We start from the raw sequence: 112,892 nt of genomic DNA, 5'->3' as shown, positions 1-112,892 counted from the left end.
CTTTGCGGCGGAAACCGCAACCGTGGATCTGCTGGGCATACGGGCGCGTCTGCTTGACGATCCGCCGCTTATCCCTCCTCCCGAACTGCGGATCATGGCCAGCCAGCTGGAACTGCCGTTCCTGGACGGGCTGGACCATGCGGGCGATGCGGATTTCGACAACTGGCTGCTGTCGGAGCGCGAAGATGTGCACCTGCTGCGCCTGAACGTGCTGCGCAGGCTGGCGCTGCACCCGGAGATCGACCGGGTGGAAGCGGTGAAATGGGCGCGTCACTGGAAAGAGCAGACCCCGCTGCAGGAAGAAGCCGCGCGCAGCCTCATCCACGCGCTGGCGCACACCGGGCGGGAACAGGAAGCGCGCCACTGCGAGGCCGATTTCCTTGCCGCTGCCAAGGAGGCCGGGCTGTTGGTCTCCGGCCCTCTGATGCCGGACGCCACAAAAACCGTGGAAGACGATGAATTGCACGCCCGCCCGGATGAAACCATACAGCGGCGTATGCTGCGCAAGCAGCAGATCGGATTCTGCCGGGCAAGCGATGGCGTCCGGATTGCCCATGCCAGCATTGGCGAGGGCCCGCCGCTGGTCAAGGCGGCCAACTGGCTCAACCATCTGGAACTTGATTGCAACAGCCCGATCTGGGGCCCGACATTCGACGCCTGCGCGACCGGTCGGCGGTTCATCCGCTATGACGAACGCGGCAACGGCCTGTCGGACTGGGACGTGCCGGACATCACCTTCGATGCCTTCGTGAAGGATCTGGAAACCGTTGTCGATGCGCTGGGGCTGGAACGCTTCCCGCTGCTGGGCATTTCGCAGGGCTGTGCCGTGAGCATCGCCTATGCCGCACGCCACCCTGAACGTGTCTCGGGCCTGATCCTCGTGGCTGGTTATCCGACCGGGTGGCGCATCGGCGCGAGCCCGGAGGAGCAGGCGCGGCGTGAAGCGGTGCTGACCCTGACCCGCCACGGCTGGGGCACCGCCAACCCGGCCTACCGCCACATCTTTTCCCAGACCTTCATGCCGGATGCCAGGCCGGAGGATCTGGCCTGGTTCGACGAATTCCAGCGTCTGACCGTCTCGCCTGAAAACGCCGTGCGATTTCAGGAAGCTTTCGGGACAATCGACGTGCGTGACAGTCTGTCCAAGATCAAGGCGCCGACCATCGTGTTTCATGCGCGCGAGGATCAGCGGATCTCCATCGAACAGGGGCGCGAACTGGCCATTGGCATAGAGCATGCGGAATTCGTGCCGCTGGACAGCAAGAACCACATTCTGCTGGGATACGAGCCCGCGTGGCACGACTGCGTCCGGCAAACCAAGGGGTTCCTGCGCAAGCACGGAATCTAGCGTGAGGCCGTTGGTCTCCTACGGCCCTGAGGGCGCCGCGATGCGCCCCATGACCGTTTCACCACAGAATTCTGAGGCAGGCCAGGCCGATGGCTGCACACTAGGGTCGGCGATGAACGACGCGGCGATCATCAATGTGGAACGCTCATGGCATCTCCTTGCCCGCCTGGGACCGCGCTATGTGGCCCTCGCGCAGCCTTGCTGGCGGAAAGACAGGTATCAAGATGACCTATGTCAGAAGGCATGTCCGGGACATGTAGCGCTCGGATGAAGCACCGGGACATCTTTTGACGCGGAGAGCACGCTTTGCCGGGAGAGGTCCGGTTTCGCTGCCGCCCGTGTGCTGGCGGCGTGTTCTCTCAGCGCACTCCGGTCTCGTACACGAAAATCCGACCGCCGGGTGTCAGGTGTTCCAGGCGGAGATCGCGATGCCTTTCAGTGTGTCGAACACGTCCGGCGTGCCGGTGATGACCCGCCCGCCATTTCGGATCATGTCGCTGGCATCCTGCACCTCAACGACACCCCCCGCCTCTGCAATCATCAACTGACCGGCGAGGCAGTCCCAGGCGTTCATATGCTCCTCCAGATACCCCAGCAACCGACCAGCGGCCACATAGGCCAGCGACAGCGCGCCGCTGCCATTGCGGTGGAACATCGCGCCCTGATCGATCAGGGCACCCACCACGGGCACGGTTCTTTCTGCCCTGAGCCGGTTTGAATAGCCCACGGCCACGGTGCCGTTTTCCAGCGCTGTACCCGTCGCGACATGCATCGGCGTCCCGTTCAGCGTGGCCCCGCCGCCCCGCACCGCCGCAAATGTCTCGTTGATGATCGGATCGTGGATCACGCCCACCTGTGTCTCGCCGCCCGAAACGCCCGCCAGCACGATGGTCCAGTTCGGAATGCCATTCACGAAGTTGGTGGTGCCATCAATGGGGTCGATCACCCAGTCAAAGCCGCTTTGACCGGCAGTATCGCCGTGCTCCTCTCCGAATATGCCATCCGTGGGCCACCGCTCGGAAATCTGCTCCCGTATGAATTGCTCGACGTTGCGGTCTGCGTCGCTGACCCAGTCCTGTGCGCCCTTCTGATCCACTGTTAACTGGTCACGGTTCTGGAAATAATCGCGCGCCTTGCGGCCTGCCGATTGGCAAAGATCGATTGCGAAAGCGGATTTCATGTTCACTGTCATGGGGCGAGAGGTACACGCGGGCGCGCGCCGTAGCAAGGCGCCGATCCCGCCCATTTCAAGCCGGACAGATGCACCCGGCGGCACTGTCCCAACCCGCGGATTTGGCAGCTGCCGCCGCCTTGCCTGCGTCTGTCTTCACCGGCGCGCCCCCCCCTGCACAGGCGTTCTTTTGCAAAAAGAGGTGCAAGATGGCGCCGAATTATGCAAACTATCGATGTTTTATGGGAGGAAACACATGTGCCAGGTATTTGCCGGTCAGGATCCAGAACGCTATGCCAGTACAACGCGCCGCATACGCCTGAATGGCCAAAGCACCAGCATCCGGCTGGAGAACGCCTTTTGGCAGGTGATCGACACCATTGCGGAGAATGACGGAACAACAACCCCAGTTTTCATTTCCAAGCTGCATTCGGAGGTGCTGGAGCTTCGGGGGGAGCCAGTGAATTTCACCTCGCTGCTGCGGTGCGCCTGTCTGAAATTCATGGAGGTTTCGGCGCATGAAAGCCAGACAGCCGTGGCGGCTGAGTAGCCGCCCCCACGCCGCGCTAAGAATAACTGCCCGGTAGTAAACCTATACTACCTGCATGTCCTGTCCTGGCCTGTATCCTGATCCTGTCAAACCGTGAGGGAGGAGGCTTTGGCCAAAGCGATACATTCGATGATCCGTGTGCTGGACGAGGCACGGTCGGTCAGGTTCTACGACAAGGCATTCGGGCTCAAGGTCGCGGATCGTCTTGATTTCACGAACTTCACACTCGTCTATCTCAGCAATCCGGAAAGCGGCTTCGAGCTGGAACTGACCATCAACAAGGATCAGGCGGAGCCTTACGATCTGGGCAATGGCTACGGCCATTTTGCCGTGTCGGTCGAGGATCTGGCATCCGAACATGCCCGCTTCGAGGCTGAAGGGCTGGCGCCGCGCAAACTCGTGGAGTTCGCGCCCGACGGCAAGCTGGTGGGTCGGTTTTTCTTTGTGACCGACCCGGACGGCTACGAGATCGAAGTGCTGGAGCGGTCCGGCCGCTTTCAGTGACATATCAGGGAGGAAGAAATGGATAAGACAAAAAGCCCACAAGGGCTAACACGACGCCAGTTGCTGTCCACTGCGACAGCTGCAGGGGCGTCTTTTGTGGTGGGCGCGGGGTTTATTGCCGCGCCGAATGCGGCCTGGGCGATGGAGACATCCGCGCTGAAGCCCGAAACCTTTGCCACGCTGGTGCAGATGGCCCGCGATATCTATCCGCACGACAAGGTGGGCGATGAATACTATGTGATGGCGGTCAAGGGTTATGACACTGCCGATGCGGCAGAAGGCGTCGAGGCCGGGATCGCCGCGCTGAATGCCGCAGCGCGGGGCAAGGGGTTTGGCAGCTACCTCGGCACCGGCTGGGAGCGCGACCGGGTGGATATTCTGCGCGGTATGGAGGATAGCGCGTTTTTCCAGCAGGTCCGCGGCGGTCTGGTGACCGGACTCTACAACCAAAAGGCGGTCTGGCCGATCTTTGGCTATGAAGGGTCCTCCTTCGAATTCGGCGGTTATATCGACCGCGGCTTCAACGACATCAACTGGCTATAAGGGGGAGACGGCACCATGACGGCACCATTTGATCTCACCGACGACAGCGTTGTTGTCGTAATTGGAACCGGCGCAGGCGGCGGGGTTCTTGCCAATGAACTGGCGCAAAAAGGCATCAGCGTGGTCGCGCTGGAAGCAGGCGGGCGCTACCTGCCCGAAGACTACGTCAACGATGAATGGGCAAGCTTTGGACAGCTGGCCTGGGTCGATCCGCGCACAACCTCGGGCGACTGGCGCGTGGCCAAGGATTTCTCCGGCCTGCCCGCCTGGATCGTGAAGGCGGTTGGTGGCACCACCACCCATTGGGCCGGTGCGTCCCTGCGCTTTCAGGACCACGAGTGGAAGGCAAAAACCACCTACGGCGATGTGCAGGGCGCGAACCTGCTGGACTGGCCCATCGACCCGCGCGAGATGGATGACTACTATACCAAGGCGGAAAACAAGCTGGGGGTGACCCGCACCGGTGATCGCGCGGGCCTGCCCGGTAACAACAACTATCTGGTCTTCGAGAAAGGCGCCAAGGCGCTGGGATACGAGCAGGTGCACACCGGCCGGATGGCGATCAACTCCGCCGACAATGACGGGCGGCAGGCCTGTCAGCAGACGGGCTTCTGCTTTCAGGGTTGCAAATGGGGCGCGAAATGGTCAGCGGCCTACACCGACATCCCCGCAGGCGAGGCCACCGGCAATCTGGAAGTGCGGGAGAAATCGCATGTGGCGCGCATCCTGCACAACGAGGCGGGCAAGGTCACCGGGGTCGAATACTTCGATGAGGACGGCACTCTGCAGATGCAGAAGGCCCGCGTGGTCTGTGTCGCAGGCAATTCATTCGAGAGCCCGCGCATGCTGCTCAACTCCGCCTCCTCCATGTTCCCGGATGGGCTGGCCAACAGCTCCGGTCAGGTCGGGCGCAACTACATGCGTCACATGACCGGATCGGTCTACGCCACCTTCGAGCAACCGGTGAAGATGTGGCGCGGCACGACCATGGCGGGCATCATTCAGGACGAATCCCGCCATGACCCAAGCCGTGGATTTGTCGGCGGCTACGAGCTGGAAACCCTGGCGCTTGGCCTGCCATTCATGGCGGCTTTCCTGGATCCGGGCGCCTGGGGACGGGAGTTCACGTCTGCCCTGGATGCTTATGAGAACATGGCAGGCATGTGGATCGTGGGCGAAGACATGCCGCAGGAAACCAACCGCATCACGCTCAACCACGCGGTCAAGGACCAGCACGGCCTGCCGGTGGTCAATGTGCATTTCGATGATCACCCCAATGACATCGCCATGCGCAACCATGCCTACACGCAGGGCGCTGCGGTCTATGAGGCGGTTGGCGCAACGCGGGTGTTCCCGACACCGCCCTACCCGTCGACCCATAACCTCGGGACGAACCGGATGTCGGAAAAGGCGCAGGATGGTGTCGTGAACAAATGGGGTCAGACCCACGACATCGCCAACCTCTTCATCTCCGACGGGTCGCAGTTCACCACCGGTGCGGCAGAGAACCCGACACTGACGATCGTGGCCCTTGCCATCCGGCAGGCAGATCATCTCGAACGGGAGCTTTCAGCCGGCAATCTCTGAACGCACCTCCACGGGGCCCGGGACCACCGGGCCCCGTACCAGCCAGGGGTCGGACAGCCCTATGCAGATCGAAAGGGGCCCAAACCGGGATGTCGGCGCGGATGTCCGGAGAAAACAGGTCCGTTTCCAACCCTCAGAAGCCACCAAGACGTATCGGCACACAAGGCGTATCGGTTTTCCGACGCCCGCGCAGAGCGTGTCTTTCGCTCATTTGCGGATACTGATTGGATGTCGGTTTCGGAGCCAACGGAGCATAGTTCGAACCTTGCAGGCTCTCATTGCATCTGCGATGCAACTGCCGCTCAGGTCTCCGATCTGAAGGAAACTGGCGTTTCTGTTCCAGAAAAGCCTGTGGCGGAGCGACAGGGATTCGAACCCTGGAGACGGTCTCCCGCCTACACACTTTCCAGGCGTGCGCCTTCGACCACTCGGCCACCGCTCCGTCCGCGCGGTGTAACGCGGTAGCGCCGCGCTTTGCAAGAGCCAAAATCGCCTTTCCCGGCGCCCGTGTCCTAACTGTCCAGATGCAGGTAGATGCGGCGGTTCCTGCGGCCCTTTTTCTCCATTTTGCCCAGCCGGACCGTGCCGATCTCGCCCAACCGCGCCACATGGGTGCCGCCGCAGGGTTGCAGATCAAGTGGGGAGGCCACATCCCCTATGCGGATCAGGCGGATGCGCCCTGCCCCGCGCGGCGGCTGCACCGACATGGTCTTCACCAGACCCGGCTGCGCGTCGAGCTCGGCTTCGGTGATCCAATCCTCGCTGACCGGCGCGTCCGAGGCGATCATCGCGTTCAGGCGCTCCTGCAGCCCCTCCTTGTCCTCCGGCAACTCCGGCATATCGAAATCGAGCCGCCCGCGCTCCGCGCTGATGGCCCCGCCGGTGACCCCAAAGGGAATGGCGACCGACAGCAGATGCAGCGCCGTGTGGATGCGCATGTGGCGATACCGGCGATCCCAATCCAGCGTCTGTTCGACCTCGGCCCCCACCGCAGGCAGCGCCTGCCCATCTGCCGGCACCAGCACAATTGCGTCGCGCTCGCCCTTTACCGTCGTTGCAATCTCCAGCGCGCCACCCGGCCATGTCAGATGGCCAGCGTCGCCCGGCTGACCGCCGCCCGTGGGGTAGAAAACCGTACGCGCCAGCACGAGACCACCCGCATCCTTATGGGCGACAACCTGCGTGCGCGCCGCCTGCAGATAGGGGTCGTCGCGAAAGAGCATGTGCGTCATGAGGACTTGTCCTTGAGCACCTCCGGGTTGCGCAGCCAAAGATCGCGCTGTGCAAAGGGCACTTCGATCTTCTCTTCGGCAAACCGTTCCGCAATGGCGTGGTTCACGTCGTTCTTGACCTTCAGGATCCAATTCACATCCCGCAGGATCATGCGCATTTCAAACTCCAGCGAATCCGCCCCGAAGTTGTTGAAGAGGATCATCGGTGGCGGGTTCTGCAGCACCATGGGCTGGGCTTCGGCGATCTCTGTCAGGATGCCTTCGACCCGCCGCGTGTCGGTCCCGTAGGCCACGCCGATGTTGACGATCAACCGACCCACCTTGTTGCCGCGGGTGAAGTTGGTGACGGTGCCCGAGACGAGATCGGCGTTGGGCACGATCACATCCGTGCGGTCGAAGGTCTCGATCCGGGTGGAGCGCACAGAGATGTCGCGCACGTATCCCATCTGCCCGCCCACCTCGATCCAGTCGCCTTCGGAAATCGGCCGTTCGATCAGCAGAATGATGCCTGAGACGAAATTCGACACGATGGTCTGCAGGCCGAACCCGATGCCGACGGACAGGGCACCGGCAACGATGGCGAGCGACGACAGATCGATCCCCGCGCCGGTGATCGCCAGTACCGCAGCCAGAAAGATCCCCACGTATCCCAGACCGGACACGATGGCATTCTGCCCGCCGATGTCCATTCGGGTCTTGGGCAGGACGTTGACCCGCAGGGTGCTCTGCACCAGCCGGGTCACCGAATAGCCGATGATGAAGATGATCGCGAAGGTCAGGAAATCACCGGGCGAGATTCGGGTGTCGCCGATGGCAAAGCCGCGGCTGAAGATGGCCCAGACCTCGGTGAGGTCCGCCACCCGCGCGCCCCAGGCCAGGGCGAGGAGCGGAATGGCGCAGAGCACCAGCGCAAAGCCCACCAGCACGGGCACCAGCGCGTCACGCGCCCGCTCTTCATCACCGGTGATCAATCCGTAGAGGTCGACCGAGAACCGCTGCAGGGTCAGCACGAACCCCAGGATCAGCAGGCTGACCAGCGTGGGGTAGAGCAGCGCATTGCCGGCTTCGGCATATCCGATGGCGGCCATGATCGGTGACACGACCGACACCACGACCAGGGCCGTTCCGGCCACACGCACCACCCGCGCCAGCCCGAGGCCTCGTGGAGCCTCTTCGCTGTCAGGATCGCTCTCAACGTAAAAGCTGCGCAGGATCAGCCCCACGGGCGCCATCACCAACGCGATCAGCACCACGATCGGGAAGGCCAGAACCGCATCGGTTGCTGGGTCCGCGTCGTCAAAACCGACAAAAAGTTCCACCACTGCGCGCGAGACAAAGAGTAGCGACAGCACCAGCATGTAGAAACGCGCCGCCGATCTCTTGGCGTCCGGCAGCGGGATCAGCGCGTCTTCGGGGATGCGGGCAAACAGCCGTTCGGCCAGCCAGCGAAAGCCCAGCAGCACAAAGCCGAACGCCGGCAACGCTTCGAGGATCTGATCCGTGCGGGTCCCGGCAAGGCCGGTCAGACGCAGCGCATGGGTCAGGATCAACAGCCCCGTCAGTGGCAGGAAGATCCGCAACAGCGACACAAGGAACCGCCAGACACCGGAGCCGCGCCCGCCCCAGCGCCGCAGGTACGTCAGCCCCATGCCCGCCCAGGCACGCCCCCGGATGATCAGCGCCAGCGCGATGGCCATCAGGAACAGCACAAGCGGCAGGTTTTCCGCCATCTTCTGTCGGCGGTCCGGGTCACTGAGGGTTTCGACCTCCTGCCCGATGGCCAGCAGAATGCCCCCAAGGTCTTCAAAGGCCGTGGGCCAATGCGCCGGGTTCAGCGGGGATGGCCCCAGGGCCAGCAGCCGCCGTGCCTGCCGTTCGCGGATGATCGTGTCGATTTCCCGGATCAGCCCATCGGCACGCCGGAACGCTTCTTCGGAGACGCGTACCGGGGCCAGCAGGGTTTCAAGCTGGGCTTCCAACTGCGTGCGCCGCGCTGCGATATCCTCGGGCTCAGAGCCACTTTCCGGCACCGGCCCAAGCGCCTCGATCTGGGTGCGCAGCGTCGCAATCCGCTCTCCGTTGATCTTGGTGCCCGCGGTGAAATCTGTCCGATACTCCGCGATCTCGGCCCGCAAGCGCTCAAAACGTTCGTTGCTGGCCTCATCCCGCTCAATGGCTTCCTCGGCCAGCGTGGCGACGTCGTTCCAGGCCTCGATGTTTGGTCCGCTGCCCGGTTCCTGTGCACTCCCGGGATCGCCCCAGAGCGTCAGGAGCGCGAGGCTCAGCACCAGAAGGCTGTGGGTCAGCGCCCTCATACGTCTTCGAAGACACCGGGAATGCTGGCGGGCGCCTGATCGAGCCAGCCGGGCACAGGCAGCCCCTTTTCACGCAGGAAGTCAGGATTAAAGAGCTTGGACTGATAGCGCGTGCCATAGTCGCAGAGGATCGTCACAATCGTGTGCCCCGGTCCCATGTCGCGCGCCATGCGCATCGCGCCTGCGATATTGACGCCGGAGGAACCGCCCAGGCACAACCCCTCATGCTCCAGCAGGTCAAAGACGATGGGCAGCGCTTCGCTGTCATGAATGTTGTAGCTGAAGTCAGGCGTAAACCCTTCGAGGTTCTTGGTGATACGGATCTGTCCGATCCCCTCGTTGATCGATGACCCTTCGGACATCACCAGCTCGCCATTGGTGTAGTAGTTGTAGAGCGAGGCACCGTCCGGGTCCGCGAGACCGATCTTCACGCCCTTGGGCTTCAGCGCCTCCGAGACGCCCGCCAGCGTGCCGCCAGAGCCCACCGCACAGATGAAGCCATCGACCTTACCGCCGGTCTGCTCCCAGATCTCCGGGCCCGTGGTTTCGATATGGGCCTGCCGGTTGGCGACATTGTCAAACTGGTTGGCCCAGATCACGCCCTCATTGGTGGTGCGCGCCAGTTCCGCCGCCAGACGCTCGGAATAGCGCACGAAGTTATTGGGGTTGCGGTAGGGCGCGGCGGGCACCTGCACCAGCTCGGCACCTGCCAGCCGCAACATGTCCTTTTTCTCCTGGCTCTGCGTCTCGGGGATCACGATCACCGTCTTGAACCCCATCGACGCGCCGACCAGCGCGAGGCCAATACCGGTGTTGCCCGCCGTGCCTTCGACAATCGTGCCACCGGGGCGCAGCAGCCCCTTGTCCACCGCATCCTTGATGATGAAGAGCGCCGCCCGATCCTTGACCGATTGCCCGGGGTTCATGAACTCCGCCTTGCCGAGGATTTCGCAGCCTGTGGCCTCGCTCGCCTGCTTGAGGCGGATCAGCGGGGTGTTTCCAATGGCCGCAGCCAGATCGCTTGCAACATGCATCGGTCGGTTCCTTTGATATATGTCCTCAACACCTAGCGGCGCACCGGCGCGACCTCAAGAGGTGCTGCGCAATCGGTCGCGGTGCCGGGCCAGCCAGTAGGCGATCAGCGCCAGGGGTGTATTGGCGATCCGGCAGCTATCGCAGAGTTCAAGGAGCGTATCGAAAGACATCAGATGCGTGCGGATGTCCTCGTGCTCTTCCTCTAGCCCGCCGATACCGGCCACGGCGTCAGGCAGATCCGCCAGACCCACGAAGGTGTAGTAAAACTCCGACGAATTGCCGGGAGAGGTATAGGTCTCGCCCACCGGGTGCAGATCCCCCAGCTGAAGCCCCGCCTCCTCCATGGCTTCCCGGCGCGCGGCCTCCTCTGCCGTCTCGCCCGGGTCGAGACGCCCTGCGACCGGCTCCAGCTGCCAGCAGGACGCATCCGCCCGCGCCAGCGGCCCCATGCGCATCTGCTCCACCAGCAGGACCCGATCCCGAACGGGATCGTACGGCAGCACCAGCGTCGCATCCGCCGCCAGAAAAACCGCGCGCGTGACCGTATCCGTCATCTCTTTGTCGAACCGCTCGTGCTGCAGATCGTACTCATCCAGGGCGAAGTAATTGGCGTAGACCCGTCGTCGCGCGGCGACTTCGACCTTACCGTTCAACGTGCCAGCACCATGCCGGGACGTGCGGGCATTCAGCCGGGACCAGGCGCGCGCGCGGATCATCGGGAACATCCCTGCAATTTCTGTGGGCGGCTTGATCCCGAAATAACTCATGACTTCCTGTGCTGCCGTCACGCTGAGCGGGCCCCAATCCCGCGCCCAGTCGTCCAGTGACCAGCCCCCCTCAGGCGTCCACATCCCGGCGGGCGGCATATAGGCGCGCGCCGCACGGCCATCCGCCAGCGTGACGTCAATCAGCACATAGCCAAAGGCGCCCTCGTAGTAATCCAGCCGCGCAAGATCGACCGCGGTCACCCCCTCGGCAAGCACGCCTTCGACTGCGCCCGCGTGATCCTCGACTATAGTGGGGAACGGACCTTCGGCGACCGCGTGAACGGAATACCCGGGCAGGATCGCGGTGCCGAGATCGATGTGGCCGGTGTCGCCTACCACCGCGTCGATCAGGGCAGGATGGCGCAGCGTGCCAAAGAAAAACAGCGGTGTCATCTGTTGGATGTCCCGCTCACCGCCACGTCCGCCACGCGTATTCCGTGGCAAGACCGGACAGAACGCCGCCCGCGATCAGGGTGAAGATCACCAGCGGGTTGATCAGCACAAGCCCGTATTGCGCCATAAAGGTCACAATCGCCAGTAGCGCCTGGAACGCGTCGTTGTACCAATTGGCCATCGCCCGGTCGAACATCTGCACGCAGGAGTGGATAAAAAGCCCCCAGAGCACCAGCATGAGCACGCCGCCAAAACCGTTGCTGATCGCCGATGCAACCCCGCGTCCAGCACGTTTGCCCATGACCGTCCAGCCCACAAAAGCGCCGATCACCGGGTTGACGTAGAGAAACCAGCCGAAATCGGTGCTTTCCGGCATCAGGGGCATGACCAGTAAGGAGACGATGAGTGCGACAATGCTGATGCAGATGGCTGCAACTAGTCGGGCTGCGTCAGGCATTCATCGGTCCTTCGTACGTCCCGCGGCCCTACCCCGGCCGCTTCACGGTAATCTGTGTCACGTCACAGTTGGCACTTTCGAAGGTCGCAGCACAAGAGGTGAGGTAAAAATTCCACAGCCGCCGGAATCGGTCGTCAAAGCCCAGCGTGCTGACCTGATCCCACTTCTCGTTGAAGGTTTCGTGCCACCGGCGCAGCGTGATGGCATAGCTGCCGCCGAACTCTATGGATTGCTCAACCGCCAGACCGGCGCGGCCAATCTGGTCTCGCAGCGCAGACGGGCTTGGCAGCATGCCACCGGGAAAAATGTACTTCTGAATGAAATCGACGCCACGCTTGTAGACCGTCCAGCGCCGATCCGCCACGGTGATGATCTGCAAAGTCGCGTTGCGGCCCGGCTTCAACCGGTCGCGCAGCACCTCGAAATAGGTGGGCCAGTACCTCTCGCCGACGGCTTCGAACATCTCGATGCTCGCAATCCCGTCGTAGAGACCGGTTTCATCCCGATAGTCCTGCAACTTGAAATCCACGCTCCCGGAAAGTCCAGCCTTTTCAATGCGCTCCTTGGCGTACTTGAACTGCTCTTCGGAAATGGTCAGCCCGGTGACCTTCAGACCGCGTTCCCGTGCGGCATATTCGGCAAACCCGCCCCAGCCACAGCCGATCTCCAGAATATGATCACCGGGCTGCGCGCCCATTTCGTCCACCATGGATTTGTACTTGGCGATCTGCGCCTTTTCCGTGCTCTCCTGTCCGGTTTCGAAAAGCGCGGAGGAATAGGTCATCGTGTCATCGAGCCAGAGCCCGTAGAATTCATTGCCCAGATCATAGTGATGGCTGATGTTGCGACGCGCCTGTGCCTTGTGGTTGCGCTGCAGCCAAAAGCGCAGCTTTTCGAAGTTGCGCACCAGGGCCATGCCGGGGAAACCATCGTAGATGTCTTCGTTGTCCGCGTGCACCAGATCCATGAAAGCCTGCAGGTCAGGCGTCGACCACCATTCATCGAGATAGGCATCGCAGAACCCAAGATCACCGTCGCGGATCAGCCGGGCAAAGAGGTCCGCATTGTGTATCTGCAGTTCCGCAATCGGGCCGGGCGCGCGGCCCTCGGCCCGAAATCTGCGCCCGTCCGGCAGCACGAAGTCGACACGCCCGTAGTTCATCTGCTGCGCCATGGCAAAGACACGTGAGAAGTAGCGCGGCAGGTTGTCTTGGCCGTCGGTCGTGGTGAGGATCATGGTCATTCCGCTTGTTGTACCTGACTGTAAGATACACGCAAAAGCGCGATCAAGAGTTTCAGAAGCCTTTGTTTTCATATGCATCAAGTGCGACTTTTCGGCCCTCATCGGCGGCCACAACCGGTGCGGGATATGCCGCCTCGGGCGACAACGACCACCGGCGCGGGATCGCGTCAAAATACGAGAGCGCATCCGGCGAGGGCTGCGACAGGCCTTCGGCAATCCAACGGCGCGTGTAGTCTTCCTTTGGGTCGAATTTGTCCAGCTGAGTGACCGGGTTGAAGACGCGGAAATAGGGCGTGGCGTCCGGGCCCGACCCCGCCGACCACTGCCACCCCATCGCATTGCTGGCCGGGTCCCAGTCGATCAGACAGTCCTCGAACCACGTCATGCCGATCCGCCAATGGGTCATGAGGTGTTTTGTCAGATAGCTTGCCACGATCATGCGCCCGCGGTTGTGCATGCGGCCCGTCACATACATCTCGCGCATCGCCGCATCCACGAACCGCAGCCCGGTACGCCCCTGTTTCCAGCGCTGAACGGCCTCCGTGTCGGCGTCTTCGCGCCAGGGAAAGGCGTCCCAATCCTCTTTCCAGTTGTCCGTGAGGATGCGGGGCGTGTGATGCATCAGGTGGTAGGCGAACTCGCGCCAGACCAGCTCCTTGAGGAAGGTTTCCGCGCCGGTCTTGCCTTCCTGCCGCGCGCGCAGGCCCGCATGCCAGCATTGGTGCGGGCTGATCTCGCCCAGGGCGAGATTTTCCGACAGCCCGGAGGTGCCATCGACGCCCGGCAGGTTCCGGGTGGTGTCATAGTCGGCGACGATGTCCTCGATGAACATCCCGAGCCGCTCCTGCGCGGCGGCTTCGCCCAGCCGCACATGCGGGCGGACCACATCGGCGCCACGGTTCATCGCCGCCCCCAGGTTCCAATCCTCCAAGGCGTCGCTCTCGGGCCAGTTCTCCGGCGCGGCAAGCTCCGCGGGTGCCTCCAGCGGCGGCTCCACATCGCGGGCTTTTACCATGTTCCAGAACGGCGTGTAGACCTTGTAGAAACCGCCAGTCTTGGTCTCGACCGTCCAGGGTTCGAACATCAGGTGACCGCCGAATGACCGTGCCTCAACCCCCTGCTCTTTCAGGGTGGATTTCACGCGCGTGTCCCGCGCCACCGCGTCGGGATCGTAAAGCCGCGTCCAATAGACCGCACTGGCCCCCGTTTCCTTGACCAGCGCCTGCAGCGCCTCAAGCGCCGGGCCGCGCCGCAGGATCATCCGGCTGCCCTTGTCGGCGAGCGCGCGACCAAACGCCTCCAGACCCAGCCCCAGACGCCACTTGGGGGCTGCGCCCAGCGCGGCAACGGCGTCATCGTGGATGAAAACAGGTATCACGGGCCGTCCGGTGGAACAGGCTGCGTGCAGGGCCGGGTGATCGCTCAGCCGGAAATCCCGGCGAAACCAGACAAGGACAGGAGATGAGCTCACAGAGCGAAGCCTTTGCAATTCATTTCAAAAGCTACGCAAGCCCCGTCGGTTTGGATCACCGGCAAAGGTCACAGAACCGCGTCAAGCGCATTTAAAAGCTGATCGACCTCACCGGAGGTTGTATAATGGGTGAAACTGAGGCGCAGGACACCCAATTCGCTGTCCACACCCATGGCATCCAGCGCCCGCCCGGCGTAGAAATCACCGCCACCCGCCATGATGCCATGGGCGGCGAGCGCCTCTGCCACAGCCTCCCCCGGACGCGTCAGCGCCAATGCGACGGTCGGCGCCCGGCCAGAGGCAGTTTCCGGTCCGATCAGCCGAACGGAGTTGCGCGCCTTCATCGCCTCCAGCAGCGGCGTCAGCAGCATCTCCTCATGGGCCCGCATCAGATCGTGTACCGCCTGGCCCCGCGCCTTGGGTCCCGCATCGGCGGTGAAGTGATGCGCATAGAGCGCGTCGACGTAATCCGCCATACCGGCACAAGCGGCAATCTGTGCATGATCGGGTCCGGCGGGCGTAAAGCGTTTGGTGAGCGCATCGCCATTGAAGTGATGTCCCTGGTTGGGCAGCAGGTTGCCCAATGTGCGGCGCATGACCATCAGGCCCTGATGCGGCCCATAGGTCTTGTAGGCGGAAAAGAGATAGATATCCGGGCCCAGCGCGCCCACATCCGGGAAGCCATGCGGCGCATAGGACACGCCATCGACGCAGGTGAACGCCCCGGCAGCATGGGCCAGCGCGGTGATTTCGGTCACCGGGTTGATCTCTCCCACCACATTGGAGCAATGCGGGAAACAGACCAGCCGGACAGTGTCGTCCAGCAGATCCTCCAGATCCTCCGGGTCGAGATGCCCGGTATCGGGGTTCAAATGCCACTCACGGATTTCAATCCCGCGCGCGGTCAGCCTGCGCCAGGGGCCGGAGTTGGCCTCATGATCCTGATTGGTGACCACGATCGCCTCGCCCGGCTGCATCATCTCGGCAAAGGCCTGTGCCAGCACGTAAGTGTTCTGCGTGGTCGAGGGACCAAAGCTCAGCTCGTCTGCCTCCACGCCCAGCAATGCGGCCATGCGGGTGCGTGCCTCGTCCATCTCCGCGCCGGCCAGTTGACTTGCCGGATAGGGCGCATAGGGCTGCACCTTGCGCTCGGTGTAAAACCGCGTCAGCCGGTCGATCACCGGCGCACAGGTGTAGGATCCCCCTGCGTTTTCGAAAAAGGCCTGCCCCTGAAGCGATGGCACCTCAAAAGCGGGAAACTGGCTGCGTACGAAGTCTGTATCTAGTTTCATGCGCGCACCGTCCCCAATGCGGCGCAGCAGGTCAAGAACCCAAGTGACCCCGACGCCACGTCAACCACGGCGGGGTTTTGGTCGTTTCCACGCCAGAAATGTCGCGAAATCGACAACCATGGCGATAATCCTTTGTCACAGTTCCCGAATGCGTGGCATGCTCGCCCGCCCCAAATGACTGGCGACCGCGCCTTTCGATATGTTTGGCGCATTCTCCACATTCGCTGGTCTGACCCCGATACCGGCCCGCCCAGATGGCCGGATCGCAACAGAGAGAAACCCTATGTCTGTCAAACCCCCGTTTACGGAGCTTGAGATCAATACACAGGACTCCGGATTCTACGAAGGCTACAGCCTTCCCATCGCGCTGATCTCGAAAGTCGGGATGGTGCTACTGGTCCTCTGGGCCCTCGTCTTCCCTGCAGGTGCAGGGGCGATGCTATCACAGATCAACAGCACGCTGCTGAACTCTTTCAACACGTTCTACATCATCTCGGTGGGCGTTTTCGCCTTCTTCCTGATCATCATCGCCCTGATCCCCGCGACCGGAAGCCGGGTGCTTGGCCCGCAGGGGCAGAAACCCGAGTTCACCAACTTCAGCTGGTTCTCGATGATGTTCGGGGCCGGTCTGGGGGTCGGGCTGATGACCTTCGCCACGGCGGAGCCGCTGGGGCTCTGGGGGTCGAACCCCGTTGTGATTGCAGGCGACGCGCCCGGCAATACGCCCGAAGCACTGACCAGCACCTACCGCTACACCTTCCTGCACTACGGATTTCACGCCTGGGCCATCTATGTGGTCACCGGGTTGAGCCTGGCCTATTACGCCTATACCCGGGGCATGCCGCTGACGATCCGCTCGGCGCTGACGCCGCTGATCGGGCGCTTTGCCAATGGGTTCTTCGGCCACATCATCGACGTGCTGGGTGTGGTTGCGACAATCCTCGGCGTGTCCGTCACCATCGGCTACGGCGTGAGCCAGCTGGTGGATGGCGTCTATGCGATCACCGGGGCGGCATGGATGATGGATACCACGGGCGACACGCCGGTCCCGGCCAAGGCGGGGCTGATTGCGGCGCTGGTGGTGATCATGGGCATGTCGATCATCTCGGCGGTGTCCGGCGTGGGCCGCGGGGTAAAATACCTGTCGAACCTCAACCTCGTTCTGTCCCTGATCCTGCTGTTGACCTTTATCGTCTTCGGCTCCTTCCTCTTTGCAGTGACAACCTATGCCACGGCGCTGATCGACTACCTGATCGCCTTCGTCAGCCTCAGCTTCGAAGCCTACGCGCCGCTCAGCCAGGAGGCCTTTGCGGCCGCCGCCCCCGCGTCGGTACAGGCGCTGCCCGCAGAGGCACTGGGCGCCGTCTACTCTGGCGCGACAAACCCCTGGGGCAGTCTTGACGGCTTCACCAGCGGTCTGGAGGGCGCAGCAGCCAGCCTGCCTGCCGCCGATCTCGCCGCCGCCTATGACGCCGGGGATCAGGGGCGTCTCTTTGGCTGGCAGGCCGGGTGGACCACCTTCTACTGGGCCTGGTGGATCGCCTTCTCGCCCTTCGTCGGTCTGTTCCTGGCGCGCATCTCCCGCGGGCGTACGGTGCGAGAATTCGTGCTCGGCGCGGTGATCGCCCCGGCGCTGGTCTGCTTTGCCTGGATGACCATTCTGGGCGGCACCGCCATCGATCTGGAAATCAACGGTGCCGCGGATGGGGCCATCATTGCCGCGTCGAACTCTGCCAAGCTCTTTGTGACGCTGGAGCAGATGCTCTCGGGCGGGCTGCTTCAGGGGCTGGTGATCATGTGCGTCGTGCTGATCATGACCTTTCTGGTGACCTCGGCAGATTCCGGCATTCTGGTGATGAACACCATCATGTCCGGCGGCGCACAGGAAACCGGGGTCAAGCACCGCATCATCTGGGGGGTGATCCTTACGCTGGTCATCGGCACGCTGCTGCTGGCCGGGGGCGGCGGCCTGTCCGCTCTGCAGAACGCGATGATCATTGGCGCCCTGCCCTTTACCATGGTGATGGTGCTGATGGTGCTGTCGCTGATCAAGGCGCTCTTTAACGACAGCCGCCGCGAGAAAGCAGGTATCGCCGTGGGTGACCCCGACGCGCAACCGGCCGAGTGACGGTCCGAAAAACATGCAAGAGCGCCTCACCCGGGCGCTCTTTCTTCGTCCAATGGGTCGATGCCGCGCTTCCCGATCAAACCGGGTGTTTCATGGGCCGGTTTTGAAACTGGCCAAGACGCGCGGCAACCGGGCTCGGGTTTTATCCTTCCCGCATCAAGGATGACCGTTCAATCCCCCAGAACCTGCAGTACGCCTCATGTCCAATGGCGCGGCGATGGCCATTTCAACCGGCGGCCATCCTCACAAAAAACCGGTGCCCCCTCCCAAAGAAGCACCGATCTTCCCCGCCCTGACAGCTTCACCACCATCGCAACGCAGCGCGCGGCAGTGCAGGATCAGGCCTTTCTACGCCGCCACGCCAGCAGGCCCAAGCCACTCAACAGCAAGGCTCCGCCTGCGGGCAGGGGCACTGCGTCGGGTGGCGGGTTGTTGTCGGGTGGTGTTGTCCCCTTGGTCCAGATGCTCGCGTGGGAAATGCCCTTGGACGATGTCCACTCCCAAGATGTATCGCTGACCGACACTTTGAAGGCGCCGAAGCCATTCCCGGCCTTGATCACGATGAAAGCAAATTCAAAGGCGCTCAGATCCACGATGATCTTGCCGCTCTTGGTCTCCTTGTTCCCCGCCTGATCGGTGTTGAAATTGAAGTCGCCGTCACTGCCCGATCCGGCGGCATCGATCTTCTCATCCAGCGACCAGCCGGTCATGCCAAGGACGTTTGTGGTGCTGCCAATGGTATTGGCGTCATTGTCACCGACAAAGCACTCGGCCATGCTCGACGTCACCAGCGTGAACGTCGCGCCCGAATTTCCATTGCCACCTGACGTGGTGCATTCATCCACACCGACGGTCGTCGCCGCAGCCGGTGCTGCAAGCGCCATCCCAGTCACGAATGCGACAGGTGCCAAACCTCTCAAAACCTTCATATATCCCCCTTGCAAATAGCCTTAACCCTCGTTGGCCTAGCACCGATAACGGCAAGTTCCAAAGAAATTCGGCAGGATTCCCGTTAGGATAGAAGGAACCGCTCTTGCAGGTTGAATTCACCCGTTACAGGTGCAGATAGATCAGGATTCTAAGACAGAGAGGTTCCACCTGCCCGGGCCTCAGCCATTCAAATCGACCACAACACGGCCTTTAACCTGACCTTTCAGGATATCCGCCCCCAGCTGCGGCAGGTCCGAGAGCGTCGCAGGATGCACCATCGCCTCCAGCTTGTCCATCGGCAGGTCGCTGGCGATGCGGCGCCAGGCGCGCAGGCGATTGTCATAGGGCTGCATGACGGAGTCGATGCCCAGCAGGTTCACCCCCCGCAGCAGGAAGGGAATGACCGTCGCAGGCAACCCCGCGCCTCCCGCAAGACCCACAGCAGACACCGAGGCACCATACTTCATCTGCCCCAACACCCGCGCCAGCATGGCGCCACCAACGGCATCGACACAGCCCGCCCAGGTCTCGCCCTCCAGCGGGCGCTTCACGGTCTCATTGATCTCCTCACGCGGCACGATCTGGCTGGCCCCGAGACTTTTGAGATACTCCGCCGTCTCCGGGCGGCCCGTCACCGCCGCCACCTCGTGCCCCAAATGGGCCAGGATCGCTGTCGCCACAGAGCCCACACCGCCTGCGGCCCCTGTCACCAGCACCGGACCGTCGCCCGCTTTCAGCCCATGATCCTCCAGCGCCATCACCGCCAGCATCGCGGTAAAACCCGCCGTGCCCACAGCCATGGCCTGACGCGTATCCAGTCCGTCCGGCAGCGGCACCAGCCAATCAGCCTTCACCCGCGCCTTCTGCGCATAGCCGCCCCAATGCGCCTCACCGACACGCCAGCCGGTCAACACGACCTTGTCGCCCGCCTTGTAGCGATCATCGTCCGAGGCCTCGACGGTGCCGGCAAAATCAATCCCCGGCACATGCGGATACTTGCGCACCAACCCGCCCCCCGGCCCGATGCACAAACCATCCTTGTAGTTCATCGTCGAGTATTCAACAGCAACCGTGACATCCCCCGCAGGCAGCTGATCTTCCGCGATCTCCTGTACCCCGGCGGACGTCTTGCCGCTGTCCTCATCCTTGGTCACCACCAGCGCCTTGAACATCTCGATCTCCATTCCGGGGCCGCGCCCCTGTTTCATTGTTCTTCAAATATGCATGCGCAAGCGATCCCCCTGCGCATAACTGTCTTCAGGCCCAGAACCCCGGCTGCACCACCGCCTTGCGCATGCCATCAGGCGTCTCCACCTCCAGTTCGGTACCGCTGTCCCAATGGGTCATGCGCACCATACCGATCGCCACATTGGTCTCAAAGTCCGGGCTCCAGGCCGCCGAGGTGATCTGTCCCACGCGACGGCCTCCACCAAAAAGCGGCCAGACCCGGTCACACCCCGGCACCGGCTCCCCCTCAATCGCAATTGCCTGCACCTGCTGCACCGGGCCCTCCTTGGCCACACGCAAGAGCGCATCGCGCCCGATACAGCCAATGGCCGTCTGCGTATCACAGAACCGCCCCAACCCGCATTCATGGGGCGTGTTGTCATCGGTCATGTCGTTGCCATAGCTCAAAAGCCCGCCCTCGATCCGCTCGATGGCATTAGGACAGCCTGCGCGCACGTTCAGGTCTTCGCCCGCCTTGAAGAGCGCGTTCCACAGCGGCATGCCAATATCGCCGCCTTCGACATAAATCTCGAAACCGTCCTGCTTGGAATAGCCCGAGCGCGCCACCGCCAGCTCCCGCCCTTCATATTCAAAGAGGCCAAAGCGGAAGAAACGCACATCACGGATGCTCTCGCCAAAGACCCGTGCCATCAGGTCTTCGGCCTTCGGCCCCTGCACCGCGAGCGGCGAGACATCCGGTTCATCGATCAGCACATCGAGCCGCCAGCCATTGGCGATGCCTTTCACCCAGAGCAGCAGATCCGAATCCGCAATGGAAATCCACCAGCGGTCCTCAGCCAGTTTCACCGCCACCGGATCGTTCAGCATGCCCCCCGTCTCATCCACGATGGGCACATAAAAACACCGCCCCGGCAGCATCCCCCGCAGATCACGCGGGGTCAGCATCTGCATCAGCTTGGCCGCGTCCGGCCCGCGCAGCTCCACCTGCCGCTCCGCCGAGACATCCCAGACCTGCACATGCCGCTTCAGGTGGTGATAGTCCGCCTCGATGCTCTCAAAAACCGTGGGCAGCAACATGTGGTTGTAGATCGTATAAGCTTTCACGCCCGCCGCCTCGACACCGGCGGAGAAGGGCGTGCGGCGCAGTCGCCGCGACGGAGAAATGAGCGCCATCTCAGGCATCCTCTGGCAAAAACGGAATGTCCGTGTCCTGGGTTTTGACCCCGAGCGCGGTCAGGGCGGCATGCACCTGCCCGCGATGATGGGTCTGGTGGTTGAAGAAATGTGCGACACAAAGCGCGTAAGGCTTGGACATCTCACGCCCCGCAGCCCCCGACCACCAGGTCAGATCGCCATCAAAGGCCCCGTCGGAGAGACCCGCGGCCCAGCGAGTGACGCGTGCATCCACGCCCGGGCGCTCCGACATAAGCTCAGACCAGTTATAGGCATCGCCGGTTTCATTCAGCGGTCGCGACGGCCCCTCTCCACCATCAAAGCGAGACATCCACATCAGATCGCCCCACATCAGATGGCTCAGCGTCGCCCGGATTGAGCCCCAGAAGAGTCCCCGGTCCGCCTCGCGCACCTGCTCGCTCAGGCCGTCCACAGCGGCAAAGAGCCAGTCGTTCTGCCAGGCATTGTAGCGCGCCATCATCTGCGCATAGCCCGGCGCGATCACGGCTTGGGGCCCTTCCAGTCAATCGGGCAGATCTCAGCCGATTTGCCGCCGAAATCCCAGACGCGCCCGTAGTCGCGCACCCGACTTTTCAGCCCCGTGGCCGCGATGATATCCGGGCCCATCCAGTATTTCGAATTGCTGACCATCACCGGATGCTCCGGATCCTTGCCCGCCAGCATCTCGATCTCACCCTGGATCTTCCGTCCGATCATGATGCTGCGCCGGTTGCCCTCGCGCACAATCTCCACCGGCGCCCGCTCGGCCCCGATGATCTCGCTGACCAGCATGGTGAAGAGCCCCGTGGTGCCGCCCGCAGCACCGGAGAATATCTGCAAAATCCCGTTATAAGCCTTACCTGTGGCGCGCTCATCCACGTAAGCCGCGACCTTCCAGTTACCCTCACCCATACGCCCCGGTATGTCCACCAGCAGCCCGATGTTCAGCCCCGAGAGGTCCTCACCCTCGTAGTGCCCTTCGTCGATGGCAATCGCCATCCAGGCGTGACAGTGCCCCTCAGTCGGCGGATGCGCCCCCAACGACACCACGCAGGGGCAAAACACGGTGCAGGAGCAATTCAGAAACAGCTCCCCCTTGATCGCCCATTCCGTCGGGCTCATCTCGCGCCGCTTGGGGTTCGGCATCCGCTGGTCGATGCGCTGCGAAATCGGCAGACGATCCGCGTCGCTGCGTCTGTTCTTGGCCATATCCTATCCTCCCACGATCACCCAGAGGCCCGCTGCACAGAGCAGAACCCCCATGGGTTTTGTCACGTAATGCCCCAGTTGAGGCAGCTTCTCGATCACCATGAAGAGCGTCGCCAGGCCCATCCACGCGAGGTTCATCACGCCGCCGACAAACCCCAGCGACATGAAGCCCCAACAACAGCCCACGCAAAACGCGCCAAGCCCCAGCCCCATGCGCAACCCGCCTGCAAACCCGGTGCGCCAGTGGCCCAGAAAATACATCGCGGGCGCATGACACACACCATGACAGATTTCCTTGGCCCCCGTGAACTGGAAGGCGCCCACCACCAGCAACAACCCGCCGGCAACCCATGGGGAGCGCGCAATCCCCAGCATGTCCACCACGCCGCCAAAGAGCAGCGCCAGCTGCGCGCCCGTAATCACCGCCGCAAACCCGACCCAAACGATGAAATACCCCAGCAGCACGCCCAGCCACCCGGCTCGCGTGCCATCCGCGCTGACAATCAGGTCTTCATAGGCGCGCAGGGTCGGCACCAGCGTCGGCAGCATCATCGCCGCCATCATGATCGCCCACATCCAGAAGAGCGGCCCGAAATTTGCCATCGGCATATACATGGGCATGCGCGGATCCATCGCCGCCATGGCCTGCCCCTGCGGCCCCGGACGGCCCAGCAGATCAAGGTCCATATCGACGCTCATGACATACATCACCCACCATGACGCCAAAATGGCGGCGAAAAAACCCAACCAGAGGGTGGTGCGCAGGGTGGCGTGCATGAGTCGTCTTGTCTCCTTGCGATTCAAATGCCAGACAATTAGAACCCGGGCAAACATTAAATGTAAGACATATGAAAATCGACCCCTCAAACCCCGCAGACCTCTCCGCCCAGATTGCCGGGGCCATCCGGGATGCGATCATTTCGGGCGGTCTGATCGTGGACGAACGCCTGCCCTCCGAGGCGGAACTGGCCGAGCAATTCGATGTCTCTCGCCCCACGGTACGTGAGGCGCTGAAACGGCTCGCGGCGCAGTCGCTGATCCGCACGCAACGCGGGGCCACTGGCGGAGCCTTTGTGAACCGGCTGAGCTTTGAGGCGGCGCAACCGCAGCAGATCACCACCTCCACGCTGCTCCTGAGTATGAATGCGGTGAGCTTCGAAACCGCCTGCGAGGCGCGCTATGCGCTGGAACGCGCCTGTGCGCCGCTCTCCGCCGCGCGCCGCACGCCAGACCACCTGGCGACCATGCGCGCCGAGATCCACCGCCAAAGCCAGCCGGGCCTGACGGACGAAGCCTTCTGCGCCTCCGATGTGGCCTTCCACCGGGCGCTCGTCGATGGCGCAGGCAACCCCGTGCTCAGCTACCAACTGGCAGGCGCTGTCGAGGCCATGCAGCCACTGATGAATATGATCACCTTCACAGCCCGCGACCGCGCCCGCATCATCGCGCTGCACACGGATATCGCCGATGCGGTGGAGGCTGGTGATGGCCCGACCACACTGTCCGCCCTGACCGCGCTGGAAACCGAAACCCAGGACCTGGCGCACAGCGTCTTTGCGGCCCGCGCGGCACGCAGCTGACGCCGGTACGCCGGAACCCGCCGCTCGGGCATGTCAAGCCTGCAGATTTCTGCCGCCGCCGGACCTGCCTGTTTCAAACAGGCATATCTGACCCTACCTGTGATTGAACGACGCCCTCGCAGCAGCAAATGAGACAGGTGCCAAGATGATCACACTCGATTTCAACACCCCGATTTCGGACGCCCGGCGGGATGCCTTCGCCCGCGCCGCCGACCGCTGGGACGTCATTATCGACACTGCCTTCGAGCCCATCAATTTCGAAGGCCGCCAGCTCGATGGGCTGCTTATTGAGGTCTCCATCGCCCCCATCGATGGGCCGGACGGCGTGCTGGGCCAGGCCGGTCCAACCGCGCTGCGCCCCGGGTCGGAATTGCCGGTGGCAGGCATCATGCAGTTCGACACCGCCGATGTCGAACGGCTTGAGACAAACGCCAGTTTCGAGGACGTGGTGCTACACGAGATGGCGCATGTGCTGGGCTTCGGCACGCTCTGGGCGCGCGCGGGACTGGTAGAGGCCAGCGGCACAAATGACCCGCGTTTCAGCGGCGGCGAGGCGATCCGTGAATATCGGGCGCTTGGCGGTACCGGCACGGCGGTTCCCATCGCCAATACCGGCGGGGCGGGCACCCGCGAAGGCCACTGGCGCGAGCTGGTGTTTGGCGACGAATTGCTCACCGGTTTTCTCTCCGGCGCCCAGCGTCCGATCAGCCGCCTCTCCATCGCCTCCTTCCAGGATCTGGGCTACGCAGTCGATCTGAGCGCTGCGGACCCTTACGCCCTGCCCGACTTCCGCGCCCTGGCCGAGATGGGGATCACCGAAGCCGTGCGCATCTGCGACCTCTGCCGCATGGGACGCCCGGAGCCGGTGGTGCTGCAGTAACATCTTGCCAAGGGTTCACGCCCCGCTAAATGTGACGCCATGACCGACCTGATCAACATTACCGCCAGCCTGCTGACCATCGCCTTCGGGCTCTTTGGATTTGTGGCGCCGCGCTACACCGCCGCCGCGCTCGACCTCGCACCGACCACCAGCACCATGGGTCTGAGCGAGATGCGCGCCTCCGTCGGCGGGCTCTTTGTGGTGGCGGGGCTTGCAGCGCTCTGGCTCAATGAGCCAGTGGCTTTTGCAATGATCGGCTTCGCCTTCGTGGGCGCCGCGCTCGGGCGCCTTGTCTCCCTGATCTTCGATGCACCCCCCCGGCGCAAAGTTCTGATCTTTGGCGGGATCGAAGCGGCCCTTGCCGTCGCCTTCCTCTGGGCAAACCCACTTTGATCGTCGCCCTCACCAGTCGCGCGTGAGACCCACACACCCCTACTCACATCAACTTCGCAGCCTTATGCTTTGATTAAAAATAGCTTTCCAACCTTGTCATCGGGAAACATCAACCGACAACAATGCTGCTTGGCTCTTGAGTTTTTGAACCATCCCGCCTATATCTGCCATGTCCCTCGGGACTATGGACATAAACGCGCTCGTAATAAGCGGATCGGACCCGGGGGCGGTACCCGGCGACTCCACCACCATCCTTCATTTGGGGATCATGGGGTCGAAACAGGATCGACGAACGTCTAAAGGGGTTTGCTTTGTCTCGGCTGTCTGCCACCGTTATCGGCGAAACATGTACAATTGCAAATGACAATCGTGCTCCAGTAGCAATGGCCGCGTAAGCGACCTGAGATACTGAAACCTAACTCCTTGCGTTTAGCGACGTAAGGCGGGGTTCGCAGGCACCTGGCAACAGAAGCCTGCACTTCTCCCCCTCTTCAAAGTCATTTGATCCATAGAAGCGTTAAGGGTTCCTCAATGCGCCGGAGGTACATTGGTATCAGAAGCTTTCGAGGCCCATGTCGTGACCAAAGCCGACATTCTGAAAAACTGGTACAAAGCCGTCTGGGAAGAGGGTCAGTTCGATGTTGTCGACGACTATTTCGTGCAGGAGCCGCATCACCAGTACATCGTCCAGAACCTCGGGATAGAGCCATCGGAAATTCGCGAATGGGTCTCTGTGCTGCGCAGTTTCGTGACCGATATCCGGGTCGATATCGTGCATTCCATCGAAGAAGGCGATTGGCTCAGCGCCATGCTGGAGATCAATTGCCGCACGGTCGCCACCCATAAACCGGTCAAGGTCTACCAGCAGATCATGCTGCGGTTTGACGGTGACCGCAAAGCCGAAAGCTATCCCTGCTTTGACTTCATCCGCTTCTTTGAACAACTGGGGCAACTGCCGGAAAACACCCACGCGCTGCTGCTGGGCGGCACCGTCCTGCGCTGAAAAATCCGCGTTGACCTGACATCTCGATCCATGGCACCCCTGCGATATGGGGAGTTCGCGATCGCCCCGTGAGGCCCAGGCCCAAGTATCGCATCCTGTTGACGTACCAAAAGGATGCTTTTCATGGCGCAATTCGCCTCTATTTCCCCGACTGCTCTTATGCGTCTCATCGGCACACCGCAGGCCCCTGTTGTGATTGACGTCTGCATCGATGACGATTTCCAGGACGACCCGTATCTGGTGCCCACGGCGCGGCGGTGTCCGCACAAGGAGGTAGGGGCGCTGGCGCCGGATCTCATCGGCAAACGGGTGATCGTGATCTGTCAGAAAGGTCTCAGACTCAGCCATGGGGCCGCCGCCATCCTGCGGGCGCGGGGCGTCCCCGCCGAAGTGCTGGAAGGCGGCAACCAGGGTTGGCACGCTGCGGGGTTGCCACGGGTGCCTGCTGCGGCCCTCCCAACGCTCAGCCCGGGCAGTCGCTGGGTCACCCGCTGGCGTCCCAAGATCGACCGCGTCGCCTGCCCCTGGCTGATCCGCCGGTTTGTCGACCCGCAGGCCGAATTTCTCTTTGTGCCCCCGTCCGAGGTCGCGGCGGTCGCCGAGAAATTCGAGGCCACCGCCTTCGACATCGTCGGCGCGCGCTGGAGCCATGACGGCCCGCACTGCACCTTCGATACGATGTGCACAGGCTTCGGCCTGAGCACGCCCGCGCTGGAAAAGATGGCTCAGGTCATACGCGCGGCGGACACCAATACGCTGTCACAGGTGCCTGAGGCCGCCGGGCTGCTGGCCCTGTCCATCGGTCTGTCGCGCGGATTTCGCGATGATCTGGCGCAGCTGGAGGCAGGCATGGTGCTGTATGACGCGCTCTACCGCTGGGCGCGCGATGGCCAGAGCGAAACCCACGACTGGCAGCGAGAGGTGGCGCAATGACCCCGCCCGGCACGGGCGCATTACTGCGCGTCTTCGGGCGCATCGGCCTGCTGTCTTTCGGCGGCCCCGCCGCGCAGATCGCGCTGATGCACCGGGAACTGGTTGAAGAGCGCGGCTGGCTGACCGAAGACGGATTCCTGCGGGCGCTGTCGCTCTGCATGCTGCTGCCGGGACCGGAAGCGATGCAGCTTGCCACCTACGCGGGCTGGCGGTTGCGGGGTACACTGGGGGGTCTGATCGCTGGGCTTCTCTTCGTGCTGCCGGGCGCGCTGGTGATCCTGCTGCTCGCGCTGGGATATGCGCTCTACGGTCAAGTGCCCCTGGTGCAGGCGGCCTTTGCGGGAATCAAGGCCGCCGTGATCATCATCGTGCTACAAGCTCTGCTCAAAGTGGCGCGCAAGGCGCTAACCACCCGCAGCGCCATGGTGCTTGCCGGGGCCGCGTTTCTGGCCCTCTTTACCCTCGGCTTGCCCTTTCCCCTGATCATCCTGCTGGCGGCCCTCTACGGTGCCGCGACGCAAAACGGCACATCACCCGAGACAGAGGCGGTGCCCTCCACACGGCCGCGCAGTCTGCGAACCCTTGTTCTCTGGGGCGCCCTCTGGGCGCTGCCGGTGCTGGCGGTCTGGATCGCGGATCAGACATTCCTGACGCAGATCGCGCTCTTCTTCTCGAAACTGGCCGTGGTGACCTTTGGCGGGGCCTATGCGGTGCTGGCCTATATGACGCAGACCGTGGTGCAGGACTATGGCTGGATCACCACACCGCAGATGATCGACGCGCTTGGGCTCGCCGAAACGACACCCGGCCCGCTGATTCTGGTGACCGAATTCGTAGCACTGCTGGCCGGATACGCGCAGGGCGGGATCGGCATGGCCATCGCCGCCGGAGCCTTGACGCTCTGGGTCACCTTCACACCCTGCTTTTTATGGATTTTCCTCGCAGGCCCCTATCTCGATCTGATCTCAACCAAGCCCCGCCTCTCCGCAGCGCTCGCCGCCATCACCTCTGCCGTCGTCGGGGTGATCCTGAACCTCGCGATCTGGTTTGCGATGCACGTGCTGTTTGAGCGGATCGGAACGTCAGACTGGCACGCAGCACCGGTGCCGGAAATCGCCTCCCTGAACATCTCTGCCCTGATCCTGACCGTCCTGGCGGCGGGGCTGCTCCTCGGTCTCAAACGCGGCATGGTCGAAACGCTAGCACTCATGGCGCTGGCAGGCCTTCTTTTCAGCGCTTTCTAAGTACCTCTCAGTTTCCGCATGCACCCTCTTTCCTCCGCGCGGGAATCGGCTATGATTTAAGTTAACATCCCGGACAGCTCAGAGGATTACGATGGGCCGCAGCATTGATTATGGTAACCTGATGCATGAGGCCATGCGCGGCCTTATCCGTAAGGTGCTGCAAGATGTATCTGACAACGGCTTGCCCGGTGCGCATCATTTCTTCATCACCTTCGACACCAGTCATCCCGATGCGGAACTGGCCGATTGGCTGTCGGATCGATACCCCGGCGAGATGACCGTGGTGATGCAGCACTGGTATGACAAGCTGGACGTGACCGATGACGGGTTTTCGGTCACGCTGAACTTCGGCGATGCGCCGGAGCCGCTTTACATCCCCTATGATGCGATAAAAACCTTCGTCGATCCATCGGTCGAGTTTGGCCTGCGTTTCGAGACCCAGGGCGAGGATGAGGACGCACCCTCTGCGCCCGATCTGGCCGCGGCTCCCTTGCCTGCGGTCAAGCCAGACGACAAGCTGCCGGTGAAGGCCGAAGAAGAAAAAATCGAGAAGAAACCGCAGGATGCGGAGATCGTCTCGCTCGACAGCTTCCGCAAATAGGCGTTACTGCTTTTCCAGAAACGTCGACACGGTGCGCTGGATTTCTCCATTCCGCACGCTTTTGTAGTCGAGATCGAGCCCGCCAACCGCCAGCGTACGGTTGAATTGCTGGATCTCATAGCCGCCGTCCTCTGCGACGAAAAGCGAATAGACGCTCAGCGTGTTCCCGTCGATCCGGCTCCAGACGTAGGGCTCGCCTTTCATCGGATCCAGCTGCACGTCATGGCCGAAGACATTGCGCTTCATGGCAGACGCATAGACATCACCGCGATCCGACGGCACGAATTCGATCTTGTAGGATTTGTCCTTGGTGGACCCGTCGGGCCGGTATGTCGTGGAGGTCCAGGCGACAGAGAAACCCGCCTTGGTTTCCGAGATTTCGACGCTCATATCGCGCTTTTGCATGCTGCCGTCCGCCAGGGAGACTTTGGCAGAGCCATAGTAGCTGCCGACAAACCGTTCTATGTCGGCCTGTGCGGCCACCGCCATGCCGAGCAGGACCAAGGCTGCCAGGAACCGCGCACAAAGCCACAAAGACGGTTGGTACACAGCTCTCATCAGGATAGTCCTTTTGTCAACGCACAGCGACGATACGGCAGAAACGCCGCGACTTCCCCTTGATAGATAACATTCTTCTGCGCCTATTCAACGGCCATCGGCGCCAGGCAAGCGGTAAAGCGATCACAAGAATTTGCGCAAGCCCCCCCTGCGGCGGCATCTGCCCGTTGCACCGCGCCACCGGCAAGGCTACACCGCAGGTAGCGTAATTTCAGGGAAGATATCATGGCGCAGACCCGCACAGAAACCGACAGTTTTGGCCCGTTGGAGGTACCTGCCGACAAATACTGGGGCGCACAGACGCAGCGGTCGATCATGAATTTTCCCATCGGGTGGGAGAAACAGCCCGTCGCCGTGGTACGTGCGCTGGGGGTGATCAAAAAGGCCTGCGCGCAGGCCAATATCGAGCTGGGCAAGCTGGATGCAGAACGCGGCAACGCGATTGTTCAGGCCGCAGGCGAAGTGGTCGCGGGCAATTTCGACGACAATTTCCCGCTGGTGGTCTGGCAGACAGGCTCGGGCACGCAGTCGAACATGAACGCCAATGAGGTGATCGCCAACCGCGCCATCGAAATTCTGGGGGGCGAGATCGGCTCCAAGGACCCTGTGCACCCTAATGATCACTGCAACATGGGGCAGTCCTCCAACGATACCTTCCCAACGGCGATGCATATCTCCACCGCGATGACCGCGCGGGACGTGCTGCTGCCGGGGCTGGAAAAGCTGCACGGAGCCTTGCAGGCCAAGGTCGAGGAATTCGATGGCATCATCAAGATCGGGCGCACCCATACGCAGGACGCCACACCACTGACGTTGAGCCAGGAGTTTTCCGGCTATACCCATCAGGTTGCCATGGGCATTCAGCGGGTGAAAGACGCGCTGGGTCGCATTTATGAGCTGGCGCAGGGCGGCACTGCCGTCGGCACCGGGCTGAACACCACCAAGGGCTGGGATGTCACCGTTGCCAAGAACATGGCCGAGATCACCGGCCTGCCCTTCGTGACCGCGCCGAATAAATTCGAAGCGCTGGCGGCGCATGACGCGATGGTGGAAATCTCTGGCGCGCTGAAGACCGTGGCGGCCTCCCTCTTCAAGATCGCCAATGACATTCGCCTGCTGGGCTCCGGCCCCCGCTGTGGCTTGGGCGAGTTGGTCCTGCCGGAAAACGAGCCGGGATCTTCCATCATGCCGGGCAAGGTCAACCCCACTCAATGCGAGGCGCTCACACAGGTCTGCGCCCATGTCTTTGGCAACGACGCCGCCGTTGGTTTTGCCGGCTCTCAGGGTCACTTTGAGCTGAACGTCTACAAGCCGATGATGGCTTATAACGTGCTGCAATCCATGCAGTTGCTGGGCGATGCGGCCTCCGCCTTCACCGACAACCTGGTGGTGGGTCTCAAGGCGGACGCCGACCGGATCGAGAAACTCATGCGCGAAAGCCTGATGCTGGTGACCGCGCTGGCGCCGGAGATCGGCTATGACAACGCCACCAAGGTCGCCAAGACCGCGCATAAGAACGGCACCACCCTCAAGGAAGAGGCGATTGCCCTGGGCTTTGTGGATGCGGAAACCTTCGAGCGCGTGGTGCGTCCGGAAAACATGATTGGCCCGAAATGAGCACCCCTGTGAACCTCAACAAGGTGCGCAAAGAGCGCAACCGGGCCTCCCGCAAGGCCCGTGCGGATGAAAACGCGGTCAATTTCGGTCAGACCAAGGCGCAGAAAGACCTGCTCAAGGCCAAGGCCGAAAAGATCGCCCGCAATCTGGAAGCCCACAAGCGCGAGACATGAGCGGGCGGCCCGTCAAGCATTCGGTGACCCTGAAAGGACACCGCACATCGATTTCTCTGGAAGAGGAATTCTGGCGGGCTCTGCGCGCAATCGCAGAGCGGAAATCGCAGCCAATCAATGCCTTGGTGGCCGACATTGATGTAGATCGCGGGGCCGATATGGGGCTGGCCTCCGCGATCCGTGTTTTCGTGTTGCGCGATTTGCAAGACCGTGCCGCAGAGGCGCAGACCAAGCCCTGACCCAAGGGGGTCAGGGCGATTCCCTGCACGGTCACCAGATCGACCCGCTGAGCGATCCGGTCAGATGGACGCCCGATAGATCTTGTCGATGTTGCTGCCGAGCGCCGCGTTGAATTCGGCATCGGACATCTTCACGTTCAGCCCTTCGGTCAGCGCCCGGCTAAAGCTGGCAATCATGCTTGTGCATTGCGTCAGACGTTGGCAAGCCTCATCGGTCGAATAGCCGCCCGACAGCGCCACCACGCGCAGCACCCGCGGATGGGCGGCCAGCTTGTCATAGCGCCAGGGTTCGTCCGGCAGCGTCAGTTTCAGCATGACATCCACGCCTTCGTCGAGCGTGTCGAGGTGCTTGGCGATCTCGGCCTCCAGCAGAACCTCGGCCTCCCCCTTGGTCTCGGAGTGAATGTTCACCTCAGGCTCCAGGATCGGCACCAGACCGGCGGCGATAACGGTGCGCGCCACCTCGAATTGCTGCGCCACATTCTCGGCGATGCCCTTCTCGTTCGCTTCATGGATGACCGAGCGTTCCTTGGTGCCGAAAATCCCCTTGGACTTTGCGACCTTCAGGGTCTCTTCCAGACCGGGCATGGGTTTGAGCAGCTGCACGCCGTCGGCCTGCTCTTCCAACCCCTTATCGATCTTGAGAAACGGCACAACACCCCGGTCGCGCCAGAGCAATTCGGCCACGGGCGTGTCGTTGATCGCGTCATGCATCGTGCGTTCGAACAGGATCGCGCCGATCACCTTCTGACTGGTGAAGTCATCGGCCAGGATGATCCGGGCCCGCATGTCGTGCATCGCACGGAACATCTCCTCATCCCCGGAGTAGTCCGCAGGTTCAACACCGTAAAGGCTCAGCGCCTTGGGCGTGGACCCCCCGGACTGATCGAGGGCTGCGATAAAGCCCGCGCCGGATTTCATCTGCGTGCGCATCACGTTTTGGTCTGACATGATCGGTTTTTCCTTCTGATTCCGCCCCTTGGCCCCTCCATAGAACAGACCGGCGCGGGATGGTACATGTTAGCGCCTGACAATGCGCAACCTGATGCCGTCGCGGGATCGGACGGTCAGATGTGCCACAGGCACCGGGGGCGCGTCATCGGTCAATTCAACTCTCAAATCGCGCAGCAGTGACGCCAGCATCATCACCCCTTCGATCATCGCGAACCCTGCCCCGGGGCAGACCCGTGTGCCCGCGCTGAAGGGCAAATAGGCATCCCGCGCGCAGCTGCGGCCGTTCTCTGTCTCCCAGCGGGCCGGGTCAAAATCATCGGGTGCGTCCCACAGGCGGTTCTGCCGATGCAGGTGCCATTGGCTGATCACCACCTGGGCGCCCGGATTGACCGCGCGCTTGCGAAAGACCTCCGGCTGCGTGGTTTCACGCACCATCATTGGCACCGGCGGATAGAGCCGCAGGGTTTCGCGAAAGACATCGCGGGTGATCTTCAGCTTCGACATCTGGCTGAAATCATCCAGATCGGCGGTGCGCGCTTCTTCCGCAACCCGGTCCTGCCAGTCAGGGAAAAACGCGAGCAGGTAGAGGGCCCAGGCCAGCGCCGAGGCACTGGTTTCATGGCCCGCCAGAAAGAAGATCGCGACCTGATCCACCATTTCATCTACATCGAACCGCGCGCCGGTTTCCGGGTCGGGTGTGGTCATGATCTTGGTGGCCAGATCCTGGGGGGCGGTGCCTGCGTCGATCTCTCTCTGTCGCGCGTCCGTCAGCGTATGGATCAAGCGGCGAATGTGGCGCGCGCTTTGCCTGGTGGGTTTACGGTATCCGCGCGGCATCCAGGCGGGAATGGGCAAAAAGGCCGCGAGGTTCAGAATGGGCTGGCTGCGCTGATAGCGGTGGAACGCCTCGAAAACTTCGCGTGCGACCTTGTGGTCGATGGGAATGGAAAAGAGCGTGCGAAAGATCACATCTGCGGCCGCGTGGCTGGTCTCCGGCTCGATATCGATGTCCTGACCTGCCAGCGCGGTGAACCGCTCCGTCGCCGCCCGCGCCGCATCGCGAATGGACGGGAAGGTATCGCGCAGGCGCCCGCCCTCGAAGGCCGGATCGATAATGCGCCGCTGCCGCTCCCAGACCGCGCCATTGGTCAGGAACACCGAATTGCCAAGCAAGGGCCGCAGCCCGGACCCGACACGGTCCGATTTCGGGAAATCCTTGGGGCGCTCCTTCAGCACCGCTTTGATCAGGTCGGTGTCATTCACCATATAGCTGCGGAAAAACAGCGTGCGAAACTCGGCCATCCACGCGCGGTAGAGACGCTCCGGCTGCGCCGAGAGGATATCGCGCCGAAAGAGCCGCATGTACTGCCACAGGCTGACCTTATCCGCGCGGCTCTGAGGTTTCGGCGGCTGCATCATGGACCGACAGAGGTGAATGGGCTGACGGTGTGATCGATCCGCGAGGCCGAGGCTGGGCGGCCTGCGTAGCGGTCGCCCAGTGACAGCGGTCCAGCGGTGATCTGGAAGTAGTCGTAGTCCTTGGGGCGGTCAAAGGCGCAGAGATACTGGAAATGCAGTCGAAAAAACCGCCAGCGCAGGGCGCGCCAGAGCGCGGGGGACAGGCTCTGGGTGAAGGCGGCGGAAAACACCAGTGGCCAGCGTTTTTGGTCGGTTTTCTGGCCGGAGACCGACACCGGGTCGCAGAGCGCAAAGGAGCAGCCATCGCCGGGCGCGGTGACGTCGACCCACGTGAGATCGTCCCGCGTCGAGAGGTCGCGCAGATCGCGGCGCAGAGCCTGCGCGTCCGGCAGGAATGACAGCATCGGAACCACATGCCCCAATGACAGGAAACCCAAGACTGGCCCCGCCGTTGTCACCTGCCCCTTTCGCAACAGCTCAGCCAGCACAGTCACCGCCAGATGTGCCCCGGAGGAGTGACCAACCACCAGCACCTCATCCACATCGCTGCGCAAAGCGGCGGAAATGACATCGCCAAACTGCGTGAGCCGCGGGAGAATGGTGGCGGGGTACGCGCCTCGCAGCGCGGCGCTATGGGCAAAATCATGCATCAGGTAATAGGCAAAGAATTTGCCGTCCGAATCCCTGAACCAGAGCAGGAGGTAGAGGGCGGATAGCGCGCCCAAACCCACTGCGACGGCGGTTAGAAAGGCGTCGCCTGCAGGTCCAACGAGTGACGCCGGCAGGATAAACCGCAGCAAGCCATCCGCACCACGCCAGACCAGCCAGCCCAGCAGCACGGCGGTCACCAATTGCGCCACCAGCATCGCAACCGGGTAGAGGGCCGCGATGACCGGTCCCTTGCGCAGGCGCATCAACCGCCAGAGCGCCCCGGTAGAAATGTAGATCCAGGCCGTCAGCAGCAGGGACAGATAGGTTGCCGGAATGGATTGCGCGCGACTGTCCCGCACGATGTCGGACCAGACCAGCACCTCGATCTCGGCCTGGGTGCGCCGTCCCTCTATCTCTGTCTCGACCTGCCAGCCAAAGCGGTCGCCTTCCAGACCGGCCCCCATGGCCAGGCTGTAGCCGGTGATTGCCGCCTGCGCCGCTCCTTCGGTGCGGTAAAGCTCGCGGTACCGGCGGGGTGGGAACGGATCATAGCCGGGAATGTAGAAGACCTTGCGGCGGTATACGCGTGTGTCAGACGTGCTGCCCATGACCAGACCTTATGCATCCCGGCAGCATCGCAGGGGTGATACGCAGTCTAAGGGGATCAGCCCAGCAATGCCAAGGCCGGGAATTGCTCCAGCAGCCAGTAGGAGAAGGTGGTGAACGCCCCGGTCACCATGGCCAGCCCGACAACAATCAGCAGTCCGCCCATCGCGCGTTCGATGGTTTTCATATGGCGTTTGAGCTTGTTCATCACACCCACGGCGCGGGTCATGAACATTGCCGCCAGCAGGAAGGGAATCCCCAGACCAGCCGCGTAAATTCCCAGCAGTAAGGTGCCGCGGCTGACCGAGGCCTCGGACGCCGCCAACGACAGGATTGCGCCTAGCTGCGGGCCGATGCAGGGGGTCCAGCCAAAGGCAAAGGCGAGGCCCAGCACATAGGCGCCAAAGCTCGACCCGCCCTGATCCCCGGCATCCAGGCGCGCTTCCTGATCGAGGAAGGGAATGCGGAAAAGGCCCACGAAATGCAGGCCAAAGACAATCACCACGAGGCCGGAAACCTGCGCAAAAAGCACCTGGTTTTGCAGGAAAAACGCCCCGAAAGCCGAGGCTGTGAACCCAAGGATGAGGAATACGGTGCTGAGCCCCAGCACAAAGAACAGTGCGGCAATCACTGCACGGCGGCGCGCAGCGGCCTCGCCTGACATTTCATTGATGGAAACGCCGCTCATATAGGCCAGGTAGGGCGGCACGATGGGCAGCACGCAGGGGCTCAGAAAGCTGATGACGCCCGCAAAAAGGGCGACAATCATGGCCGGGAGCAGGCCTGCGTCGATGATTTCGATTCCAAACATGTCTCACCCCTAATCGATAAGCGTTAAGAGGTCACGCAGGCAGCGGTCACAACCTTGTGGACAGACTGAAACATCACGCTTATCTGGGGGTTATGAGTGACCTCAAGAATGATCTGGACGCAACCGGGCTGCTGTGCCCCTTGCCCGTGCTCAAGGCGCGAAAACGGCTGCAGACGCTGTCCCCCGGCGAGACATTGACCATGCGGGCGGATGACCCGGCCGCCGTGGTGGATGTGCCGCATTTCTGCGCCGAGGCGGGGCACGAGCTGGTCTCGGCCATCAGCGAGGACGCGGTGCAGGTCTACGTCATCCGCAAAGGCTGATGGATAAAAGAAAGGCGCGCCCGAAGACGCGCCTTTGATCTTGTCTGCAGGAGCCTCAGCCGCCCAGCGACCACCATCCCTTGCGTTTCGGCTTGGCCGGTGCCGGTTCCTCGACGGGCTCGGGGGCAGCCGCAGCAGGTTCCGGTTCAGGTGCAGCTTCCGGTTCTGGCGTTGCAGCTACCGGTTCCGGCGCAACAGGCTCGGGTGCGGGGGTCGGTTCAGGCGTCTCAGCCGCCGCCGCCTCCTCAACAGGTTCTGCAACCGCTTCCTCAGCTTTGGGCTTCTTGGCGCGGCTTGCGCGCTTACGCTTGGGCTTCTCGGCTGGTTTTGCCTCTTCCGCCGCCGCCGGTTCCGCAACCTCTTCGCTGATCGTCGCATCCTCGGTTGCTGCGGCTTCGGCCTCGGCTTTTGCCTTGGATGTCCGCGAGCGCCGCTTGGGCTTGGGTTTCTCCGCCGCTGCTTCCGGGGTTGCTTCCTCAGCTTCCGCAGGTGCTTCAACGGTCTCTACGGCCGTGTCAGCGCCGTTTTTCACAGGCGTTTCACCATCCTGTGGCGCTGATGCCTCGTTGGCCTCACCGGTCTGCCCGTTTTCACCGCCGTTTGACTTGTTCCGGCTGCGCCGCCGACGACGGCGACGACGTTTGGGCTTGCCTTCACCGTCTCCCTCGTCGCTCCGGGTCGCTTCGACGCCCTGGGGTGCCAGAGCCTCCTCGGTTACCATATCCTCGTCCTCATCCGCATCCACCTGATCCATGATCGACGTGTCCACGGACACCACATGCGCGGCAGATGCCGTGACGATGCGGGTCGCGGTCTTGAACTTCTCAAGGCTGAAATCGGGGCTGACCAGCGCCGGGTCGCCTTCGATCCGGACAGACAGACCATAACGCCCTTCGATCTGGGCGATGTGTTCGCGTTTCTGGTTCATCAGGAAGTTGGCAATGCCCACGGGCGCACGCACCAGCACCTCGCGGGAGCGCTTGCGCGTGCCCTCTTCCTCGATCTGCCGCAGGATCGACAGCGCCAGATTGTCATCGGACCGGATCAGCCCGGTGCCGTGGCAGGCCTGACAGGGCTGCGTGGTGGCCTCAATCATGCCCGGGCGCAGACGCTGGCGTGACATTTCCATCAGGCCAAAGCCCGAGATACGCCCCACCTGAATGCGGGCGCGGTCTGTCTTCAGCTTTTCCTTCATGCGCTTTTCGACGGCGGCGTTGTTCTTGCGCTCGTCCATGTCGATGAAGTCGATGACGATCAGACCGGCAAGGTCGCGCAGACGCAGCTGGCGTGCCACTTCGTCAGCGGCCTCCAGATTGGTCTTGGTCGCGGTCTGCTCAATGGAGCCTTCCTTGGTCGCCCGGCCAGAGTTCACGTCGATCGCCACCAGCGCCTCGGTCACGCCGATCACGATGTAGCCGCCGGAGGGCAACTGCACGGTCGGGTTGAACATCCCCGCCAGATAGCTTTCCACCTGATAGCGCGCAAAGAGCGGCAGGCTCTCGGTGTAGAGTTTCACGTTCTTCGCGTGGGACGGCATGATCATTTTCATGAAGTCCTTGGCGATGCGATACCCGCGCTCACCCTCGACAAACACCTCGTCGATCTCGCGGTTGTAAAGGTCGCGGATCGAGCGTTTGATCAGGTCGCCCTCTTCGTAGATCTTGGCAGGCGCGATGGATTTCAGCGTCAGCTCGCGGATTTGCTCCCACAGGCGCTGCAGGTACTCATAGTCGCGTTTGATCTCCGCCTTGGTGCGTTTCGCCCCGGCGGTGCGCACGATGAGCCCGGCGCCTTCCGGCACCTCGATCTCATTGGCGATTTCCTTGAGCTTCTTGCGGTCGGCGGCATTGGTGATCTTGCGGGAAATCCCGCCCCCGCGCGCGGTGTTGGGCATCAGCACACAGTACCGACCGGCCAGCGACAGATAGGTGGTCAGCGCCGCCCCCTTGTTGCCGCGCTCTTCCTTGACGACCTGCACCAGCAGGATCTGACGCACTTTGATGACTTCCTGGATTTTGTAGCGCCGCGGGCGGGGTTTGCGCGCAGGCCGGATATCTTCCTGGTCATCGTCATCGGCCACGGACTCGATGCTGTCATCCTTGGCCGAGGCGTCGGATTTCCGCTTGGGCGCATCCTCCTCGTCCTCATCGCTGTCGTCAGCGGTTTCCGCCGCATCGTCGCCATCGGTCGCGGCCTGCGCGGACACATCGGCGTTTTCCGCCTCGGGGGCGTCATCCGGCGTATCCTCGGGCTCTTCGACAGGCGTTTCCGCCACCCGCTCCATCGGCGAGGTACCTTCCTCGTCGTCGAGGTCGATAGTCTCCATCCCGTCGATCTGACCGGATTCGACGTCCTTGGACGCGGTTGCATCATCGCTCGCGGCCTCCGCCGCCTTCGCCTTGGATCGGCTACGACTGCGCGACCGGCGCTTGGGCTTTTCGTCCTCGTCTTCCTTGGCCTTCTGCGCTTCGGCATAGGCGCGTTCTTCTTCCATCAGCGCCTGACGGTCCGCGACCGGGATCTGATAGTAGTCGGGGTGAATTTCCGAGAACGCGAGGAACCCATGGCGATTGCCGCCATAGTCCACAAAGGCCGCCTGCAGCGACGGCTCGACCCGGGTTACTTTTGCGAGATAGATGTTGCCAGCGAGCTGGCGCTTGTTTTCGGATTCAAAGTCGAACTCCTCGACCTTGTTTCCGTCCACCACCACGACGCGGGTTTCCTCCGCGTGGGTGGCATCGATAAGCATTTTCTTAGCCATATTTCCAAATTGCACAGCCATGACCGCGCCAGTCCAGGCGGATCAGCGAGATATGGGATGTGTCTTGTCAGGGCGATCAGGGACGCGTGCAGGGCCTGACCCGGTGGGGCCAAGGCGGTTCTGCTCAGTGCATCGGCGCGCGTCATCGCGTTTCTTCTCCGACACGGGCACGCCAGGGCGGCCTCGTATCCATTATATACTGCGTGCCTTAGGGCGCTCTGGCCCCGTTCACGTCAGCGGTTCGTTGGCCGTTTCCGGCCCAATCGGTCTGCGACGGCGGTGTGATACGTCCCACACAGGCACCCATCGCAGCGAAACTCATCCGGAGGTTGCACGCGATATCGCAATGCACCTTCGTCTCTCTAGATAATGCGACTGTGTGATAAAACACAATGGGCAATCTGCAGGCCAGACCGCAAAACCCGCCTAGCCTGCAGATTCTACGCGATTTTTCGCGTGATCAGCGGAATTCTGCGCCCTTACAGGTAGTCGGAGCGCTGCAGGCCGTACTTTGCCATTTTCTCGTTTAACGTGCGGCGCGGCAGGCAAAGCTCTTCCATGACGCTGGCAATGGACCCGCGATGGCGACGCATTGTGTTGTCGATCAGCATGCGCTCAAAGGCTTCGACGTATTCTTTCAAGGGCTTGCCTTCGGTGGTCATCACCGGCTGCATGTCCTCGTGATCGTTCATCAGCAGCGAGGCGATGGTGCCGGAACCCCGGCGCGACTGCAGCACGGCGCGTTCGGCCACGTTGATCAACTGCCGCACGTTGCCCGGCCATGGCGCCTGCAGCAATTGCGCCGCTTCCTGCGCGGAGACCTGCGGCGCGTCACAACCGTATTCATCCGAGAATTGCTCGGACAGACGCGTAAACAGCGTCAGGATGTCCTCGCCGCGCTGGCGCAGCGGTGGCACGGTGATGCGCAGCGCGGCCAGACGGTAGAAGAGATCGGCCCGCAGCGCATCCTCGGAGGTGCGCCCGGCCTCTTGCAGGTTCGAGATGGCCACAATCCGCGTTTCCGCCGGGGCCCCCTGCTCGTTTATCACGCTCAACAGCCTCGCCTGCAGGGTTTCGGTCAGCGCTTCGATATCTTCCAGCACCAGCGTGCCGCCGCGGGCCTCTTCGATCGCGGGCAATTGCGCGTCCTCGGGGGTCATCGGGCCAAAGAGCCGTTTGCTCAACGCCTCTTCCTCATAAGCGCCGCAGCTGACCAGCACGAACTTCTTGCCCGCGCGGCTGCCGACCGCATGCAGCGCATGGGCCACCAGCGTCTTGCCAGTCCCGGTTTCGCCGTCGATCAGCACATGGCCATCGGCCTGACCGAGATCGAGAATATCCTCACGCAGGCGCTCCATGACCGGGCTCTGCCCGATGAGCTTTTTCATCAGCTGGCCGCCATCCGACAACTCACGCCGCAGCGCCCGATTGTCCATCACCAGACGCCGCGCGCCAGTGGCCTTCTTGGCCAGCTCGTTCATGCGGTCGGGGTTGAACGGCTTTTCGAGAAAATCAAACGCGCCCACGCGCATCGCTTCCACCGCCATCGGCACATCACCGTGCCCCGTAATCATGATCACTGGCAGCGCAGAGTCATTGCCCATCAGCTTTTTGAGAAACTGCATGCCGTCCATGCCCGGCATCTTGATGTCCGAAATCACGATCCCCGGGTAGTCCGGCCCCAGCACCTTGAGCGCATCCTCGGCACTGCCAAAGGTTTCCGTGTCATATCCCGACAGGGCCAGCCATTGGCTGATCGACTGCCGCATATCCTGTTCATCGTCCACAATTGCAATTTTCATAGCTTGTGTCATGGCTTACTCCGCCGCTTGTGTGCTGTGGTCGCTGCCCAATATTGGCAGCTGCATTTCAAATACCGCGCCTCCGGCCTGCCCGTTGCGCGCCGTTAACCTTCCACCTAGGTCGTTAACGATACCAGACGAGATGGCAAGGCCCAGCCCAACCCCGTCGCCAGCCTGCTTGGTGGTGTAAAACGGCTCAAACAGCTGATCGAGGTCTTCGATGCCCGGTCCGTTGTCGCGCACCGTCAAGGTCGCCGTCTCACCGGCCGACAACAGAATATCCACCTTTGGGTTCTGTTCGGACTTGGTGGCATCGATGGCATTGCGCAGCAGGTTCACCATCACCTGCTCGATGCGCAACCGATCCCCCATCACCCGCACGGGCGTGTCGGGGACGATGCGCGAAATCTGAACGTGCCGCTGGCGCAGCTGCGGCTCCATCATCGAAAGGGCCGAGGCCAGCGCATCGCCCATGTCCACTGGGGAAAACGCCTCCTGCCCCTTGCGGGCATAGGACTTCAGCTGGCGGGTAATACCGCCCATCCGTTCGATCAGATCGTCGATGCGCCCGAAGGAGGACAGCGCCTCTTCCTGCCGGTTGCGGCGCAGCAGCAACCGCGCCCCGGCGAGGTAGGTTTTCATTGCCGCCAAAGGCTGGTTGAGCTCGTGGCTCACGGCGGCGGACATCTCACCCAAGGCCGCGAGTTTACTGGATTGTTCCAGCGTCTGCTCGGCCACAGCCAGCGTTTCCTGCACCCGTTTTCGCTCGGCAATTTCCCGCTGCAGCGCCACGTTCAGCGTCCGCAACTCGGCAGATTCCCGCTGAAACAACGCCATGCGCAGCGCGGTCCGACGGCTCAGCGCATAGAAGCTGAGCGCGAGAAGAATCGCAAATCCCATGATTTCCAGGGCCAACACCCCGTTCACCCTTTCGCGCACGCTCGCATAGGTGGTAAAGCTCGCCATGCGCCATCCCCGGAAGGGAATGCGCGTCTCCAGCCGCATCACCGCCTCCCCCTGCAGATAGGCATCGGGGGGCAGTTGGGTCCAATCCGCGGTCGCCTGAATGGCGCGCTGAATGGCATTCGCCGGCGTCTGGCGCACCAGCGCCTCTTCCTCGGTGCGCCCCTGCCACCGCGGCTCCGTGGTCAAGATGATCGTGCCAGTGCTGTCGGTGACAATCACCGCATCCGAAATCCCGGCCCAGGCGCGCCCGAATTTCTGCAGATCCACCTCCACCACGATCACGCCCAGAACATCAGACCCCGATTGCACCCGACGTGAATAGAAAAACCCGTAGCCACCGGTTTCCCGCTCCGCGACCGTGAAAATCGTAGCACTCGCCCGGATCGCATCGACAAAATAGGCCTCCGGGCGGTGGCTCGATCCCAACCTGTTGCGATCCGTGGCCGCCACCGTGCGCCCGTCGATGTCGAGCAGCATCAGCGAGGCCGCCCCGATCTCTTCCACAAAAGAAATCAACCGGCGGGTCGATGCGGTGTAATCCGCGGAATTCAACGCCCCGATCAGTTCCGCATCCCGCGCCAGCAACTGCGGCACAATCGCGTTCTGCCGCAACTCCGACAGCAGGTTCCCGCTGTAAAGCGCCAGCCGCAACTCCGCACGGTTCCGCGTGCTTTCTGTAAAGCGATCCGTCAGCAGCTTGTTGGTGACCGACACCACGGCCACTGCCAGCAGCAGCAACACGGCCAACGCCACGCGCACACGCCAGTTGATGGCGCGGGTCTGGGGATCAGGATCGGTGGCAGTTTCCATGCAGCGAGACTACGCGAAAGCGCAACACCGGCTCAAGTCACGCTTTGACAAGCGCTCCGGCCAATGCGCGGAAGAGCGCCTGCCCATCGGTGCCGCCATGCCCTGCGTCCGCGGCCCGTTCCGGATGCGGCATCATGCCCAGCACCCGCCGGTTGTCCGACAGAATACCCGCGATATCGGCCCGCGCGCCATTCGGGTTGCTGGTATAGGAAAAGGCAACGCGGTCCTCGCCCTGCAACCGCGCAATTGTCTCGTCATCGGCAAAGTAGTTGCCATCATGATGCGCGATCGGGATATCGATGACATCGCCCGCATTGTAGCCTTCCGTATAAACGGACTGCGACGTTTCCACTTTCAACCCAACGGCTTGGCAGATGTATTTCAACCCCGCGTTGCGCAACAGAACCCCCGGCAGCAACCCAGTCTCAGTCAAGACCTGGAACCCGTTGCACACGCCCAACACATAGCCTCCGCGCTCGGCATGGGCCGCCACCGACCGGCAAATCGGCGAATTGGCCGCAATAGCGCCACAACGCAGGTAATCCCCAAAGGAAAACCCACCCGGAATACCGACGATATCAACGCCCTGCGGCAGGCTGCTGTCCTTATGCCAGACCATGCTGACCTTGGCGCCCGCCGCCTCGAAAGCCACGGCCAGATCGCGGTCACAGTTCGATCCCGGAAAGACAATCACCGCCGCATGCATCAGCCCATCTCCACCGAATAGGATTCGATCACCGTATTGGCGAGCAGCTTTTCACACATCGCGGTGACATCCGCTTCCGTTGCCCCATCCGCCAGATCAAGCTCGATCACCTTGCCCTGGCGCACCCCTTGAACCCCATCAAAGCCCAACGCCCCGAGCGCATGACGCACCGCCTCGCCCTGCGGGTCCAGCACGCCGTTCTTCAGCATGATATGCACGGTCGCTTTCATAGTCTGCCCTTCATTGTTCTTCAAATATGCAGATCCAACGCCTAATTGATTAGGGTCGGCTTCGTGATCGGTTGCGCGTTCTTCGGCATGACCCCAAGCCGCCGCGCCACTTCCGTGTAGGCATCCTTGAGATCGCCCAGATCCCGGCGGAAAACATCCTTGTCCAGCTTCTGACCGGTTTCGATGTCCCACAAACGGCAACTGTCCGGGCTGATCTCATCCGCCACGATCAGACGTTGGAAATCACCGTCAAAAACCCGACCGACCTCGATCTTGAAATCCACCAGACGAATGCCGACGGCCATCATCACCCCCGACAGGAAATCATTCACCCGCAGCGCCAGGCTCAGGATATCGTCCATGTCCTGCTGACTGGCCCAGCCAAAGGCCGCGATATGCTCCTCGGTCACCAGCGGATCGCCCAGGGAATCGTCCTTGTAGCAATATTCGACAATCGGCCGCGGCAGCTGCGTGCCTTCGTCAATGCCCAGCCGTTTCGACATGGTGCCTGCCGCATAGTTGCGCACGATGATTTCCAACGGCACGATCTCGACACTGCGCACCAGCTGCTCGCGCATATTGAGCCGCTTGATGAAATGATTGGGCACGCCGATCTGGCCCAAACCAGTCATGAAGAACTCCGACAGGCGGTTGTTGAGCACGCCCTTGCCTTCGATCACTGCTTTCTTCTCTGCATTGAACGCGGTGGCGTCATCCTTGAAGTACTGCACAATGGTGCCGGGCTCCGGGCCTTCATACAGAATTTTTGCTTTGCCTTCGTAGATTTTCTTGCGCCGGGCCATGGGCGTCCTTTCCCCCGCGGGCCGCGACAATCACGACCTCGTTGCGCCCCTCTTAGTGGAAGCCCCGCGTTGCTGCAAGCCAGCGTCCCTTGCGCAAAGCGCGCCAAGCCCGCATATCTGTCGTAACACCAACCCGTTCATCAGGAGACCGGCCCATGACAACATTCGACGAGCGCGAAAATGCCTTTGAAAACAAATATGCCCATGACGCGGAAATGCAGTTCAAGGCGGAAGCCAGGCGCAACAAACTGCTGGGTCTCTGGGCGGCGGAGCTGCTGGGCAAATCCGGGGACGAGGCCGCTGAATACGCCAAGGAAGTTGTGAAATCCGATTTCGAAGAGGCCGGTGACGAAGACGTCTATCGCAAAGTGTCCGGCGATCTCGGCTCGAAGGCGGATGAAACCACGATCCGTACCAAAATGATCGAGCTGATGGCTGAGGCAAAAGCCCAGCTGATGCAGGAAATCTGAGTTTTAATTCAACACCTTATTCCTGACCGGTGGCATAGCACCCGGTCAGGGAACCACCCCGGACATCTTAGCAGCCTCATAACCAAGATGAATAATATGAGTTTGCCTTGAGATGGCGTTCATGACACAGCAGGCCTCTGACTATCCGCGAGGCGCGCCATGACCAATCCCATGATGAAACTGCTGCACGAAAAAGGCACCCTGCTGGCCGATGGCGCCACGGGCACCAATCTCTTCAACATGGGCCTAATGTCCGGCGACGCGCCGGAGCTTTGGAACACGGATGAGCCACAAAAGATCAGGACGCTCTACAAAGGCGCGGTCGATGCGGGCAGCGATCTTTTCCTGACCAATTCTTTTGGCGCCAATGCCTCCCGTCTAAAACTGCATGGCGCTGAAAAACGCACACATGAGCTGGCCCGCGTCTCCGCCGAAATCGGGCGTGAGGTGGCTGACACTGCAGGCCGCACGGTGATTGTCGCAGGCTCCGTGGGGCCCACCGGCGAAATCATGGAGCCTGTGGGCACGCTCAGCCACGCGCTGGCCGTCGAGATGTTTCATGAGGCCGCAGACGGGCTGAAGTCCGGCGGTGCCGATATCGGCTGGCTGGAAACGATCAGCGCGCCGGAAGAATACCGCGCCGCGGCCGAAGGCTTTGCCCTCGCCGGGCTCGACTGGGCCGGTACCATGAGTTTTGACACGGCCGGGCGCACCATGATGGGCCTGACCAGCGCGGATATGGTGAAAATGGTGGATGATCTGGGCGATCACGCACCACTGGCCTTTGGCGCCAATTGCGGCACCGGGGCCTCCGATCTTTTGCGCACCATTCTCGGGTTTGCCGCTCAAGGTCCCGAACGTCCCGTGATCGCCAAGGGGAACGCCGGTATTCCGAAATACGTTGACGGACATATCCACTACGATGGCACGCCAGAGCTGATGGCCGATTACGCAGTGATGGCGCGGGCCTGCGGGGCCAGCATCATCGGCGGATGCTGCGGCACCATGCCGGACCACCTGCGCCACATGCGCGAGGCGCTCGACACCCGCACGATGGATCACCCGCCAGCACTCGAAGAGATCGTTGATCGTCTGGGGGCTTTTTCCTCGCAAAGCGATGGCACCGGTGACGATGAAGCCCCGGCGCGCCGCACGTCTCGCCGCCGCCGCGCCGCAAGCTCCGCCAGTTAGGGGCGCGCCGAGGCGTCCAGCACCGCGCTTGTAACAGCCATCAGGAAATCCCAGTCGTCCAGGCTCTGTGCTTCATCGATGTTCTTCTTGTCGATGCTGAGGAACGCGTGACCATGCACGCTGGTCCACAGAATATAGGCTGACAGCACCGCTGCCTGTTCCGAGGCGCCCTCTCCCAGGCACGCACCACAGGCTGTTTCCACGATCTCGCGGCAGTCCTGCCCCTTGCGCTGAATACAATCGTCGTCCTCATGCCCTTCGGTCAGGCTGAACATCAGCCGGAAGATCCCCGGTTCCGCCTTGGCAAAGTCGATATAGGCCTGACCGATTCCCGCAACCGCCTCGTAGGTTCCGACCGCATATTGGTCCCGTCCCCGGGCCATCTGCACCGCCAGCCGGTCCATCGCGTCGGAAACCAGCGCATTGAGCAGATCGGTCCGATCCTTGAAATGCTTGTAGGGGGCCGCGGTGCTGACCCCGGCCCGCCGCGCGGCCTCGGCGACAGAAAATCCTTCCGGACCATGCACTTCCACCAGATCGCGCACCACGGCCAGCAACTGCTCGCGCAGGTCGCCGTGGTGATATGTCGTGCGCTGATCCGGCAGTGTGTCGTGAGAATCTGACAAAAAACGCTCCTTTGCGCTTGATAAAGTTAGAGCCTATAACATATGTAAGCGATACTTACTTCGCAAGTGAGGACATCGCATGACCGTGACCACCGTATCGCAAAAACCTGTCTGGCGCCGCATTCTACGTCACGGGATCACCCTCGTCTTCACGCTTTTGCTGATCGGCCTCGCAATTGGCCTCATGGTGCTGGGCCAGGGCATGCTGGCGGATCGTGCATCCGCTGTCACACCGCCCGAGGCAACAGCGCCCATGCAGGTGCAGACGGCGCGTCTGAAGCTGGAAGACGGCTACAGTGTCGCGCGCCATTTCCCCGGTCAGATCGAGGCAGGCCAACGCACCACCATGGCCTTTGAACAGGGCGGCACCGTTGCCCTGCTGGCCGTGGATGAGGGCGACAGGGTATCGCCCGGCACCGTGGTTGCCCGTCTGGACACGCGGCTGGTTGAGGCGGAACAAACCCGGCTCCGGGCCGCCCGGCGCGCGCTGGAGGCACAGGCCGAACTGGCCCGGCGCACCACGAACCGTCAAACGGAACTGCGCGAACGCGGTTTTGCCTCCGCCCAGGCGGTGGACAATGTGGCGCTGCAACTGGCGGAGCTTGAGGCCCGCATCGCCGAAATTGACGCAAGTCTTGTCTCCGTGACCCTGCAGCTGGAAAAATCCGAGCTGCGCGCGCCGTTCGAGGCGACCATTGCCGCACGCATGGTCGATACCGGCGGCGCGGTGGGGGCCGGTCAGGCGATCCTGTCGCTGGTCGAAACCGGCGGACAACAATTCCGCGTGGGTCTGACCCCGGATATCGTCGGGGCCCTGTCGCAGGCCACAGCATTCGAGGCCCTTTTTGACGGGCAGAAATACCCGCTGGCGCTCGATTCCGTGCTGCCCGAACTCGACAGCGCCACGCGCACCCGCACGGTATTGCTGAACTTCACCGGTGACGATCTGCCCCCCCTGCGCGACACCGGCACCCTGGTGCTGCGTCAGCAGGTTGCCGAACGTGGCGCCTGGGTGCCGCTCTCGGCGCTGCAGGATGCGCCGCGCGGCCTCTGGCGGCTGTTGACGCTGCCAAAGACCGACGGCACGACGCAGGTCGGCAGCGAAGCGGTTGAAGTGCTCTTCTCTGATGGCGCGCGGGCCTATGTGCGCGGCACCTTCGAGGATGGCACAGCCTTTGTCACCGATGGCCCGCACCGCGTGGTCAAAGGCCAAACCGTCCAGATCGCCGGCGAGGCAGGCTGATGGAAACGCTCACCTTTCGCGAACCCCGTGTTGTCGCCCTCGCCCTTCTGGTGATCATCGCGGCCGGTCTGTCGGCGCTGCTGGCGATCGGGCGGCAGGAAGACCCGACCATCACCAACCTCTTTGCCACGATCACCACCGCCTACCCCGGCGCGGATCCGGCCCGTGTCGAAACCCTCGTCACTGCGGAAATCGAGGATGAGCTGCGCGAAATCCCGGAGGTGGACGAGATCAACTCCACCTCCGCCACCGGCATCTCCATTGTGCAGGTCGATCTGCTGGACACGCTGGCGGATGACCAGATCGAACAGGTGTGGTCGGAAATCCGGGATGCGCTCGGCGATGCCGAAGCCGAGTTCCCGCAAGGCGTTCTAACCCCGGAGTTTTCCTCAGACGGTGCGGGCACATATGGGGCCATCATCGCCCTCTCCGCCGACCACGCAGATGTGCCCCTGACCATCATGGGCCGCTATGCGGAGACCTTGGCCGATGCGCTGCGCAGCACCTCCGGCACGAAACAGGTCGAAACCTTCGGCGCCCCGGAAGAAGAAGTGCTGGTCACCCTCGATCCGGTGAAATCCGCGGCCCTCGGACTAAGCGCCGACGATGTGTCCGCCGCGATCACACGGGCCGACAGCAAGGGCCAGGCGGGCCGCCTGCGCAGCCTCGACAACGAGCTGATCATCGACATCGAGGGCGACATTACCGCGCTTGACCGGGTGCGCGAGATGATTGTGCGCGAAGGCCCGGGTGGTCAGGTGACGCGCGTGGCCGATATCGCGGAGATCAGCCGGGGCCCCCGCCTGCCGCTGGCCGAACAGGCGCTGCACAATGGCGCGCCCGCCGTTCTGGTCGCCGCCAAGCTCGAAGACGGGTTGCAGGTCGACGTCTGGATGGCGCGGGTTGTCAGCGCTTTGGAGGCCTTCCAGCAAGACGTGCCCGACAGCATCACCGCCGAACTGATCTTTGATCAGAGCCGCTATACAGCCGACCGTCTTGCCGAGGTGGGCGGTAATATGGCCATCGGGGTCGCGCTGGTGGTGGGCGTGCTGCTGATCACCATGGGCGTGCGCGCCGCGCTGATCGTGGCGCTGATCCTGCCGCTGGTGTCGCTGGCCACGCTGGCCACGATGAACGTGATCGGTCTGGCCATTCACCAGATGTCGGTCACCGGGTTGATCGTGGCGCTGGGTCTGCTGGTGGACGCGGGCATTGTGATGACCGATGAGGTGGGCCAGCGCATTGCCAAAGGTATGAAACGCATCGATGCCGTGCGCGGCGCGGTGCGCCGTCTTTTTGCGCCGCTCTTTGCCTCGACCGTCACAACGGCGCTGTCCTTCACCCCGATGATCCTGCTGCCCGGCCCCGCCGGAGACTTTGTCGGCTCCATCGCCATTGCCGTTGTCACCATGCTGCTGTGGTCCTTCGTCGTCGCGGTGACCCTCACCCCCGCCATTGCCGGATGGGCCATGCCCGCTGCCGAAAAAGGCAGCCTGCTGTCCTCCGGCCTGAAAATCCCCGCGCTCTCCAATACCTTTGCCGCAACCCTGCGGTGGGCGGTGCGCAACCCCGTTCGCTCCGTCGCTTTTGCCCTCGTGCTGCCGGTGCTGGGCTTCATGTCCATGCCGCTGCTGACGGCACAGTTCTTCCCCGGCGTGGACCGCGATCAATTCCACATCGAAGTGGACCTGCGCCCCGGTGCCGCCATCGGCCAGACCGAGCAGGTGGTGGATCGCCTTGATGCCCTGCTGCGGGACGCGCCCGAAACCCGGCAGGTCTCCTGGGTCATCGGGAAATCCGCCCCCGCCTTCTACTACAACATGGCTGGCGGGCGCGATAACGCCGCACGCTTTGCCGAAGCCCTTGTGACCACCACCTCGCCCGAGGCGACTGAGGCCCTGATCGCCCGGCTGGAACGTAGTATCGACAGGACCGCGCCCGAAGCACAGGTGCTGGTGCGTGGGCTGGTTCAGGGCCCACCCGTGGATGCCCCCGTTGAATTGCGGATCGTCGGCCCTGATCTGGACCGTTTGCGCGAAATCGGCGCCGAGATGCGGCGGATCGTGGCGGATGTGGATATGGTCACCCTTGCCCGGGGCACCGTGACCACCGGTGCGCCGGAGGTCAGCATCGATGTGGACGAGGCCAAGGCCCGCCAGCTGGGTCTGGAGCTTGCCAATGTATCCCGGCAGCTTGAGGCAGGTCTGGAAGGGGTCGCGGGCGGCTCCCTGCTCGAAGGCCCCGAAGAACTGCCCGTGCGCGTCCGCTTTGGCGATGCCACACGCGGCGACCTGACGGCGATTGCCGATATGACAATCCTGCCGCCGAACGCCGCCACCCTGTCGCAAAACGGCAGCTTTCCGGGCGTGCCGCTCTCTGCCATCGCTGACATTGCGCTGACCCCGAGCGAACCGATCATCACCCGCCGCAACGCGGAACGGGTGAATACCATCCAGGCCTTCATCCTGCGCGATGTTCTGCCCGAAGAAGCGCTGGTGCAGGTGCAGGCGGCGCTGGAGGCCGAAGGCTTTACCCTGCCCGCCGGATACCGGCTGGAGATCGGCGGTGACAGCGATGCACGGGCCGAAACCATGGGCAACCTGCTGGCCTCACTGGGGCTGATCGTGACCCTCTCCATCGCCGCCATCGTGATGACCTTCAACTCCTTCCGCCTCTCGGCCATCGCCCTGGTGGTCAGCGTCCTCTCTGCCGGGCTCAGCATCCTGGCACTGGCCGTGTTCCAATACCCCTTTGGCATCAACGCGATCATCGGGGTCATCGGGTCCATCGGCGTGTCGATCAACGCGGCCATCATCATCATGACCGGGCTGCGGGACGATCCCGGCGCGCGTGCGGGCGATGTGGATGCCATGGTCAGGGTCCTCATGGGCTCCAGCCGCCATATCATCAGCACGACGATCACCACCTTCGGGGGTTTCCTGCCGCTGATCCTCGCAGGCGGTGGCTTCTGGCCACCTTTCGCGATGTCCGTCGCGGGCGGCGTGCTGCTCTCCACCGTGGTGTCGTTCTATTTCACGCCGCCTATGTTCGCGCTGCTCTATGCGCGGCGAGACCGCAAGAAAATGCGCGACGCCGACCCGCAACCAGCGCTCAACCTGGTGCACGCGGCGGAGTAACCCGCGCTTAACCACTATATCTTTATGAAAAGAATTCGGACGCGTCCGGCATCAGGACGCTTGTGCAGGGCTCTGTTTGCGCGGTAAATTTCGCGTCACAGAGTCGCACACCGTTACCTGCGTGTCGTAATCTGGACAGTCGGTGTAAACCGATCTGTCACAAAAGGCGAAAGATCATAACCGCAGCTCTTGCGACGCATTAGGAAGTGCCAATGTCGGACGAAGACGAAATCATCCTCGCGGAACTGGACGACGAAGAGCTCGTCCAACAGATGTTCGACGACCTCTACGACGGTCTCAAGGAAGAGATTGAAGAAGCCGTGAACATCCTGCTGGAACGCGGATGGCAGCCCTATGATATCCTGACCAAGGCGCTGGTCGGCGGCATGACCATCGTGGGCCATGATTTCCGCGACGGTATCCTCTTCGTGCCCGAAGTGCTGCTGGCGGCGAACGCGATGAAGGGCGGCATGGCCATCCTCAAACCCCTGCTGGCCGAAACCGGCGCCCCCCGCGTGGGCAAGATGGTCATCGGCACGGTTAAGGGCGACATCCACGACATCGGCAAGAACCTCGTCGGCATGATGATGGAAGGCGCCGGGTTCGAGGTGGTCGATCTGGGGATCAACAACGCCGTGGAAGCCTATCTGGAAGCCATGGAAAAGGAAGGCCCGGATATTCTGGGCATGTCCGCATTGCTGACCACCACGATGCCCTACATGAAGGTCGTGATCGACACGATGGTGGAACAGGGCATCCGCGATGACTATATTGTGTTGGTGGGTGGTGCGCCATTGAATGAAGAGTTCGGCAAGGCCATCGGTGCCGACGCCTACTGCCGCGATGCCGCCGTCGCGGTGGAAACCGCCAAGGAATGGGTGGGGCGCAAGCACAACCAAAAGAGCGCCTGATCCTGCGCGAGGCGGGCGCCACGCAATCGGAAGGACAGGTCATATGTCGCTCGACAAGTTGGTTCTCATCTGTGTCTGCGTGCTTGCCGCGTTTGGCATCACCCTTTGGTTGGCGGCCCTTCTGCTGACCGCTTTTCAAGTGCCTGCCGGTGGTCTCGCCCTGATCCCTGCGGCGCTTGCGGGCTACGTGTTTTACCGGGTGCTGTCCGAACGGCTCGGCAACGCAGAAGAAGACCATTACGATGGGATGAAGCACTAAGATGTTGGTGGTCACAGCATCCCAAATCGCCGGGCGCCCCACAACAGAAACGCTAGGCCTCGTGCGCGGCTCGACGGTACGCGCCAAGCATATCGGCACCGACATCGTCGCTGGTCTGAAGAGTCTCGTGGGCGGCGAGGTCACCGGGTACTCGTCGCTGATGGCAGGTGCCCGCGAACAAGCGCTTGACCGGATGATCGCCAACGCTCAAGAACTCGGTGCAGATGCGGTGCTCGACATGCGCTTTGAGACCTCGCAAATCATGGGCGGTGCGTCAGAGATTGTGGCCTACGGCACGGCGGTGCGGCTCGATGCAGCTTCGTGACGAGATCCTGACTGAACAGGGCCTTGCCCCAGGTGGGCAAGGCAAGGTGCTGCTCATCGCCTGCGGCGCGCTGGCCCGCGAGATCCTGGATCTGAAGGCGGCGAATGGCTGGACCCACCTGGATCTCACCTGCCTGCCCGCCAAGTACCACCTCTACCCTGATAAGATCACCAAGGCCGTCCGCGACACTGTGGCAAAACACGCCGATGATTATGACACGATCTTCGTGGTCTATGCCGATTGCGGCACCGGTGGGGTGCTGCAGGCAGCTTGCGCGGAACTGGGGGTGGAGATGATCGCAGGGCCCCATTGTTACGCGTTCTTCGAAGGCAATGATCGTTTTGCGAAGCAGAGCGAAACCGAAATCACCACCTTTTACCTGACCGATTTTCTCGTGCGCCAGTTCGATGCCTTTGTCATCAAACCCATGGGGCTCGACCGTCACCCGGAACTGCGCGACATGTATTTCGGCAATTACGAGAAGCTGGTCTATCAGGCTCAGACCGACGATCCGGCCCTGACGGAAAAGGCCCGCGCTTGTGCCGAGAGACTTGGGCTGACCTTCGAGCGTCGGTTCACAGGATACGGCGAGTTGGAAACAAGTCTCGCCGATCTCTGACGGCCGTCACCAAATTCCGGATGGAATTTGAAAAACATAGTGTCGCACCAAAAGTGCGCCAACTAAGCAAAAAGCCGAAGGCGAGCCCATTTGGCAACTTGCCGAAGGCACATCCTTCTAGCTGATCCACCAAAGGCGCGTCCGGTGCAACATCCGACAGCCCGCGCGCTTAGGCGGCGGCAGCGGCCACGCTGCGAATGCGCTCGATCATCGCGCGCAAGCCATTCGATCTCTGGGCAGACAGGTGATCGTTCAACCCCAGACGCTCCATTTCCTGACGTGCATCCACGCGCATGACCGCGTCCAGCGGCAGCCCGTTGTAGAGCTTGCGCAAAACGGCAATCAAGCCGTTCACGATCATCGCGTCGCTCTCCCCATCGAAATGCAGCACACCGCCCTCCGTGACCGCATGCAGCCAGACCTGGCTGGCGCAACCCTCCACCTTGGTCGCAGGGACCTTCAGCGCCGCCTCCAGGGACGCCATCCCCTTGCCCTCCTCGATCACCAGCCGGTAGCGATCTTCCCAATCGTCCAGGAACTCGAAATCTTCGACCAGTTCTTCAAATTCAGCCTGTGCCATCACCGTCCTCACTTGTCGTTCCTGAGGTAAGGCGCGCATTGCCAAAGGTCCAGCCGCCTTGACGCTTTTCAACACGCATCAGATGAGATAATCGGGAGAGAACAAGAATTTGATGGCAGGCCCCATGCGCAAGACAGTTTCCGTCCTTCTGGTCTCGACCCTGATCCTTGCCGCCTGCGGCGGCATCCGTGACAGCCGGGTCAACCCGTTCAACTGGTTCGGACGCGGCGAGCCCGCGCCGGTTGCAGCCTCGACCGAGGCCACCAACCCGCTGATCCCCACACGTCAGGGCCTCTTTTCTTCGAATAGAGAAAGACCCTATGCCGGCCAACCCATTGATACGGTCAGCGATCTGACCATTGAACGCGTCCCCGGTGGCGCGATCATCCGGGCAACGGGCGTTGCTGCTGTTCAGGGCGTGTATGATGTGCGGCTGATACCGGGCAATGAAGACGACGAGGCCGTCGACGGCGTGCTCACCTACAGCCTGCAGGGTCTGCGCCGGGGCGGCACGGTGCAGGGTGCGCCTGCAACGCGCGAGGTGACCGTTGCGCGCAAGGTGACCAATCAAACGCTCTCGGGTGCCCGCACGATCCGGGTGGAAGCCGCGCGCAACGCCCTGCAATCACGCAGATAATCCGCTCAGTCGAGCGCGACGATCCGCACATCAGAGCCATCTGCCGAGAGCGCGATCCTGCCCTCACAGAGGCGCAGGGCATCCGCCCCGAAAACCTCCTTGCGCCAACCTTGCAGGGCCGCCACATCCCGCAGACCGGCGGCAATCGCGTCCAGATCCGACGCCGGGGCGATCAGTTTGGCGGCAACGCCCGCGCTCTCTGTCTTGGCCTTGAGCAGCACGCGCAACAGATCGGCCAGCGCCGGGTTAACCTGCAGCTTGTCCCGCGACCGGTCCGGCTGAGGCATCTTGTCAGGCGGGCAATTCACGCCGTCAGCCACCGCCTTGAGGATGCCTTCGGCGATATCACCGCGCCGCGCTTCGCGCAGCAGCAACCGGGCACGGCCCAGTTCTTCGGCGTTCTTGGGCTTGTTTGACGCCAGTTCCACCAGCGCATCGTCTTTGTAGACGCGGTTGCGGGGAATGTTGCGCTCTTGCGCGTGACGTTCACGGAAAGCCGCCAACTCCCGCACCACGGCGAGGAATTTGGGCGAATTGGTCCGTGTTTTCACCCGCCGCCAGGCCTCTTCCGGCGTCACGATATAGGTGTCCGGGCTGGTCAGCACCTTCAGCTCTTCATGCACCCAGCGGCTGCGTCCGGTTTCCTCTAGCTTGGCGGCAAGAAATTCGTAAATCTCGCGCAGATGGGTCACATCCGCCAATGCATAGGTCTTTTGTGCCGCCGTCAGCGGGCGGCGAGACCAGTCGGTGAACCGCGATGTCTTGTCGAGCGGCTTTTTCGCAATCCGCCGCACCAGCGTTTCATACCCCACCTGCTCGCCAAAACCGCAGACCATGGCCGCCACCTGCGTATCAAAGAGCGGCTCCGGAAAGACCTGCGCATCGACGTAGAAGATTTCCAAATCCTGCCGGGCGGCGTGGAACACCTTGACCACGGAGGTATCCCGAAAGAGCGCGTAGAGCGGCTCCAACGACAACCCCTCGGCCAGCGGATCGACCAGCACCGCCGTGCTGTCATCCTTGCCGGGCATGGCCAGCTGGATCAGGCAGAGCTTTGAATAATAGGTGCGTTCGCGCAGAAACTCGGTATCGACGGTCACATAGTCATGGCCGGCCGCCTCTGTGCAAAAGGCCGCCAGTTCCGCAGTCGTGGTGAGTGTTTTCATTCGGGCGTTTCTTTTTCTTTATGATCGTCAATAATACCCAGTCACCAATCTGTTACACGAGGCACGGGGCTTTGACCAGAACCGCATGTCCGGACACCTAGCGCAACAGGATCGGACGTTTATCGCCACGGGCAAAACGCTCCAGAACCGCAGGGTATAGCCGGTGTTCCTGCACCAGCACCCGGGCAGACAATGTCTCCACCGTATCACCGGGCTGCACCGGCACCTCCGCCTGCCCCAGGATCGGGCCGTCATCCAGCGCCGGGGTCACCTCATGCACCGTGCATCCGTGCAGGCTGTCTCCGGCCTCGAGCGCACGGGCATGGGTGTGGAGCCCCTTGTACTTCGGCAGCAGCGAGGGGTGGATGTTCAACATGTGCCCGCGCCAGGGGTCAACAAAACCCGCCGTCAGCTTGCGCATGAACCCGGCCAGACAGATGATATCGGGCGCGTGATGGGCGAGCGCACCGGTGATGGCATGTTCAAAGGCGTCGCGGTCGCCCTTGAACGGCTGGTGACGCACCACCTCGGTGGGCACGCCCCGCGCCTCGGCCCGCTCCAGCCCCTTCGCAGACGGATCATTCGACAAGACAACACAGGGCCGCGCCGGGTGATCCCCATGCATACTGTCGAGCAGCTTGACCATGTTGGAACCGCTGCCTGAGATGAAAATCGCGACCCTCTTGGTCAAAGCAGCGTGCCTTGATATTGCACACCTGCGGTGTCGGTCACCGTGCCGATGCGCGTCACCTCCTCGCCCTGCTCGGTCAACAAGGCCGTCAAGGCGTCTGCCCGGTCGGGTGCCACCACGAGGATCATGCCCAGCCCGCAATTGAAGGTCTTCAACATTTCCGCTTCGGCCATGCCGCCGGTGCGTGCCATCCAGTCAAAAACCGGTGGCAGGGTCCAGCTGTCCAGATCAATCTGCGCGCTCAGATCCTCGGGCAGAACCCGTGGCAGGTTCTCGGTCAGCCCGCCGCCGGTGATATGCGCCAGCGCATGCACGCCCCCTGCCCGGATGGCCGCCAGCGCAGGCCGCACGTAAAGCCGCGTCGGGGTCAGCAGTTCCGCCCCCAGTGAGCTATCCGCCCAGGGGCAGGCGTCTTCCCACGACAGCCCGGACAGTTCGACCAGCTTGCGCACCAGACTATAGCCGTTGGAATGCACACCGTCCGACGAGAGCCCCAGCAGCACATCGCCGGAGGCAACCCCCGTCGGCAGGTCCTGTCCACGCTCCATCGCACCGACAGAAAACCCTGCCAGATCGAAATCACCGGCGGGATACATGCCTGGCATCTCGGCGGTCTCGCCGCCGATCAGGGCACATCCGGCGCGTTCACACCCAAGCGCAATACCTTCGATGATGCGCGCCGCCTGATCGGTGTCGAGCGCGCCGGTTGCGAAATAGTCGAGGAAAAACAAGGGCTCCGCACCCTGGCAGACCAGATCGTTCACACACATCGCCACCAGATCGACACCCACGCCGTCCACATGGCCGGTGTCGATGGCAATGCGCAGCTTGGTCCCGACCCCATCGGTGGCCGCCACTAGGATCGGGTCCTGATACCCCGCCCCCTTGAGGTCGAAAAGCGCGCCAAACCCGCCCAGACCTGCCATCACACCGGGGCGGTTCGTCCGCTTTGCCGCCGGTTTGATGCGATCCACCAGAGCGTTGCCCGCGTCAATATCCACACCCGCGTCCGCATAGGTGATCCCGTTTTTTGGCAGTGTCATGACAGGGTCCCTTGCGCCGCTGATTTGATGCATCGGGGGTTAGAGCATTCACCGCGCGCATGCAATGTCTGGAGCGCGCTCTTCGGCCTCTTGACGCGGCCAACGGCGCGGCTTACCCACGCAGGTATGGTGGGCCTGTAGCTCAATTGGTTAGAGCAGAGCGCTCATAACGCTTTGGTTGCGGGTTCAAGTCCTGCCGGGCCTACCATCACCGCTTTTTTCCACCCCGGAGCGCCCTTTCGCAGCGGTCGATTGACGTTCGCGCGGGGTCGATCTGAGGGCCAGCCGACCGAAGCGGGTCACCACGCGAAGGGCCGCCGCCAGAACCAGCGCACAGAGCACCAGCTTGGTGACCTCTTCCATGGTTCCTTCGATCAGCACGGCATGCACGACGGTGCCGGTCACGATAACCACCACAAAGCTCAGATGGATACGGCGCCAGATACGCGGTCCCAGGCGCAACCGTTTGCGCAAGAGCGCCAGCAGCGTGGTGGCCAGGACAGCCCACATGGCGATCACGCCCCAGGCGGAAAACGGGGTTGGCGAGGTGAACAGAAGGGCGTCGACCACGTCCGGCGGGCTGGTGATCCAGAGCCCGGCAACGTGGATGACCACGGCGAGGGCCAGACATCCACCGATCCAGCGATGTACCCGCCGCCCAAGCGTCCCGGAAACCCCGGGCAAATATCCGGCAATCAGCAGGGGCTGGATCAACATCAGCACCATGCCGATGATCCCCGCAAACCCGGCCACGACATAGATCGGTTCACGCCATGCCAGCAACGGGCTTGCCGAGGCGGCAGCAAGCGGCACGAGGATGGCGGCGGCGACGGCGCTCCACACCAGAACCGCGCGAACCCGTCTGGCAGACCGGACCGCCAACCGGCTCAGGCCGTGGTCAGGACAAAATGCGCTTCGAGGCGGGTGTCCGAGGCGCTGGACATCACCGGACGCAGGAAGACGGTTTCAAAATCGCCGCTGTCATAGGCCAGATGGCCATGCGGCTGGCCAAAGGCCGGGACGATCTGCGGCATCTCCAGTCGGAACTCGCCCTTGGCGTTGGTCAGCGTGGCCCCGTGGCTTTGCGGGTCCCGCTCGTGTCCTTCGGTCGTATGCGCCCAGATCTGGATACGCTGGCCTTCCAGCGGTGCGCCGTCACCGGCACGGCGCACCGTGCCGGTCATCCAGAAGCCCCCGCCGCCGATCCTGTCTACGATAGGCGCGCCCGGTCGATAATTGTTGGACCCGCCGCGCATGGATTGCGTGGGTTCAATGGATTTTGCGACAGCGGGAAGGCGCAGCCCGGAGACGCCGGTCGCCAGGGCGGAGGTGCCTGCAACAATGAGATTTCGACGGGTGAGCGGCATTCTTGTCATTCGGATTTCTCCTGACTGATCTGGAATGGTTGGGTCATACTGCACGTGGCCGGACCTCATGCGGCCCGTCTTTGAGCGAAATCTACCAGAGCCCCGGCGGAGAGGAAAGCGCGCCCACGGCTTCGTGATGGTATCTTGCCAGTTTGCGCGCATGGGCCGCCGCGATTTCACGCGCGGTCGCGGCAGGGCTTTCGCCGCACAGAACACGCCCCGGGGAGGACTATACCTCCCCGGGGCGCGTAACCGGCTCAATAGGAATCGCGGTATTCCAGCCAGGCCATGGGATTGCCCTCGGGCGGCTCGGAACGCCGGCCGTTGGGGGTCAGATCCATATAGGCGTAGGCCGCATTGGTCGCATCCAACCCGCGACCGTACATTGAGTATGTGTGGTACACCGCGCCGTCATCATCCTTTGCGAAAACGGACGTGCCGTGCATCTCGTCCAGATGCGGGTTTTGCATGGTTCCGAAATTGTAGCTGTTGTGCCTGTCGTCCGGACGATCCGGCCCAAACCCGACATCATAGTCGACATTGAAGGCCGTGCCACGCGACGACACCCACTCGAAGTCCCACCCCATCCGCGCCTTGAACGGCAGCAAACGCGCGATGGGTGCGGATGACACCGCCACAAAGGCGATATCCTGTGCGGCCAGATGCGGCGTAAGCCCCGCGTAGCTATCGGCCCAGAACGAACAGCTCTTGCACGGGTTTTCCCAGTCGGGGCCGAACATGAAGTGATAGGTGATCAGTTGGGATCGGCCGCCAAAGAGATCGGACAGCGATTTTTGACCGGTGGAGGTCTCGAAGATGTAGCTGTCCTCGACCTTCACCCAAGGCAGCGCCTGCCGGGCCTTGGCGATGTCGTCCTTGAGCCGCGTGTGTTCCTTTTCGCGGGCAAGCAGGGCCTTGCGGGCGGTCAACCAATCTGCGCGGGATGCAGTTTTGTGGGGTGTCATCTTCAGTATCCTTTCCGTTGTCAATCTGTGGCGGATTTTTCCGTCCAGTGTTCAGGGAGCGTCCGCGCCACCTCTGGCGTGGCGTTCAGGCGTGTCATCCAGGCGAACACCAATGGATAAAGGCCGTGCATATCGCCGAACCCGACGGATCGCATCAGGGCGGCCTTGGTCTCAACGGCCCGCTCGATCAGGCGCGTTTCGGGGTAGACCAGCGCGTCCGCCGCAGAGGGCAGATCGCCACACAGGTAGGGGCGACCATCCGACAGCCGTGCCTCCAGAGCCCGGCATTCCACATGAGCCAGCGCGGCACCGGCCTCCAGCATCTGCGCGTCGGTCGTGCCCGCTTGCGGCAGCTCTCCGCGCGACGCAAATGCCACGCTCAACAGCTTATGGTTTGCCGCTCGGAAGTCGTCGTAGCAGCTCATGACCAGCTGCCAGATCTCGGCGGCCGCGTCGGGTGTCGACCCGAAGAGGGGAACATCCGGATGGCGGCGTTCCAACCAGGCAAGGATCGCGAGCGAGCCATGCAGCGACAGGCCATCCGCGACAAGAATGGGCAGCGTAACGCGCGGATTCAGCTTTCGGATGTCATCGGCTTCATTTTCGCGATCCGACGCACTCAGGGTGCGAATATCGGCTGCGAGCCCCTTGAAAGCGAGCCCCAGACGCACCCGCCAACTTGGCGGCGCACCGCTGATTTGAAGCAGCCTCAGTTGCATGTCATCCTCCTGACCAAACGTGATTGGAAGATACGAACCCGGTATGCCTTTGCAAGTAGGCAGTTTTTTCGGGTATAGTATCTAAAACCATACTAATGAGGAGAGGATTTCCGATGCCACGGGATGATCCAGAGACGAAGAGCGATATGGAACCCATTGATAACGATGATCTTTGTCCGATGCCGGACATTGCAAAACTGATCGGTGGCAAGTGGAAACTGATCATTCTGCAGATTTTGATTTTCCGCGGCACGAAGCGTTTTAGTGAGCTCAAACGCATGATCGACGGCGTGACACAGACGATGCTGACGAACCAGCTGCGGGCGCTGGAAGCCGATGGTCTGGTCTCGCGGAAGGTCTATCCAGAGGTACCGCCGCGCGTGGAATACACGGCCACGGATCGGGCGATGGCGCTGACCAGTATGTTCCGAGAAATGCACAACTGGTGGGTGGCCGGGCAGCGGTAGATCAAACTGCGCGCGACCAGAGGGGGTGGCTGTACCAGTGCAGAATTGCCCAAGCCTAAGGTGCAGGTGTGAGCAGTCAGATCGCGCAAATCTTATGGTTTTTGGCAACCAGTTTCCCGGCGTGTAGCGGCACAAAATTCATGGAAATCCGCGTGTCATCCGCCTGGGATTGTTCCGCTGAACGAATCAGGCAGATTTATGGCAGAGGCGACGTTGTTTGACCCTCAACCAAGGCGAGAAATCCGCTATCCCCCCAATTTAAATCACTTTTATTTGTTTACCAAGCGCCCACAAAATTGACACATTTCCTAAAATTTATGCTAAAAATTCTATTGTTCTGACCCATGTTGGGTTGGCGCGTGTGTGTTGACGATTTGTTTTGGTAACCGAGGGGCAGTGCCCGTGTTTTCTGTGCGAGTAAACTTGTTTACAGCGGCTGCAGTCTATTGTGCAGCAGCTTTCGCCTCCGGCGCGACGGCAAGCACGGTGCGCGACCTTCCGTCAGTGGACGAAGAGCCGCTTGGGGAATTCCTGCTGGCAGATCTGATCAGGAACGACGTGCTTGGCGGCGATTGTATCGCCGAGGATGATATTGATCTTGCTTTCTTTGCTACTGGCAAGGGCATGCGGTTGCCCCGCACCTGTCTGCCTGAGCCCTGCAGTCAGGCATTGACACCCTTCAAGTTGGCCGAGTTAATCGGACGTCCGGCACAACAATCCGAATGGGATCGCTACTTTTCCCGCTATGCTGATGCCTGCCGCAAGGAAGTGGTCAGTTTTGACGACGCCGTGGCAGAGGAACCGATCTCCAGCGCCGAATTCTGGGCGCAGATCCTGGGCGCGCGTGTGGTACAAGATCAGTTGGTCCGCAATGCGCCGATTGCCGTAGCGTCGATACCCCTCCTTTCCGAGCCACAAATTGGTGGCGGCGGTGGTGGCAGCGGCGGCAGCGGCGGCGGTGGTGGCAGTGGCGGCGAACCTGATAGAACGCCTGGGCCTTTCGATCCGCCTCCCTCCGGGGGGCCGGAAACAACCACGACGCTCTTCGGAGGTGATCCGGACGACGATCCTGACGGCGGTCCGGACGACAGACCTGACAATGGCCGTGATCCCGGCGATCCGGACCCGGTGGTGCCGACGCCTGTTCCCCTGCCGCTTGGTCTTTGGATGCTGCTCAGTGCCGTGGCCGGGCTGGTCACGCTGCGGCGCGCAAAACGCTAGAGCCTGTCGACGCGCTCAGCGTGCGATCACGATATCGGCGCGGAGCCCGCCCAGACGCACCGACGAGCTCAGCCGCAGCACGCCGCCATGCGCACGGGCGATGTCCGTCGCAATGGCAAGGCCAAGGCCAACGCCGCCGCCCTTGTCCTGATTGCGGGAACTGTCGAGCCGGGTGAAAGGGCGCGTTGCCTCTGCCCGGCGGTTTTCCGGGATACCAGGGCCGTCGTCCTCCACCCGAATGCGCAGGGTCTTCTCCGTCAACAGCACCGAAACCTCTGCCATCGCGCCGTAGCGCACCGCGTTCGAGATCAGATTGTCGAGCGCACGGCGCATCGCCAGCAGGTTCAGTTGCACAGTGCCCTCACCCTCCCCCTCCGGCGGCATCAGAATTACGTTGCGCCCTGCCCGGCGGGCATTTTCCACGACGGTCGCAACCAGTTCATGTGGATCAACAGGTTCCGGCTCGCCTTCCCCTGCCCCTTTTACGAAATTCAGAAAAGCGTCGAGCATCTCCTGCATGTCATCGACATCCCGCTCCAGCGCCGCACGCTCGTCATCCTCCAGCATGGACAGGCTCAACCGCATGCGGGTCAGCGGCGTGCGCAGATCGTGGCTGACACCTGACAGCATCAGGGTGCGCTGTTCGATCTGGCGTTCGATCCGGCTGCGCATGTCGAGAAACGCATTGCCCGCTGAGCGAACTTCCGATGCGCCCGAGGGGGTATAGGGTTCGTGCCGCCCGCGCCCGAAAGCCTCTGCCGCCCGCGCCAGCCTTTTGATCGGACGCAGTTGGTTGCGCAGGTAGAGAATGGCGATGACCGTCACCAGGCCACCGAAAAACACCATGTTCACGAAGAGCTGGTGCGGGTTGGAGGCCGAGACGCGCCGCCGGTCGAAACTGATCCTGACCGGGCCGTGGCGGGTGTCGGCATAGACGTGAACGCGGCGGTTTTCGGTGAGGTCGATCTGACTGACCTGGGTCACAACGTCGGGCAACATCGACACGATCACACGGCCGGAAAAATCGGAGACGTCGCGCAGATGCGTGGCAGGCACCTCTACAGGATCGACGGCGTCCACCGTAATCGCCAACTGCGACGCCTCATCGACCACGTGGCTGCTGATCGATCCCCGGTCCGGCGCGGTGTCAACCACGTCCAGGACCAATCGCAGCTCGCGTGCGACCGCAGTCGTCATCTGTTGCGTGACATCCTCGAAGTGGCGCGTCAGAAAGAGCACGGTGACCACCAGTTGCAGGAACACCACCGGCAAAAGCAGGATCAGAACTGCCCGCGCGTAAAGGCTGCGCGGCATATAGTATTTGAGCCAGAGAAACGACATGGGCTAGACCCTAAAGGTGCCTCTGCCCATTAGAAAGAGTGAAAGAAGATGCCTGAGCGCGATGACCCTGATCCCCCCGCCGGACCGGTTGACATGTTGGAACCCGGGGTGCGGCGGGTCGTGGCCCCGAACCCCTCGCCGATGACCTTTCGCGGCACCAACAGCTATCTACTGGGCACCACGGAGATTGCGGTGATCGACCCGGGGCCGCTGGATGAGGATCACCTGGCAGCACTCCTCAGTGCGCTCACACCCGGCCAGCGGATCACCCACATCGTCGTGAGCCACGCGCATCTCGATCACTCTCCCCTCGCGGCTGCCCTTCAGAAGGAATGCGGTGCGCCGATTTACGGATTTGGACCGGCGGAAAAAGGTCGGTCTGCGGTAATGCAACGGCTCGCAGCGGACGGTCTTATGGGTGGAGGCGAGGGCATTGACGCCGCGTTTTCACCCGATCACGAACTGGAAGATGGCGCGCTGCTGCGGGGACCGGACTGGCAGTTGCGCGCCCTGCATACACCGGGGCATATCGGCAATCACATCTGTCTCGCGTGGGGAGACATCTGTTTCACTGCGGATCATGTGATGGGTTGGGCCAGTTCGCTTGTGTCGCCACCCGACGGCGATCTGACCGATTTCATGGCCTCCTGTCGGCGTCTGCAAAAGACCGAATGGCGGCGGTTTTACCCCGGCCATGGTGATCCGGTGGACGCCCCCCGTGCACGGCTCGACTGGCTCATCGCGCACCGCATGACGCGCGAAAAGGCGATCCTCGAAGCCCTGGAGGCCGGACCAGCGGATGCGCTCTCTCTGGCACGCATCATATACGGGGATACGCCCGCCGGGTTGATGTCTGCTGCCTCCCGGAATGTGCTGGCCCATCTGATTGATCTCATTGGTAAAAACAAGGTCGCACCCAAGGCGCCCTTGCGCGCGGACACACGCTTCTACCTGACCTGACGCTCCGAGGTTCGAAATTCGGAAAATCCTGCAAAATACTCTGGACGGCGCAAAGAGCCGCTGCTATATCGCCCGAACCGTTCCGGCGTAGCTCAGCGGTAGAGCAGTTGACTGTTAATCAATTGGTCGTAGGTTCGATCCCTACCGCCGGAGCCAAAATCTCTTCAGGAACACAAGAGAGTAGCAGGCCGCCCCTAGGGCGGCTTTTTGGTTTCTGCAACATCTCTACAACATGGAGAAGGTGAAGTTCAAAAGGAGCCTGTAGCTCCGAAAGACCCGACACCTCGCGCCAAGCCCTTCGCAACAATGCGGATCCGGGAACGCACATCGTAGGATACGCCCAAGGCCGGAAATCGTGGCCAAAACACGCTTCACGCCTGCAACTCCGTCAGGCTGCTTAATTTCGTTTTCCATGTCTCTCTAGCATCGTCCGGGCACTCGAATGGATTGCTCTGAGTCAGCCTACTCTGACTGGCGTTTGGCCTGTCTCGTCGCTGGTTGGTTCCTCTGCGAATCGTCTCTTGATCTGCTTACTGCGGGCGGACGCTCTTGGTGACGTTTGCCCTCCCGGTACACTCGCGTTCGTTCCTTTTTGGGACGACCCGATCTCCAACAGAACAAGGTGTTTCCCCGTCACTTTAGGCATTTTTTGACGAAAAGCCTTGCCGAAACCGGTTTCGGAGGTTTGCGTAGAGAGATCAAGGAGGACAGATTGTGCGGACGGGCGATGTAGCCGTTGGGGCAACAAGACCGATGGGGGGACGGACCCGCGTGACGATCGCGGACGTTGCGGCACACCTTGGCGTGACGAAAAGCACCGTCAGCCGTGCCCTGAACGGATATCCGGATATCGCCGAGGCAACCCGGCTGCGCATCAGCCGCGCGGCCGAGCGGCTCGGCTATCGTCCACTCAGCCATGCGCAAGCCATTCGCACCGGTCGGGTGCGCTCCTTGGGTCTCGTCCTGCAGATCGATGACGAAGACAGCGCGCGCCCGTTTCTGGCCAATTTCATTGCCGGTGTGACCCAGGCCGCCAGTGACGAGAACTGGACCATCACCATCGCCACCGCCGAGAGCGAAAAGGGCGTTCGGGAAACCTTGTCGCGTCTGGTGGACGAGCACAAAGCCGATGGTTTCATCCTGCCGCGCACGCTGCTGCGCGACAAACGGGTCGAGATACTGCGCGCTCAGAACGTGCCTTTCATCATGTTTGGCCGGACGGCTGACCCCACGGGCTGTGCGTGGTATGATATCAAAGGCGAGGACGCGATGCGGGCCGCAACCACCCGGCTCGCCAGTTTCGGGCACACCCGGATTGCCCATGTCCCAGGTGGTGAAGAATACACATATTCCAGGCTGCGGATCGGCGGGTACCGCGAAGGGTTGGAGGCGGCAGGCATTGCCTTTGATCCGGCTCTTATTGGCCCGCCCGCACTGACACGGCAGGCTGGGGACATGGCCACGCGGGCGCTGCTGGCCTTGCCTGAGCCCCCCACGGCCATCACCTTCGCCGTGGACCGCGCCGCCCTCGGGGCCTACCGGGCGGCGCAGGCGCTGAGCCTACGGATCGGCGCGGATGTCTCGGTAATTGCCTATGACGGCGTGCCGGAGGGCGCCTATGCCGATCCCGGTCTGACCACATTTGCGGTGAACAGCCGTCAGGCTGGGGAACGCCTTGCGACCCTGTTGATCAAACGCATCCGCGGGGCAGCACCGGAAGAGCTTCGCGAGCTGGCCCCGGCCACCCTCATCGAGCGGGGGTCTGACCGCCCGCCCCGTCTGACACCCGCCGCGTTGGCGCGGCATCTCAAAACGCAAACAAACATCTGATGTCCAATGGGAGGAACCAAAATGACATTTCAGACCAAAACCAAGCTGCTGACCACCGCAGCCCTGGCGCTCGCGCTCTCTGTCGGCGCATTGAGCGCGGACACGATCCGGTTCTGGACAACGGAGGAACAGCCTGAACGTCTGGCCAAGCAGCAGGATATGGCGGCCCAGTTCGAGGCGGCGACAGGCACCGCTGTCGAGGTGATCCCGGTCTCGGAATCCGACATGGGCACACGGGCCACCGCGGCCTTTGCGGCGGGCGATCTGCCCGACGTGATCTACCACCCGCTGCAATACGCGCTGCCCTGGGCTGAGGCGGGCATCCTGGACACGGAAGCCGCCTCCGAAGTGGTTGAGGAACTGGGTGAGAGCACCTTCGCCCCGGGCCCGCTTGCAATGGCGGCCCTGGAGGGCGGTGTTGCTTCCGTTCCCGTCGACGGCTGGACCCAGATGATTGTCTACCGTGCGGACAAGTTCGCAGAGGCGGGTCTGGAACCGCCCACATCCTTTGCCAATGTGATCGCGGCACTCGACGCCCTGCACAACCCGCCGGAGATGTACGGGTTTGTCGCCGCTACCAAAGTCGATGAGAACTTCATGTCGCAGGTGTTGGAGCATGTGTTCCTTGCGAATGGCGTGTCACCCGTCGATGCCGATGGTGCCACCGAACTTGATCTGGCAGCCACCACCGAAGTCCTCGAATTCTATAAGGCAATCGCGGAAGCCTCCCCGCCGGGCGAGCTTTTCTGGCAGCAGTCGCGCGAGCTTTACTTCGCCGGTCAGGCGGCGATGATCATCTGGTCGCCCTTCATCCTTGACGAGCTTGCGGGGCTGCGCGACAGCGCCCCGCCCACCATCACCGATGATCCCACGTCGTCCGAGCTGGCCTCGAAGACCGGCATCGTGACCAATTTTTCCGGCCCGTCGAACCCGGACGGGGCGGCCTGGGGTGATGTGCGCTACTTCGGGATCACAAACGATGCCGACACCGATCTGGCGATGGAGTTCGTGAAGTTCTCGATGGACGATGGCTATGCGCAAACGCTTTCCATCGCGCCCGAGGGCAAATTCCCCGTGCGCCGCGGGACCGCGGACGCGCCTGCGAAATTCTCGGAGGCCTGGGCCAAGCTGCCTGTCGGCGTGGATCGCAAGGCCCCTCTGGGCGAGCTCTATGACCAGGCCATGATTGACGAGGTTGTCGGTGGTCTCGACGTCGCCAAGCGCTGGGGTGTGACCGAGGGGCAATTGGGCCTCGCCTCCAAGATGATCAACAGTCAGGTCATCAACCGCGTGGTGCGCCAGTACATTGACGGCGAAATTGACGCGGCCGCCGCCGTGGCCGCCATGAACGAACAGCTCGCCGAGATCGAATAAGGGGTTTCCCCACGCCTGTTCCGGTGCTTGCGCCGGGGCGGGCAGATCATTCCCAAAACCCTGCTGACCGGAGGACGCGATGCGCGTTGCAATCCCCCCGAACGGTCGCGGCCCGCTGGAAAGGCGAGAGGCGCGCCTGGCCTGGTCCCTGCTTTTGCCGACCATTACCATCGTCTCGCTGGTGGTGGTCCTGCCCCTGCTCGCCATCTTCTGGATCAGCTTCAAACCCATCGGACTTGCAGACCTGCGCCCACCGGCCCCTGTGCTGCGCGAAAGCCTGCGTGGATCGGGCGACGAGATGCGGATCGAATACCGGCTGCGCAATTCCAGTCAGGACACCGAAATCACCGAGGTTACCATTCGCGATGTCTGGCCTGAAAGCCTGATCGTGACGGGCGATCTTCCCGCAGGGTGCACGCTGGACGGCCGCGCCTTCGCCTGTGATCTTGGCACTCTGGAGCCGGGGTACAACGAGCGGCTGCGCGTGCCGGTGATGCTGGCCGACGGCGCAGAGGAAGACGCGGCTGAAGAGGCCGCCGAAGGGTCGACACCCATCGTCCGCGGCGAGGCGGAGTCCATCCTGACGAACGCGGAGTTCACAGTCGAGAACTTTGCCAGGGTCTTTGACGGCGACGCATTCTGGACCGTGATGTGGGTCACGATCTTCTACACCGTTTTCGGCACGGTGGGTGCGCTGCTCTTCGGCCTCTTTGCAGCGATGCTCCTGAACAAGAGCTTTCGCGGGCAAGGCATTCTGCGCGGGCTTTACCTCTTTCCCTATGTGGCGCCGGTCATTGCGGTGGCCTTCACCTGGGTGAACCTCTTTGACCCCTTTTCAGGCTCGGCAAACGCGCTTTTGCTGCAAATGGGTGTGACCAGTGAGGCGATCAATTTCTTTGGCCAACGCCCGCTTGCGCTGATCATGGTGACGGTGTTCGAGATCTGGCGCTACTTCCCGCTGAGCTTCCTCTTCATCCTTGCGCGGATGCAGTCCATCGACACCGACATGTACGAGGCCGCCGACATGGACGGGGCGTCGCCGTTCCAGAAATTCTGGTACCTGAGCCTGCCGATGCTGCTTGGCATCCTGTCGGTTCTGTTCCTGCTGCGCTTCATCTGGACCTTCAACAAGTTTGACGACATCTTCCTTCTGACCGGCGGGAATGCCGGGACACGCACCTTGACGGTGAACGTCTACGAACAGGCCTTTGCGATATCCAACATCGGCGCAGGGGCAGCGGTGGCCGTCGTAATCTTCGGCTGCCTGCTGGCCTTCAGCTTTTTCTTCTTCAGATTCATCAGCCGGGAGGAAGGACTATGAGGGTCCTGCGTTTTGGCTACGTCACCGGGCCGCTCATCGGTGCGCTGTGGCTCTTTATCCTCGCCACGACGGTCTCGATCACGCTTTCCTTTGCGACGGGCGATGCGTTTCGCCCCGCGCTGATTATCTCGCTGATCGTGGGGGCGGCATCGGGTGTGGTCGCCGCACTTGCGCACGACAGGAAGATCAGGATCGCAATGATCGCCGCACCGGTTTTCATGCTGACCCTGATCGGCCTGGGCCCCATGGTCATGGAGAGCACGGCGACATCCGAAAGCATCGCCGCCGTCCTCCTCGCGTTGGTGATCGGCTGGTCCATGGTCGCAATCATGGAGGATGTGCCCATGGGACCGCTGACCCGGCACGAGATGGAGGAGGCGTGGATCCGGTTCCTCACCGGCTTTGGCTACATCTTCTTCACCGCGATCGTGCTGATCCCTTTCTACGTGATGGTCATGACCTCGCTCAAATCGCAGTCGGCCCTCTTGCAAAACCCGCTCGACTTCTCGCTGGACCTCGACAAGGGATGGGCGCTGTTTCGCAGTTATCACGAACTCTTCCGCGACTTTAACTTCGGCACCTACATGTGGACCAGCTTCTATGTGTCGGTGCTTACGGTTTTCATCACGCTCGCCTTCTCCATTCCGGGCGCCTACGCGGTGGCCCGGCTGCGGTTCCGGGGCCAGAAGGCCTTCTCACGCTCGATCCTGCTCATCTACATGGTGCCGATGATCGTGCTGGCCCTGCCCATATACATCGCCTTTTCAGTCACCGGGCTGCGCAATACCGTGCTCGGCATCGTCATGATCTATCCGGTCACGACGATCCCCGTGGCGCTCTACATGCTGCAGGGCTACTTTCGCGGACTGCCGCCGGAGGTGGAGGAAGCCGGGCTGATGGACGGGCTGAACCGGTTGCAGGTCATCTGGAAGATCACCTTGCCCCTGGCCCTGCCCGCGCTCGCCTCCGTCAGCCTCTATGTCTTCATGATCGCCTGGAACGAATTCCTTCTGGCCTTCATGCTGCTGGATGATCCGTCGAAATTCACGCTGACGCGCGGCGTCGCCATGCTCAACAGCTCGGAAATCCCCCGGGAACATCTGATGGCCGGCGCCGTCATCGCCACCGTGCCCGTCATGGTCCTGTTCCTCGGATTGGAGAAATTCATGACCAAAGGTCTAACTGCAGGGAGCGTAAAGGGATGAATACGCATAGAACGCCGAATATGGATGAACAGGCGCGCGCCATTCTGCGGGGCAATGACCGTGGCGGCTACACCGTGCCCACAGCCGGTCTCTACCCCTACCAATGGAACTGGGACAGTGCCTTCGCCGCCTGGGGGTTTGCCACCTTCGATGTTGCACGGGCCTGGGATGAAATCGGGACATTGTTTTCCGGTCAGTGGCGCAACGGCATGGTGCCGCATATCCTCTTTCACCGCCCGGACCCGGGCTATTTCCCCGGCCCGGACATCTGGGGCGGGACCGGACCGGTGGCCTCCTCGGGGATCAGCCAGCCGCCGGTGGCGGCCAGCTTTGCGCGCCGGATCTACGAGATTGACCCCGAAGGCAGCCGCCCGGCTTTGGCCCGTCTTTTTCCAAGGATGGTGGCGTGGCACCAGTGGTTCATGGACTGGCGTCTCGACAAAGGTGCGGTCTGCATCACGCATCCCTGGGAAGCCGGGCGCGACAACACGCCTGACTGGGATGGCGCGATGGCCGGGATCGACCCGACGGGGGTTGGTGAATACACGCGCCGGGACACTTCCCACGTCGATCCTGCGATGCGGCCCACGAAATACGACTACGACAGGTACATCTGGCTGGTGCAGCTGGGGCGGCGGCTGAAGTGGGACGAAGCCGCGCTTTTGGATCAGAACCCGTTCCGGGTCGCCGATCCCACGATGACCTTCACCCTGCTCCGGGCGCAGCGCGATCTGGCCGTTCTGGGACAGGCGCTTGGCGAGGATGTCAGCGGCATCGAGGCCGCCATCGAGGTGCTGGAGGTCGGGGCAGAAACCCTCTGGAACCCTGAGCTTGCGAGCTATGACGCGCGCGATGTGCGCTCGGGCGAATGGTCCGGCTGTGTGTCGAACGCGTCGTTCCTCAACTGGTACGCCGGCCTGGATCACCCCGGCATGGAGGCACAATACGACCGCATCGCCTCGATCTGCAGGTATCCTGTTCCCAGTCATGATCCCAGTTCCGAACGGTTTGACGCCAAACGCTACTGGCGCGGGCCGACCTGGGGGGTCATGAACGCGCTGATCGGGATCGGACTTGAAGAACGCGGGCTCAACGACCGGGCCGAGGCACTGCGCAAAACAACCGCCGACCTCATCAGGGAACACGGCTTTGCCGAATACTTCGACCCGATAACCGGGGATGCGGCCGGTGGCGGCACCTTTACCTGGACCGCGGCCGTCTGGCTGTGCTGGGCCTCACCGACACGACCGAAAGGAGCCTCCTGATGGGTGCGATCAAGCTTGAAGCCGTCGAAAAATGGTACGGTGAGGTGCAGGTCATCAAAGGGGTGGACCTTGACATTGACGATGGCGAATTCGTCATTTTCGTCGGTCCCTCGGGGTGCGGGAAATCCACGCTGCTGCGCATGATCGGCGGGCTTGAGGAGACCTCGCGCGGCGCGATCCTGATCGATGGTCGCGACGTGACACCCGAACCGCCTGCAAAGCGCGGCCTGACAATGGTGTTCCAGAGCTACGCGCTCTATCCCCATATGAGCGTGCGCGAGAACATGGGTTTTTCCCTCAAGACCGCAGGCGCCCCGAAATCCGAAATCGATGACAAGGTGAACCACGCCGCAAGTGTTCTGAAGCTGGAGCCATACCTCGACCGGCGTCCCAAGGATCTGTCGGGCGGGCAACGCCAGCGCGTGGCCATCGGGCGCTCCATCGTGCGCGACCCCACGGCGTTTCTCTTTGACGAGCCGCTCTCGAACCTCGATGCCGCATTGCGGGTCGAGATGCGGTACGAAATCGCGAAACTGCACCAGTCACTTGGCGCCACGATGATCTACGTGACCCACGATCAGGTCGAGGCGATGACGCTGGCCGACAAGATCGTGGTGCTGGAATTCGGCAAGATTGCGCAGGTCGGCGCGCCGCGCGCGCTCTACGAACGTCCGGCCAATCTGTTTGTCGCCCAATTCATCGGATCGCCTAAGATGAATGTCATACCCTGCGAGGCGACGGGCGATACCTATAAGCTCGCTGGCGGGCGCGGCGGTGAGTATCGCGGTGATCACGACGCGGTTCACCTGGGCATCCGTCCCGAGCACATGGAGCTCGGCACAGTTGGCGAAGGCGCGCTGGATGGGACGATAGACGTGGTCGAATATCTTGGCGCTGACTGTTTCGTGATCCTCGATTGCGGTTCTCTGGGCCAGATGACCGCGCGTGTATCCGGAGAGACAACGTTGAAATCCGGCGAAAAAGTGGGGCTCATCTTCCCGCCGCATCGGCTTCATTTCTTTGACGAGGCTGGTCTGGCCGTGCATTCAGCCTCCGCATGACAAAGCGCTGTGCCTGAGCGCTTGCGAAGGCCGTTGCCTGCCAGCGACACGGCTAGTCTTGGGCGTCGCCCGTAGGACGGCAATCACATGTGGCTGCAACGGTCCCAAGTCCTGCGCGCATTGGCGGACCGGCGCCTAACGCGCGGGCTCATCGGCGCCATCCCTACCCGACCGCCGCATGCTGACGGAAACCAGCCTGATGCCCGTGGTGCCGAGGCCAAACCGGTCAAGCGCGGTCTACCGGAACCAATCGCCTAAGGCTCCGGCGCGTCCAGCCAGCAAGGTCTCTCGTCAGTCCAGCGCTGCACGAAGGGATGGACTTCGACCTGCTTGTCCGTTGTCCCGCCTTCCGAGGTCCAGACAAAGAGCGGCACGCTTGGCGCGCGTCCGGGCGCATTGGAGGGCGGTGGCCCTCCCGACCCATCATCCTGCTTTGCCGCGGCAGCGCGCGCCGCGTCGGCAATCTTCAAATTCTCGTCGAACTTCTTGAAGTGAAACATCCCGTCGGGCGGATGAATGCATTTGAAATGGGCCACCACCCCTTTCATGTCCGGCAGGACCACAATGCTGTCCGCGCTCTGGTTGTTGACCGTGACAACCGTGCCGCGCCACAGACGCTCACCCTGCAAGACCAACTTGCCCGGCCGGCCCGCCTCAAGCGACAGAATTTGCGGATAGCGCTGAACATACTGATCGAACTCCCGGTAGTAATACGGCGCGCGGATGAAATCGAAATTGAACCGCGCGGTGATCTCTTCGACCCGCCGTGGCAGTTTGATTTCAAAGTGACGGCGGAATTGCCGCATCGACGGCATGATCACATCCGTTTGACCTGACGCGGCAGCGGGATCGCCCCGACAGAGTTTGGTGAAATCAACCGCGGGCGAATTGACATGTGGGGGCTGCACCCAGCAGGCCCGGACATCGAAATCCACCCGCTTCCACCAACTGGGCAGGCTGATCACCGCAGACAGACGGTGGTGGCTGGACTGATACCCGCCCGTTGTGCTCAGCCGTCGCGGCCGGATGGCCCATCCGAATGTGGCCCGATCCGTAGAGCTCTTGCCCCTGTTACGGTCCTGCTGATCAGACCCCGGCAAATGGCTGAAGCCGATCACCCGCGGGTTGCTGATGACCTGCTCCTTGCTTCTGACATCCGCGAGGTTCATCTGACCGCTCAGCGGCGCATTGGCAGGCAGAGCGGCACCAATCTGAGCCGATGCCGCGTCGATCCGGTGCGCCAGATCGTCCCCGTCCCCGGCGCGCGGGCTTACGGCGTAGACCGTCACGTCGCTGCGCTGCGTGTTGATCCAGTCGCGCAGCATGCACGACAGGTAAATCTCGGTCCGCGCCTCGTGATGATTGGCATGGCGTCTCGCAAGGTCGAGACAGTATTTGGTCATTTCGAGCCGTTCACGGGTTTCGTAGGAAAGCGCGCGCTTTTCGCACCCTTTTGATGTCTGATCCGGCGACAGGTTCTGATCCACGATCTGCAGAGCGGTTTTCAGTTTCGCATCCGTCAGCCGGATCGTGTGCATCCTGACGTTCTTGGCAATGCAATTCGCCGTCAGACGCTGTTTCCAGTTGCCCCCGGCCCAGACAGCACCACCGCCGACCTTGAACTCGTCGATCACATCATAGACGCGGGCGGGGATAATCTCGCCGCGCGCTCTGTTGGCACGGCTCGAAACGGCTGGCAGGAACCCCGCCTCGCGGGCACCAAAGATTTCATTGCCAGGCAGGTCCTTGTATTGCGACACCTGGATGCGGCATCCCGTGGTGCTGCATCCTTTCAGCGAAATGTCCAGAAAATCCCGAATGGACCGGCTTTCACGGTCGTAGACAGGCAGTTCTTCTTGCAAGCGCGCCAGCAGGAAATGCGATATCAACGCGTTGGAGGCGCGGCCCGCTTCGCTGCGCATGAAGAGGCATTTGTAGGCCCCCACGACCGATTGCGCGGTATAGTCGGTGCGTTCAGGGCATTGCTCGACGGATGAGCGCAGCTGCGGATGGATTGTCGCCTGGCCACGGACCAGCACGAAATTCTGTGTGCCCTCCTCCCGCAGTCTTTTGCGCAGGCTGGTGATATCTGTTTCAGACGGCAGATGAGCATCGAACTTGGAAAGCGCCGCCAGCAGCCGGGATTTGACAGGCACAGCGACCTGGCTTTTCGCCGGGACCGTCGCCGTCTCGCGCGTTTGAGGATCAAAGGCTGCCTGCATGATCGCACCGAATTGCACCTCGCGGCCCCACTCCTCCATGCCCTGCCAGACCGAGATCAGACGCACCAGCGCCTGCTTGTAATCCTCGTCCTGCGGCATGGAACCCACGTCCATCGGGGGGGGCGATTTCACTTCTTGCACAGCCTGTTGCGGGCAATCGATGAGCGCGCCGCCTTGCTGCGCGGCGGCACACTGAATGCTGCCGTCAGACGACCCGTCGCCACCGGTTGTGTTCTGCTGGCTGGCCTGTGCAGGCCGCGCGCTGTTTTGCAGCTTTTGCACGGACATCTGCCCTTCAATGGCCAGCACGGTGTTAATGTAATGCGCGCGCCGGATCGCCTTGCGAAAACCCGCCTGCACCATCGGCGCCAAGGCGTCAGAGGCATTCACGGTCGGCACATGGTTGTCCGTACGCCAGTCAAAACCGATGGTCTCGGCAATCCAGTTCTGACAGGCGCTCGCCCAACCCGGCGCCAACTGATTGGAACTGGTTATTTTTGCAGGCACCAAACGCCGTTCGCGGCATATCGACAACACCTCCGGGTCGTAGACAACCGCGCCAAAGAACGCTGAAATCAGCTCGCGCCGCAAGAACCAGTCCAGCGCAATGTTTTCCTTCGGGTCGACGGGATTGTGCAGGCGGCCGTTCTGGCGGAAGGCCTCGATCCGGGCATCCAGCACCTTTGTCAGGAACTGCTGGATTTCCCGCTGCCACCCGCGCAGCAGCTCCACGTCATCGACAATGCGCCTTTGCTCGATCATCGCCTTTTCGTCGGTGCACACGGCATCGTCTTCCGTGCCGACACATTTCTCTTCGAGTTCGGCATAGGGATCGCGGGCCTCGATGATGAAAACCGCCGTGCCTGGATAGCTGCGCCGGTTGATCAGAGGCATGACGACCGCGTCAAAGTTCAGCCGGTAGAGTGTGTTGCCTTCAAGATCATGGCCGTCATCCAGCAACGTATCCATCAGATCGGTCCGCAGACGCAGGCGCATCTTGTCAACCGCGCCCAACTGCTGCAGCGCACTGACGGGTACGGGATCTGCGGCAGTCGTCTGGTTCTGGTCTTGCGGCTCCTGGGTCGCCCCCATCAGCGTCGCAACCAGGCTCTGCGAGCGCTGCTCGCGCGACACCGGGGTGACGGTCTGTTCCTCCTTGGTTTTCGCCAGCTGCTCTTCCAGCCAGTTGGCCTGCCGGAAGCGGTCGTTGACCAGACGTTCGCGGGTATAAAGCTGTGGCGGCTCAATCGACAGAACCCCCGGCAAGACAGGATCAGAGACAGCGGCCCGACCGGCCGTGACCATCTTGCGGATCTTGTCGGGCCATTGCGTCCATTCCCCTTGCCAGACCGCCATGATCAAGACGATCACGCAGACCAGAATAACACCCGGCAGGGTTGGCCGGACAACTCCCGCCAGCGTGCCGTAGAGCCTGGACAAGACCGAGCGCTTTGGGGCCTCCTCCGGCTCCTTGGGTTTTTCTCCAGCGCCAGTGACGACGCTATCGCTGCCCAGATCCTGTTCTTGCGCGTTGGTCGGCGGATCCTGATCGGTCATGGAGAAATCCTTCTTGCGATGAATGGTCAAAAACCCCGGCGTCAAGGGCATCAAGGACGGTTTCGAGCGTGATTTGACGGGTCAGCCTGCAGTGCAGCGTTTCGGTGCCGTCGAACCGGCCCAGCTCGAAATACTTGTTGGCGGGGGCACCACCGCCGCAGACCTCGAAAAAACGGCATTCAGCGGCACAGGCCGCAACGCCCCTGGCGATATCGTCGCTCGCCCGTCGAAAGGCATCGCTGTCCCGCATGCTCTGCACGCCGCCGTCTCGAACGTTTCCAAAGACAAAGTCATCATAGTCCGGGGCCGTGGCACCAATGAGTTCCGGCGAAAAGGTCGACAGCCCGCCCTGCACACCGACCGTCACGATCCGAAACGGGTCCACCTGCCAATTCTCAGCCCGTTGGTCATGCGGCGCGGCGAGCAGCCCCTTGACCCCCTCGATTTCGCGGCAATGGAAAGGCTCGGGGTCCACGGCACACCGGTGCAGGAACTGCTTCAGAAAGGACGTGTAGCCCGCTGCCACCTGAGAGGTCGCAAGCAGGCTGCTGCCCCCCTCCTGCCCTTCTTCCTCTTCAACGTTGAAGGCGACATTTCGAATGCCTTGCCCGGTGAAGAAATCATAGATGTCGTCGGCGCGCGACAGGCTCTGCGCCGTGAGTACGGTTATGACATGGAACGGCAGGCCAGCCTCCTGCAGTCGGGACACACCCCGCATAGCGAGGGCATGGCTCCCTTTTCCGCGCCGTGTCCGTCGGCGGCTGTCGTGCAGGTCCGCAGGGCCATCAAGACTGACACCGATGTTGACCTTCCACGTGCGCCACAGGTCGATCCATGAGGCGTTCACCCCCACCGCATTGGTCTGAAAGGCATGGCGCAGCGGTGGCCCACCGCCCTCCTCTTCCAGCAGAGCAAAAGCCTGCGCGTACCAGGCCGCAGGCAGCGTCATCGGCTCGCCGCCGTGCCACACCACCAGGGGCCGCTCGTCCGGTGGACAGGGGGCAATGATGTTTCGGGCAATCGCACGCAACGTCTCATCCGACATCCGCGCACGGTCATCGCGATGCTGCAGATAACAATAACTGCAATCGAGATTACAGTACGACGTCGGCTGCAGAACCAGAAGTGACGGCGTTTGCCGCGACTTTACCAGTTTGCCCAGTTGTTCCAGTTGTTCCAAAGGTTTGACCAGTTGCTCCAATTATTCCATTGCGCGACTGACAGATCATCGGAGGCATCCGGCAGCTTGGCCGCAGCCGTCTCCAACCGCACCCGCAACAGGTTTCGGTCGTCTTGGAGACGTTGCGTGGCTTGAGGAACATCCAGCCCGGTGGGAGTGGAATGTGCTGCAGAGAAAGATGGAATTGCAGCTAACAACAGGACCAGTGAGGTCGATGTCTTAAGTCGGCACATAAAAAGCTCTTTTTCAAATTATGGTTGAATTGTAACATGGATTACCCGTTTTTGCACGCTGGAATTCAATCACCGGTTCTTTGCGCAGAATCCGCAAAGCTTTTTCAAGAACGATTTCATGGGCTTTTCGAAGTTGGTGAGCGCCGTGAAGACGACCCGGTCAAGCACCTGCAACCTGCCCACGCGGGCTCTTTGGCGGCGCCTGAGACGCTTTTCCGGATATGTCCATATTCGGGTGGCGACCATGCCGCTCGGGCAAGCGTGCGGTTGTGTTTGGCAGGAACCTCGCCTCATTTGGGCAAGCACGGTTTCACGCCATGCGCGCAAGCAGCGAACAGGTTACCGACGGCGGCAGCGACATTAGGCGTGTCTCCGAAAACACGTCTTTGGCGTCGCGTCGATTTCACCTTGTAACTCCATGGATTGCGCGGCTATACCCGTCGGCGGAGACGTGGCCGAGTGGTCGAAGGCGCTCCCCTGCTAAGGGAGTAGGCCCGGAAGGGTCTCGAGGGTTCGAATCCCTTCGTCTCCGCCACCCACCATTTTATTCAACTCAGTTGGTGCTCATTCAACCCCTTATGGGGCTGTTTTTGTTGATTTATCTGCTTTCGTTATTGCTTTTCATTTCTCTTCGATTAGACCCGTTTCTATTCATTGCGTGGTAGAAATCGTGGTATTTTTATGGCTGCACTTAGCGGAAAGCTGACGAAAAATCTGGTCCGAACCCTTGGCCCCGGCCGCCACGGCGACGGGAGCGGCTTGTAGGCGGCGGTTATGAAGGACCGGAACTGCATGATGGTCTTGGCCAGATCGTAGGACATGAACGAAGGCATGTTGCCAACATCGTTCTCTTGGATCGACTTCTTAGCCCAGCGGTCTATCCAGAAGATTACTAAAGAACAGACCAATAAACGTAATGATTGCGACGATTGTACTGATTGTGGCTGCTGAAACGACAACGACTGCGCGACGTATCAGCCTGAAGGTCGAGTTTTCGTTTTCAGGCTTTGATGCCAATTGTTTGGCTGGTTTAAATTGCGGCTTCGTATCTGGTTCTTCGGGCGACGTTTCAGGGGTATCATCCTGCATGTAATCCTCCGTTGCAAATGAAACAAACTCTGCTTGTAAGCGGTAAGCACTGCAGCAATGTGAAGGTACCAGATGCAGTCACTCATAGGCTCGAAACATCAAACCCACCATCACGATCATCATATCTTTGTTCATGATCCGCAGATTGAGTTTGCCAGCCATGATCATGACCACGCTGTTGATCAAATCGATCAATAATTGCTTTTCCTTATTGGATGTCGATGATGACTACGCTGCTCCTCACGCTAGCACGCCTGAGCATCCTCACTTCTGTTTCCGGCGGGACCGGCTTCCAGACCCAACCCGTCATGTTCTCGGATGGCACCTTTTTGGTGGCCTGACTCATTTTCCCCGACGATGGCTTGGGTCCGCAGATCGCCGGGCAGGCATTTGACGCAAATGGCACCCCGCGAATTGCACTCGATGCCGCTTGATACTTGATCATTGCCGGACGCTGGACTTGCCGTGAAGACAGGTTAGAAAGAAGGGTATCGCCCGAGCAAGGAGACCCTGCCGATGTCGAAATTCTATGTTCTCACTGCGTTGATGATCATATGCGGCTTTGCGGCGCGGGCAGACAATCACGCAACGGAGGCCACGGCTGCCGAACAAACCGGAACAGCAGCACTTGAACAAGAAGTCGATCTGGAAGCGGCAGAGAAAATCTTTCGCAAGTCCTGCCGGGCCTGCCACGGCAACAAGGCGCAAGGCGCAGCAAGCTACCCAAAGCTTTCGGACAAGTCGCCGGAGTACATTGCAGAGAAGCTCGAAATCTACAGGTCCGGGGAAAAGATCGGTCCGAATTCTATTCTCATGATCAGCCATGCAAAAAAGCTCTCCGATGAGGATATCACCAATATCTCGGTTTACGTCGCCACGGCCTTCGACTGAGGCGGTTCGTTTAACCCCTTGCTGTGTCAGGGGATTCTATCAAAACGAGAAAATGCGTTGACCGGTCGATTGACCGACACCTATGGTTAACGTCTCGGTCCGCCGGGATAGAGAATGCGCCGTGAGGCCTTCCCGGTCGGACTTTGGACTCGACTATTGGGAGGAAAACATGGGTCACGTCACGTCTTTTTCTGCGCTGCCGGTTGCTGCTGCGCTTCTGGCCGGTACGGCCATCTGGTCATCATCAGCACTTGCACAAAGTGGCATGAACACCACCAATCTGCAGCATGAGATTGTGCTCGACGGTTTGGAAAATCCGTGGGACATGGCGTTTCTGGAGGATGGCACGATGCTGTTCACCGAGAAATGCTCGGGTCTGTCGGTGCGGCTTCCGGACGGCGTGGTCAAAGCGCTTTATGGTGTCGGTGAAACAGAGGGTTACGCGTCAAACGGCTCGGATCTCTTCTGCGAAGGTCAAGCGGGTATGATGGGTGTCGCGTTTGATCCGGACTTCGCGGACAACCGCCGCATCTACGTGTATTCGACATCCAATATGTCGGACCCACACACAAACAGGCTGATGCGTTTCACCCTGAGCGAAGACTTCACCGAAGTCTCCGACCGGACAGATATCGTCGATGACGTGCCGTACAAGATGGCGGCATCGAACCATCCCTTCGGCGGTCCCGGCGCGCACAACGGCGGGCGTGTTCGGTTTGATGCAAACGGTCACCTTTTCCTGACAACCGGTGATACGCACAACGGCCAGGTCCCGCAGAGCCCGACGATGATGGGCTCGAAAGTTCTGCGGATCGACACCGATGGGAACGCGATTGCGGACAACAGCCCGCCGGACGGTTTCGACACCAGAACCTACACCTACGGACACCGCAACGTGCAAGGGATCGCCTTCCACCCGGAGACAGGTGCGGCGATCACGGCAGAACACGGACCCTGGCACTCCGACGAAATCACTATTCTTGAGAATGGGGGCAATGCGGGCTGGGACCCGCGGCCGAACATGGCAGGGCGCGGTGACTGCCCAGACGGCTACTGTGGCTACAGCCCCAATCAGGAAGACGGGATGAACCGCTACGAGCGGGCGGCGTTTATGCCGATGACTGATTTCGACACCTATCCTGACGCCATGGCGCCGATCTGGAACAACAACGGCTGGTCGCAAGGCACCTCATCCGCCGCCTTCCTGAAAGGCGACGCCTGGGGAGACTGGGACGGCGCGATGGTTGTCGGCATCATGGGCATCGGCTTTGGTGGCACACCAATTGGTCAGCGGATCGACGTCATCCAGTTCAATGACGACAACACGGACGTGGAAGACGTGACTGAGATGACCCTCCCGATGGAGTCAGGGCGCTTCCGTTCGGTGGTGATGGGCCCCGATGGCAGCCTCTACACATCCATCGACGAAGGCACGATTTACAAGCTGACACCCGGCGGCTGATGGATCAAGAGCCGCGCGGCGATGTCGCGCGGCTCAGTCTCCGGTGACCAGTGCCTCGGGAATTTCGAAGCGCTGGTCATCCACCCGGACATGATAAAGGCCGCGCGACAGCTGCCAGTCCGTGTCGGTGCCGACACCCGACATGGTCGCATTGCCGCGCAGGAAGTCCCCATCCGAAAACATCAATGTCCGTGCGAAACCGTTTGCGAAGGTCACGACAACTGCCGCTGATCCATCGGCACGGGCGACCGCGGCACTGCAATCCCCCAGCGACTGCCCGACTTCCTGTGCGCAGCGGACCGCACCCATCGTGTCGAATGCGCCCGATCTGGCACGATCTGTCGCCCCTCGTATGTCTGCACCACTTGCGCCCGGTAACGCGGCGACGAGTATCCATACAAGAGGTGGTGCAACACGCATTGTTTCGCTCCCGGGTTCATCGAGCAATATCGTCACTTATCAACGCAGCGGCAAGAGAGGGATCCCAAGTCCAAAAGACCGTTGGTTCCCGCTTGATCGACATCAGTACTGGTGCACTGCTGCGACCTTTAACGGTTGCCCGCTCCGAGGGCGCGGCGCTTAAGAAGAGAACGATGGCTGGTTTGCACTGGTTACCGACGATCCGGCGGGTCGATGCCCTGCGGCATCCGGTGACTTCTACGAGCCACCCTGGGCTTTCGTTAACGTGTGGAAAAAACTGAAACCCAATTGAGTGTTTCAAACGGTCAGGCTAGTATTCGCACGTGGCCTTGCTCGGGCCTCCCCCCTCCACTGGGGCAGCATTCGACATGCAGAGCGATACGAATTCGAACCCACCTGTTCGAGCACGCGCATAAGGAGGGAGTGCGGAGACCGCTCGTAAAAGGAGGTTCATGATGCAACTGTCATCCCCAATCTACAAACTGAAGCGTCAGGCAAAACTGCTGGCCCGCGACACCGATATTCGGCTCCATGAAGCGCTGAACAGGATTGCCACAAAAGAAGGCTTCAAGGACTGGAGCCATCTGGCGACCAACTACGCCCAAGCGACACCTGCCAAGGAAATCATGAGACATATGAGGCCAGGTGATATGGTGCTTATCGGTGCGCGCCCCGGTCACGGCAAAACCCTTCTGGGGCTGGAACTGGCTGCACTGGCGGAAAAAATCAACCGCGCTGGCTATGTCTTCACCCTAGATTACACTGAAACGGAGGTCCGGGATCGGTTTGAAAAGCTGGGATGCGATCCTTGGAGCTTTGACCGTCCTGTTGTCGTTGATACCTCGGACGACATCTGCGCGTCGCATATCATTCAACGTCTCCGTGCTGCGCCCGATGACGCATTGGTCGTTGTCGATTACCTGCAGCTGTTGGATCAAAAGCGCAGCAATCCTCCGCTTGATGAACAAGTCCGGGCGCTGAAGAGATTTTCCTGCGAGCGCGGTGCGATTATTGTCATGATCTCACAGATTGACCGCGCTTTTGAGCAATCCTTAAGCGGCATGCCAAGCATTCGTGATATTCGATTGCCAAACCCCGTCGATCTGTCGCTTTTTGACAAGAGATGTTTCCTACATGACGGCGAAGTCCGGATAGAGATGGCAGCTTAAGGCTGGCGGGACGTGCTTTGCGGACGTTCGTTGAAGGCCCGCAAAGCCCCACACCGTATCAGTTCAAGGATATGGCCCGCAGCGCTCGGCTACCTGGTTTGAAAAAGGAGCGAAACCCAGTCGCTGGTCAGGTCACTGCCTGAACCGGCCAATTCGACGAAAACCGCGTTGAGCAAACACGTCGCGTTCGGTGGCAGATCTGGAGAAATGCGCCCATCCCGCCGAGTCCTTATGTTTTGCCGAATGACAGGGTGGTCGTCATTCCGCGTCTTGCAGTAGATTTGCACCTCCTGCTCTTCGGCGACACGCTCATGGTCGAACAGCACAAATCCATCGTCAAGGGCAACCCACTCCCGCCCCTTGCTCACGCGGGTATCTGCCCCTGTCACCGGACCAAAGTGAACGATAACTTTTGAAGATCGCATGTATCGTTCTCTGATCTGCTTGCGTGGGAGACCTTGCCCGGCAGCAGACATCAGCAGGTCCTTCTGCCCAACTGATTTCAGGAAATGCAGCAGATCGTTCTGATCGCGGTAGGTGAGGGATTGTTCGAAAGAAGACACTGTCAAACTGTGAAGACCTGCTCCATAGGCAGGCAAGCCGGTGAACTCTGCACGGGATGGCAGGCCGCTCAACTCGACCGCCTGCGCAGGGCCCGACCACATCGCAGATCGGTACGCGCGCGGGTCAAATGGAAAGGGCTGCCCTTCGAGGTTTTCGCCGATGCGCACGGTAACGGAGACCGACGACTCTGGCGCCAGCACAAAGGCGTTTGGCTGTAACCAGAACTCATGCGCGTCGACGCTGGCCGGGGCCAGGATCACCAACGCGAGAACCAGCCTGCTAAACATCGCTCAACACCCCGGCGGACATGACCGGACCGGTCGGCGCCCCTGTTGTCGATCCCCCCGGCGGCTCGAGACTGACGGCCAGCGTCATGCCGGGTTGCAATGGGAGGACGGTCGATATCGCAACCTCATCCGATGCGGTCAGCAGTCCAAGCGACACCGGTACACCAGCCTCGCCGATCGCCCACAGCTCCAGCACCCGGTCGGGAATGTCGACCGCTTCGAGCGTCGAGACTGTCAGCACACCGGTATCGCGATTGAATGTTGCCGCGAAGCGGTACCCCATCTCCACCGGCTCCAGCTGAGCAACGAGCTTGGGATGCGGCTGCAGGGTTTGCAGACCAAGCACCAGCACCACCGCCGCCAGCACCGCCGTGACCGCGGCCCATCTGATGCGCAGTGCCGACCACCAGTGCACACGCGCCTCGGTCTGTGCGAACAGCCGTCCATCGATGGCGACCTTCACGGCAGGCGGTGGCGTACGGTCCGCATAATCCGCATTGAACGGCGCCAGCCGCGACTCCCAGGCTTCAACATGCGTGGCCAAGGCTGCACTCTTGTGCAAACGCGCTTCGAACGCTCTGCGATCCGCCAGTGGCATCAGCCCGAGGACATATTCAGCGGCATGGACATCATCATCGTCACGATCCGTCACAACGAGTTCTCCTTCAGGCAATCCCGCAGGGAGAGCAGGCTGCGGCGCAACCATGTGCGCACCGTGTTGATCGGCATCTGGAACCGGTCCGCCAGATCTTGATAGCTATAGCCTTCTATGTAGGCCGACTTGACCGCCTCCGCCTTGCGGGCGCTCAGCTTGGCGAGACAGCTGTCGAGTCGGCGGCGTTGCATCGACTGCGCGGTCATCGCTTCGGGCCCCGGTGCGGGGTCTGCCACATCGGTTGCATCGGTGATCGGCACTGCGGGTGCTTTGCGCTGCCGAAGCCGGTCGATGCACAGGTTGCGGGCGATGGCGATCAACCACGACATCGGGTGGGCGCGGCCAGGGCGGAACCGACCCGCCTTTTGCCAGATCCGCACGTAGACCTCCTGGATTGCGTCCTCGGCCTCGGTGGGGTCACGCAGCATCCGCAGCGCCACACCAAAAAGCTTGCGCGATGTGGCCAGATACAACCGGTCAAATGCGCGCCGGTCCTGCAACGCGATCCGGCAAATCAAGTCGGACAGGTCTACCTCGCCATCCATCGGAGGGTTGGGCACAGGCGCGTCCCGTGCCGTTGTCAGGTTGCTCATCAATACAGTCCCCCAATTTCGAGGCGCACAGGCACGCGGCGGTCGCCGCCATCCGGGTTTTGCGCCGCGCGCGCCCGGCTGAGCGCCTTTAGCCGCGCATCATACGTCTTCCGGATGTCCGGCGCTGATCGCAGGATGGTGGGTTTCAGAAAAACAAACAGCGTGCGGCGATTGCTGGTTGTGCTGCGGGATTTAAAGAGGTTGCCCAACACGGGGATGTCCCCTGCCCCGGGCACTTTCTGCAGGCTTTCGAGATCATCCCGCGTGATCAGCCCGCCCAGAACAATTGTGGCACCGTCATCGGCCAACACGCTGGTCTCAATGGAGCGGCGGTTCGTGATCAGGTCAGCGGCACCTTCCAGATTTGCATTTACAAGCGATGACACCTCCTGGCTGATGTCCAGACGCACCACATCGCCGGCGTTCACACGGGGCAATACGTTCATGGTGATCCCAACGTCGCGCCGCTCGATGGTGGTGAAGGGCTGCACCGTGTTGCCATCGGTTGCGAAGGACCCGGTTCGGAACGGCACATTCTGACCGACAACGATGGAGGCGGCCTGATTGTCCAGGGTCGTGAGCGAGGGGGTCGACAACAGATTGGCCTTGGTCGTCTGGTTCAGCGCCTGCAACAGCAAGCCGAAACTGTCGTTGCCGATGCTGAAGGTCCCACCCGGCGGCGCCAGGCTGGCGTTGGGCACCCCGATGGCCGAGAGGACGGCGCCAAGGGAAACCCCGCCGTTGCTGAAAGAAGTGGCAGCCAGCCCACCAGGCGGGGAGAGATCACCAAAGCCCAGCTGGGCGCTCAGCCGTTGAGCAACGTCGCCTGACACTTCCACGATGGCCGCTTCAATCAGAACCTGCGCGCGGCGTTGATCGAGCTGTGCGACAAGTGCTGCCACCTCGCGCACCTGCGCGGCTGTGCCCCGCACCACAACCGCATTCAGCTCGGTCGAGGGCTGCACGGAAATCTCGGGCGCGTCACCCTCTGCGGCAGTGCTCTGCAGACCGGTCGCGTCAAGGCTTTCGGCCACCGGGTTGGTCAGCCCCGCCGATCCGGACAAGGTGGCGCGGACCAGTTCGGCCACCTGCGTGGCTTCCCCGAACTTCAGTCGGATCACTTGAGTGTTCAGCGCCACCTGCGGGTTTTGCTCTGGCGGCAAGTCCATCGACTGTGCCAGCGCCTCGATTTCTTCGAGATCCTTGGCCGTCCCACGCACGACAAGCGTGTTCGAGCCCGGATCGACAGACAACCGTGCGCCGTTCGGGTCCGGGCCCAGCACCTCGGCAATTGCAGCCCCGATCACCGTTGCCTGCGTATGTTTGAAGCGCAACACGCGGGATTGGCGCGTGTCTTCCCGGTCCAGATCCGCTGCCAACTGCATGATCCGTGCGGTGCTCTCAAAGGTGTCGGTGATTACCAATGCATTGGGGTCTTCCAGCGCCTCGATCGAGCCAGAGGCAGCGACCAGCGGGCGCAGTACACGCACGGCTTCCGCAGCGGAGACCCGGTCAAGCGGGACAAGCCGGGTCACGAAATCCTGGCTTCCGGGTTTTTGTGCTCCGCGGACCCGCGCCGCCGTACGCGCGGCCTCCAGCGGCAGTACCTGCCAGACCGCGCCGCTCTGCACTGCCTGAAAGCCGCGCACCCGCAGGATCGACTGAAAGAGCTCCCACGCGCCTTCGGCATCCAGCGGTTCGGCAGAAACCACCGTGATGTCACCGCGCAGGTCCGGGTGCACGACAAGTGTGCGCCCGCTGATGTCGGCCACCTGCTCGGCCAGAACCGTCACATCCGTATCGCGCAGGTTGATCACGAAGGTCTCGGACGCCTCCTGCGCGGCGAGGGGCCCCGCCATGAGCAGCGCGCCAAGCAGAACCAATATGAAACGCATCATGAGCCTCACCGCAGCGGAAAAGAAAACGTGAGAATTCTGTCGCCCCGTTGCACCTCAAGACGGGCGTGGCCGGCGGCGGCAATCTGGTCATAGGCACTGCGGTCCTCCTCCGGTTTGCCCACGGCACGTCCGTTGACGCTGCGCACGAGGTCACCCGCCTGAAGACCAGCAAGGCGCACGCCGCGATTGTGCTTCTGGGCGATTTTATATCCGTCTTCGACGGGCTCCAGGCCGATTGTCTCCAGAACGGCCTGCGGGTTTTTGCGGATCTTGCGACGCCAATAGCTGATGTAGTCCTCGGTGGTCTTCGGCGCATCCGTGCGCGGGCTTCGAGCCGCGACCCCGACCGCGCGGCGCAGGCGATCATTGATCACACCGGTTTTGGTCTCGACGGCAGGTGTCGAAAGGTCGGTTGCCGTCGCCTGATCGAAAGCCAGTGTTATGGTGCTGTCTGGCAACGCGATAACCACGTGATCGGCCGCAATATTGCGCAGGCGCACGCCAGCGGAAATCGGGTCCCCCACGCCGTAGAATGCCTGCTCACCCGATACAGCGATCAGCGCGGATGAGCCGCTGCCGTCCTGCGCAGAAAAGACACCTTTGAGGGTCATATCCGGTTTCCCCACCGCAGAGGATAAGGCAGCCCCCGGCGCGCTGGAAACGGCACGTCCAAAAGGCGCAAGCGTCAGGATGGCGGTCAGGTCCAGGCCTTTCTGGTCCTCGTCCGCAGGCGCCTTGCGCGTAAGGGCGGGGCGCTCAAGCACCACGATCCCCAGTGTGTGGCGCACGACCGGCGGTGCTGCAATGGCAAGCGAGGCGACCGCCGACAGCAGCAGCCCCCATTGCCCGACTGTCCAGACATCCATCCTCACGATCCACCTGCTTTTCGGCTCTCGATGAAGCCCGTCAGTAACGCGCTGGCTGTCTTTTCCTGGGGGCCTTGCGGGCTGACCCTGATGTCCACGCGGGCGAGGTCGGGATCCGAGGTGGCCTGCTGCTCCGTGGTGATGCGCCACAGATGACCAAGCGCTTCGACATCGGACGGCAGGTCCGGAATGCCCAGTTCCAGTTCAACAAGACGGTTCTCCGCGACCCAGAGCGCGGCCTTTCGGTCCGCGATCATCCCGATACGGGTCACATGAGACTGAGTGGCGGCCAGCAGGAAGACAGCGGCGGTCGACAGGACACCCAGGGCCACGAGCGCTTCGATGAGGGTAAAACCCGCGTCCTGAACCCTGTGCATCCTGTCTAGCCTCCGCCTGCCGGGGCAATCCGTGCCGTGACCCCGTCAAAGATCACGTCAAGCGCGGACGCCCCATGCCCCAATGTTGCGCGCCACGGCCTGTTGTCTTCGGGAACGAGGGTCCGTGACACGCGAAAGACCACACCATCGTGGTCCTGCACCGAGATACGCAGGCTGCGCGGGAAAAGTTTCACGTCCTGCAGGGCGCGGTCGGGATGAGGTCGCCAATTGCCGCCTGACGGCACCAAAAACGCATAGCCCTGCGGATCGGCCTTGAGACCGAAGCCGATCTGATGGTCGAGCGCATGCCGCACCGCGTGGTCAAGATCAGCGCTCAGTTTCAGCGCGCTCAGCTCCGCCTGATCGCCCGACGGGCGGGTCGACAGGCCAAGGGCGACCGCCCCTGATAGCACGCCAATCAGAACAAGCATGACCAGCATCTCCACCAGCGTGACACCGGCGGTACCGGGTCTGCGTGTCATTGCGCTTGAAGCCCTGCCTGCCGACCGCCCAGCGGGATGTCGGTTGCTGCACCGTCACCGCCCGGAACGCCATCCGCGCCCAGCGATACCAGGTCGAAAGCACCGGTACTGCCGGGGGACTGGTACACATAAGGGTTGCCCCAGGGGTCCTGCGGCAGGGCAGTCAGGTAGCCGCCCTGTGCCCAATTGCGGGGCACCGGCGGGCTAACCGGCTGATCGACCAAAGCTGCAAGGCCCTGAACGGTGGTGGGATAGCTGCGGTTATCGAGGCGGTAGAGTTCCAATGCGCTCGCGATGGATCGCAGATCGGTCTGCGCAACACTGGCGCGTGCCTCGTCGGGGCGGCCAATGACATTGGGCACGATGATCGCGGCCACAACCGAAATCATCACCAGAACGACCATCATCTCGATCAGGGTGACGCCTGCGTCTGGGCGTCGGGGCGCGTGTTTCAAAGCATGTTGGGTCATGAAACCTTTTCCTTCTGAGTCTCGTAATCCTGAGTACATAGGCACAAAAAATCGTGCTGAAAAGATATTTTATTGTGGAAAAACATATGTTTACACAATTCGATGACGGCTGCTTTTCGCCTCACCCGGAGGCCAGCGAACGCAACGCTCATGCCCTAGCGACCTGCCCGCAACCGGTGTTTTCACCGCCTGCCTGCAGGCCTCTCGCGGCACGGTTGACAGAGGCGGCGCGCGCCGCGAACCTGCCTGATCCCATTGTCCTCCCAGCGGCCGAGGTGACGCTGCTCTCGGTGCCACTGCCTCTGAAAACCCATCGGCAGCGGGTCAAGGCGCTGACCTACGCGCTGGAGGGGCAGCTCAACACGGGCGCACCCCACCCGGCACTGGGGCCACAGCTTGGGCTCGACCACTATCTGGTGGCCGTTTGTGAGGATACCGCGCTCGCCGCCGCGCTGGCGGGGGCAGACAGGCCAGGCGTCGCCCTGCCCGACGTGCTCGCGGTGCCCCGCCCGCGGTCCGACACCCCCATGTGGCACCTGTGGGAAGACGCCGGGGCCGTTTACGTGCGCGCATCCGACGGCACAGGATTCCTCTGCCGCAGCGCAGAACTGCACGCCTTCTGGACGCTGGCAGGCAAACCCGGGCTCATATCGCTCTCGGGGCGGATCGCGGGTGGCCTTCCGGTCAGCGAGATCACAGGCCCGGTGCCACCCGTCGACATCGAAGATCTGCAGATTAACCTGCGCCATGGGGCGTTCAGGCACCGCAGACGCATGCCGCGACGCGTCCTGAACAGCGCACTGGCTGCGGCGGTGGTGGCTGCAGTTGGTCACATGTCGCTTTTAACGGCGGACGCGCGGGCCTTGTCCCGGATCGCCGAGGAACACACCGCACGCACGGGCGCGCAGCTTACCGCGCGCCTGCCCGGCCTCACGGTGAGCCAGCCGCTACACCTGATCGAAGCCCGCGTAACCAGCGCTACCACCCCATTAGAGCAGGATCCGTTCATGAGCCTTCTTTCGAATGTGTCCCAGACCCTGCAGGCCCAGGCCACGCAGATTGCGTTCCGCGAATTGCGCTATGGCGCCCGCGACGGGGTCATGACCCTACTCCTTCAGGGCAGTGATTTCAGCCTGCTGCAGGCCGCTGAAACCGCGCTCATCGATGCGGGCCTGCGCGTCACCAGTGGCGCGGCCAACACCACCGAAGCGGGAGCCGAGGTGCTGCTGCAGATCAGGAGCGGTGCGTGATGCGCCGCCTGACGAACCGGGAGCGCCGCATGCTCCAAGCCTGCAGCGCCGCGACGGGCGTATGGATGGCGGCCACGCTGATGGTTCTGCCCATCGTGAATGACAGGGCCGAGAGCCTCGCTCAGATCCGCAAGGTCGATGCGATTACAGGCCTGCTTGCGACCACGACCGCGCTGACGCCGGAGCGTGCCGCCCCTCAACCGCTGACCAGTGTTCTCACCCGGCGGGCAGAGGCGGCAAACATATCGATCCGCCGTCTTGAACCGTCCGAAGACGCCATCGCCGTAACATTGGACGAAACCCCTTTTCAGGCGGTGATCGGCTGGATGGCCGTTCTGACAAGCGACGACGGGCTGCGCGTCGCGTCACTTGAGATGGGTCGGCTCACTGCGCCGGGCATGGTTTCGGCGCGGATCGTACTGGAGCCGGGCCGATGATCCCGCGGGTGTCCTACAGCTTTGCGCGAGACCACGGGCTGGTGGTGCTCGACGATGGTGAAACCTGCCTCGTGACCGCAAAAACTCCGATTGCCGCCGTGGTCGAAGCGCAGCGGCATCAACCCGGTTTGCTAAGGCTGCGCCGGGTCACATCGGACGACCTCGCCGACCACATCGAGCGTCTCTACCGCGATAGCGCAGAAGACGCTGCCGCAGAGGCGGGCTCAGGTGATCCTGATCTCAACGAGCTCGCCGATGACGCAGCGGCCGTCGATGACCTGCTCGATCAGACCAACGACGCGCCGGTTGTGCGCCTGATCAACGCGCTGCTGCTGGAAGCGATCCGCGAAACCGCGTCGGACGTGCATATCGAAGTGGAAGAAAAACGTCTCGTCGTGCGGTTCCGCATCGACGGGGTGTTGCGCGACGTGCTGGAACCCTCCCGCGCGATTGCGCCCCTGCTCTGCAGCCGGATCAAGGTGATGGCCAAGCTCGACATCTCTGAAAAGCGGGTCCCGCAGGATGGGCGTGTATCGCTGCGTGTCGGCGAGTACGAGCTGGACGTGCGGATTTCCACCCTGCCCGCGCAGTATGGCGAGCGGGTGGTCCTGCGGCTGCTGGACCGGGGGCAGACGCGCACTGGTGTCAGCAGCCTTGGTATGGGGCACGCGGCGCAAAAGGCGTTCACGCGCATGCTCGCCCGCCCAGACGGCATCATTCTGGTGACCGGTCCCACCGGCTCGGGCAAGACCACCACCCTCTACGCCGCCCTACATGCGCTCAACAATCGCCAGCGCAACATCATGACGATCGAGGATCCGATCGAATATGCACTCGACGGCATTGGCCAGATGCAGGTCAACACAGCAACCGACCTCACGTTTGCGCGCGGATTGCGGGCGATCCTGCGGCAGGATCCGGATGTGATCATGGTCGGCGAAATCCGGGATGGCGAGACCGCCCGCATCGCCGTGGAAAGCGCCATGACCGGCCATCTTGTCCTCTCAACCCTGCACACCAACACCGCCATCGGCAGCGTCGGGCGTCTTGTCGACCTCGGCGTGCAGCGGTTCCTGTTGGCACCGATGTTACGGGGGCTCATCGCGCAGAGGCTGGTGCGGCGGGTCTGCCGGGATTGCGCGACAGATCACCCCTTTGGCACGGTCGCGGCGGCCTCTCTCGGTGCGCCTGCGGATGAGGTTTTCCAAAAGGGTGCTGGCTGTCGCGCCTGTGGTGACACGGGTTATCGCGGCCGGGTGGCGCTCTACGAGGTGATCGAAGGCACCGCTGCCCTGGAAGGCGCCATCACCGGCGGGCTGCAGGACGCCGATCTGCAGGCCATCGCCACGCGACAGTCCCGGACCCTTCTGGAGGACGGGCTGGAGAAGGTCCGGGCGGGCCTGACCACGCCGCAGGAGGTGCTGCGCGTCACACATGGGGCTGAGGGCTGATCATGCCCGGATTTCGATTTGTGGCGACAACCGCCGGTGGCCAGAGACAAGAGGGCAAAATCACCGCGACCTCTCAGCAGGCCGCGATCAGATCATTGCGCGCCCAGGGCCTCCTTCCGCTGGACGTGAAAGCAGTGGGGCGCCCGATATCGTTCTCCTTGCCGACGCGGACACCCCTCAAGCCGTCCGAGCTGGCGGTGCTGACGCGCCAGCTTGCGACACTCCTGGACAGCGGTGTGCGGATCGAGGACGCCCTGATGGCGGTCGGTCGGCAATCGGGCACGCGGCTCGCGGTACTGACCACGGACATGCGCGCCACCATCCTGGATGGACACAGCCTCGCGGCGGCCCTCGCCAAACACCCGCAGGTCTTTGACGTCTTTTACATCGCCTCGGTCAGGGCGGGTGAAACCGCCGGGCGGCTGGCGGCGGTGATGACCCATCTGGCCGCGCATGTTGAAACGAGGTCGCGCAATCGCAACAGTGTGCAGCTCGCGCTGATCTACCCGGCGATCCTCGCCCTTGTCTCCGTTGCGGTGGTGATCGCGCTGCTGGTGTTCGTCGTGCCGGACATCGTGCGCGTCTTTGCAAGCCGGGGGGCCGTGCTGCCCGGTCTGACCCGCGCGCTGATCGCGCTGAGTGACGGGCTATTGGTCTGGTGGCCTTGGATATTGGCCTTATTGTCCGTGGTGACGGGCGCGGCCTGGCGAGCGTTGCGCCGAGACACCGCGCGCCAGTGGCTGCACCAGACGCTCCTGCGGGTGCCGCTCGTGCGCCAGATGGCAGCGGTCCAGTTCTCCGGCACACTCGCCACCCTCACGCAAAGCGGCGTGGCGCTCGACGATGCGCTCACGGCGGCCGCCGGCACTGTCGGCAACCTCACATACCGCGCCACTCTCAAAGAGATCGCAACAGCCGTTCGGGACGGGGCCGCCCTGTCACAGGCCATGGCACGGCACCGGGTCTTTTCGCCGGTGATGATCACCATGGTCGCAAGCGGTGAAGCAGGTGGCTCCCTGCCGGACGCGCTGGCCCGGCATGCCAAGGACACCAGCCAGCGGCTCGACGCCACGATCAAGGCCCTCGTCGGTCTGGTCGAACCGCTTGTGCTGCTGGTGATGGGCGGGGTCGTCATGCTGCTTGTGCTCGCGATCCTGCTGCCGATCGTCAATCTCAACAACCTCGTCGGCTGATCCGCCCGTTTTGAAATGAAGGAGACCACCATGCCCACAGCCTGTTCCAGACGAAAGATCCTGTCGCATCTCGCCGGTGTCGGGCTGCTGCCACTCCTCGCTGGATGCGGTGCCGCGCCCCGACCGGAGGCCGTGCCCGCAGCGCGTCCAGCCCAGACAGCACTTTTGGTGCCCTTATCCGGGCCAAAGGCCGATCTCGGCCAGACCATGGCCAAAGCGGTGTGGTTTGCCGAAGATCGGCGCGGACTGTTGCAACGCGCGGCAGTCTTCGACACGGGATCATCGCCCGACGGCGCAGTGGCCGCCGCCCAAAAGGCGCAGACTGCGGGCGCCGATGTCATTGTTGGTCCGCTCTTTTCAGATCACACCACGGCTGTCCTGAAATCCGGGCCCAAGGCGCAAGTGATCACGCTGTCGAACAACAATCAGCTCGCGGCTGCGGGTGCCTGGGTATTCGGCGTCACCCCTGCGCAATCGGCAGAAGCCGCTGCCAAGTATGCCGCACGGAGCGGCGCGAAAACGATCACCTTGCTACCGCCCGCCGGCGTGTTTGGCGCGCGGTCAACTGTTGCTCTGGCCACGGCCGCGAAGGCAAGTGACCTGACCGCCCTGCCGCCCCTGCCCGCCGAGGACCCGGAGCGCGCCTTGGAGACATTGCTCTCCGCAGGACCCGGGCAGAGACCGGACAGCCTCTACTTGCCTGGTGCGGATGCACGCAGCCGCCGCATCGCCAAACGGGCGAACGCTGCGGGCCTCCGTGTGATCGGATCGGTGCAATGGGCCGATTTCCCTAATGGTGCTCTGAAGGAAGCTGGTGATGTACGCTTTGTCGGACCGGACCCGCTTCTGTTTGAAAACCTCGCCACCAGCTATCGCAGTGCGTTGGGCGAAGAAATGGGCATCATCGCAGGCGTCGCGGTGGATGCCGTCCTGCTTGCGAATACGTTGCCGCGCGGGCGCAACGGGCAAATCCGGATGACCGGTGGTGTGGCGATGAAAGGGGTTTTGGGGCCGTGCGCTTTTCGGAAGGACCGCACCTGTGCCCGAGATCTGGCGGTGCTTCAGCTTAAGGATGGCCGGGTCATGAAAGTGGCATGACCGAACGATGCGCGCAATCCGGCGTGACCCTGATCGAGATGCTGGTCGCGCTTTCGGTCTTCGCACTTATCGGCCTCGCCAGCTTTGCAGTGCTTGACACGATTGTACGCACGGACCGCCAGAGCAGCGGACGGCTTGAGAGCCTGGACAAGATCGACACCGTTCTGCGGGTTTTTGAAGCGGATGCTCTGTTGGCGCGGACCAGGCCGATGGTGACACCAAAAGCAGTGTCCTTTGTCGCGCGCGATCATCAGGTGACCTACGCGCAAACCTCCCGCGGTGTGCTCCGGCGCATTGAACGTCCAGGGGTGGACCCGCTGGAGCAACAGCTCCTGCCACCGCCCTCCACCGCCAATTGGCGGTTTGTGACCGTTGACGCAGCAGGCGTGATCGATCCGCAAGCGGCTGTTGAATTCGTGGTGCAGCCAGAGGGCGACAGCGCCGGAGCCGTGCGCAAGCTGGTGCCCGTTCCACCCGCTCTGACTAAGCGACCATGACCCGCCGCCCGTCCGATAGTGGCGTCGCCTTGGTCAATGTTCTGCTCGTGATGGCCATCGCGGCGACGCTTGTCCAGGCAATGCTCAGCGCAGAAGAAAGCGCCATCTCCGCAGCCCAGGATGCATCGGACAGAACGCAGGCTTTTGCCCTGGCCAAAGGCGGCGTGGCATCGCTGCGGTCTGCACTGCGGCGCGATCTGACGACCGGGCCCGACAGCGACCACCTGCAAGAGGCCTGGGCCCAGATCGCACAGCAGGAGGTCGACTTCGACTTTGGCAGCTATGCGGTTACCCTGCAGGACGCGCAGGGTCGGTTTGATCTCAACAGCCTCGGCGGCACTGCCATCGCCCAGCAACGTGTGTTCACGGGGCTGCTCTCTGCGCTCAAGCTGCCGGAAGAGATTGGCGCACGGATGAGAGATATCGTGAGCAACGAAGGACCGCTGACCTCGCTATATGACTTGCGAAACTTCGGGATCGACGATCTGCTGCTGGAGAAGCTGGCACCCTATCTCACAACCTTGCCGACCCCCGCCAGCATCAATCTGAACACGGCACCAGAGCCTGTCTTGCACGCGGTCTTTGGCAACGCCATCGTGGCCCGAAGCCTGGTGCGCAGACGAGCCGCCAAGGGGTTTCTGACGGGCAGCGATCTGGCTGATCTGGGGATCTTGCAGCCGGTGCTGACCGGCTGGCGATCGGATGTCTACGACGTCGCCGTCACCGCAAAGGTCGGCGACATGACCGTGCAGTATGCTCGCAGACTTCTGCGGGACCCGGAAACCGGGACACTCACCGACCTGCCGCACGACTGGCCCCAGACGCAATAGACGCCGCCGGAGTGAATCCGGCGGCGCCCTACGTTCGAGGCAAGTCTTGAGGGGATCAGAACTCGAACGGTTCGGCGGTGCGGTCCAGGGTCAGACGCACCATATCAACGTCGATGGGCGTGTCATTGCGCCCTTGATTGAAAGCGGCCTGAAAGTCGCTGCCCAGCGATTGCAGCGCTAGTGTCAGCCCGTCGACGGGTCCGTTGCTGTCATCGCAGGCAACCAGTGCGGTCGCCAGACCCAACGCGCAGATAATGCGGAACGAGAAGGTTCTCATAGCGATACTCCTGTCCTATTCCCGATCAATTCGGCGAGCCGGGGATGGGTGAATTCAGATACGGGAAGCGGTTCTGCAGCTCGGTCGCGGCAATCGGAGCCCCGTCCGTGAACGCCTCTGTCCCGACCGGTGCGTCCCCTGGGGCGCAAAGACCGAGGTTGATCAGATCGCTGGCCTCTCCGTCCACAGCGCCATCCACACCGAGTTCCGCGCCAAGCGGCACCGGGTGACACAGCGCCCCCATGGCCACACGCAGCGTGACGTCGATGATGTCATCCCCCGGGCGGCGCCCGTTCGGGAAGCCCGCCAGGTCCTCGCCGACGACGCCAAAGGTGTGCTGATCGGCACGCGGTGTGGGGGGGATGGCGGTGTTCAGCCGTAGCATTTCGGCCTGTTGCACATTTGCGGGCTGGTTGAGGCCAGGAAAGCCGGTCAGGAAGGTGGTCACGAGATCCTGCCTGGGGAAGTTCGACGGCGCGATGTTCCCAGGTGCACCCAGAGGCGTACGGAACAGCAGGTCAACCAGTGCCGGAAACGACGGGTTCGTCACATAGGTTGCGAGATCGACGTCATCGATGGGCTCGGACCCGTTGAAACGGTCCTTGTCAGGAATGCCGATCACCACTTCGTTCACCAGCGGGGTTGAAATGCGCGATTGCTGCACCCAAGCACCGCCGATTACTGATGTGTCTTCGTATCCCGGGGTGGCATCTTCAAGCTCGGCCTGCGCAAGGCTGGAGGTGGTCCAGCCGCCAATCACGGTTTCATCGCCAGACGTCAGGCAGGAGATCGGCATTTCCAGCGCAATGGTCGAGACATTGACCTTGCCAAAGACGTCATCGTTGTCGCGGCTCTGCGTGATGCCGCCGTCCTGGCCGCCACCGTCGCCAGCGCCGGGCGCGCTGTCGCCTTCAATGGGCACGAGGTTGATCAGGTCGAAAATCTCGCCGAGGTTCAAGGCAAAGGCGTCGGAGCGCTGCCCGACAAACACCCGCCCGGGGGTGGCGCAGCCCGGGACATCAATGTCATAGATGAACTGGTCCGCATAGCCATCGTAGTCCGGCAGCGTTTTGACCCCAATGTGATCCAGCGGCTTGACGAAAGTCGCATTGGCCGAGCCTGCACGGGTCACGGTACTGCGCGTGCCGCTGCGCCGGTCACCTTCCACCAGCGTGATGCCGTAGCTTTCGGATTCGTTCAGCAGCGATTGGTCGTTCGGCAGGATCATCCCCGCGATCTTGAGCGGAATGGCCACCTGTTCCCCACCGATGTCAAGGCCAATGCCCGCGCCGCCATTGGCCAGCTGGTTGTCGAACTCGAACTGGAAGGTCAGGTCTTCGATCGCGTCGCCATCGTTGTCGATGTGGATCTCGTAAAGCGCGTCTGCGTCCATCGTGTAGTAGCTCGGGCCACCGTAGTTGACCTGCAGCGGCTGGTAGTTGGCCAGGAAGGTCACATAGTCCTCGCGGCCCGGTTCATAGCTGCGAAAGACATAGAAGTCGGTGCCGTCCACTTTGGGATGCTCGGTGATGGCCGGTGCTTCGCGGTGCGACGAGGCACCAACGGGCGCTGCGGCGGCCATGATGGCAGCGGCGAGCAGACTGCTCATGGCAAGGGGTCGTTTGGTCGTCATCTCTTTTCCTCACGTTCTTGTTGCACGCAAAGCGTCTCCGTTGGCAAAAGACGGATCTCTTGCCCTGGCTCTGCGCGACAGCGGTTTGATCCGGTCGCGGGTCTCCGCTGCGGGATTGATCAAGCTGTATTCACTAAAACGGGGGGGCTTCAGATTAAGTTTCAGCCGCTGCAACAATTCCGCCAGACCACCCGTACTACTTGGTACAGCACCTTGAAATCACAGGGGAAACCAAGTGCATTTTACGCCCGAAATACTCCACATCTGGGCCAGCCTCTGGCTCGCCTCCCTGCTGATCTGGATCAGTGTCTGGGATCTCAAGCATCTGCGGATTCCTGACCCGGCAAACGCCCTGCTCGCGCTCTCCGGGTTGGGCCTGGCTGCATGGAGGGCAGACGGATGGCCCGCCGCACAGATGGCGGGGGCCGCGGTCGGCTACATCCTTTTTGCAGGCATCGGCGCGCTCTATTTTCAGCGTACCGGCCAGGACGGGCTGGGCCTCGGCGATGCCAAGCTCTTGGGCGCCGCCGGGGCCTGGACGGGTCTGGCGGCCTTGCCCGGCCTCATCGCCTTTGCCGCGATCTCAGCACTTGTTTATGCCTTGGTGACGAGATGTCGGAGGCTGGCCTTTGGGCCATGGCTCTCGGCCAGTCTCTTTTTGCATTGGATATTCCTGACCTAGGCGCAGACCAGGACGAGACAGCCGTTCGGCATCGTGATCTCATGGTGTTCCGTGCCCGGCAGGGAGCATTGTGCATCCCCCGCGGTATATAGTTTGCCGTTCATCCAGAACTCACCCTCGATGATAAACAGATGCTCAGAGCGGTCATGCACATGCGCCTTGATCCGCGCCCCCGGCAGACAGCGCAGCAGGTACATCGTCCGACCGGTCCCCGGATCGAGGGTCAGCACCTTCTTCCAGACCCGCTCGGACCGCTGTTCCCACGTGCCGTCATCGGCGCGTTGCACCCGCGTCGGCTGATCCGGCGCGGCGTCAAGCTCCTGCTCAATCGCCGCCAACAGGTCTTCGGGTGGATCGACCTCGGGCAGCGATTGCGCCAAAGGAGCCAGCCCAACGAGCAGATCGTCTTCGTCCTTCCCCAGTTGGGGCATGGTGCCCGGAATGGCGGGGATGGTGTTGAGATTGCTAACCAGCTTGTCCAGTGAACGCATTACTTTTTGGGTATCCTGTGTCATTTCATTGCCTCGCGTAAGGCTGCCAGCCCGCGCCTGACCCAGCTCTTGGCCGTTCCGACGGGGATATTCATTACACTTGCGAGTTCGATGTAGGTGTAGCCCTGAAAATAGCAAAGCATCAGCGCCTTACGATGCTCGGGCCTCAGATCGGCCATCAGTCGCCGGATCACCAGGCTGTCGATCGTCTGGGTGGCCGGGTCGGTTTGGTCCGAAAGCTCCGGCACGTCGTCGGTAAACTCCACAAAACCGCGCGTGCGTTCCGAGCGCAGCCGGTCAATGGCGCAGTTGCGGGCGATGGTGCCGATCCACGACAAGGGGTTCCCGCTCTGCGGATGATATTGATGTGCCCGCTTCCACATTCGGACAAACGCCTCTTGAGCCACCTCCTTGGCCAGATCCTGGTCCCGCATGATCGACATCACCACGCCAAAAACGTAGCGCGCGCTCAAATCATAGAACCGGCGAAATGCCGCCCGGTCGCCCTCGGCGCATGCGGCAAGCAATTGGGCCAATTGTCGGCACTGCTCTGTTGCTGCCATGGTCCTGGCCTTGCGTTTCTCTGCTTCAGGTGCGGGCACCAGCTTGGTTACTCCCACGTCAGTCTCTCCCCTCACTTGGCATCTAGCAAGGACGGGTGTCGCGCCTCAAAAGTTGCACGTCATCAGAATTTTTTCGTCAGGCGCCATCAGCAAGCTGTCGAGAATGGCGCCATCCGCAGCGAAGGGTTCGGAATTTTTAGATGCATCATAACCACTTAGATCGATCACCAGATGCGAATGCTCCTGGCACTTTGCCGCCACGAAACGGCGCAGCGTTTTGCCTTCCAGTGACACAGCCCCCAATGGCAACCAACTCTGTTTCAGTGCCGGGCGGACCGCGATCTGATGTGTCGGCCCGGTCATCGCAGCATGTCCTGCGAGAATCGACGCCGATATTCCGGCCCCCAGCACAAAGCATAGCAGTAACGCACGCGCGCCAAATCCTCTGGGTGCACCGAGAGCCGCGGCAGGCCCGCAGGCATCGATCTCTGCCTCGATGTCATCAAGCAGCCCCTGTTCAGGCCGACGCTCATCCAGCATCTCCGACAAAGGCGCAAGCATGCACAGATCCTCGCGCCGAAGCGCCGGTGCCGCCCGATCACCACGGGCCCGCCAGAAGGCTAGTATCTGCAATATGCGTTTCATCGTCCTGCGTTATCGCCCCGCGGGCTGCATCCGTGTCACCATGACACGACGGGACGCGGGACCCGATGGTTGCGGATGACGTGGCGTCACGGTGATTTTCAGATACCGGCGTACCATTCATAGCCCCGGTCCTCCCAATACCCCCCGCGCCCGCGACCGACACCGGAAAAGCTGTCCACAACCTCGATGGCGCGAATGTACTTTGCCATCTTGTAGCCCAGCTGCCGCTCCACGCGCAGACGTAGCGGCGCACCGTTTGGGACAGGAAGCGCCGATCCGTTCATGCCAAAGGCGAGGATGGTCTGCGGGTGCATCGCATCCACCATGTCGATCGTTTCGTAGTATTTGATCCCGCCCGACAGGCTGCGCTCGATTGTATCGAAGCAGCGCAGCAGAACGAACCTTGCACCTGGACGCAACCCGGCCCGTTCCAGCACCGTCGAGAGCGGCACGCCTGTCCATTGCGCGATGCAGCTCCAGCCCTCGACACAATCATGCCGGGTGATCTGGCGGCGGGTCGGCATCGACTGAAGCTCCGCCAGTGAGAGGATCTGAGGTCTTTGCACCAGACCCGACACCGAAAGCCGATAGTCGCTGAAACCGCTGGCCACATGCGTGACATACTCCGCGTCCTGTGGGTTGGTCACGCCGTTCGGGCGCTGCGGTTGCCGGATGTCGAACCACTGGAACTCTTGCGCCAGGGCGTCCCGATCCAGCAGGCCGCGCTGTGCCGCCATCGTCAGGCGATTGGCACGCTCCATATAGCGGCGCAGCGGGTTTGCAGGGTCCGCAAGCCGGTCAAACGCCTTACACCCACCCAGCGTTGCCGTGGCCAGCCCCGCCCCACCGAGGCGCAGGGCGGTTCGGCGGGTGATCCGTCGTTCATACATCTCACTCTCCTTCATCGACGCGGTACCACCCCGTCAGCATTGCGCGCATCTGGTTCAGAGGTGCCGCCAGAAGGACCATCGAGATGTGCAGGACAACAAAGCCTGCCAGCGCGGCGGCGACGCAGAAATGCAGCGTGCGCGCGGTCTGGCGGCCTCCGAGAACCTCGGGCAGCCACGGCGCTGCGGCATTCATCCCCGGCGACATCGCCAGCCCCGATGCTATGACCATTGGAAACAGAATAAAAAGCACTGCTGCATAGCTCAGCTTTTGCAGCGGCCCGTAGGTGCGCCGATGCGGAAACTGGAACCGCGCGTGGCTGCGGATGTCAGCCCCCAGACTGCGCAGGTCCTGCGCTGTCAAACGCAGGTTGCGCCACAGGTGCCCCGACACCAGCGCGCCCAGCAGCCACAGCAGCAGCACAAACACCAGGATCCAGGCGAAAAAGAAATGAACGATCCGCCCGGTGGCAAGGTCGACGCCGCTGGGGATCGTCGCCCACGCGGGCCAAGCAGGCCCGCCTCCACCAAGCGACAGAATGGCGTTGTCAAATCCAAAGCCCGACTGATCACCGATGTAGAGCACCGGGTGCGCGTTGAAAATCTGCAAACCGGAGCCGAGAAGGAAGAGAAGCGACACCGCCCAGCCCCAATGCGCCAGCCGAGTTGCCAAAGTATGCCGTTTAATCAGCCGTCTGTTCGAATGTGCCCTGCGCATATCTTTCGCCGATCCTGATGTTTCGTCTCAAGTCTACGGGGCCGTGCGCCAAAGAGTTTCAATCGCCTGGTCAGTAGAATTTTGAAACTTTCCCGCACTGCACCTCGTCTTTCGGACAGTCCCATCGAAAACGGGATGACCTCGGACATGAAAGGAACTCAAATGATCCGCACACTTCAATTCTCTTCGACAATCGCAGCCCTCCTGCTGGGCGGCGTGGCATTCGCGGCCAACCCGGACGTGGGTGGCGCACCCATGTTTGCCGACAAGAACATCGTCGAAAACGCGGTGAACTCCGCCGATCACACAACCCTTGTTGCAGCAGTGCAGGCTGCTGGCCTGGTTGACGCGCTGATGGGTGACGGTCCGTTCACCGTCTTCGCACCGGTCAACAGCGCCTTTGCCGCCCTGCCGGACGGCACGGTCGAAACCCTGCTCAAGCCGGAGAACAAAGGCACGCTCACAAAAGTGCTCACCGCCCATGTGATCGCAGGCAAGCTCTCGGGGACCGAACTCATGGCCAAGTCCCGCAACAGCGCTGACGGCTTCTTCCATTTGGAAACCCTGTCCGGCGATGCGCTGTCAGCCCAGGTCAAATCGGGCGCGCTTTACATTTATGACGAGAGCGGCAACGCCGGGCGTGTGACCATTGCGGACGTAAACCAATCGAATGGCGTGATACACGTTGTCGATACAGTGCTGCTGCCCAAGTAAGTGGTGTCGTCGCCGTGGAGAGAAGAGAGGCTGCCTCTTTCTCTCCACTTTCCATACGTCCATTCCAGAATTGGACGACCTCGCGCAGTGCGAAACCCTGTGTCGGAGAGACTGCGTCGCGGCGAGAAAAATCGCCGACAGCGCTTCTTGCATCGCAGCAAGCTTGGGCTGATGCCCTTGAACCGCACGGCGTCACAAGGTCAACGGGGTCGTTTGTCCCGGTCTGAAATTCGCCAAAGCGTCCATTGCCAAACGACAACCACCCCACTAGCGTGACCTAAGAAGGAGACGCTTTAATGAAACCGAAGAACATCGTCGTAGTCGTATCCGAAAGGTGCATGGTCCGATAACGGTTTCCGTATCTATGTCCATGCGCCCCCGAACCAAGTTCGGGGGTTTTTTTTTTTTAAGAAAGAAAAACAGAGACGTGATGAAAGCCCGAACGCCTCCTGCCCTTGTGACGCTGATCCTGCTGACGGCGTTCTCCACGTTGTCGCTGAACATGTTCCTGCCATCGCTGGCGAGCATCGCCGCCGATTTCGACGCGCCCTATGCAATCGTTAGTCTTGCCGTCGCGGGCTATCTCGCCCTCACCGCTGTCATCCAGCTTGTTGCCGGGCCGCTGTCAGACCGCATTGGCCGACGTCCCGTTCTTCTTGCCTCCCTGCTGGTGTTCACCGGAGCATCGGTCGTCTGTGCCACTGCCTCGGATATTTGGACATTCCTGGCTTTCAGGATGCTGCAAGGCGGAATAATCACCGGTTATGCGCTGTCACTGGCCATTGTCCGGGACATCACGTGCGAGCGGAGGGCGGCAGGTCTGATCGGATACATCAGCATGGCGATGGCCATCGGTCCGATGCTTGGCCCAATGCTCGGTGGTGTTCTGGATACGGCCTATGGATGGCGCGCAAACTTCTATTTCTATGCGGTCTCAGGTGTCGGCCTCTTTGCAATCTGCTGGATAGATCTGGGAGAGACAAAACCCGTCAGGGCGAACGCCAATGCTGGACGTGCCGAGAGCATGCGCGATCTGCTGAAAGAACCGCTCTTCTGGGCGTTTTCCTTGTGCAGCGCCTTCTCCACCGGCGCGTTCTACATTTTTCTGACCGGTGCCCCCTTGGTTGCCTTTGCGCAGTTTGGCGTGACCACCGCCGAGCTGGGGGTTTTCATCGGGACAATTACAGTCGGATTCATACTGGGCAGCTTCATCGCGGGCCGCCTGGCACCGAAATACGCGCCAACCAGCATGATGATGGCTGGAAGGCTCATCGCGTGCCTGGGTCTCTCGGCGGGTATTGTCGTCACCCTTGCGGGCGTCACATCACCCCTTTTCTTCTTTGGCAGCACGATTTTCGTCGGGCTCGGCAACGGTATTACAATGCCGAGCAGCAATGCGTCAGCCATGTCCGTGCGGCCAAACCTTGCCGGCAGTGCTGCAGGTTTGAACGGTGCCCTGGTCGTAGCGGGAGGCGCAGTGCTGGCCACGGTCACCGGGCGCGCCTTACCCGCCGAAGAACCGGCGCTGATCCTCTTGATCCTGATGCTGGCGGCCTCAGCGGCTGGACTTGTGTCGGTGCTTTTCGCCATTCAGTTGCATGACGCCCCAAGGGATTTGCACCGGCACTAGCAGCAATTGGCAAAGGGCGGCGGCCTAAGGCCCGGCGGCTTTGTGATCTGCATCCACCCGCTTGTCGATGGACATGCGCAGCAACTTCTCATGTGCCTCTGACATCAACTCTGTCGCCGATTTCGCACAGGCCATCTGTCGATCCACTCCGGAATGATGCTTTCAATTGTCCGGGCGTCTGGACGGTCAGCCCTCATAGATGCTGGCCGCGTCACCCAGATAGTTGTCCCAGGCAAACCAGTAGGCGATATGTCCGGCAACGCGTGACCGGCGCTGTCCATCCGGTCCCACCAGCGCGTCTTCGGTCACTTTCCAGATCTGCCCCGTCTCGTCCTGCAAAGCACCATCCGATGCGGTGAAAGCAGCCTCACCGCGCTCATACGCGCGTACGGTGCGCCGCGACACATCGCCAATCAGCACCAGCGGCCTGTCCGCAATCGCGTCATTGATCACAGGCTTTCCGTCGAACGCCGCCAGTGGCCAGGCCCGCGCCGCGCCGAACTGGCGTATGGCAAAGACATAGTCTTTCTGCCGGTGTTCCGTTTGATCCACCAGTGCCGGGAACATCAGCTCCGGGGAGGCGAAATACTCCCGATAGACAACGCCGGAGCCATAGTTGCGACGATGACCTGTGCTCAGCGACAGCACCTTTGTGTTGGGATGCGACGATGTCCAATTCTCCCAAGTGGTGATCACGACCGGACGCTGTTTCAACTCGATATTGCTGTCCACCAGAGGGCCGACCACGGGTTTGCCGGTGAACTGGTTCCACAGCGAATGGGTTTCGCGATCAAACATCAACTTGTTCGACCGGTAGAGAAACCCCGAAGAGCCAAAGACCAGTGGCTTTGCCCGCCCCGCGACCTGCGTTTCAAACAGAATGCCGGAACCGCACAGCGTGCAATAGGCCAAGGCCACCGGCACCCCGCCAATCACCTCGTTGAACATCTCGTGCCAGCCCATGATCCGCAACGGATAGGCACGCACGTCCCCGTTGATCGCGACACCAAAGACCAGATCGTCGGGTCTCAGATAGTCAGCGCGCGCGGCCGGGATCAGATCAGGGTTGTCGAGCGAAGGGATACCGTCCTTGCTGACCCCGCCCCAGGCGATTTCCTCCAGCCTGATCTTCATCCGATCCCGCGCCAGATACTCTGGGCGCAAAAACACATCGAAATTCTCATCCACCCCAAGCAGCACTTCGCGTTTGAACGGGATCAACGCCGGATGCGGGACGATCTGCGGGTTGCGCTCCTGCCAGAGCATCCAGTCAAACCAGTCGGTGCCATGGGTTTCACCCGTCAGCGCCTCCATCACCTCGGCGATCTCGTCGCGCCGCCGTCTGGAAAACCGCAACCCGGTCAGCAAGGCGGGCACCACATCCGGATTGCCGCGCGTCTTCAGCAGCGCCATGCCATCGGCAAATTCCGAGCTTGTGCCATAGAGCGTGGAGCGAATGGCCTCAAGGACCGGGTCTGCCTGCGCCCAAAGAGCATGCGGGGTCAACGCCCCGGCTCCGATCATCCCTGCAAACCCGCGACGTGTGACTGACATGACATCCTCCAGATAACTTGCCGCTTAGTCTGCGCGTTTATCCGTTCACATGCATGAAACACTGTTGTGATCGGGCTGCGATCCTGCCGCAGACCGAACGCGAGGGGCAATTTCATCTGAGCGACCGAGGTTTTTCGGTTGCCGGTTGCGCGCAATATCAAATCGCCCGGCACGATCCCCGTATGACCAGTTCCGGCGCACAATGGGCGCCGGTTCTGTCGGCATCCGGGTCCTTGATGGCTGCGGCAAGGGTCATCCCAGCGCGCCGTCCGATACGCCGCGCTGGCAGACGTACGGTGGTCAGGCCGGGTTCGAACTCGGACGAGCCCTTGAAATCCCCAATGCCGACAATGGAGATGTCATCCGGCAGCTTGAGCCCTGCCCTGGCCGCTGCATAGATCGCGCCCGTGGCGAGGATGTCATTGCCGCAGATCAGCGCCGTGGGCCGTCTGGCGTTGCTGAAAAGCTCAAAGGCCTGACGCTTGGATTCGGAAACGGAATAGACGGTGGTGAGCTGCCAGTCTTGCGGCACCACAACGCCCGCCGCCGCCAATGTATTCAGAATCGCCCTACTGCGCGCCTTGGCACGGTCATTGCCTGCGCCGGGCGCAAAGAGACACGCCACCGCGCGATGCCCCAGCGCCAGCACGTGCTGGCTGATCATCTGCCCCGCCAGTTCGTTGTCAGCCCCGATGGAGGGGTAGAGCGACTCCGCCGCATAGTTCCACATCATGACGGTCGGCACGTCCTGGCTCTCGATCAGCTGAAACACGGCTTCGTCATGATCCAGCCCGGTCAGGGCGATGCCATCCACCCGGTGTTCCAGAAACTTCCGCAGGATCGCGTATTCCCGCTGCGGGTCATAGCCATGGGAGGCCAGCAGAATGGTAAACCCCTCCTCCGCAACCGCGTCCGAGAACGCCTGAACAACCTCGGCAAAGATCGTGTGGTCGATGGTCGGCACCAGAACACCGATGGTGCCGGAGCGTATTCCATGGATCGTCTGGGCCGCGCGATTGCGGATATAGCCTTCCTTGCGCACTGCCTTTTCGATCCTGCGCCGAGTCGTCAGTTTCAAAAGTTCGGGGTGATTGAAATATCGCGACACCGTCGAGGGAGACACACGTGCGGCCTTTGCCACACTGATAATATCTGACTTTTTTCCATTTCTATCAGACATCTACAGACCTCTGCTGCGCAATTTATGAAAACATTTGCAAAACTATTTTCATCACGTAGCGTAAATGGTCAAGCAGCGTTGCGGGAGGCAGCGATGGAATTTCTGTTCTATATGGGGGATGTGTTCACGCCGATTAACTTCGGGCTGCTCCTGCTGGGCACCATCGGCGGGTTGATCCTGGGCGCAACGCCGGGCCTGTCGCCGACCATGGCGGTGGCGCTGCTCATTCCTTTCACCTTCCAGTTGGACGCGGCACAGGGGCTGATCCTGCTCGGGGCGGCCTATACTTCTACCGTGGCGGGCGGCGCGGTCAGTGCGATCCTGCTGAAAATACCCGGCGCGCCCGCGAATATCGCCACCACGCTCGACGGACACACGATGGCGCGCAAGGGCGAAGGCGCCAAGGCGCTGCAGATCAGCTTTCTGGCCTCTGCCGTCGGTGGTGTCTTCGGTGTGCTGCTGCTGATCTTCCTGACGCCTGTTCTGGCGCAATGGGCGCTGGCCTTTGGCCCCAGCCATCTCTTCTGGCTGGCGATCCTCGGGGTCACGGTGATTGGCTCGCTCGACAGTAAATCGGTGGTCAAGGGGCTGCTCTCGGGCTGCATCGGGCTCTGGCTCGCCACCATCGGGTTTGACGATATCATGGGCGCGCAGCGGTTCATCTTTCATCCCGCTTTAGGCGGCGGGATCAACATCATCGCGGCCCTTATCGGTCTGTTCGCCATTCCACAGGTCATCACCATGTTCGCCAAGGGCCGCCACAACGACGGGGCCGAGGTGATCGAGGTGCAGAAACACCCCATCGGCGGCGCGATCCGCGAGCTTCTGCGCAACAAGCGCGCCATGGGTATCGGCACGGCGTCAGGGTCGATCATCGGCCTGATCCCCGGTGTCGGCGGCCAGATCGCGGGGCTTGTCGCCTATGATCAGGCCAAGAAGTTCAGCCCTGAGCGCGAAAAATTCGGCACCGGTCACTCCGAAGGCGTGATCGCTGCCGAAAGCGCCAATAACGCCATGGTTGGCCCCTCGCTGGTGCCGCTGCTGACACTCTCGATCCCCGGCTCCCCCACAGCGGCGGTGTTGCTTGGCGGGTTGCTGATCCACGGGATTTTCCCCGGCACCGATCTCTTCGACAATCACCCCGATGTCGCCTGGACCTTCATCAATTCCATGCTGATCGGTCAGGTGTTGATGTGCCTCTTCGGCCTCTACGTCGCCGGTCTTGCCGCGAAGGTCGCGCAGGTGCCGCAATCGGTCATGGCCGCCGTGGTGCTGGGGTTGGCGGTCTTTGGCAGCTATTCGGTGCAATCCTCCATGGGTGACGTCTATGTAATGGCGGCCCTCGGGGTGATGATGTATTTCCTCGAACGCTTCGGCTTTTCCGCCGCCCCGCTGGTGCTTGGCCTGATCCTCGGGCCCATTGCCGAGGCGAACTTCATCCAAGGCTCCATGATCGCCAATGCCACCGACGGCATGAGCGCATACTTCCTGGGCGGTGGGCTGAACCTGTTCCTGATCGCCGTGGTCATCGCCTCGATCTTCTATTCCGCCTATATGGAGTTGCGGTCGCGCCGCTACACCTCGAAAGAGGAGATCATGGCATGAGCGCCCCGTCTCTCCCCCGCCTCCAGCACATCATCGGGTCCGGCATCGTGGCCGCCGTCGGCATCTGGGTGGCCTTTGTCAGCTACACCCAACAACCGTCCGAGGCCTTCCTGTTTCCGCGCCTGATCTCCTCTGTCTTCGTGGTGCTGGCGCTCTGGACCTTCGCCAAGGCCTGCCTCGGCTGGACCAAGGTGGGGGGCGGCATTTCCGTGCGTCAGTTCACCAACCTGCTGCCCGGTCTGATCATCGCCCTGATCTACATCTTCTGGGCGGCAAAGGGCCTTGGGTTCTATACTGCGACCACCCTCGCCTTTTTCATCCTGCTGAGCCTCTATGATCCCGCACCGCACGACGCGGTCAGATCATGGCTCAGACGCATCCTCATCACGGCCATCTTCATGGTCGTCATCTATGGCCTCTTCGCAAAACTTCTCACCGTGTACACACCGCGAGAGGTCTTCTTCTGAACCGCAACAGCGGCAGAGCTCACATCCTAGGGAGGAACTACACATGAAAAAACTGATTGCAGGAGCGGCCATCGCACTGGCCTCCATCACCACGGGCGCGCTGGCCGACGGCCACGCGAACTATCCCGAACGACCGATCATGATGATGGTCAGCTACGGCGCGGGCGGCGCCACCGATTTCCAGGCGCGCATCGTCACCATGACCGCCGGGAACGAGGACGCCCTGGGCATGCCCATCGCGATCATCAACAAGCCCGGCGCCGGGGGCCGCGTGGGCTGGAACTGGCTGGCGGGTCAGGCAGAAGCGGACGGCTACACGCTGGGCGCCTATAACATCCCCCATTTCATCGCACAGTCGATCAAGGGCGGGGTGGAATACTCCCGTGACAGCTTCGAGCCCATCGCCAACTGGGGCGCGGACCCTGCAGTGCTGGTTGTCGGCGCGGACTCGGAATTCAACACGTTGCAGGATGTGGTTGAATTCGCCAAGGCCAACCCCGGCAAGCTGACCACCTCGGGTGCGGGTCTTTTCGTGGGCCACCACATCGCCGCCCTGCAGATGGAAAAGGCGGGCGATTTGAAGATGGCCTATATCCCCACCAAGGGCGGCGGGGCGGCAGCGATGAAAGCCGTGATCGCGGGCGACGTCATGGCGGGCATCAACAACCTCTCTGACGCCTTCCGTGCACGCGAGGCTGGGAATGTGAAAATCCTTGCCGTGGCGGATCTGGAGCGGAACGATTTCCTGCCCGATGTGCCCACGATGCGCGAAGCGGGCCTGGACGTGGACAACTCCTCCGTCAACTTCCGCGGCATCATGGTGCCCAAGGGCACGCCGCAAGGCGTGATCGACAAACTGGCCGCGACCGTCCCCGCCATGTTCGAAAACAAGCGCGTGGCGGGCAAGATGCAGGCAGGCGGATCGCCGATGCACATCATGACCCGTGACGAAGTGCTGGACATGTGGGCCGCGCGGGAAGAAACCCTGAAGGAACTGCTTGCCGGTCTCTGAACACATATGGCGGGGCGCATCTGCCGCCCCGCCGACACATAAGGACATGTGACATGAATGACCATGATGATCTTGCCGAGGTGGATACCATCGTTGCCACGGCCCGCGCTGCGCAGGCCCGTTTCGAGGCAGGCGGATCGCAAGCGCTCTATGATCGTGCCGCCCTTGCGGCGGGCTGGGCCATCATGGAACCCGCGCGCAACCGTCATCTGGCAGAACTGGCGGTGGCGACAACCGGGTTGGGCAACGTGCCCGACAAGATCACCAAGAACCACCGCAAGACGCTGGGTCTGCTGCGCGACATCGCCGCGGCCAAGACCTTTGGCGTGATCCACGATGATCCGGCCACTGGCATCACGGAAATTGCGCGGCCCATCGGCGTGATCGGCGCCGTTGTCCCCTCCACCAACCCCGGTGCGACACCGGCCAATAACATCATCAACGCCCTGAAATGCGGCAATGCGATTGTCGTCTCGCCCTCGCCCAAGGGCGTGGCGACCTGCGAGGCGCTGCTGGGCTACATCCATGCGGAATTCGACAAGGCCGGGATCGACCGCGATCTGGTGCAGATGATCCCGGGGCGCGGCTCCAAGGACAAGACCCAGCGCCTGCTGGAACTCTCCGACATGATCGTGGTGACCGGCAGCCAGAACAACGTGCGGCGGGCCTATACCTCCGGCACGCCCGCGCTGGCCGTGGGTGCGGGCAATGTCGCCGTGATCGTGGATGAAACCGCCGATCTGGCCGCCGCGGCAGAGAAGATCAAGGCCTCCAAGACCTTCGACAATGCCACCTCCTGTTCGTCCGAGAACGCGGTGGTGGTGGTGGACGCGATCTATGGCGCCTTCGTGGCCGAGATGGCGCGCACCGGCGGCGCGCTGATCCGCGATGAGACAAAGGTCACCGACCGGCTCTGGGTCAAGGGCCACCTGAACCCGCAGGCCATCGCACGGGATGCGGACCAGATGATCGCGGCCCTTGGGTTAACGGATGAGGTGCCGGAGGGCACCGAATATCTTGCCGTAGAAACCACCGGCATCGGACCGGACCATCCGCTCTCGGGGGAAAAACTCAGCCGTGTGCTGACGGTCTACCGGGCCCGCGATTTTGAGGACGCGGTGCGGATCACCCGAGAGATACAGCTGCATCAAGGGCTGGGCCATTCGGTGGGCATTCACACAAACCTGGCGGACCGGCCCATGACCCTCGCCAAGGCGATCCCGACCAGCCGGGTCATCGTCAATCAGGCGCATACCTTTGCCACGGGCGGATCATTTACCAACGGCATGCCCTTTTCGCTCTCCATGGGGTGCGGGTCCTGGGGCGGCAATTCTATCGACACGAATGTGAATTGGAAACATTTCATGCAGACCACGAAAATCGTGCGTGAAATTCCCGGCCATGAACCCGCACCCGAAGAGATTTTTGCCGACTACTGGGACACGGTCGGAAAATGATCTTTACCCCCGAACATCCGCCGCGCGGCACCGTCCGCGACTGGCTGACGGCGCGCGCTGTGGATGGCGGGACGGCGATTGTCTTTCCCGAAACGGAGGAGACCCTGACCTGGGCGGCGCTGCGCACCACGGCAGAGCAGATGGCGCGCGGAATGTATGCTCTGGGCATCGCCAAGGGCGAAAGCGTGGCGATCATCCACCCCAACGGGCGCGCAGGGATAGAGGCGCTCTATGCCGCCCTTTACGGCGGGTTTCGCGCGACGATGATCAACCTCGCCGCCGGACCCGACGCCATTGCCTATGCGCTGGAGCATTCGCGCGCGCGCTATGCCTTTGTGCATCACAGCCAGATCGACATTTACGAGACCGTTGCCCCCAAGGGCATGGCACTGCTGGACCCGAACGACCTTGAGGTCAACGCGGATTTGCCGGAGCTGAGCGCGGAAGATCACGCCCTGCTGATGTACACCTCCGGCACCACGGGCAAGCCCAAGGGCGTCGTGCACAGCCACAGCAGCCTTCTGGCCGGGGGCTGGACCACCGCCATGGCGCATGAGTTGACCGCGCAGGATCGCGGCTTTTGCGTGCTGCCGATCTATCACATCAACGGGCTCTGCGTCACCGTGATGGGCGCACTGGTGTCAGGCGGATCGCTGGCCATGGTCTCGCGGTTTTCCGCCCGCAAGTTCTGGGCGCAGGCAGATCAAGGCGGCGTCACATGGTTTTCGGTGGTGCCGACTATCATCAGCCATTTGCTGCATGGCGCGGCGGCACCCGGCCCCGCGGTCTGCGCCCGGCTGCGTTTTGGGCGCTCAGCGTCCTCGGCCCTGGCGGTCGAAACGCAATCGGCTTTCGAGACCCGCTTTGGCGTGCCCATCGTGGAAACCATGGGGCTGACCGAAACCGCCGCGCAGATATTGTCAAACCCCCTGCCCCCGGGCCTGCGCAAGATCGGATCGCCCGGTGTGCCCTTTGGCAACGAGGTGCGCATCCTGCTGCCAGACCTGACCGAAGCGCCCACCGGCACAGAAGGCGAGATCGCCATTCGCGGCCCCAACGTGATGCGCGAATATCTGTTCAACCCCGAGGCGACGGCCGCGAGTTTTGCCGGGGAATGGCTGCGCACCGGCGATCTGGGCCGCATCGATGAAGATGGATATGTCTTTGTGACCGGGCGGTTGAAGGAGTTGATCATCAAGGGCGGCGAAAACATTGCACCTCGCGAGATCGACGAGGTGCTCTACACCCATGCCGACGTGGTGGAGGCCGCCGCTTTCGCGCGGCCCTGCAAACGCTATGGTGAAACGGTCGAAGCTGCGGTGGCGCTCAGATCAGGCGCCGATCTGTCCGGTCAGGAGCTGATTGAGCTCTGCACCCAGCGGCTTGGAGGGTTCAAATCCCCGGAGGTCATTCATGTTCTCGCGGAACTGCCCAAGGGTCCCTCGGGCAAGATCCAACGGCTGAAACTGGCGGATCTCATCCCCATCGACGCGGCGTGACGGGCAAGCGCTTCCTGACCAGATCACCCGGCCAAAACGCACTCTTCATTTCCGGGTAAACACCTCTTTCAGAAAGGTATCTATGACGCGGCGCAGCTGTGTCGGGTTATCCGT

At 62.0% G+C, this 112,892-nt stretch carries 111 protein-coding genes, 4 tRNA genes and 1 other RNA gene (2 of these 116 running past the window's edge); 57 read left to right on the top strand and 59 right to left on the bottom strand.

Features of this window, described 5'->3' with window-relative positions:
- A protein-coding gene (locus tag ISX84_RS04855; protein WP_195819173.1) for an alpha/beta fold hydrolase crosses the window boundary here: on the top strand, positions 1–1,348 show its 3' portion. It extends 272 nt beyond the left edge of the window; the window shows 1,348 of its 1,620 coding nt (coding positions 273–1,620); the start codon falls outside the window, past its left edge; its stop codon occupies positions 1,346–1,348.
- Between the two features lie 403 nt (positions 1,349–1,751).
- Here ISX84_RS04855 and ISX84_RS04850 read toward each other — a convergent pair whose 3' ends face one another.
- A complete protein-coding gene (locus tag ISX84_RS04850; RefSeq protein ID WP_229884067.1) occupies positions 1,752–2,528 on the bottom strand; it encodes an inositol monophosphatase family protein in 777 nt (258 codons plus the stop codon).
- 247 nt (positions 2,529–2,775) lie between these two features.
- Here ISX84_RS04850 and ISX84_RS04845 point away from each other — a divergent pair, with 247 nt between their 5' ends.
- From ISX84_RS04845 to ISX84_RS04830, 4 genes are all read left to right on the top strand, one after another.
- Complete coding sequence (locus tag ISX84_RS04845) at positions 2,776–3,069, top strand: ribbon-helix-helix domain-containing protein (protein ID WP_195819171.1); 294 nt, start codon at positions 2,776–2,778, stop codon at positions 3,067–3,069.
- 108 nt (positions 3,070–3,177) lie between these two features.
- Positions 3,178–3,573, top strand: coding sequence for a VOC family protein (locus ISX84_RS04840; RefSeq protein ID WP_195819170.1), 396 nt, complete (start codon positions 3,178–3,180; stop codon positions 3,571–3,573).
- 18 nt (positions 3,574–3,591) lie between these two features.
- Positions 3,592–4,116, top strand: a complete 525-nt coding sequence (locus ISX84_RS04835; protein WP_195819169.1) for a twin-arginine translocation signal domain-containing protein — start codon at positions 3,592–3,594, stop codon at positions 4,114–4,116.
- Between the two features lie 15 nt (positions 4,117–4,131).
- Positions 4,132–5,703: a GMC family oxidoreductase gene (locus ISX84_RS04830; protein ID WP_195819168.1), complete on the top strand. Its 1,572-nt coding sequence runs from the start codon at positions 4,132–4,134 to the stop codon at positions 5,701–5,703.
- A 352-nt stretch (positions 5,704–6,055) separates the two neighbouring features.
- On the opposite strand, the gene ISX84_RS04825 is transcribed toward ISX84_RS04830, so the two are convergent.
- The 9 genes from ISX84_RS04825 to ISX84_RS04785 form a co-directional block, all read right to left on the bottom strand.
- A tRNA-Ser gene (locus ISX84_RS04825) sits at positions 6,056–6,145 on the bottom strand.
- Positions 6,146–6,215: 70 nt separating this feature from the next.
- Positions 6,216–6,935: an alanyl-tRNA editing protein gene (locus ISX84_RS04820; protein ID WP_195819167.1), complete on the bottom strand. Its 720-nt coding sequence runs from the start codon at positions 6,933–6,935 to the stop codon at positions 6,216–6,218.
- Positions 6,932–9,250 carry a DUF3772 domain-containing protein gene (locus ISX84_RS04815; RefSeq protein WP_195819166.1) on the bottom strand — a complete coding sequence of 773 codons (2,319 nt, stop codon included), beginning with the start codon at positions 9,248–9,250 and terminating at the stop codon, positions 6,932–6,934. The genes ISX84_RS04820 and ISX84_RS04815 overlap by 4 nt, the downstream gene beginning before the upstream one ends.
- Positions 9,247–10,284 (bottom strand): cysteine synthase A, encoded by a 1,038-nt coding sequence (locus tag ISX84_RS04810; protein ID WP_195819165.1) that lies wholly within the window; start codon positions 10,282–10,284, stop codon positions 9,247–9,249. Before ISX84_RS04810 ends, ISX84_RS04815 begins: the two co-directional genes overlap by 4 nt.
- A 54-nt stretch (positions 10,285–10,338) precedes the next feature.
- Complete coding sequence (locus tag ISX84_RS04805; RefSeq protein ID WP_195819164.1) at positions 10,339–11,445, bottom strand: NUDIX domain-containing protein; 1,107 nt, start codon at positions 11,443–11,445, stop codon at positions 10,339–10,341.
- Positions 11,446–11,461: 16 nt separating this feature from the next.
- Complete coding sequence (locus ISX84_RS04800) at positions 11,462–11,902, bottom strand: TrgA family protein (protein WP_195819163.1); 441 nt, start codon at positions 11,900–11,902, stop codon at positions 11,462–11,464.
- A gap of 28 nt (positions 11,903–11,930) precedes the next feature.
- The gene (locus ISX84_RS04795) at positions 11,931–13,139 is read right to left on the bottom strand and encodes an SAM-dependent methyltransferase (protein ID WP_195819162.1); all 1,209 of its coding nucleotides are present in this window, start codon (positions 13,137–13,139) and stop codon (positions 11,931–11,933) included.
- Positions 13,140–13,197: 58 nt separating this feature from the next.
- Complete coding sequence (locus ISX84_RS04790; protein WP_195819161.1) at positions 13,198–14,616, bottom strand: cryptochrome/photolyase family protein; 1,419 nt, start codon at positions 14,614–14,616, stop codon at positions 13,198–13,200.
- Positions 14,617–14,684: 68 nt separating this feature from the next.
- Positions 14,685–15,908, bottom strand: a complete 1,224-nt coding sequence (locus ISX84_RS04785; RefSeq protein WP_195819160.1) for an aminotransferase class V-fold PLP-dependent enzyme — start codon at positions 15,906–15,908, stop codon at positions 14,685–14,687.
- Between the two features lie 283 nt (positions 15,909–16,191).
- Here ISX84_RS04785 and ISX84_RS04780 point away from each other — a divergent pair, with 283 nt between their 5' ends.
- On the top strand, positions 16,192–18,036 hold the full coding sequence (locus ISX84_RS04780; protein WP_195819159.1) for a BCCT family transporter: 1,845 nt from the start codon (positions 16,192–16,194) through the stop codon (positions 18,034–18,036).
- A gap of 338 nt (positions 18,037–18,374) precedes the next feature.
- On the opposite strand, the gene ISX84_RS04775 is transcribed toward ISX84_RS04780, so the two are convergent.
- The 6 genes from ISX84_RS04775 to ISX84_RS04750 all read right to left on the bottom strand — a co-directional run bounded on the left by ISX84_RS04775 (position 18,375) and on the right by ISX84_RS04750 (position 23,313).
- Positions 18,375–18,965, bottom strand: a complete 591-nt coding sequence (locus tag ISX84_RS04775; RefSeq protein ID WP_195819158.1) for an LPXTG cell wall anchor domain-containing protein — start codon at positions 18,963–18,965, stop codon at positions 18,375–18,377.
- Positions 18,966–19,145: 180 nt separating this feature from the next.
- Positions 19,146–20,138 (bottom strand): acryloyl-CoA reductase, encoded by a 993-nt coding sequence (gene acuI, locus ISX84_RS04770; RefSeq protein ID WP_195819371.1) that lies wholly within the window; start codon positions 20,136–20,138, stop codon positions 19,146–19,148.
- Between the two features lie 85 nt (positions 20,139–20,223).
- Positions 20,224–21,327, bottom strand: coding sequence for a dimethylsulfoniopropionate demethylase (locus ISX84_RS04765; protein ID WP_195819157.1), 1,104 nt, complete (start codon positions 21,325–21,327; stop codon positions 20,224–20,226).
- A 1-nt stretch (position 21,328) separates the two neighbouring features.
- Positions 21,329–21,832: a DinB family protein gene (locus tag ISX84_RS04760; RefSeq protein WP_326838699.1), complete on the bottom strand. Its 504-nt coding sequence runs from the start codon at positions 21,830–21,832 to the stop codon at positions 21,329–21,331.
- Positions 21,829–22,536, bottom strand: coding sequence for a DUF1326 domain-containing protein (locus tag ISX84_RS04755; protein WP_195819156.1), 708 nt, complete (start codon positions 22,534–22,536; stop codon positions 21,829–21,831). The genes ISX84_RS04760 and ISX84_RS04755 overlap by 4 nt, the downstream gene beginning before the upstream one ends.
- A 3-nt stretch (positions 22,537–22,539) precedes the next feature.
- A complete protein-coding gene (locus ISX84_RS04750; RefSeq protein WP_195819155.1) occupies positions 22,540–23,313 on the bottom strand; it encodes a DUF2182 domain-containing protein in 774 nt (257 codons plus the stop codon).
- Positions 23,314–23,384: 71 nt separating this feature from the next.
- On the opposite strand from ISX84_RS04750, the gene ISX84_RS04745 reads away from it, so the two are divergent.
- From ISX84_RS04745 to ISX84_RS04710, 8 genes are all read left to right on the top strand, one after another.
- Positions 23,385–24,116, top strand: coding sequence for a FadR/GntR family transcriptional regulator (locus tag ISX84_RS04745; protein WP_195819154.1), 732 nt, complete (start codon positions 23,385–23,387; stop codon positions 24,114–24,116).
- Positions 24,117–24,261: 145 nt separating this feature from the next.
- Complete coding sequence (locus ISX84_RS04740; RefSeq protein WP_195819153.1) at positions 24,262–24,996, top strand: leishmanolysin-related zinc metalloendopeptidase; 735 nt, start codon at positions 24,262–24,264, stop codon at positions 24,994–24,996.
- Positions 24,997–25,035: 39 nt separating this feature from the next.
- Entirely contained in the window at positions 25,036–25,389 is a 354-nt protein-coding gene (locus tag ISX84_RS04735) for a DUF4345 family protein (RefSeq protein WP_195819152.1), read from the top strand.
- 132 nt (positions 25,390–25,521) lie between these two features.
- Positions 25,522–25,869, top strand: a transfer-messenger RNA (tmRNA) gene (ssrA, locus tag ISX84_RS04730).
- A 67-nt stretch (positions 25,870–25,936) separates the two neighbouring features.
- Positions 25,937–26,392 (top strand): ester cyclase, encoded by a 456-nt coding sequence (locus ISX84_RS04725; protein WP_195819151.1) that lies wholly within the window; start codon positions 25,937–25,939, stop codon positions 26,390–26,392.
- A 123-nt stretch (positions 26,393–26,515) separates the two neighbouring features.
- On the top strand, positions 26,516–27,325 hold the full coding sequence (locus ISX84_RS04720) for a chromate resistance protein ChrB domain-containing protein (protein ID WP_195819150.1): 810 nt from the start codon (positions 26,516–26,518) through the stop codon (positions 27,323–27,325).
- A complete protein-coding gene (chrA, locus tag ISX84_RS04715) occupies positions 27,322–28,569 on the top strand; it encodes a chromate efflux transporter (protein ID WP_195819149.1) in 1,248 nt (415 codons plus the stop codon). The genes ISX84_RS04720 and chrA overlap by 4 nt, the downstream gene beginning before the upstream one ends.
- Positions 28,570–28,660: 91 nt before the next feature.
- The gene (locus tag ISX84_RS04710) at positions 28,661–29,170 is read left to right on the top strand and encodes an SspB family protein (protein WP_195819148.1); all 510 of its coding nucleotides are present in this window, start codon (positions 28,661–28,663) and stop codon (positions 29,168–29,170) included.
- A 3-nt stretch (positions 29,171–29,173) separates the two neighbouring features.
- On the opposite strand, the gene ISX84_RS04705 is transcribed toward ISX84_RS04710, so the two are convergent.
- On the bottom strand, positions 29,174–29,728 hold the full coding sequence (locus tag ISX84_RS04705; protein WP_195819147.1) for a hypothetical protein: 555 nt from the start codon (positions 29,726–29,728) through the stop codon (positions 29,174–29,176).
- A 225-nt stretch (positions 29,729–29,953) separates the two neighbouring features.
- Between ISX84_RS04705 and fumC the strand changes: the two genes are divergently transcribed.
- Genes fumC through ISX84_RS04690 form a run of 3 tightly spaced genes read left to right on the top strand, consistent with a single transcriptional unit; the run spans position 29,954 to position 31,757 of the window.
- Positions 29,954–31,345: a class II fumarate hydratase gene (gene fumC, locus ISX84_RS04700; protein WP_195819146.1), complete on the top strand. Its 1,392-nt coding sequence runs from the start codon at positions 29,954–29,956 to the stop codon at positions 31,343–31,345.
- The gene (locus ISX84_RS04695) at positions 31,342–31,518 is read left to right on the top strand and encodes a DUF4169 family protein (protein WP_195819145.1); all 177 of its coding nucleotides are present in this window, start codon (positions 31,342–31,344) and stop codon (positions 31,516–31,518) included. The genes fumC and ISX84_RS04695 overlap by 4 nt, the downstream gene beginning before the upstream one ends.
- A complete protein-coding gene (locus ISX84_RS04690) occupies positions 31,515–31,757 on the top strand; it encodes a ribbon-helix-helix domain-containing protein (RefSeq protein ID WP_195819144.1) in 243 nt (80 codons plus the stop codon). The genes ISX84_RS04695 and ISX84_RS04690 overlap by 4 nt, the downstream gene beginning before the upstream one ends.
- Positions 31,758–31,817: 60 nt before the next feature.
- Here the strand turns inward: ISX84_RS04690 and ISX84_RS04685 are convergent, their stop codons facing one another.
- The 4 genes from ISX84_RS04685 to ISX84_RS04670 all read right to left on the bottom strand — a co-directional run bounded on the left by ISX84_RS04685 (position 31,818) and on the right by ISX84_RS04670 (position 36,198).
- On the bottom strand, positions 31,818–32,708 hold the full coding sequence (locus ISX84_RS04685) for a fructose bisphosphate aldolase (RefSeq protein ID WP_195819143.1): 891 nt from the start codon (positions 32,706–32,708) through the stop codon (positions 31,818–31,820).
- Between the two features lie 69 nt (positions 32,709–32,777).
- On the bottom strand, positions 32,778–34,127 hold the full coding sequence (locus ISX84_RS04680) for a cytochrome P450 (protein ID WP_195819142.1): 1,350 nt from the start codon (positions 34,125–34,127) through the stop codon (positions 32,778–32,780).
- Complete coding sequence (locus ISX84_RS04675) at positions 34,127–35,389, bottom strand: hypothetical protein (protein WP_195819141.1); 1,263 nt, start codon at positions 35,387–35,389, stop codon at positions 34,127–34,129. The genes ISX84_RS04680 and ISX84_RS04675 overlap by 1 nt, the downstream gene beginning before the upstream one ends.
- A gap of 56 nt (positions 35,390–35,445) precedes the next feature.
- Positions 35,446–36,198: a cytochrome c biogenesis CcdA family protein gene (locus ISX84_RS04670; RefSeq protein WP_195819140.1), complete on the bottom strand. Its 753-nt coding sequence runs from the start codon at positions 36,196–36,198 to the stop codon at positions 35,446–35,448.
- Positions 36,199–36,290: 92 nt separating this feature from the next.
- Between ISX84_RS04670 and ISX84_RS04665 the strand changes: the two genes are divergently transcribed.
- Positions 36,291–36,521, top strand: coding sequence for a sulfurtransferase TusA family protein (locus ISX84_RS04665; protein ID WP_195819139.1), 231 nt, complete (start codon positions 36,291–36,293; stop codon positions 36,519–36,521).
- Positions 36,522–36,576: 55 nt separating this feature from the next.
- On the opposite strand, the gene ISX84_RS04660 is transcribed toward ISX84_RS04665, so the two are convergent.
- From ISX84_RS04660 to purC, 6 genes are all read right to left on the bottom strand, one after another.
- Complete coding sequence (locus ISX84_RS04660; RefSeq protein ID WP_195819138.1) at positions 36,577–39,282, bottom strand: Rne/Rng family ribonuclease; 2,706 nt, start codon at positions 39,280–39,282, stop codon at positions 36,577–36,579.
- Between the two features lie 479 nt (positions 39,283–39,761).
- Positions 39,762–41,096 (bottom strand): sigma-54-dependent transcriptional regulator, encoded by a 1,335-nt coding sequence (locus ISX84_RS04655; protein WP_195819137.1) that lies wholly within the window; start codon positions 41,094–41,096, stop codon positions 39,762–39,764.
- 3 nt (positions 41,097–41,099) lie between these two features.
- On the bottom strand, positions 41,100–42,860 hold the full coding sequence (locus ISX84_RS04650; RefSeq protein ID WP_195819136.1) for a sensor histidine kinase: 1,761 nt from the start codon (positions 42,858–42,860) through the stop codon (positions 41,100–41,102).
- 37 nt (positions 42,861–42,897) lie between these two features.
- Positions 42,898–43,566 (bottom strand): phosphoribosylformylglycinamidine synthase subunit PurQ, encoded by a 669-nt coding sequence (gene purQ, locus ISX84_RS04645; protein ID WP_195819135.1) that lies wholly within the window; start codon positions 43,564–43,566, stop codon positions 42,898–42,900.
- Complete coding sequence (gene purS, locus ISX84_RS04640; protein WP_195819134.1) at positions 43,566–43,796, bottom strand: phosphoribosylformylglycinamidine synthase subunit PurS; 231 nt, start codon at positions 43,794–43,796, stop codon at positions 43,566–43,568. Before purS ends, purQ begins: the two co-directional genes overlap by 1 nt.
- Positions 43,797–43,837: 41 nt before the next feature.
- Positions 43,838–44,599 carry a phosphoribosylaminoimidazolesuccinocarboxamide synthase gene (gene purC / locus ISX84_RS04635; protein ID WP_195819133.1) on the bottom strand — a complete coding sequence of 254 codons (762 nt, stop codon included), beginning with the start codon at positions 44,597–44,599 and terminating at the stop codon, positions 43,838–43,840.
- 155 nt (positions 44,600–44,754) lie between these two features.
- On the opposite strand from purC, the gene ISX84_RS04630 reads away from it, so the two are divergent.
- Positions 44,755–45,069 (top strand): DUF1476 domain-containing protein, encoded by a 315-nt coding sequence (locus ISX84_RS04630; protein WP_195819132.1) that lies wholly within the window; start codon positions 44,755–44,757, stop codon positions 45,067–45,069.
- A 159-nt stretch (positions 45,070–45,228) separates the two neighbouring features.
- Positions 45,229–46,260, top strand: coding sequence for a betaine--homocysteine S-methyltransferase (gene bmt, locus ISX84_RS04625; protein WP_195819131.1), 1,032 nt, complete (start codon positions 45,229–45,231; stop codon positions 46,258–46,260).
- Here bmt and ISX84_RS04620 read toward each other — a convergent pair.
- The gene (locus tag ISX84_RS04620; RefSeq protein ID WP_195819130.1) at positions 46,257–46,886 is read right to left on the bottom strand and encodes a TetR/AcrR family transcriptional regulator; all 630 of its coding nucleotides are present in this window, start codon (positions 46,884–46,886) and stop codon (positions 46,257–46,259) included. The two genes, bmt and ISX84_RS04620, sit on opposite strands and share 4 nt — an antisense overlap.
- A gap of 79 nt (positions 46,887–46,965) precedes the next feature.
- Between ISX84_RS04620 and ISX84_RS04615 the strand changes: the two genes are divergently transcribed.
- The 6 genes from ISX84_RS04615 (at position 46,966) to ISX84_RS04590 (ending at position 53,380) form a co-directional block, all read left to right on the top strand.
- Positions 46,966–48,129, top strand: a complete 1,164-nt coding sequence (locus tag ISX84_RS04615) for an efflux RND transporter periplasmic adaptor subunit (RefSeq protein WP_195819129.1) — start codon at positions 46,966–46,968, stop codon at positions 48,127–48,129.
- Entirely contained in the window at positions 48,129–51,266 is a 3,138-nt protein-coding gene (locus ISX84_RS04610; RefSeq protein WP_195819128.1) for an efflux RND transporter permease subunit, read from the top strand. Before ISX84_RS04615 ends, ISX84_RS04610 begins: the two co-directional genes overlap by 1 nt.
- Before the next feature lie 212 nt (positions 51,267–51,478).
- Positions 51,479–52,177, top strand: coding sequence for a corrinoid protein (locus ISX84_RS04605; RefSeq protein WP_195819127.1), 699 nt, complete (start codon positions 51,479–51,481; stop codon positions 52,175–52,177).
- Positions 52,178–52,220: 43 nt separating this feature from the next.
- Positions 52,221–52,436 carry a hypothetical protein gene (locus tag ISX84_RS04600; protein WP_195819126.1) on the top strand — a complete coding sequence of 72 codons (216 nt, stop codon included), beginning with the start codon at positions 52,221–52,223 and terminating at the stop codon, positions 52,434–52,436.
- Between the two features lies 1 nt (position 52,437).
- Complete coding sequence (locus ISX84_RS04595; protein ID WP_195819125.1) at positions 52,438–52,761, top strand: YbjQ family protein; 324 nt, start codon at positions 52,438–52,440, stop codon at positions 52,759–52,761.
- A complete protein-coding gene (locus ISX84_RS04590) occupies positions 52,748–53,380 on the top strand; it encodes a DUF1638 domain-containing protein (protein WP_195819124.1) in 633 nt (210 codons plus the stop codon). The genes ISX84_RS04595 and ISX84_RS04590 overlap by 14 nt, the downstream gene beginning before the upstream one ends.
- A gap of 169 nt (positions 53,381–53,549) precedes the next feature.
- Here ISX84_RS04590 and ISX84_RS04585 read toward each other — a convergent pair whose 3' ends face one another.
- A complete protein-coding gene (locus ISX84_RS04585; protein WP_195819123.1) occupies positions 53,550–53,960 on the bottom strand; it encodes a SufE family protein in 411 nt (136 codons plus the stop codon).
- Positions 53,961–54,084: 124 nt separating this feature from the next.
- Here ISX84_RS04585 and ISX84_RS04580 point away from each other — a divergent pair, with 124 nt between their 5' ends.
- Positions 54,085–54,597 carry a hypothetical protein gene (locus ISX84_RS04580; RefSeq protein ID WP_195819122.1) on the top strand — a complete coding sequence of 171 codons (513 nt, stop codon included), beginning with the start codon at positions 54,085–54,087 and terminating at the stop codon, positions 54,595–54,597.
- Between the two features lie 5 nt (positions 54,598–54,602).
- Here the strand turns inward: ISX84_RS04580 and rnd are convergent, their stop codons facing one another.
- The 3 genes from rnd to purM form a co-directional block, all read right to left on the bottom strand.
- The gene (gene rnd, locus ISX84_RS04575; RefSeq protein WP_195819121.1) at positions 54,603–55,763 is read right to left on the bottom strand and encodes a ribonuclease D; all 1,161 of its coding nucleotides are present in this window, start codon (positions 55,761–55,763) and stop codon (positions 54,603–54,605) included.
- Positions 55,764–55,860: 97 nt separating this feature from the next.
- Positions 55,861–56,454, bottom strand: coding sequence for a phosphoribosylglycinamide formyltransferase (gene purN / locus ISX84_RS04570; RefSeq protein WP_195819120.1), 594 nt, complete (start codon positions 56,452–56,454; stop codon positions 55,861–55,863).
- Complete coding sequence (gene purM / locus ISX84_RS04565; protein ID WP_195819119.1) at positions 56,451–57,497, bottom strand: phosphoribosylformylglycinamidine cyclo-ligase; 1,047 nt, start codon at positions 57,495–57,497, stop codon at positions 56,451–56,453. Before purM ends, purN begins: the two co-directional genes overlap by 4 nt.
- Before the next feature lie 131 nt (positions 57,498–57,628).
- On the opposite strand from purM, the gene ISX84_RS04560 reads away from it, so the two are divergent.
- Positions 57,629–57,705, top strand: a tRNA-Ile gene (locus tag ISX84_RS04560).
- Here ISX84_RS04560 and ISX84_RS04555 read toward each other — a convergent pair.
- The 4 genes from ISX84_RS04555 to ISX84_RS04540 all read right to left on the bottom strand — a co-directional run bounded on the left by ISX84_RS04555 (position 57,684) and on the right by ISX84_RS04540 (position 60,548).
- Positions 57,684–58,340 carry a ferric reductase-like transmembrane domain-containing protein gene (locus ISX84_RS04555; RefSeq protein WP_326838698.1) on the bottom strand — a complete coding sequence of 219 codons (657 nt, stop codon included), beginning with the start codon at positions 58,338–58,340 and terminating at the stop codon, positions 57,684–57,686. The two genes, ISX84_RS04560 and ISX84_RS04555, sit on opposite strands and share 22 nt — an antisense overlap.
- Positions 58,341–58,384: 44 nt before the next feature.
- Positions 58,385–58,873, bottom strand: a complete 489-nt coding sequence (locus ISX84_RS04550) for a twin-arginine translocation pathway signal (protein WP_195819117.1) — start codon at positions 58,871–58,873, stop codon at positions 58,385–58,387.
- Positions 58,874–59,121: 248 nt separating this feature from the next.
- Entirely contained in the window at positions 59,122–59,829 is a 708-nt protein-coding gene (locus ISX84_RS04545) for a DUF899 domain-containing protein (protein WP_195819116.1), read from the bottom strand.
- 20 nt (positions 59,830–59,849) lie between these two features.
- Positions 59,850–60,548, bottom strand: a complete 699-nt coding sequence (locus ISX84_RS04540) for a glutathione S-transferase family protein (RefSeq protein ID WP_229884065.1) — start codon at positions 60,546–60,548, stop codon at positions 59,850–59,852.
- A 113-nt stretch (positions 60,549–60,661) separates the two neighbouring features.
- Between ISX84_RS04540 and ISX84_RS04535 the strand changes: the two genes are divergently transcribed.
- Both ISX84_RS04535 and ISX84_RS04530 read left to right on the top strand, forming a co-directional pair.
- Positions 60,662–61,015 (top strand): winged helix-turn-helix transcriptional regulator, encoded by a 354-nt coding sequence (locus tag ISX84_RS04535; protein ID WP_195819115.1) that lies wholly within the window; start codon positions 60,662–60,664, stop codon positions 61,013–61,015.
- Between the two features lie 423 nt (positions 61,016–61,438).
- Positions 61,439–62,236: a hypothetical protein gene (locus ISX84_RS04530; protein ID WP_195819114.1), complete on the top strand. Its 798-nt coding sequence runs from the start codon at positions 61,439–61,441 to the stop codon at positions 62,234–62,236.
- Positions 62,237–62,251: 15 nt separating this feature from the next.
- Here ISX84_RS04530 and ISX84_RS04525 read toward each other — a convergent pair whose 3' ends face one another.
- Positions 62,252–63,577 (bottom strand): ATP-binding protein, encoded by a 1,326-nt coding sequence (locus ISX84_RS04525; RefSeq protein WP_195819113.1) that lies wholly within the window; start codon positions 63,575–63,577, stop codon positions 62,252–62,254.
- 48 nt (positions 63,578–63,625) lie between these two features.
- On the opposite strand from ISX84_RS04525, the gene ISX84_RS04520 reads away from it, so the two are divergent.
- From ISX84_RS04520 to ISX84_RS04485, 8 genes are all read left to right on the top strand, one after another.
- Positions 63,626–64,537 (top strand): MBL fold metallo-hydrolase, encoded by a 912-nt coding sequence (locus ISX84_RS04520; protein ID WP_195819112.1) that lies wholly within the window; start codon positions 63,626–63,628, stop codon positions 64,535–64,537.
- Between the two features lie 81 nt (positions 64,538–64,618).
- Positions 64,619–64,693: transfer RNA gene (locus ISX84_RS04515), tRNA-Asn, on the top strand.
- 615 nt (positions 64,694–65,308) lie between these two features.
- On the top strand, positions 65,309–66,367 hold the full coding sequence (locus ISX84_RS04510) for a LacI family DNA-binding transcriptional regulator (RefSeq protein ID WP_326838697.1): 1,059 nt from the start codon (positions 65,309–65,311) through the stop codon (positions 66,365–66,367).
- Between the two features lie 21 nt (positions 66,368–66,388).
- Positions 66,389–67,741 carry an ABC transporter substrate-binding protein gene (locus tag ISX84_RS04505; protein ID WP_195819110.1) on the top strand — a complete coding sequence of 451 codons (1,353 nt, stop codon included), beginning with the start codon at positions 66,389–66,391 and terminating at the stop codon, positions 67,739–67,741.
- A 79-nt stretch (positions 67,742–67,820) separates the two neighbouring features.
- Complete coding sequence (locus ISX84_RS04500; protein ID WP_195819109.1) at positions 67,821–69,062, top strand: carbohydrate ABC transporter permease; 1,242 nt, start codon at positions 67,821–67,823, stop codon at positions 69,060–69,062.
- Positions 69,059–70,267 carry a carbohydrate ABC transporter permease gene (locus tag ISX84_RS04495; protein WP_195819108.1) on the top strand — a complete coding sequence of 403 codons (1,209 nt, stop codon included), beginning with the start codon at positions 69,059–69,061 and terminating at the stop codon, positions 70,265–70,267. Before ISX84_RS04500 ends, ISX84_RS04495 begins: the two co-directional genes overlap by 4 nt.
- The gene (locus ISX84_RS04490; protein ID WP_195819107.1) at positions 70,264–71,532 is read left to right on the top strand and encodes an MGH1-like glycoside hydrolase domain-containing protein; all 1,269 of its coding nucleotides are present in this window, start codon (positions 70,264–70,266) and stop codon (positions 71,530–71,532) included. Before ISX84_RS04495 ends, ISX84_RS04490 begins: the two co-directional genes overlap by 4 nt.
- Complete coding sequence (locus ISX84_RS04485; protein WP_195819106.1) at positions 71,532–72,593, top strand: ABC transporter ATP-binding protein; 1,062 nt, start codon at positions 71,532–71,534, stop codon at positions 72,591–72,593. Before ISX84_RS04490 ends, ISX84_RS04485 begins: the two co-directional genes overlap by 1 nt.
- 254 nt (positions 72,594–72,847) lie before the next feature.
- Here ISX84_RS04485 and ISX84_RS04480 read toward each other — a convergent pair whose 3' ends face one another.
- Complete coding sequence (locus tag ISX84_RS04480; protein ID WP_195819105.1) at positions 72,848–76,372, bottom strand: hypothetical protein; 3,525 nt, start codon at positions 76,370–76,372, stop codon at positions 72,848–72,850.
- On the bottom strand, positions 76,317–77,552 hold the full coding sequence (gene grrM, locus ISX84_RS04475) for a cyclophane-forming radical SAM/SPASM peptide maturase GrrM/OscB (protein WP_195819104.1): 1,236 nt from the start codon (positions 77,550–77,552) through the stop codon (positions 76,317–76,319). The genes ISX84_RS04480 and grrM overlap by 56 nt, the downstream gene beginning before the upstream one ends.
- A gap of 678 nt (positions 77,553–78,230) precedes the next feature.
- On the opposite strand from grrM, the gene ISX84_RS04470 reads away from it, so the two are divergent.
- Positions 78,231–78,320: transfer RNA gene (locus ISX84_RS04470), tRNA-Ser, on the top strand.
- 329 nt (positions 78,321–78,649) lie between these two features.
- On the opposite strand, the gene ISX84_RS04465 is transcribed toward ISX84_RS04470, so the two are convergent.
- On the bottom strand, positions 78,650–78,874 hold the full coding sequence (locus ISX84_RS04465; RefSeq protein WP_195819103.1) for a hypothetical protein: 225 nt from the start codon (positions 78,872–78,874) through the stop codon (positions 78,650–78,652).
- A gap of 516 nt (positions 78,875–79,390) precedes the next feature.
- On the opposite strand from ISX84_RS04465, the gene ISX84_RS04460 reads away from it, so the two are divergent.
- The gene (locus tag ISX84_RS04460) at positions 79,391–79,765 is read left to right on the top strand and encodes a c-type cytochrome (protein WP_195819102.1); all 375 of its coding nucleotides are present in this window, start codon (positions 79,391–79,393) and stop codon (positions 79,763–79,765) included.
- Between the two features lie 169 nt (positions 79,766–79,934).
- Positions 79,935–81,227, top strand: coding sequence for a PQQ-dependent sugar dehydrogenase (locus tag ISX84_RS04455; RefSeq protein ID WP_195819101.1), 1,293 nt, complete (start codon positions 79,935–79,937; stop codon positions 81,225–81,227).
- A 33-nt stretch (positions 81,228–81,260) separates the two neighbouring features.
- Here ISX84_RS04455 and ISX84_RS04450 read toward each other — a convergent pair whose 3' ends face one another.
- Positions 81,261–81,647 carry a hypothetical protein gene (locus tag ISX84_RS04450; protein ID WP_195819100.1) on the bottom strand — a complete coding sequence of 129 codons (387 nt, stop codon included), beginning with the start codon at positions 81,645–81,647 and terminating at the stop codon, positions 81,261–81,263.
- A gap of 452 nt (positions 81,648–82,099) precedes the next feature.
- Between ISX84_RS04450 and ISX84_RS04445 the strand changes: the two genes are divergently transcribed.
- The gene (locus ISX84_RS04445; protein WP_229884064.1) at positions 82,100–82,816 is read left to right on the top strand and encodes a DNA helicase; all 717 of its coding nucleotides are present in this window, start codon (positions 82,100–82,102) and stop codon (positions 82,814–82,816) included.
- Between the two features lie 89 nt (positions 82,817–82,905).
- Here ISX84_RS04445 and ISX84_RS04440 read toward each other — a convergent pair whose 3' ends face one another.
- From ISX84_RS04440 to gspG, 8 genes are read right to left on the bottom strand one after another with little or no spacing between them, the layout of a single operon-like run.
- The gene (locus ISX84_RS04440; RefSeq protein WP_326838708.1) at positions 82,906–83,640 is read right to left on the bottom strand and encodes a DUF4198 domain-containing protein; all 735 of its coding nucleotides are present in this window, start codon (positions 83,638–83,640) and stop codon (positions 82,906–82,908) included.
- 19 nt (positions 83,641–83,659) lie between these two features.
- Positions 83,660–84,319, bottom strand: a complete 660-nt coding sequence (locus ISX84_RS04435; RefSeq protein ID WP_195819098.1) for an anti-sigma factor — start codon at positions 84,317–84,319, stop codon at positions 83,660–83,662.
- Positions 84,316–84,915: a sigma-70 family RNA polymerase sigma factor gene (locus tag ISX84_RS04430; protein ID WP_229884063.1), complete on the bottom strand. Its 600-nt coding sequence runs from the start codon at positions 84,913–84,915 to the stop codon at positions 84,316–84,318. The genes ISX84_RS04435 and ISX84_RS04430 overlap by 4 nt, the downstream gene beginning before the upstream one ends.
- On the bottom strand, positions 84,915–86,810 hold the full coding sequence (gspD, locus tag ISX84_RS04425; protein ID WP_195819097.1) for a type II secretion system secretin GspD: 1,896 nt from the start codon (positions 86,808–86,810) through the stop codon (positions 84,915–84,917). Before gspD ends, ISX84_RS04430 begins: the two co-directional genes overlap by 1 nt.
- Before the next feature lie 8 nt (positions 86,811–86,818).
- Positions 86,819–87,679: a type II secretion system protein N gene (locus ISX84_RS04420; RefSeq protein WP_195819096.1), complete on the bottom strand. Its 861-nt coding sequence runs from the start codon at positions 87,677–87,679 to the stop codon at positions 86,819–86,821.
- 2 nt (positions 87,680–87,681) lie between these two features.
- Entirely contained in the window at positions 87,682–88,056 is a 375-nt protein-coding gene (gene gspI, locus ISX84_RS04415) for a type II secretion system minor pseudopilin GspI (protein WP_195819095.1), read from the bottom strand.
- A 5-nt stretch (positions 88,057–88,061) separates the two neighbouring features.
- Positions 88,062–88,538: a type II secretion system protein gene (locus ISX84_RS04410; RefSeq protein ID WP_195819094.1), complete on the bottom strand. Its 477-nt coding sequence runs from the start codon at positions 88,536–88,538 to the stop codon at positions 88,062–88,064.
- Positions 88,535–89,008, bottom strand: coding sequence for a type II secretion system major pseudopilin GspG (gene gspG, locus ISX84_RS04405; RefSeq protein ID WP_195819093.1), 474 nt, complete (start codon positions 89,006–89,008; stop codon positions 88,535–88,537). Before gspG ends, ISX84_RS04410 begins: the two co-directional genes overlap by 4 nt.
- Before the next feature lie 86 nt (positions 89,009–89,094).
- Between gspG and gspL the strand changes: the two genes are divergently transcribed.
- From gspL to gspK, 7 genes are read left to right on the top strand one after another with little or no spacing between them, the layout of a single operon-like run.
- The gene (gspL, locus tag ISX84_RS04400) at positions 89,095–90,258 is read left to right on the top strand and encodes a type II secretion system protein GspL (protein ID WP_195819092.1); all 1,164 of its coding nucleotides are present in this window, start codon (positions 89,095–89,097) and stop codon (positions 90,256–90,258) included.
- Positions 90,258–90,695 carry a type II secretion system protein GspM gene (gene gspM / locus ISX84_RS04395; protein ID WP_195819091.1) on the top strand — a complete coding sequence of 146 codons (438 nt, stop codon included), beginning with the start codon at positions 90,258–90,260 and terminating at the stop codon, positions 90,693–90,695. The genes gspL and gspM overlap by 1 nt, the downstream gene beginning before the upstream one ends.
- A complete protein-coding gene (locus ISX84_RS04390) occupies positions 90,692–92,146 on the top strand; it encodes a GspE/PulE family protein (RefSeq protein WP_195819090.1) in 1,455 nt (484 codons plus the stop codon). The genes gspM and ISX84_RS04390 overlap by 4 nt, the downstream gene beginning before the upstream one ends.
- Positions 92,147–92,148: 2 nt before the next feature.
- The gene (locus ISX84_RS04385; protein WP_195819089.1) at positions 92,149–93,339 is read left to right on the top strand and encodes a type II secretion system F family protein; all 1,191 of its coding nucleotides are present in this window, start codon (positions 92,149–92,151) and stop codon (positions 93,337–93,339) included.
- A gap of 30 nt (positions 93,340–93,369) precedes the next feature.
- Entirely contained in the window at positions 93,370–94,437 is a 1,068-nt protein-coding gene (locus ISX84_RS04380) for a penicillin-binding protein activator (protein ID WP_195819088.1), read from the top strand.
- On the top strand, positions 94,434–94,934 hold the full coding sequence (locus tag ISX84_RS04375) for a PulJ/GspJ family protein (protein WP_195819087.1): 501 nt from the start codon (positions 94,434–94,436) through the stop codon (positions 94,932–94,934). The genes ISX84_RS04380 and ISX84_RS04375 overlap by 4 nt, the downstream gene beginning before the upstream one ends.
- Positions 94,931–95,764, top strand: a complete 834-nt coding sequence (gene gspK, locus ISX84_RS04370; protein ID WP_195819086.1) for a type II secretion system minor pseudopilin GspK — start codon at positions 94,931–94,933, stop codon at positions 95,762–95,764. The genes ISX84_RS04375 and gspK overlap by 4 nt, the downstream gene beginning before the upstream one ends.
- Before the next feature lie 55 nt (positions 95,765–95,819).
- Here the strand turns inward: gspK and ISX84_RS04365 are convergent, their stop codons facing one another.
- Both ISX84_RS04365 and ISX84_RS04360 read right to left on the bottom strand, forming a co-directional pair.
- The gene (locus tag ISX84_RS04365) at positions 95,820–96,041 is read right to left on the bottom strand and encodes a hypothetical protein (RefSeq protein WP_195819085.1); all 222 of its coding nucleotides are present in this window, start codon (positions 96,039–96,041) and stop codon (positions 95,820–95,822) included.
- Positions 96,042–96,066: 25 nt separating this feature from the next.
- Entirely contained in the window at positions 96,067–97,674 is a 1,608-nt protein-coding gene (locus ISX84_RS04360; protein WP_195819084.1) for a DUF4331 domain-containing protein, read from the bottom strand.
- A 235-nt stretch (positions 97,675–97,909) separates the two neighbouring features.
- Here ISX84_RS04360 and ISX84_RS04355 point away from each other — a divergent pair, with 235 nt between their 5' ends.
- On the top strand, positions 97,910–98,356 hold the full coding sequence (locus ISX84_RS04355) for a prepilin peptidase (protein WP_195819083.1): 447 nt from the start codon (positions 97,910–97,912) through the stop codon (positions 98,354–98,356).
- On the opposite strand, the gene ISX84_RS04350 is transcribed toward ISX84_RS04355, so the two are convergent.
- The 5 genes from ISX84_RS04350 to ISX84_RS04330 all read right to left on the bottom strand — a co-directional run bounded on the left by ISX84_RS04350 (position 98,353) and on the right by ISX84_RS04330 (position 101,660).
- Positions 98,353–98,847, bottom strand: a complete 495-nt coding sequence (locus ISX84_RS04350) for a cupin domain-containing protein (protein WP_195819082.1) — start codon at positions 98,845–98,847, stop codon at positions 98,353–98,355. The genes ISX84_RS04355 and ISX84_RS04350 overlap by 4 nt on opposite strands.
- Positions 98,848–98,867: 20 nt before the next feature.
- Positions 98,868–99,467, bottom strand: a complete 600-nt coding sequence (locus tag ISX84_RS04345; RefSeq protein ID WP_195819081.1) for an RNA polymerase sigma factor — start codon at positions 99,465–99,467, stop codon at positions 98,868–98,870.
- A 48-nt stretch (positions 99,468–99,515) separates the two neighbouring features.
- Positions 99,516–99,971, bottom strand: a complete 456-nt coding sequence (locus ISX84_RS04340; RefSeq protein WP_195819080.1) for a hypothetical protein — start codon at positions 99,969–99,971, stop codon at positions 99,516–99,518.
- A gap of 182 nt (positions 99,972–100,153) precedes the next feature.
- Positions 100,154–100,945: a molybdopterin-binding protein gene (locus ISX84_RS04335; protein WP_195819079.1), complete on the bottom strand. Its 792-nt coding sequence runs from the start codon at positions 100,943–100,945 to the stop codon at positions 100,154–100,156.
- A 1-nt stretch (position 100,946) separates the two neighbouring features.
- Positions 100,947–101,660, bottom strand: a complete 714-nt coding sequence (locus ISX84_RS04330; protein WP_195819078.1) for a cytochrome b/b6 domain-containing protein — start codon at positions 101,658–101,660, stop codon at positions 100,947–100,949.
- Between the two features lie 162 nt (positions 101,661–101,822).
- Here ISX84_RS04330 and ISX84_RS04325 point away from each other — a divergent pair, with 162 nt between their 5' ends.
- Both ISX84_RS04325 and ISX84_RS04320 read left to right on the top strand, forming a co-directional pair.
- On the top strand, positions 101,823–102,374 hold the full coding sequence (locus ISX84_RS04325; RefSeq protein WP_195819077.1) for a fasciclin domain-containing protein: 552 nt from the start codon (positions 101,823–101,825) through the stop codon (positions 102,372–102,374).
- A gap of 430 nt (positions 102,375–102,804) precedes the next feature.
- Positions 102,805–104,004: a multidrug effflux MFS transporter gene (locus ISX84_RS04320; RefSeq protein WP_229884062.1), complete on the top strand. Its 1,200-nt coding sequence runs from the start codon at positions 102,805–102,807 to the stop codon at positions 104,002–104,004.
- Positions 104,005–104,190: 186 nt separating this feature from the next.
- Here ISX84_RS04320 and ISX84_RS04315 read toward each other — a convergent pair whose 3' ends face one another.
- Both ISX84_RS04315 and ISX84_RS04310 read right to left on the bottom strand, forming a co-directional pair.
- Positions 104,191–105,558: a DUF3179 domain-containing protein gene (locus ISX84_RS04315; RefSeq protein ID WP_195819075.1), complete on the bottom strand. Its 1,368-nt coding sequence runs from the start codon at positions 105,556–105,558 to the stop codon at positions 104,191–104,193.
- 157 nt (positions 105,559–105,715) lie between these two features.
- Complete coding sequence (locus tag ISX84_RS04310) at positions 105,716–106,699, bottom strand: LacI family DNA-binding transcriptional regulator (protein WP_326838696.1); 984 nt, start codon at positions 106,697–106,699, stop codon at positions 105,716–105,718.
- A gap of 132 nt (positions 106,700–106,831) precedes the next feature.
- Here ISX84_RS04310 and ISX84_RS04305 point away from each other — a divergent pair, with 132 nt between their 5' ends.
- The 5 genes from ISX84_RS04305 to ISX84_RS04285 are packed head-to-tail and all read left to right on the top strand — an operon-like array spanning position 106,832 to position 112,778.
- The gene (locus ISX84_RS04305) at positions 106,832–108,343 is read left to right on the top strand and encodes a tripartite tricarboxylate transporter permease (RefSeq protein ID WP_195819073.1); all 1,512 of its coding nucleotides are present in this window, start codon (positions 106,832–106,834) and stop codon (positions 108,341–108,343) included.
- On the top strand, positions 108,340–108,810 hold the full coding sequence (locus tag ISX84_RS04300; RefSeq protein WP_195819072.1) for a tripartite tricarboxylate transporter TctB family protein: 471 nt from the start codon (positions 108,340–108,342) through the stop codon (positions 108,808–108,810). Before ISX84_RS04305 ends, ISX84_RS04300 begins: the two co-directional genes overlap by 4 nt.
- Before the next feature lie 43 nt (positions 108,811–108,853).
- A complete protein-coding gene (locus tag ISX84_RS04295; RefSeq protein WP_195819071.1) occupies positions 108,854–109,822 on the top strand; it encodes a tripartite tricarboxylate transporter substrate binding protein in 969 nt (322 codons plus the stop codon).
- A 53-nt stretch (positions 109,823–109,875) separates the two neighbouring features.
- On the top strand, positions 109,876–111,279 hold the full coding sequence (sauS, locus tag ISX84_RS04290) for an acylating sulfoacetaldehyde dehydrogenase (RefSeq protein ID WP_195819070.1): 1,404 nt from the start codon (positions 109,876–109,878) through the stop codon (positions 111,277–111,279).
- Positions 111,276–112,778 carry an AMP-binding protein gene (locus ISX84_RS04285; protein ID WP_195819069.1) on the top strand — a complete coding sequence of 501 codons (1,503 nt, stop codon included), beginning with the start codon at positions 111,276–111,278 and terminating at the stop codon, positions 112,776–112,778. Before sauS ends, ISX84_RS04285 begins: the two co-directional genes overlap by 4 nt.
- A 45-nt stretch (positions 112,779–112,823) precedes the next feature.
- Here the strand turns inward: ISX84_RS04285 and ISX84_RS04280 are convergent, their stop codons facing one another.
- Positions 112,824–112,892 carry the 3' portion of an alpha/beta fold hydrolase gene (locus ISX84_RS04280; RefSeq protein ID WP_195819068.1) on the bottom strand. Its footprint extends 705 nt past the window's final position, so 69 of the gene's 774 nt are visible here — the last part of the coding sequence; its start codon lies beyond the right edge, outside the window; it ends in the stop codon at positions 112,824–112,826.

The sequence above is a fragment of the Roseobacter sp. MH60115 genome, assembly GCF_015644665.1.
In the GTDB taxonomy this organism is placed as follows: domain Bacteria; phylum Pseudomonadota; class Alphaproteobacteria; order Rhodobacterales; family Rhodobacteraceae; genus Roseobacter.
This window is presented reverse-complemented; position numbering and strand designations above follow the sequence as displayed.

Bases quoted from the DNA above. Each gene is read 5' to 3' on its own strand.
- ISX84_RS04785 (WP_195819160.1), bottom strand. From the start codon at position 15,908: ATGAAACTAGATACAGACTTCGTACGCAGCCAGTTTCCCGCTTTTGAG.
- ISX84_RS04365 (WP_195819085.1), bottom strand. From the start codon at position 96,041: ATGAGAACCTTCTCGTTCCGCATTATCTGCGCGTTGGGTCTGGCGACC.
- ISX84_RS04330 (WP_195819078.1), bottom strand. From the start codon at position 101,660: ATGCGCAGGGCACATTCGAACAGACGGCTGATTAAACGGCATACTTTG.
- gspK (WP_195819086.1), top strand. From the start codon at position 94,931: ATGACCCGCCGCCCGTCCGATAGTGGCGTCGCCTTGGTCAATGTTCTG.
- ISX84_RS04340 (WP_195819080.1), bottom strand. From the start codon at position 99,971: ATGCTTGCGCCTTTGTCGGAGATGCTGGATGAGCGTCGGCCTGAACAG.
- ISX84_RS04410 (WP_195819094.1), bottom strand. From the start codon at position 88,538: ATGACACGCAGACCCGGTACCGCCGGTGTCACGCTGGTGGAGATGCTG.
- purM (WP_195819119.1), bottom strand. From the start codon at position 57,497: ATGACACTGCCAAAAAACGGGATCACCTATGCGGACGCGGGTGTGGAT.
- ISX84_RS04360 (WP_195819084.1), bottom strand. From the start codon at position 97,674: ATGACGACCAAACGACCCCTTGCCATGAGCAGTCTGCTCGCCGCTGCC.
- bmt (WP_195819131.1), top strand. From the start codon at position 45,229: ATGACCAATCCCATGATGAAACTGCTGCACGAAAAAGGCACCCTGCTG.
- ISX84_RS04810 (WP_195819165.1), bottom strand. From the start codon at position 10,284: ATGCATGTTGCAAGCGATCTGGCTGCGGCCATTGGAAACACCCCGCTG.
- ISX84_RS04630 (WP_195819132.1), top strand. From the start codon at position 44,755: ATGACAACATTCGACGAGCGCGAAAATGCCTTTGAAAACAAATATGCC.
- ISX84_RS04460 (WP_195819102.1), top strand. From the start codon at position 79,391: ATGTCGAAATTCTATGTTCTCACTGCGTTGATGATCATATGCGGCTTT.
- ISX84_RS04520 (WP_195819112.1), top strand. From the start codon at position 63,626: ATGCCTGAGCGCGATGACCCTGATCCCCCCGCCGGACCGGTTGACATG.
- ISX84_RS04480 (WP_195819105.1), bottom strand. From the start codon at position 76,372: ATGACCGATCAGGATCCGCCGACCAACGCGCAAGAACAGGATCTGGGC.
- ISX84_RS04285 (WP_195819069.1), top strand. From the start codon at position 111,276: ATGATCTTTACCCCCGAACATCCGCCGCGCGGCACCGTCCGCGACTGG.
- ISX84_RS04450 (WP_195819100.1), bottom strand. From the start codon at position 81,647: ATGCGTGTTGCACCACCTCTTGTATGGATACTCGTCGCCGCGTTACCG.
- ISX84_RS04660 (WP_195819138.1), bottom strand. From the start codon at position 39,282: ATGGCTAAGAAAATGCTTATCGATGCCACCCACGCGGAGGAAACCCGC.
- ISX84_RS04835 (WP_195819169.1), top strand. From the start codon at position 3,592: ATGGATAAGACAAAAAGCCCACAAGGGCTAACACGACGCCAGTTGCTG.
- ISX84_RS04420 (WP_195819096.1), bottom strand. From the start codon at position 87,679: ATGGATGTCTGGACAGTCGGGCAATGGGGGCTGCTGCTGTCGGCGGTC.
- ISX84_RS04585 (WP_195819123.1), bottom strand. From the start codon at position 53,960: ATGGCACAGGCTGAATTTGAAGAACTGGTCGAAGATTTCGAGTTCCTG.
- ISX84_RS04705 (WP_195819147.1), bottom strand. From the start codon at position 29,728: ATGAGAGCTGTGTACCAACCGTCTTTGTGGCTTTGTGCGCGGTTCCTG.
- ISX84_RS04690 (WP_195819144.1), top strand. From the start codon at position 31,515: ATGAGCGGGCGGCCCGTCAAGCATTCGGTGACCCTGAAAGGACACCGC.
- ISX84_RS04300 (WP_195819072.1), top strand. From the start codon at position 108,340: ATGAGCGCCCCGTCTCTCCCCCGCCTCCAGCACATCATCGGGTCCGGC.
- ISX84_RS04315 (WP_195819075.1), bottom strand. From the start codon at position 105,558: ATGTCAGTCACACGTCGCGGGTTTGCAGGGATGATCGGAGCCGGGGCG.
- ISX84_RS04430 (WP_229884063.1), bottom strand. From the start codon at position 84,915: ATGAGCAACCTGACAACGGCACGGGACGCGCCTGTGCCCAACCCTCCG.
- ISX84_RS04805 (WP_195819164.1), bottom strand. From the start codon at position 11,445: ATGACACCGCTGTTTTTCTTTGGCACGCTGCGCCATCCTGCCCTGATC.
- ISX84_RS04685 (WP_195819143.1), bottom strand. From the start codon at position 32,708: ATGTCAGACCAAAACGTGATGCGCACGCAGATGAAATCCGGCGCGGGC.
- gspI (WP_195819095.1), bottom strand. From the start codon at position 88,056: ATGCACAGGGTTCAGGACGCGGGTTTTACCCTCATCGAAGCGCTCGTG.
- ISX84_RS04580 (WP_195819122.1), top strand. From the start codon at position 54,085: ATGCGCAAGACAGTTTCCGTCCTTCTGGTCTCGACCCTGATCCTTGCC.
- ISX84_RS04675 (WP_195819141.1), bottom strand. From the start codon at position 35,389: ATGGGCAGCACGTCTGACACACGCGTATACCGCCGCAAGGTCTTCTAC.
- rnd (WP_195819121.1), bottom strand. From the start codon at position 55,763: ATGAAAACACTCACCACGACTGCGGAACTGGCGGCCTTTTGCACAGAG.
- gspG (WP_195819093.1), bottom strand. From the start codon at position 89,008: ATGACCCAACATGCTTTGAAACACGCGCCCCGACGCCCAGACGCAGGC.
- ISX84_RS04600 (WP_195819126.1), top strand. From the start codon at position 52,221: ATGTCGCTCGACAAGTTGGTTCTCATCTGTGTCTGCGTGCTTGCCGCG.
- purC (WP_195819133.1), bottom strand. From the start codon at position 44,599: ATGGCCCGGCGCAAGAAAATCTACGAAGGCAAAGCAAAAATTCTGTAT.
- ISX84_RS04670 (WP_195819140.1), bottom strand. From the start codon at position 36,198: ATGTTTGGAATCGAAATCATCGACGCAGGCCTGCTCCCGGCCATGATT.
- ISX84_RS04590 (WP_195819124.1), top strand. From the start codon at position 52,748: ATGCAGCTTCGTGACGAGATCCTGACTGAACAGGGCCTTGCCCCAGGT.
- ISX84_RS04325 (WP_195819077.1), top strand. From the start codon at position 101,823: ATGATCCGCACACTTCAATTCTCTTCGACAATCGCAGCCCTCCTGCTG.
- ISX84_RS04745 (WP_195819154.1), top strand. From the start codon at position 23,385: ATGAAAATCGACCCCTCAAACCCCGCAGACCTCTCCGCCCAGATTGCC.
- ISX84_RS04595 (WP_195819125.1), top strand. From the start codon at position 52,438: ATGTTGGTGGTCACAGCATCCCAAATCGCCGGGCGCCCCACAACAGAA.
- ISX84_RS04335 (WP_195819079.1), bottom strand. From the start codon at position 100,945: ATGTATGAACGACGGATCACCCGCCGAACCGCCCTGCGCCTCGGTGGG.
- gspD (WP_195819097.1), bottom strand. From the start codon at position 86,810: ATGCGTTTCATATTGGTTCTGCTTGGCGCGCTGCTCATGGCGGGGCCC.
- ISX84_RS04735 (WP_195819152.1), top strand. From the start codon at position 25,036: ATGACCGACCTGATCAACATTACCGCCAGCCTGCTGACCATCGCCTTC.
- ISX84_RS04445 (WP_229884064.1), top strand. From the start codon at position 82,100: ATGATGCAACTGTCATCCCCAATCTACAAACTGAAGCGTCAGGCAAAA.
- ISX84_RS04485 (WP_195819106.1), top strand. From the start codon at position 71,532: ATGGGTGCGATCAAGCTTGAAGCCGTCGAAAAATGGTACGGTGAGGTG.
- ISX84_RS04540 (WP_229884065.1), bottom strand. From the start codon at position 60,548: ATGCAACTGAGGCTGCTTCAAATCAGCGGTGCGCCGCCAAGTTGGCGG.
- fumC (WP_195819146.1), top strand. From the start codon at position 29,954: ATGGCGCAGACCCGCACAGAAACCGACAGTTTTGGCCCGTTGGAGGTA.
- ISX84_RS04775 (WP_195819158.1), bottom strand. From the start codon at position 18,965: ATGAAGGTTTTGAGAGGTTTGGCACCTGTCGCATTCGTGACTGGGATG.
- ISX84_RS04385 (WP_195819089.1), top strand. From the start codon at position 92,149: ATGCCCGGATTTCGATTTGTGGCGACAACCGCCGGTGGCCAGAGACAA.
- ISX84_RS04490 (WP_195819107.1), top strand. From the start codon at position 70,264: ATGAATACGCATAGAACGCCGAATATGGATGAACAGGCGCGCGCCATT.
- chrA (WP_195819149.1), top strand. From the start codon at position 27,322: ATGACCCCGCCCGGCACGGGCGCATTACTGCGCGTCTTCGGGCGCATC.
- ISX84_RS04500 (WP_195819109.1), top strand. From the start codon at position 67,821: ATGCGCGTTGCAATCCCCCCGAACGGTCGCGGCCCGCTGGAAAGGCGA.
- sauS (WP_195819070.1), top strand. From the start codon at position 109,876: ATGAATGACCATGATGATCTTGCCGAGGTGGATACCATCGTTGCCACG.
- ISX84_RS04665 (WP_195819139.1), top strand. From the start codon at position 36,291: ATGAGTGACCTCAAGAATGATCTGGACGCAACCGGGCTGCTGTGCCCC.
- acuI (WP_195819371.1), bottom strand. From the start codon at position 20,138: ATGTTCAAGGCGCTGGTGGTGACCAAGGATGAGGACAGCGGCAAGACG.
- ISX84_RS04710 (WP_195819148.1), top strand. From the start codon at position 28,661: ATGGGCCGCAGCATTGATTATGGTAACCTGATGCATGAGGCCATGCGC.
- ISX84_RS04680 (WP_195819142.1), bottom strand. From the start codon at position 34,127: ATGCAGCCGCCGAAACCTCAGAGCCGCGCGGATAAGGTCAGCCTGTGG.
- ISX84_RS04615 (WP_195819129.1), top strand. From the start codon at position 46,966: ATGACCGTGACCACCGTATCGCAAAAACCTGTCTGGCGCCGCATTCTA.
- ISX84_RS04800 (WP_195819163.1), bottom strand. From the start codon at position 11,902: ATGCCTGACGCAGCCCGACTAGTTGCAGCCATCTGCATCAGCATTGTC.
- ISX84_RS04780 (WP_195819159.1), top strand. From the start codon at position 16,192: ATGTCTGTCAAACCCCCGTTTACGGAGCTTGAGATCAATACACAGGAC.
- ISX84_RS04845 (WP_195819171.1), top strand. From the start codon at position 2,776: ATGTGCCAGGTATTTGCCGGTCAGGATCCAGAACGCTATGCCAGTACA.
- ISX84_RS04765 (WP_195819157.1), bottom strand. From the start codon at position 21,327: ATGGCGCTCATTTCTCCGTCGCGGCGACTGCGCCGCACGCCCTTCTCC.
- ISX84_RS04815 (WP_195819166.1), bottom strand. From the start codon at position 9,250: ATGAGGGCGCTGACCCACAGCCTTCTGGTGCTGAGCCTCGCGCTCCTG.
- ISX84_RS04465 (WP_195819103.1), bottom strand. From the start codon at position 78,874: ATGCAGGATGATACCCCTGAAACGTCGCCCGAAGAACCAGATACGAAG.
- ISX84_RS04655 (WP_195819137.1), bottom strand. From the start codon at position 41,096: ATGACACAAGCTATGAAAATTGCAATTGTGGACGATGAACAGGATATG.
- ISX84_RS04550 (WP_195819117.1), bottom strand. From the start codon at position 58,873: ATGACAAGAATGCCGCTCACCCGTCGAAATCTCATTGTTGCAGGCACC.
- ISX84_RS04525 (WP_195819113.1), bottom strand. From the start codon at position 63,577: ATGTCGTTTCTCTGGCTCAAATACTATATGCCGCGCAGCCTTTACGCG.
- ISX84_RS04695 (WP_195819145.1), top strand. From the start codon at position 31,342: ATGAGCACCCCTGTGAACCTCAACAAGGTGCGCAAAGAGCGCAACCGG.
- ISX84_RS04455 (WP_195819101.1), top strand. From the start codon at position 79,935: ATGGGTCACGTCACGTCTTTTTCTGCGCTGCCGGTTGCTGCTGCGCTT.
- ISX84_RS04380 (WP_195819088.1), top strand. From the start codon at position 93,370: ATGCCCACAGCCTGTTCCAGACGAAAGATCCTGTCGCATCTCGCCGGT.
- purQ (WP_195819135.1), bottom strand. From the start codon at position 43,566: ATGCATGCGGCGGTGATTGTCTTTCCGGGATCGAACTGTGACCGCGAT.
- ISX84_RS04295 (WP_195819071.1), top strand. From the start codon at position 108,854: ATGAAAAAACTGATTGCAGGAGCGGCCATCGCACTGGCCTCCATCACC.
- ISX84_RS04320 (WP_229884062.1), top strand. From the start codon at position 102,805: ATGAAAGCCCGAACGCCTCCTGCCCTTGTGACGCTGATCCTGCTGACG.
- ISX84_RS04375 (WP_195819087.1), top strand. From the start codon at position 94,434: ATGACCGAACGATGCGCGCAATCCGGCGTGACCCTGATCGAGATGCTG.
- ISX84_RS04820 (WP_195819167.1), bottom strand. From the start codon at position 6,935: ATGACGCACATGCTCTTTCGCGACGACCCCTATCTGCAGGCGGCGCGC.
- ISX84_RS04720 (WP_195819150.1), top strand. From the start codon at position 26,516: ATGGCGCAATTCGCCTCTATTTCCCCGACTGCTCTTATGCGTCTCATC.
- ISX84_RS04740 (WP_195819153.1), top strand. From the start codon at position 24,262: ATGATCACACTCGATTTCAACACCCCGATTTCGGACGCCCGGCGGGAT.
- ISX84_RS04795 (WP_195819162.1), bottom strand. From the start codon at position 13,139: ATGATCCTCACCACGACCGACGGCCAAGACAACCTGCCGCGCTACTTC.
- gspM (WP_195819091.1), top strand. From the start codon at position 90,258: ATGCGCCGCCTGACGAACCGGGAGCGCCGCATGCTCCAAGCCTGCAGC.
- ISX84_RS04305 (WP_195819073.1), top strand. From the start codon at position 106,832: ATGGAATTTCTGTTCTATATGGGGGATGTGTTCACGCCGATTAACTTC.
- ISX84_RS04830 (WP_195819168.1), top strand. From the start codon at position 4,132: ATGACGGCACCATTTGATCTCACCGACGACAGCGTTGTTGTCGTAATT.
- ISX84_RS04545 (WP_195819116.1), bottom strand. From the start codon at position 59,829: ATGACACCCCACAAAACTGCATCCCGCGCAGATTGGTTGACCGCCCGC.
- ISX84_RS04495 (WP_195819108.1), top strand. From the start codon at position 69,059: ATGAGGGTCCTGCGTTTTGGCTACGTCACCGGGCCGCTCATCGGTGCG.
- ISX84_RS04610 (WP_195819128.1), top strand. From the start codon at position 48,129: ATGGAAACGCTCACCTTTCGCGAACCCCGTGTTGTCGCCCTCGCCCTT.
- ISX84_RS04350 (WP_195819082.1), bottom strand. From the start codon at position 98,847: ATGCGTTCACTGGACAAGCTGGTTAGCAATCTCAACACCATCCCCGCC.
- ISX84_RS04535 (WP_195819115.1), top strand. From the start codon at position 60,662: ATGCCACGGGATGATCCAGAGACGAAGAGCGATATGGAACCCATTGAT.
- ISX84_RS04750 (WP_195819155.1), bottom strand. From the start codon at position 23,313: ATGCACGCCACCCTGCGCACCACCCTCTGGTTGGGTTTTTTCGCCGCC.
- gspL (WP_195819092.1), top strand. From the start codon at position 89,095: ATGTTTACACAATTCGATGACGGCTGCTTTTCGCCTCACCCGGAGGCC.
- ISX84_RS04605 (WP_195819127.1), top strand. From the start codon at position 51,479: ATGTCGGACGAAGACGAAATCATCCTCGCGGAACTGGACGACGAAGAG.
- ISX84_RS04390 (WP_195819090.1), top strand. From the start codon at position 90,692: ATGATCCCGCGGGTGTCCTACAGCTTTGCGCGAGACCACGGGCTGGTG.
- ISX84_RS04650 (WP_195819136.1), bottom strand. From the start codon at position 42,860: ATGGAAACTGCCACCGATCCTGATCCCCAGACCCGCGCCATCAACTGG.
- ISX84_RS04850 (WP_229884067.1), bottom strand. From the start codon at position 2,528: ATGAAATCCGCTTTCGCAATCGATCTTTGCCAATCGGCAGGCCGCAAG.
- ISX84_RS04505 (WP_195819110.1), top strand. From the start codon at position 66,389: ATGACATTTCAGACCAAAACCAAGCTGCTGACCACCGCAGCCCTGGCG.
- ISX84_RS04755 (WP_195819156.1), bottom strand. From the start codon at position 22,536: ATGGCCAAGAACAGACGCAGCGACGCGGATCGTCTGCCGATTTCGCAG.
- purS (WP_195819134.1), bottom strand. From the start codon at position 43,796: ATGAAAGCGACCGTGCATATCATGCTGAAGAACGGCGTGCTGGACCCG.